Annotated in this window: 107 protein-coding genes, 1 other RNA gene and 1 pseudogene (1 of these 109 running past the window's edge); 27 read left to right on the top strand and 82 right to left on the bottom strand. The window is 34.4% G+C overall.

What is annotated here, in order from left to right; translation table 11 throughout:
• The 17 genes and pseudogenes from trpB to ACSVH9_RS12725 form a co-directional block, all read right to left on the bottom strand.
• Nucleotides 1-1,151, bottom strand: the 5' portion of a protein-coding gene (gene trpB, locus ACSVH9_RS12805; protein ID WP_438064096.1) for a tryptophan synthase subunit beta. It extends 31 nt beyond the left edge of the window; the window shows 1,151 of its 1,182 coding nt (coding positions 1-1,151); its start codon is at nt 1,149-1,151; its stop codon lies off the left edge, out of view.
• A gap of 45 nt (nt 1,152-1,196) precedes the next feature.
• Nucleotides 1,197-1,766, bottom strand: a pseudogene (locus tag ACSVH9_RS12800) (phosphoribosylanthranilate isomerase); the annotation flags it as partial.
• Between the two features lie 113 nt (nt 1,767-1,879).
• Nucleotides 1,880-2,683, bottom strand: coding sequence for an indole-3-glycerol phosphate synthase TrpC (gene trpC / locus ACSVH9_RS12795; protein WP_438064054.1), 804 nt, complete (start codon nt 2,681-2,683; stop codon nt 1,880-1,882).
• 87 nt (nt 2,684-2,770) lie between these two features.
• Nucleotides 2,771-3,763, bottom strand: coding sequence for an anthranilate phosphoribosyltransferase (gene trpD, locus ACSVH9_RS12790; protein WP_438064053.1), 993 nt, complete (start codon nt 3,761-3,763; stop codon nt 2,771-2,773).
• Between the two features lie 86 nt (nt 3,764-3,849).
• Complete coding sequence (locus ACSVH9_RS12785) at nt 3,850-4,416, bottom strand: anthranilate synthase component II (RefSeq protein ID WP_438064052.1); 567 nt, start codon at nt 4,414-4,416, stop codon at nt 3,850-3,852.
• A 9-nt stretch (nt 4,417-4,425) separates the two neighbouring features.
• On the bottom strand, nt 4,426-4,884 hold the full coding sequence (locus ACSVH9_RS12780; RefSeq protein ID WP_438064051.1) for a hypothetical protein: 459 nt from the start codon (nt 4,882-4,884) through the stop codon (nt 4,426-4,428).
• A gap of 19 nt (nt 4,885-4,903) precedes the next feature.
• Nucleotides 4,904-6,304 carry an anthranilate synthase component I family protein gene (locus ACSVH9_RS12775; protein WP_438064050.1) on the bottom strand — a complete coding sequence of 467 codons (1,401 nt, stop codon included), beginning with the start codon at nt 6,302-6,304 and terminating at the stop codon, nt 4,904-4,906.
• Nucleotides 6,305-6,598: 294 nt separating this feature from the next.
• Nucleotides 6,599-7,891 (bottom strand): hypothetical protein, encoded by a 1,293-nt coding sequence (locus tag ACSVH9_RS12770; RefSeq protein WP_438064049.1) that lies wholly within the window; start codon nt 7,889-7,891, stop codon nt 6,599-6,601.
• Nucleotides 7,892-8,147: 256 nt separating this feature from the next.
• Nucleotides 8,148-9,428 carry a hypothetical protein gene (locus tag ACSVH9_RS12765; protein WP_438064048.1) on the bottom strand — a complete coding sequence of 427 codons (1,281 nt, stop codon included), beginning with the start codon at nt 9,426-9,428 and terminating at the stop codon, nt 8,148-8,150.
• A 230-nt stretch (nt 9,429-9,658) separates the two neighbouring features.
• Complete coding sequence (locus tag ACSVH9_RS12760) at nt 9,659-10,222, bottom strand: YceI family protein (RefSeq protein WP_438064047.1); 564 nt, start codon at nt 10,220-10,222, stop codon at nt 9,659-9,661.
• A 39-nt stretch (nt 10,223-10,261) separates the two neighbouring features.
• Nucleotides 10,262-10,894 (bottom strand): NAD(P)H-dependent oxidoreductase, encoded by a 633-nt coding sequence (locus tag ACSVH9_RS12755; protein WP_438064046.1) that lies wholly within the window; start codon nt 10,892-10,894, stop codon nt 10,262-10,264.
• A 13-nt stretch (nt 10,895-10,907) separates the two neighbouring features.
• Complete coding sequence (locus tag ACSVH9_RS12750; RefSeq protein WP_438064045.1) at nt 10,908-11,363, bottom strand: MarR family winged helix-turn-helix transcriptional regulator; 456 nt, start codon at nt 11,361-11,363, stop codon at nt 10,908-10,910.
• Nucleotides 11,364-11,537: 174 nt separating this feature from the next.
• Nucleotides 11,538-11,723: a YgaP family membrane protein gene (locus ACSVH9_RS12745; RefSeq protein ID WP_438064044.1), complete on the bottom strand. Its 186-nt coding sequence runs from the start codon at nt 11,721-11,723 to the stop codon at nt 11,538-11,540.
• A gap of 16 nt (nt 11,724-11,739) precedes the next feature.
• On the bottom strand, nt 11,740-12,045 hold the full coding sequence (locus ACSVH9_RS12740; protein WP_315142342.1) for a hypothetical protein: 306 nt from the start codon (nt 12,043-12,045) through the stop codon (nt 11,740-11,742).
• A 69-nt stretch (nt 12,046-12,114) separates the two neighbouring features.
• Nucleotides 12,115-15,348 carry an efflux RND transporter permease subunit gene (locus ACSVH9_RS12735; protein ID WP_438064043.1) on the bottom strand — a complete coding sequence of 1,078 codons (3,234 nt, stop codon included), beginning with the start codon at nt 15,346-15,348 and terminating at the stop codon, nt 12,115-12,117.
• A gap of 232 nt (nt 15,349-15,580) precedes the next feature.
• Nucleotides 15,581-16,669 (bottom strand): efflux RND transporter periplasmic adaptor subunit, encoded by a 1,089-nt coding sequence (locus tag ACSVH9_RS12730; RefSeq protein ID WP_438064042.1) that lies wholly within the window; start codon nt 16,667-16,669, stop codon nt 15,581-15,583.
• Nucleotides 16,670-16,734: 65 nt separating this feature from the next.
• Nucleotides 16,735-18,048: a TolC family protein gene (locus tag ACSVH9_RS12725; RefSeq protein WP_438064041.1), complete on the bottom strand. Its 1,314-nt coding sequence runs from the start codon at nt 18,046-18,048 to the stop codon at nt 16,735-16,737.
• A 311-nt stretch (nt 18,049-18,359) separates the two neighbouring features.
• Between ACSVH9_RS12725 and ACSVH9_RS12720 the strand changes: the two genes are divergently transcribed.
• Nucleotides 18,360-21,485 carry a PAS domain S-box protein gene (locus ACSVH9_RS12720; RefSeq protein WP_438064040.1) on the top strand — a complete coding sequence of 1,042 codons (3,126 nt, stop codon included), beginning with the start codon at nt 18,360-18,362 and terminating at the stop codon, nt 21,483-21,485.
• A 3-nt stretch (nt 21,486-21,488) separates the two neighbouring features.
• Here ACSVH9_RS12720 and cydB read toward each other — a convergent pair whose 3' ends face one another.
• The 10 genes from cydB to ACSVH9_RS12670 all read right to left on the bottom strand — a co-directional run bounded on the left by cydB (nt 21,489) and on the right by ACSVH9_RS12670 (nt 29,445).
• Nucleotides 21,489-22,526 (bottom strand): cytochrome d ubiquinol oxidase subunit II, encoded by a 1,038-nt coding sequence (gene cydB / locus ACSVH9_RS12715; protein ID WP_315158378.1) that lies wholly within the window; start codon nt 22,524-22,526, stop codon nt 21,489-21,491.
• A gap of 25 nt (nt 22,527-22,551) precedes the next feature.
• The gene (locus tag ACSVH9_RS12710; RefSeq protein ID WP_438064039.1) at nt 22,552-23,892 is read right to left on the bottom strand and encodes a cytochrome ubiquinol oxidase subunit I; all 1,341 of its coding nucleotides are present in this window, start codon (nt 23,890-23,892) and stop codon (nt 22,552-22,554) included.
• A gap of 107 nt (nt 23,893-23,999) precedes the next feature.
• Nucleotides 24,000-24,194 carry a DUF6132 family protein gene (locus ACSVH9_RS12705; protein ID WP_438064038.1) on the bottom strand — a complete coding sequence of 65 codons (195 nt, stop codon included), beginning with the start codon at nt 24,192-24,194 and terminating at the stop codon, nt 24,000-24,002.
• On the bottom strand, nt 24,191-24,493 hold the full coding sequence (gene trxA, locus ACSVH9_RS12700; RefSeq protein WP_438064037.1) for a thioredoxin: 303 nt from the start codon (nt 24,491-24,493) through the stop codon (nt 24,191-24,193). The genes ACSVH9_RS12705 and trxA overlap by 4 nt, the downstream gene beginning before the upstream one ends.
• Before the next feature lie 7 nt (nt 24,494-24,500).
• Nucleotides 24,501-24,689, bottom strand: coding sequence for a hypothetical protein (locus ACSVH9_RS12695; protein WP_438064036.1), 189 nt, complete (start codon nt 24,687-24,689; stop codon nt 24,501-24,503).
• Nucleotides 24,690-25,223: 534 nt separating this feature from the next.
• Nucleotides 25,224-26,057: a methyltransferase domain-containing protein gene (locus tag ACSVH9_RS12690; protein ID WP_438064035.1), complete on the bottom strand. Its 834-nt coding sequence runs from the start codon at nt 26,055-26,057 to the stop codon at nt 25,224-25,226.
• 2 nt (nt 26,058-26,059) lie between these two features.
• Nucleotides 26,060-26,263, bottom strand: a complete 204-nt coding sequence (locus tag ACSVH9_RS12685) for a YgaP family membrane protein (protein ID WP_298295599.1) — start codon at nt 26,261-26,263, stop codon at nt 26,060-26,062.
• 152 nt (nt 26,264-26,415) lie between these two features.
• Nucleotides 26,416-27,831, bottom strand: a complete 1,416-nt coding sequence (locus tag ACSVH9_RS12680) for an MBL fold metallo-hydrolase (protein WP_438064034.1) — start codon at nt 27,829-27,831, stop codon at nt 26,416-26,418.
• A gap of 78 nt (nt 27,832-27,909) precedes the next feature.
• Complete coding sequence (locus ACSVH9_RS12675; RefSeq protein ID WP_438064033.1) at nt 27,910-28,695, bottom strand: sulfite exporter TauE/SafE family protein; 786 nt, start codon at nt 28,693-28,695, stop codon at nt 27,910-27,912.
• Between the two features lie 120 nt (nt 28,696-28,815).
• A complete protein-coding gene (locus ACSVH9_RS12670) occupies nt 28,816-29,445 on the bottom strand; it encodes a Crp/Fnr family transcriptional regulator (RefSeq protein WP_438064032.1) in 630 nt (209 codons plus the stop codon).
• Between the two features lie 283 nt (nt 29,446-29,728).
• On the opposite strand from ACSVH9_RS12670, the gene ACSVH9_RS12665 reads away from it, so the two are divergent.
• The 4 genes from ACSVH9_RS12665 (at nt 29,729) to ACSVH9_RS12650 (ending at nt 33,211) form a co-directional block, all read left to right on the top strand.
• Entirely contained in the window at nt 29,729-30,043 is a 315-nt protein-coding gene (locus ACSVH9_RS12665) for a rhodanese-like domain-containing protein (RefSeq protein WP_159684192.1), read from the top strand.
• A 40-nt stretch (nt 30,044-30,083) separates the two neighbouring features.
• Nucleotides 30,084-31,664: an NADP-dependent glyceraldehyde-3-phosphate dehydrogenase gene (locus ACSVH9_RS12660; protein ID WP_438064031.1), complete on the top strand. Its 1,581-nt coding sequence runs from the start codon at nt 30,084-30,086 to the stop codon at nt 31,662-31,664.
• A gap of 353 nt (nt 31,665-32,017) precedes the next feature.
• Nucleotides 32,018-32,416, top strand: coding sequence for a c-type cytochrome (locus ACSVH9_RS12655; RefSeq protein WP_438064030.1), 399 nt, complete (start codon nt 32,018-32,020; stop codon nt 32,414-32,416).
• A gap of 378 nt (nt 32,417-32,794) precedes the next feature.
• Nucleotides 32,795-33,211 carry an RrF2 family transcriptional regulator gene (locus ACSVH9_RS12650; RefSeq protein ID WP_159684201.1) on the top strand — a complete coding sequence of 139 codons (417 nt, stop codon included), beginning with the start codon at nt 32,795-32,797 and terminating at the stop codon, nt 33,209-33,211.
• Nucleotides 33,212-33,428: 217 nt separating this feature from the next.
• Here ACSVH9_RS12650 and ACSVH9_RS12645 read toward each other — a convergent pair whose 3' ends face one another.
• On the bottom strand, nt 33,429-33,944 hold the full coding sequence (locus ACSVH9_RS12645; protein ID WP_438064029.1) for a hypothetical protein: 516 nt from the start codon (nt 33,942-33,944) through the stop codon (nt 33,429-33,431).
• A 415-nt stretch (nt 33,945-34,359) separates the two neighbouring features.
• On the opposite strand from ACSVH9_RS12645, the gene ACSVH9_RS12640 reads away from it, so the two are divergent.
• The 8 genes from ACSVH9_RS12640 to ACSVH9_RS12605 all read left to right on the top strand — a co-directional run bounded on the left by ACSVH9_RS12640 (nt 34,360) and on the right by ACSVH9_RS12605 (nt 45,094).
• Nucleotides 34,360-36,222, top strand: coding sequence for a peptidase M61 (locus ACSVH9_RS12640; protein WP_438064028.1), 1,863 nt, complete (start codon nt 34,360-34,362; stop codon nt 36,220-36,222).
• Between the two features lie 62 nt (nt 36,223-36,284).
• The gene (locus ACSVH9_RS12635; protein ID WP_438064027.1) at nt 36,285-36,977 is read left to right on the top strand and encodes a TapB family protein; all 693 of its coding nucleotides are present in this window, start codon (nt 36,285-36,287) and stop codon (nt 36,975-36,977) included.
• Between the two features lie 38 nt (nt 36,978-37,015).
• A complete protein-coding gene (locus tag ACSVH9_RS12630; RefSeq protein ID WP_438064026.1) occupies nt 37,016-37,804 on the top strand; it encodes a CPBP family intramembrane glutamic endopeptidase in 789 nt (262 codons plus the stop codon).
• Between the two features lie 65 nt (nt 37,805-37,869).
• Nucleotides 37,870-39,720: a peptidase M61 gene (locus tag ACSVH9_RS12625; RefSeq protein WP_438064025.1), complete on the top strand. Its 1,851-nt coding sequence runs from the start codon at nt 37,870-37,872 to the stop codon at nt 39,718-39,720.
• 276 nt (nt 39,721-39,996) lie between these two features.
• Nucleotides 39,997-41,094 (top strand): glycosyltransferase family 4 protein, encoded by a 1,098-nt coding sequence (locus ACSVH9_RS12620; protein ID WP_438064024.1) that lies wholly within the window; start codon nt 39,997-39,999, stop codon nt 41,092-41,094.
• A gap of 29 nt (nt 41,095-41,123) precedes the next feature.
• Nucleotides 41,124-42,959: an ABC transporter ATP-binding protein gene (locus tag ACSVH9_RS12615; protein WP_438064023.1), complete on the top strand. Its 1,836-nt coding sequence runs from the start codon at nt 41,124-41,126 to the stop codon at nt 42,957-42,959.
• 12 nt (nt 42,960-42,971) lie between these two features.
• A complete protein-coding gene (locus ACSVH9_RS12610; RefSeq protein ID WP_438064022.1) occupies nt 42,972-44,249 on the top strand; it encodes a glycosyltransferase family 4 protein in 1,278 nt (425 codons plus the stop codon).
• 146 nt (nt 44,250-44,395) lie between these two features.
• The gene (locus ACSVH9_RS12605) at nt 44,396-45,094 is read left to right on the top strand and encodes a DUF1826 domain-containing protein (RefSeq protein WP_438064021.1); all 699 of its coding nucleotides are present in this window, start codon (nt 44,396-44,398) and stop codon (nt 45,092-45,094) included.
• Between the two features lie 308 nt (nt 45,095-45,402).
• Here the strand turns inward: ACSVH9_RS12605 and ACSVH9_RS12600 are convergent, their stop codons facing one another.
• Nucleotides 45,403-46,308: a DUF5655 domain-containing protein gene (locus ACSVH9_RS12600; RefSeq protein WP_438064020.1), complete on the bottom strand. Its 906-nt coding sequence runs from the start codon at nt 46,306-46,308 to the stop codon at nt 45,403-45,405.
• A 38-nt stretch (nt 46,309-46,346) separates the two neighbouring features.
• On the bottom strand, nt 46,347-47,081 hold the full coding sequence (locus ACSVH9_RS12595; RefSeq protein ID WP_438064019.1) for a DNA-methyltransferase: 735 nt from the start codon (nt 47,079-47,081) through the stop codon (nt 46,347-46,349).
• 63 nt (nt 47,082-47,144) lie between these two features.
• On the opposite strand from ACSVH9_RS12595, the gene ACSVH9_RS12590 reads away from it, so the two are divergent.
• On the top strand, nt 47,145-47,687 hold the full coding sequence (locus tag ACSVH9_RS12590) for a DNA N-6-adenine-methyltransferase (RefSeq protein WP_298295766.1): 543 nt from the start codon (nt 47,145-47,147) through the stop codon (nt 47,685-47,687).
• 16 nt (nt 47,688-47,703) lie between these two features.
• Here ACSVH9_RS12590 and ACSVH9_RS12585 read toward each other — a convergent pair whose 3' ends face one another.
• From ACSVH9_RS12585 to ssrA, 4 genes are all read right to left on the bottom strand, one after another.
• A complete protein-coding gene (locus ACSVH9_RS12585; RefSeq protein ID WP_298295768.1) occupies nt 47,704-47,904 on the bottom strand; it encodes a hypothetical protein in 201 nt (66 codons plus the stop codon).
• A 2-nt stretch (nt 47,905-47,906) separates the two neighbouring features.
• Nucleotides 47,907-48,677, bottom strand: coding sequence for a DpnI domain-containing protein (locus tag ACSVH9_RS12580; RefSeq protein ID WP_298295770.1), 771 nt, complete (start codon nt 48,675-48,677; stop codon nt 47,907-47,909).
• Nucleotides 48,678-48,679: 2 nt separating this feature from the next.
• Nucleotides 48,680-49,639: a DNA adenine methylase gene (locus tag ACSVH9_RS12575; protein WP_438064018.1), complete on the bottom strand. Its 960-nt coding sequence runs from the start codon at nt 49,637-49,639 to the stop codon at nt 48,680-48,682.
• 834 nt (nt 49,640-50,473) lie between these two features.
• Nucleotides 50,474-50,870: a transfer-messenger RNA gene (gene ssrA / locus ACSVH9_RS12570) on the bottom strand.
• 396 nt (nt 50,871-51,266) lie between these two features.
• On the opposite strand from ssrA, the gene ACSVH9_RS12565 reads away from it, so the two are divergent.
• Complete coding sequence (locus ACSVH9_RS12565; protein ID WP_438064017.1) at nt 51,267-53,357, top strand: GEVED domain-containing protein; 2,091 nt, start codon at nt 51,267-51,269, stop codon at nt 53,355-53,357.
• Nucleotides 53,358-53,436: 79 nt separating this feature from the next.
• Here the strand turns inward: ACSVH9_RS12565 and ACSVH9_RS12560 are convergent, their stop codons facing one another.
• Nucleotides 53,437-54,639: a serine hydrolase domain-containing protein gene (locus ACSVH9_RS12560; protein WP_438064016.1), complete on the bottom strand. Its 1,203-nt coding sequence runs from the start codon at nt 54,637-54,639 to the stop codon at nt 53,437-53,439.
• Nucleotides 54,640-54,887: 248 nt separating this feature from the next.
• Here ACSVH9_RS12560 and ACSVH9_RS12555 point away from each other — a divergent pair, with 248 nt between their 5' ends.
• Nucleotides 54,888-56,090: an NAD(P)-dependent oxidoreductase gene (locus ACSVH9_RS12555; protein WP_438064015.1), complete on the top strand. Its 1,203-nt coding sequence runs from the start codon at nt 54,888-54,890 to the stop codon at nt 56,088-56,090.
• A 146-nt stretch (nt 56,091-56,236) separates the two neighbouring features.
• Complete coding sequence (locus tag ACSVH9_RS12550; RefSeq protein WP_024981741.1) at nt 56,237-56,410, top strand: hypothetical protein; 174 nt, start codon at nt 56,237-56,239, stop codon at nt 56,408-56,410.
• Between the two features lie 121 nt (nt 56,411-56,531).
• Here ACSVH9_RS12550 and ACSVH9_RS12545 read toward each other — a convergent pair whose 3' ends face one another.
• Both ACSVH9_RS12545 and arsC read right to left on the bottom strand, forming a co-directional pair.
• A complete protein-coding gene (locus tag ACSVH9_RS12545; protein WP_438064014.1) occupies nt 56,532-58,976 on the bottom strand; it encodes a TonB-dependent receptor domain-containing protein in 2,445 nt (814 codons plus the stop codon).
• A gap of 84 nt (nt 58,977-59,060) precedes the next feature.
• Nucleotides 59,061-59,408 carry an arsenate reductase (glutaredoxin) gene (gene arsC, locus ACSVH9_RS12540; RefSeq protein ID WP_438064013.1) on the bottom strand — a complete coding sequence of 116 codons (348 nt, stop codon included), beginning with the start codon at nt 59,406-59,408 and terminating at the stop codon, nt 59,061-59,063.
• Between the two features lie 105 nt (nt 59,409-59,513).
• On the opposite strand from arsC, the gene ACSVH9_RS12535 reads away from it, so the two are divergent.
• A complete protein-coding gene (locus tag ACSVH9_RS12535; protein WP_438064012.1) occupies nt 59,514-60,431 on the top strand; it encodes a CPBP family intramembrane glutamic endopeptidase in 918 nt (305 codons plus the stop codon).
• 27 nt (nt 60,432-60,458) lie between these two features.
• Nucleotides 60,459-61,505 (top strand): AMP-binding protein, encoded by a 1,047-nt coding sequence (locus ACSVH9_RS12530; protein ID WP_438064011.1) that lies wholly within the window; start codon nt 60,459-60,461, stop codon nt 61,503-61,505.
• A 51-nt stretch (nt 61,506-61,556) separates the two neighbouring features.
• Here ACSVH9_RS12530 and ACSVH9_RS12525 read toward each other — a convergent pair whose 3' ends face one another.
• The 3 genes from ACSVH9_RS12525 to prfB all read right to left on the bottom strand — a co-directional run bounded on the left by ACSVH9_RS12525 (nt 61,557) and on the right by prfB (nt 65,622).
• On the bottom strand, nt 61,557-63,185 hold the full coding sequence (locus tag ACSVH9_RS12525) for an acyl-CoA carboxylase subunit beta (protein ID WP_438064010.1): 1,629 nt from the start codon (nt 63,183-63,185) through the stop codon (nt 61,557-61,559).
• 163 nt (nt 63,186-63,348) lie between these two features.
• Nucleotides 63,349-64,347: a UDP-3-O-(3-hydroxymyristoyl)glucosamine N-acyltransferase gene (lpxD, locus tag ACSVH9_RS12520; protein ID WP_438064009.1), complete on the bottom strand. Its 999-nt coding sequence runs from the start codon at nt 64,345-64,347 to the stop codon at nt 63,349-63,351.
• Between the two features lie 176 nt (nt 64,348-64,523).
• A protein-coding gene (prfB, locus tag ACSVH9_RS12515; RefSeq protein ID WP_298297384.1) for a peptide chain release factor 2 occupies nt 64,524-65,622 on the bottom strand; the annotation gives its coding sequence in 2 pieces (ribosomal slippage) (nt 64,524-65,558 and nt 65,560-65,622; 1,098 coding nt in all).
• An 89-nt stretch (nt 65,623-65,711) separates the two neighbouring features.
• Here prfB and ACSVH9_RS12510 point away from each other — a divergent pair.
• Nucleotides 65,712-66,740 (top strand): threonine aldolase family protein, encoded by a 1,029-nt coding sequence (locus tag ACSVH9_RS12510; protein ID WP_159684243.1) that lies wholly within the window; start codon nt 65,712-65,714, stop codon nt 66,738-66,740.
• A 41-nt stretch (nt 66,741-66,781) separates the two neighbouring features.
• Here ACSVH9_RS12510 and ACSVH9_RS12505 read toward each other — a convergent pair whose 3' ends face one another.
• Entirely contained in the window at nt 66,782-67,102 is a 321-nt protein-coding gene (locus tag ACSVH9_RS12505; protein WP_438064008.1) for a YbaB/EbfC family nucleoid-associated protein, read from the bottom strand.
• A 143-nt stretch (nt 67,103-67,245) separates the two neighbouring features.
• Between ACSVH9_RS12505 and ACSVH9_RS12500 the strand changes: the two genes are divergently transcribed.
• Both ACSVH9_RS12500 and ACSVH9_RS12495 read left to right on the top strand, forming a co-directional pair.
• The gene (locus ACSVH9_RS12500) at nt 67,246-69,306 is read left to right on the top strand and encodes a S9 family peptidase (RefSeq protein WP_438064007.1); all 2,061 of its coding nucleotides are present in this window, start codon (nt 67,246-67,248) and stop codon (nt 69,304-69,306) included.
• Nucleotides 69,307-69,375: 69 nt separating this feature from the next.
• On the top strand, nt 69,376-70,416 hold the full coding sequence (locus ACSVH9_RS12495) for a PLP-dependent cysteine synthase family protein (protein WP_438064006.1): 1,041 nt from the start codon (nt 69,376-69,378) through the stop codon (nt 70,414-70,416).
• Between the two features lie 80 nt (nt 70,417-70,496).
• Here the strand turns inward: ACSVH9_RS12495 and ACSVH9_RS12490 are convergent, their stop codons facing one another.
• From ACSVH9_RS12490 to ACSVH9_RS12455, 8 genes are all read right to left on the bottom strand, one after another.
• The gene (locus ACSVH9_RS12490) at nt 70,497-71,207 is read right to left on the bottom strand and encodes a YebC/PmpR family DNA-binding transcriptional regulator (protein ID WP_159684256.1); all 711 of its coding nucleotides are present in this window, start codon (nt 71,205-71,207) and stop codon (nt 70,497-70,499) included.
• A 93-nt stretch (nt 71,208-71,300) separates the two neighbouring features.
• Nucleotides 71,301-73,328 carry a S41 family peptidase gene (locus ACSVH9_RS12485; protein WP_438064005.1) on the bottom strand — a complete coding sequence of 676 codons (2,028 nt, stop codon included), beginning with the start codon at nt 73,326-73,328 and terminating at the stop codon, nt 71,301-71,303.
• A gap of 6 nt (nt 73,329-73,334) precedes the next feature.
• Nucleotides 73,335-74,417, bottom strand: a complete 1,083-nt coding sequence (gene gcvT / locus ACSVH9_RS12480) for a glycine cleavage system aminomethyltransferase GcvT (protein ID WP_438064004.1) — start codon at nt 74,415-74,417, stop codon at nt 73,335-73,337.
• A 120-nt stretch (nt 74,418-74,537) separates the two neighbouring features.
• Nucleotides 74,538-75,977: a M20/M25/M40 family metallo-hydrolase gene (locus tag ACSVH9_RS12475; RefSeq protein ID WP_438064003.1), complete on the bottom strand. Its 1,440-nt coding sequence runs from the start codon at nt 75,975-75,977 to the stop codon at nt 74,538-74,540.
• A gap of 92 nt (nt 75,978-76,069) precedes the next feature.
• Entirely contained in the window at nt 76,070-77,671 is a 1,602-nt protein-coding gene (locus ACSVH9_RS12470) for a GMC oxidoreductase (RefSeq protein ID WP_438064002.1), read from the bottom strand.
• A 2-nt stretch (nt 77,672-77,673) separates the two neighbouring features.
• On the bottom strand, nt 77,674-78,726 hold the full coding sequence (locus ACSVH9_RS12465; protein WP_438064001.1) for an alkane 1-monooxygenase: 1,053 nt from the start codon (nt 78,724-78,726) through the stop codon (nt 77,674-77,676).
• A gap of 77 nt (nt 78,727-78,803) precedes the next feature.
• The gene (locus ACSVH9_RS12460; protein ID WP_438064000.1) at nt 78,804-79,349 is read right to left on the bottom strand and encodes a hypothetical protein; all 546 of its coding nucleotides are present in this window, start codon (nt 79,347-79,349) and stop codon (nt 78,804-78,806) included.
• 122 nt (nt 79,350-79,471) lie between these two features.
• Nucleotides 79,472-80,359 carry a YitT family protein gene (locus ACSVH9_RS12455; RefSeq protein ID WP_438063999.1) on the bottom strand — a complete coding sequence of 296 codons (888 nt, stop codon included), beginning with the start codon at nt 80,357-80,359 and terminating at the stop codon, nt 79,472-79,474.
• Nucleotides 80,360-80,599: 240 nt separating this feature from the next.
• Here ACSVH9_RS12455 and ACSVH9_RS12450 point away from each other — a divergent pair, with 240 nt between their 5' ends.
• Together ACSVH9_RS12450 and ACSVH9_RS12445 are read left to right on the top strand one after the other, a co-directional pair.
• On the top strand, nt 80,600-81,112 hold the full coding sequence (locus tag ACSVH9_RS12450; protein WP_438063998.1) for a hypothetical protein: 513 nt from the start codon (nt 80,600-80,602) through the stop codon (nt 81,110-81,112).
• A 12-nt stretch (nt 81,113-81,124) separates the two neighbouring features.
• Nucleotides 81,125-82,960: an adenylate/guanylate cyclase domain-containing protein gene (locus ACSVH9_RS12445; protein WP_438063997.1), complete on the top strand. Its 1,836-nt coding sequence runs from the start codon at nt 81,125-81,127 to the stop codon at nt 82,958-82,960.
• 39 nt (nt 82,961-82,999) lie between these two features.
• On the opposite strand, the gene ACSVH9_RS12440 is transcribed toward ACSVH9_RS12445, so the two are convergent.
• Nucleotides 83,000-83,512, bottom strand: a complete 513-nt coding sequence (locus ACSVH9_RS12440; RefSeq protein WP_438063996.1) for a GNAT family N-acetyltransferase — start codon at nt 83,510-83,512, stop codon at nt 83,000-83,002.
• A 24-nt stretch (nt 83,513-83,536) separates the two neighbouring features.
• On the bottom strand, nt 83,537-84,076 hold the full coding sequence (locus ACSVH9_RS12435) for a hypothetical protein (protein ID WP_438063995.1): 540 nt from the start codon (nt 84,074-84,076) through the stop codon (nt 83,537-83,539).
• 156 nt (nt 84,077-84,232) lie between these two features.
• On the opposite strand from ACSVH9_RS12435, the gene ACSVH9_RS12430 reads away from it, so the two are divergent.
• Complete coding sequence (locus ACSVH9_RS12430) at nt 84,233-87,418, top strand: VPS10 domain-containing protein (protein WP_438063994.1); 3,186 nt, start codon at nt 84,233-84,235, stop codon at nt 87,416-87,418.
• Between the two features lie 53 nt (nt 87,419-87,471).
• On the opposite strand, the gene ACSVH9_RS12425 is transcribed toward ACSVH9_RS12430, so the two are convergent.
• A complete protein-coding gene (locus ACSVH9_RS12425; protein ID WP_438063993.1) occupies nt 87,472-87,942 on the bottom strand; it encodes a DUF1572 domain-containing protein in 471 nt (156 codons plus the stop codon).
• 406 nt (nt 87,943-88,348) lie between these two features.
• Between ACSVH9_RS12425 and ACSVH9_RS12420 the strand changes: the two genes are divergently transcribed.
• Nucleotides 88,349-89,974: a hypothetical protein gene (locus tag ACSVH9_RS12420; RefSeq protein WP_438063992.1), complete on the top strand. Its 1,626-nt coding sequence runs from the start codon at nt 88,349-88,351 to the stop codon at nt 89,972-89,974.
• A 257-nt stretch (nt 89,975-90,231) separates the two neighbouring features.
• Nucleotides 90,232-91,086 (top strand): NAD(P)H-hydrate dehydratase, encoded by an 855-nt coding sequence (locus tag ACSVH9_RS12415; RefSeq protein WP_438063991.1) that lies wholly within the window; start codon nt 90,232-90,234, stop codon nt 91,084-91,086.
• Between the two features lie 118 nt (nt 91,087-91,204).
• Here ACSVH9_RS12415 and ACSVH9_RS12410 read toward each other — a convergent pair whose 3' ends face one another.
• The 30 genes from ACSVH9_RS12410 to ACSVH9_RS12265 all read right to left on the bottom strand — a co-directional run bounded on the left by ACSVH9_RS12410 (nt 91,205) and on the right by ACSVH9_RS12265 (nt 115,035).
• Entirely contained in the window at nt 91,205-91,762 is a 558-nt protein-coding gene (locus ACSVH9_RS12410; RefSeq protein WP_438063990.1) for an N-acetyltransferase family protein, read from the bottom strand.
• Between the two features lie 74 nt (nt 91,763-91,836).
• Complete coding sequence (locus tag ACSVH9_RS12405) at nt 91,837-92,415, bottom strand: RDD family protein (RefSeq protein ID WP_438063989.1); 579 nt, start codon at nt 92,413-92,415, stop codon at nt 91,837-91,839.
• Nucleotides 92,416-92,607: 192 nt separating this feature from the next.
• Entirely contained in the window at nt 92,608-93,156 is a 549-nt protein-coding gene (locus tag ACSVH9_RS12400; RefSeq protein ID WP_438063988.1) for a hypothetical protein, read from the bottom strand.
• Between the two features lie 170 nt (nt 93,157-93,326).
• On the bottom strand, nt 93,327-93,587 hold the full coding sequence (locus ACSVH9_RS12395) for a hypothetical protein (RefSeq protein ID WP_438063987.1): 261 nt from the start codon (nt 93,585-93,587) through the stop codon (nt 93,327-93,329).
• 455 nt (nt 93,588-94,042) lie between these two features.
• Entirely contained in the window at nt 94,043-94,330 is a 288-nt protein-coding gene (locus ACSVH9_RS12390; RefSeq protein WP_438063986.1) for a hypothetical protein, read from the bottom strand.
• 5 nt (nt 94,331-94,335) lie between these two features.
• Nucleotides 94,336-94,590, bottom strand: a complete 255-nt coding sequence (locus ACSVH9_RS12385; protein WP_438063985.1) for a hypothetical protein — start codon at nt 94,588-94,590, stop codon at nt 94,336-94,338.
• A gap of 172 nt (nt 94,591-94,762) precedes the next feature.
• Entirely contained in the window at nt 94,763-95,311 is a 549-nt protein-coding gene (locus ACSVH9_RS12380) for a hypothetical protein (RefSeq protein ID WP_438063984.1), read from the bottom strand.
• Between the two features lie 198 nt (nt 95,312-95,509).
• Nucleotides 95,510-96,058, bottom strand: a complete 549-nt coding sequence (locus ACSVH9_RS12375) for a hypothetical protein (RefSeq protein ID WP_438063983.1) — start codon at nt 96,056-96,058, stop codon at nt 95,510-95,512.
• 185 nt (nt 96,059-96,243) lie between these two features.
• Nucleotides 96,244-96,825 carry a hypothetical protein gene (locus tag ACSVH9_RS12370; RefSeq protein WP_438063982.1) on the bottom strand — a complete coding sequence of 194 codons (582 nt, stop codon included), beginning with the start codon at nt 96,823-96,825 and terminating at the stop codon, nt 96,244-96,246.
• A 179-nt stretch (nt 96,826-97,004) separates the two neighbouring features.
• Complete coding sequence (locus tag ACSVH9_RS12365; RefSeq protein WP_438063981.1) at nt 97,005-97,550, bottom strand: hypothetical protein; 546 nt, start codon at nt 97,548-97,550, stop codon at nt 97,005-97,007.
• A 198-nt stretch (nt 97,551-97,748) separates the two neighbouring features.
• The gene (locus ACSVH9_RS12360) at nt 97,749-98,312 is read right to left on the bottom strand and encodes a hypothetical protein (protein ID WP_438063980.1); all 564 of its coding nucleotides are present in this window, start codon (nt 98,310-98,312) and stop codon (nt 97,749-97,751) included.
• A gap of 183 nt (nt 98,313-98,495) precedes the next feature.
• Nucleotides 98,496-99,053, bottom strand: coding sequence for a hypothetical protein (locus ACSVH9_RS12355; RefSeq protein WP_438063979.1), 558 nt, complete (start codon nt 99,051-99,053; stop codon nt 98,496-98,498).
• A 158-nt stretch (nt 99,054-99,211) separates the two neighbouring features.
• Nucleotides 99,212-100,768 carry a rhomboid family intramembrane serine protease gene (locus tag ACSVH9_RS12350; protein ID WP_438063978.1) on the bottom strand — a complete coding sequence of 519 codons (1,557 nt, stop codon included), beginning with the start codon at nt 100,766-100,768 and terminating at the stop codon, nt 99,212-99,214.
• 219 nt (nt 100,769-100,987) lie between these two features.
• Nucleotides 100,988-101,320 (bottom strand): hypothetical protein, encoded by a 333-nt coding sequence (locus tag ACSVH9_RS12345; protein ID WP_438063977.1) that lies wholly within the window; start codon nt 101,318-101,320, stop codon nt 100,988-100,990.
• A 368-nt stretch (nt 101,321-101,688) separates the two neighbouring features.
• Entirely contained in the window at nt 101,689-102,183 is a 495-nt protein-coding gene (locus ACSVH9_RS12340) for a hypothetical protein (protein ID WP_438063976.1), read from the bottom strand.
• A gap of 211 nt (nt 102,184-102,394) precedes the next feature.
• Nucleotides 102,395-103,036: a DUF6000 family protein gene (locus ACSVH9_RS12335; protein WP_438063975.1), complete on the bottom strand. Its 642-nt coding sequence runs from the start codon at nt 103,034-103,036 to the stop codon at nt 102,395-102,397.
• Between the two features lie 195 nt (nt 103,037-103,231).
• Nucleotides 103,232-103,495 carry a hypothetical protein gene (locus ACSVH9_RS12330; RefSeq protein WP_438063974.1) on the bottom strand — a complete coding sequence of 88 codons (264 nt, stop codon included), beginning with the start codon at nt 103,493-103,495 and terminating at the stop codon, nt 103,232-103,234.
• A 318-nt stretch (nt 103,496-103,813) separates the two neighbouring features.
• Complete coding sequence (locus ACSVH9_RS12325; RefSeq protein ID WP_438063973.1) at nt 103,814-104,986, bottom strand: hypothetical protein; 1,173 nt, start codon at nt 104,984-104,986, stop codon at nt 103,814-103,816.
• Nucleotides 104,987-105,137: 151 nt separating this feature from the next.
• Nucleotides 105,138-105,653: a hypothetical protein gene (locus ACSVH9_RS12320; RefSeq protein ID WP_126739971.1), complete on the bottom strand. Its 516-nt coding sequence runs from the start codon at nt 105,651-105,653 to the stop codon at nt 105,138-105,140.
• Nucleotides 105,654-105,850: 197 nt separating this feature from the next.
• The gene (locus ACSVH9_RS12315) at nt 105,851-106,519 is read right to left on the bottom strand and encodes a hypothetical protein (RefSeq protein ID WP_438063972.1); all 669 of its coding nucleotides are present in this window, start codon (nt 106,517-106,519) and stop codon (nt 105,851-105,853) included.
• 167 nt (nt 106,520-106,686) lie between these two features.
• Nucleotides 106,687-107,238, bottom strand: coding sequence for a transglycosylase domain-containing protein (locus tag ACSVH9_RS12310; RefSeq protein WP_438063971.1), 552 nt, complete (start codon nt 107,236-107,238; stop codon nt 106,687-106,689).
• Between the two features lie 201 nt (nt 107,239-107,439).
• Nucleotides 107,440-108,021, bottom strand: coding sequence for a hypothetical protein (locus tag ACSVH9_RS12305; RefSeq protein ID WP_438063970.1), 582 nt, complete (start codon nt 108,019-108,021; stop codon nt 107,440-107,442).
• A 50-nt stretch (nt 108,022-108,071) separates the two neighbouring features.
• Nucleotides 108,072-108,617 carry a hypothetical protein gene (locus ACSVH9_RS12300; protein ID WP_438063969.1) on the bottom strand — a complete coding sequence of 182 codons (546 nt, stop codon included), beginning with the start codon at nt 108,615-108,617 and terminating at the stop codon, nt 108,072-108,074.
• A 73-nt stretch (nt 108,618-108,690) separates the two neighbouring features.
• Nucleotides 108,691-109,830 (bottom strand): tetratricopeptide repeat protein, encoded by a 1,140-nt coding sequence (locus tag ACSVH9_RS12295; RefSeq protein WP_438063968.1) that lies wholly within the window; start codon nt 109,828-109,830, stop codon nt 108,691-108,693.
• Between the two features lie 164 nt (nt 109,831-109,994).
• Complete coding sequence (locus ACSVH9_RS12290) at nt 109,995-110,678, bottom strand: hypothetical protein (protein WP_438063967.1); 684 nt, start codon at nt 110,676-110,678, stop codon at nt 109,995-109,997.
• A gap of 62 nt (nt 110,679-110,740) precedes the next feature.
• The gene (locus tag ACSVH9_RS12285; protein WP_438063966.1) at nt 110,741-111,289 is read right to left on the bottom strand and encodes a hypothetical protein; all 549 of its coding nucleotides are present in this window, start codon (nt 111,287-111,289) and stop codon (nt 110,741-110,743) included.
• A gap of 41 nt (nt 111,290-111,330) precedes the next feature.
• A complete protein-coding gene (locus ACSVH9_RS12280; protein ID WP_438063965.1) occupies nt 111,331-111,504 on the bottom strand; it encodes a hypothetical protein in 174 nt (57 codons plus the stop codon).
• Between the two features lie 431 nt (nt 111,505-111,935).
• The gene (locus tag ACSVH9_RS12275; protein WP_438063964.1) at nt 111,936-112,493 is read right to left on the bottom strand and encodes a hypothetical protein; all 558 of its coding nucleotides are present in this window, start codon (nt 112,491-112,493) and stop codon (nt 111,936-111,938) included.
• Between the two features lie 765 nt (nt 112,494-113,258).
• Complete coding sequence (locus ACSVH9_RS12270; protein ID WP_438063963.1) at nt 113,259-113,912, bottom strand: hypothetical protein; 654 nt, start codon at nt 113,910-113,912, stop codon at nt 113,259-113,261.
• Nucleotides 113,913-114,552: 640 nt separating this feature from the next.
• Complete coding sequence (locus ACSVH9_RS12265) at nt 114,553-115,035, bottom strand: tetratricopeptide repeat protein (protein ID WP_438063962.1); 483 nt, start codon at nt 115,033-115,035, stop codon at nt 114,553-114,555.
• Nucleotides 115,036-115,343: the final 308 nt, after the last annotated feature.

Genomic DNA, 115,343 nt, shown 5'->3' with positions numbered 1-115,343 from the left:
AAATCTTTATCTCCTCGTCCTGAAAGGCTAATCACGACAATATCTGAGGGTTTGAACTGTTTTTGTTTAAAAATTGCCAAGGCGTGCGAGGTTTCGATGGCGGGAATGATGCCTTCTAATTTGCACAATTCGAGTCCAAATTCCATAGCATCATCATCGGTTACAGAATAGAATTCGGCACGACCGGATTCGGCCAAATGCGCGTGCATAGGTCCTACACCGGGATAGTCCAGACCAGCCGAGATAGAGTAGGGTTCCGTAATTTGTCCATCTGGGGTTTGCATCAACAGGGTTTTGCAACCGTGAATAATCCCCATTTTTCCTAGTTTGCTCGTAGCGGCACTATGCCCTGAATCGACTCCTTTTCCAGCTGCTTCTACGGCAATAATACCCACTTCTTCTTGGTCTAAGAAATGGTAAAATGTCCCAGCAGCATTACTTCCGCCACCAATACAAGCTACGACATAGTCTGGATTTTCGCGACCTTCTTTTTCGTTTAATTGCCATTTGATTTCTTCGGAAATGACACTCTGAAAACGGGTTACCATATCAGGATAAGGGTGTGGTCCAATGGCGGAACCAATGATGTAATGCGTGTCTACGGGATTGTTAATCCAATCACGGATGGCTTCGTTAGTGGCGTCTTTTAGGGTGCGAGAGCCCGATAAGGCTGGACGTACGGTAGCGCCCAACATTTTCATTCGAGCCACGTTTGGCGCTTGACGAGCAATGTCGATTTCGCCCATATACACAATGCATTCTAATCCCATTAAGGCGCAAACGGTAGCGGTGGCCACGCCATGCTGACCCGCACCTGTTTCGGCGATGATGCGTTTTTTGCCTAACTTTTTGGCGACTAAAATTTGGCCAATTGTGTTGTTGATTTTGTGTGCGCCCGTATGGTTGAGGTCTTCTCTTTTTAAGTAGATTTTGGTATTGTATTTTTCAGACAATCGCTTCGCAAAATACAATGGACTTGGACGCCCCACATAATCTTTTAATAGTTGGTTGAATTCTTCTTTAAAATCGGGTGTAGCGGTAATGTCCAGATAGTGTTGGCGCAACTCTTCTACATTAGGATATAACATTTCTGGAATGTAGGCTCCTCCAAACTGACCATAATAGCCTTTTTCGTTTACGTTGTATGACATTTTTTTATTTTTTTTGTGTAGGGACAATTCGCGAATTGTCCTTACAAGATTGATGTTTTTTAATCCAGGTTCTATTTCAAATTTACTATTTACGTCTATGGCGTAAAGAGGTAAATGGGTGTTCAAGATTTCGTTTACTGCTGCTATTTCGTCAATTCCGATGCCCCCACTAAGGAAAAATGGTTTTGAGGAAGGATAGTTTTGTAAAATTCTCCAGTCAAAAGTGGTTCCGTTGCCTCCGGGTAATTTGCCTTTGGTGTCAAAAAGAAAGAAATCACAAACAGGCTCGTAGGGTTTTAATAGACTAAAATCAAAGGTTTCATCTGCTGAGAATACTTTGATGATTTCGACACTAGTCCCTAATTTATTTTTTAATTCCAAACAAAAAGCTACCGATTCTTGTCCGTGCAACTGTAAGGCTTGTAAATCGTATTGGGCTACTTTGTCTAGGATGGTATCACTTTTTTCGTTGACAAAAACTCCCACTTTTTTGATAGATTTGGGTAAGTCAGGCATAGGTCCCTCAAAATACCGTGCTGACTTTTCCCAAAATATAAATCCCATATAATCGGGTAGCAGCGATGCTACTTCGAGTATATTGTCAGGGTATTTCATACCGCAGATTTTAAGGCCACAGCCCCCCAACCCCCGAAGGGGGAGTTCTTGTGCGGATGTTGAATGCTGATTTGTTTTTGGTTTCATAACAATAGTGGTTAGTTGCTAGTAACTTATTGGTTTGCTCCCCCTTTGGGGGTTAGGTGGGCTATAAATTCTGTGGCAGCTTTGCCTGCATTATCTGTTTTCATAAAGTTTTCTCCAATCAAAAAGCCTTGGTATCCGTAAGGTTTTAATTCTTGAATCGCTTCAATAGTCGAAATGCCACTTTCAGATACTTTGACAAAATCACTTGGAATCTTAGCCGCTAACTCTTTGCTAAAATCCAAACTCACTTCAAAGGTTTTGAGGTTGCGGTTGTTCACTCCAATCATATCCAGAGTGGGCAAAATCGATTTTTCTAATTCTTCCAAATTATGCACTTCAAGCAAAACTTCTAGTCCTAAACTTTTAGCAAATTCAGATAAAGATTGGATTTCTTCACGCGTTAAAACCGCGGCGATGAGTAGGATTAAATCGGCTCCGTGGGCTTTGGCTTCTAGGATTTGGTATTCGTCTACAATGAATTCTTTTCGTAATAAAGGAATATTTACAGAGGCTCTAGCCAAGAGCAAGTCATCTAGCGAACCCCCAAAATATTTACCGTCCGTAAGTACCGAAATTCCGCAAGCACCAGCATTTTCATAGCCTTTTACGACTTCTTCAACCGTGAAATTGTTGTTGATAATGGATTTAGAAGGGGAACGGCGTTTGTGTTCGGCAATAATACCAGAAGGACTTTCTTTTAATTTTTGGCTAAGAGAAATGGTTTGTTTTTCAAAAAACACAGAAGCTTCTAATTGCGAAACTGGAATAATGGATTTCTTGAGAAGGACTTCTCTTTTTTTATCGATGATGATTTTATCTAGGATGTTCATTAATTTTTTGTTTAAAGTTTTCTTTGTTTAAGGTTTAAAAGTGTGGACTATTTCAACCACTTTAAACCTTAAACTTTTAAACTATTTTTAGTTACTTAACTCTTTTAGTTTGTTCAAAGCTACCAAGCCTTTGCCAGATAGCAAACTTTCTTTCGCTATTTGAAATCCTTCTAAAGGAGAGCAATGGGTAACGGTTGCAATGGCCATAGCAGCATTGGCACAAACCACATTGTTTTGGGCTTCCGTTCCTTTTCCTGAAAGAATAGAGAGAAACATAGCCGCTGATTCTTCAATGGTTTTTCCGCCTTCGATTTCGTTTTGAGATAAAAGAGACACACCAAAATCAGTCGGATGCAACATGCCTTCCATTGTTTTGGTAATTGTTTTGGTTGGACACGTCAATGAAATCTCATCGTAGCCATCTAGTGCGTGGAGGATAGTAAAATTCACCTCGGTGTTTTGATACAAATAGCCATACATTCTTGCCAATTCCAAATTGAAAACCCCTACCAATTGATTTTTTGGAAAGGAAGGATTGACCATCGGCCCCAACATATTGAAAAAGGTTTTGACTGCCAATTCTTTTCTTATAGGGCCTACATTTTTCATCGCTGGGTGAAAAAGCGGTGCGTGCAAGACACAGATACCTGCTTGGTCAATACATTTTTCTAAAAAAGAGGCGTCGTTACTAAATTGTACTCCCATTTTTTCGAGTACATTACTGGAACCAGAAATAGAAGACACTCCGTAATTTCCGTGTTTGGCTACTTTTATTCCTGCTCCTGCTGCAACAAAGGAAGCCAAAGTGGAGATGTTAAACGTGTCTTTTCCATCGCCACCCGTACCACATAAATCAATGGCATTGTAGGCAGATAAATCTACTTTGATACACAAATCCAATAATGCTTCTCTGAAACCAGCTAACTCGTCTATGCTAATGCTACGCATCATATAAACAGTCAAAAAAGAGGCAATTTGGCTAGGGTTATAACTTCCGTTGGATATGTTTATCAATACATTTTTTGCTTCTTCTTTGGAAAGCATTTCGTGATTGATGAGTCTGTTTAATATGTTTTTCATTTTTATGAAATACTAAGTTTGTAAATAACTAAGATTCTTAGTTTTGTTTTCAAAAGGACTGTTTACTTAATACTGAAAACTGAGCACTAATTTTTCACCCAATTCTCTAACATTTTTTTTCCGTCAGGAGTCAATACACTTTCAGGATGAAATTGTACGCCGCGAACATCGTAGCTTTTATGGCGCAAAGACATCACTTGTCCGTTTTCGTCTATGGATGTGATTTCTAAAACATCCGGGACATTCGCATCGACCACCCAAGAATGGTAGCGCCCCACTTCGAATGTCGGTTCTAATCCGTCAAAAAGGAGTTCGTCATTTACAATCGTTTTTACCGTTGTAGCTACCCCGTGATAAACTTTGTCTAAATTGGATAAAGTACCGCCGTAGACTTCTCCAATGGCTTGTTGACCAAGGCATACCCCAAAAATGCTTTTGGTGGGGCCGTATTTTTGAATCACTGCTTTGAGTAAGCCTGCTTCGTCAGGAATACCAGGTCCTGGCGATAATAAAATTTTGTCGAAATGAGCGATTTCATCCAAATCAAATTCATCATTTCGGTACACCGTTACTTCACAATCTAAATCTTCTAAATAGTGCACTAAGTTGTAAGTGAAGCTATCGTAATTGTCTATGACTAGTATTTTTTTCATATTGTTTGATTATTTTTCTCGAACGTATTTTTCGATTATGATTTGGTCTACACCAAGTTTTTCAATTTTTTCGATTCCTTTTTGTGTTAAAGTGTCATTTTGAATTTTTACTACAAAATCAAATTTGTTGTTTTCCCATTCTCTAAGTGAAAAGTATTCTAGATTTTCAGTGTAAAGGCTATCTTTTAAAGTATACTTTCCTCCTCCAGCAAAATAAACGGCTGCACTGTCTTTTCCATTATTCAAATCATGGTTGAAGAAAGAAAAATGAGTGCCATTAATTATTTTTATCATCTTCGTTTTTGGATTGAAGGTTGAAAAAGTACTGTCTTTTATAATTTTAACTGCTGATATGAGTCGCCAAGTGCCTTCAATGCTATTGTTTTTCTTTGCCTTCTCTTGTTTTTCAGCAAGATTACAGGCTGTAAAAAGGACAATCATTAGTAAGCAACTGATTGTTGTTTTCATATTTTTAATTTTATCGTGTTTAAATCGTCTCTGCCAAATCCAATGCCGTATTTAAGGCTCTTAGTTTATTATAAACTTCTTGCATTTCGCTTTCTTCATCAGAGCTTGCTACGATTCCAGCACCTGCTTGTGAATGCAATTGATGGTTTTTGCTCAAGAACGTTCGAATCATAATGGCATGATTAAAATTGCCTTCAAAATCCATAAAACCTATGGCACCTCCATAAAAAGCACGATTGGTTTTTTCATACTCTTCAATCAATTGCATCGCTCTATGTTTTGGAGCGCCACTCAACGTTCCTGCAGGGAAGGTGTCAGCGACCACTTGTAAGGTTAAGGCTTTTTCGTGTAAATACCCCGTAACTTTGGAAACTAAATGGATAACATGGGAGAAAAATTGCACCTCACGGTATTTCTCTACTTGTACGTCATGTCCGTTGCGACTTAAATCATTTCTGGCTAAATCTACAAGCATCACATGTTCACTATTCTCTTTTTTATCTTCAGAAAGGGCTTTGGCCAAAACAGCATCTTTTTCATCATCACCTGTTCGTTTGAAAGTTCCAGCGATGGGATGAATTTCGGCTTTTCTGTTTTTTACAATAATTTGAGCTTCGGGAGAAGAACCAAATAATTTGAAATCACCATAGTCAAAAAAGAATAAATAGGGGGAAGGGTTAATGCTTCGCAAAGCACGATACACATTAAATTCATCGCCTTTGAAACCTTGTGTAAAACGTCGTGATAAAACCAATTGAAAAACATCGCCACGGAAACAATGTTTTTTGGCTAATGCCACATTGTGCTTAAATTCTTCATCTGTAAGGTTCGAAAAACCCTCGCCTTCTTTTGAGAATTTATAAGAAGCGATATTTCGGGATTGCAAGAGTTGCTCGATTTCGGAGATGTTATTTTTTTCATCCAAACTATGGCAAAAAATATAGGCCTCATTCTTGAAATGATTGATGGCAATGATATTTTGGTATACCGCATAATACACATCTGGAATGGCATTACTGTTTTCTTTTTTTGCAATACTTACTTTTTCGAAATAACGAACAGCATCATAAGCAATGTAACCAAATAGCCCATTGTTTATGAATTTGAAATCATTTTTCTTGGATTGAAATTGACTTGAAAAGTTCTGAATAATCTCAGGAATTTTGGTGGTAGCATCTATGTTAATAGTTTCTGAAGTTCCATCTGGATAATTCTTAGAGATGATTTCGTTTTCAATTTTAAAAGAAGCAATAGGATTGCAGCAAATGTAGGAGAAACTGTTGTCGTTTCCATGATAATCACTACTTTCTAATAATAAACTGTTAGGGAATTTATCTCTAATTTTTAAATAAACACTAACGGGTGTAATGGTGTCGGCAAGGATTTGCTTGTAATGGGTATTTAATAAATAGGCTTTCATATCTTTTTAATTAAGACTTTTAGTTGTTGGTTTTTTACAGAAAACAAGGCAATAAAAAAAGGCTTGTCGTGATGACAAGCCTTTTTATTTATAATAGTTCAACTAATACTATAGGAGCTTTGTTCACGACGTTTGACGTAAAGTATTCCACCACCAAGTATTGTTTGTTATTGTTCTCATGTTTTTTTTCGTTGAGCAAATATATAAATGAAATTGAACTAAACAAAAGTAAAAGAATAAAAATAAAAAAAGTATTTATTGTTTTTTGTTAGATTTCAAACACTTGCTACTTTTTTATTTATTGATTACTACCGTTGCGCTTTGTTTTTTTCTGAAATCTGGGTTGTTTTTCAAATCTATTGAAGTAAACAAGTCAATAATTGGAGTTGTTGCAATTTCAAATTCCATTGAAGCTGGGTCTGGCCAGTATTTTAGTTTTCCATTATAGCTTTGTTCTTCGCTCACTAAATTTTCTTTACAACGGTTTACAATGATGTTCTTTAAATTGATTTTAGCGAAATTTTCTGGAGATAAAGTTATTTTTTCACCTAATAACACAAAAGGTGCAAATCCAGAAACAATACTATTTGTAAAAGTCAAGTTACAATTTTCTTTAAGGTAGATAGCTTCACGAACCAATCCTTGATTATTTTCTTCAATATTTACAAATGTAATGTTGTTGGCTTTTACATTCGTAAGCTTTTTAGTCATATCGGCATTTTCTTGTTTGTCATACGAATCAATTTCAAAACATCTTGAATTTCCTGAACCAGAAGAAAAAGGGTGACGAATTGCAATACTGTTATTTAGTGTTGCTTGAGTTCCTTCTGAGAAATCAAAATCATCGTCATCATTTCTAAAAGAAATTACGTTATTCATTGCTACTTCTCCGCCAGTTACTTGATAAGCATCTCCATTTGAGTAACTAACTTGAATATGGCTCAAGGCTGTTTTTTTTCCAACCCCAGCTAAGATAAGGGCATTGATTTCTTTTGAACCGTTTATCTTTTTTCCACCAAATTCAATGCGAACATACTTTAAGCTTCCAGAATTATCTTCTGGTTTATCGCCGCCATAGGTAGCTTTTGTAGTATCAAGATTGAAATCTGTTAAAACATGCTTGTTGTCTTTGTCAATTTTGTTCACAGGCGCATTACCTAGGATGATGATACCACCCCAGTTACCTGGTTTTCTTACTGTAGCTGCTTTTTCAGAAGTAAAAACAATTGGTGCTTTTTCTGTCCCTTCAGCAATAAGTTTGGACCCTTGTGTAATGATTAAGGTTCCGCAATAGTCGATATCGCCGATACCTCCTCTGATTACAGTACCTGGTTCAATTGTAAGTGTAGCATTATTGGTCACATACACTCTGTTGTTTAGAAGGTAGGTTTTGGTACTTACTAGTTTGGTGTCTTTGTTGATAATGTCTGGCAATACCTCATTGGTTTCTGGGTATTCTGCTGTTGCAGGTTTAAAATTGGTCCAATTGTTCATCCAATTAGTGTCTCCATAAATACCATTACTTTTTTGCGCAAATAAAGATAAACTGAACGCGATGCAAATAATTACTAAAGATTTTTGTTTCATTTTTATTGTTTTAAAGTGGGGCTTTACTTTCTTTTTGGTTAACTTAAAAACTAAAGTAATAAAATAAAATTATAATAATGAAAACTTAACACTTTAAAATGAATAAATGTTGATTTTGGAATAATTATCCTCTTTTTTATTAAAGAAAATAATTAATATGCGTTAAAAATAAAAAAAATCCAATTGCGAAAGCAGTTGGATTTTTTAAACTATTGTATGATATAGTTGGTTTTTCTTGTGAATTTTTCGTAAAAAATTAGTTAGTACTAACTAGAACGGCACTCTCTTTTTTTCTAAAATCTGGGCTAAATTTTATTTGAGATGATTTGAACAAATCGTTAATTGCAATAGATGAAAATTCGATTCCCATTGACGACGGATCTGGCCAATATTTTAGTTTGTCATTATGACTGGTTTCTTCACTAACTATTGATCCTTTGCAGTTGTTTACGATAATATCCTTTAGCGATATTTTGGCTAAGTTATCTGGGTTTAACCCAATTTTGCCTTCCATCAATAAAAATGGAGCAAAACCAGAGACAATACTATTTTTTAAGGAGAAGTAGCATTTCTCTTTTATATAAATGGATTCTTTTATCAATCCTTGATTGTTTTCTTCTAAATTTACTAAAGTGATGTTATTGGCTTGTATGTTGCTAAGTTTTTTGGTTGGATCGTAGTTCTCAAATTTGTCATATGAATCCAATTCAAAACATCTGGAACCTGCGGCATCCGACGAAAATGGATGACGAATCGCTATGCTATTAGTTATAGTAGCTTGTACGCCTTGGGTAAAATCAAAATCATCATCTGTAGTTCTGTATGAAATTAAGCGGTCTAATTTTACATCACCACCATAGCATTCGAAAGAATCGTCGTTTGAGTAACTAATTTGAATGTGACTAAGGGTTGTTTTGTTTCCAACACCTGCAAGTGACAAACCATTTAATTCCTTTAAGGCATTTAGTTTTCTTCCAGCATATTCAATTCGAACATATTTTAGTGCACCTGAATTACTTTCTGGATTTAGTCCACCATAAGAACATTTGGAGGTGTCTAAATTAAAATCCAATAAGGCTTGACCATTGATTCCTATTTTATTGATTGGCGCATCTCCAAGTACTAAGATGCCGCCCCAGTCTCCTGGTTTTCTGACGGTAGTCACTTTATTTGAAGTAAATACAATAGGATTTTTCTCGGTTCCTTCAGCCATAATTTTGGCTCCTTTGGTAATTACAAGCGTACCGCAGGTCATTTCGTCTCCTCTAATTACTGTTCCAGCTTCTATAGTTAAGGTTGCGTTATTGGTAACATATACAGTTCCTTCCAGTCGGTAGGTGTTGTCGCTACTAAGTTTGGTGTCTTTGTCGATTACTCCAGATAAAATAGCATTGGGTTCTTTGTATTCTGTTGTAGCGGGTTTGAAATTGGTCCAATTTAGCATCCAATTAGTGTCGCCATAAATTCCTTTTACTTGTTGAGCTGATGAAGATAAAAAGCTCAAGACAAAAATGATAAGTACTACTTTTTGTTTCATTTTTACTTTTGTTTAAACTACGTCTATTATTGTTTTGTTGTTTTGACTAATCAAAAGTAGTAGCGGTCTTTAAAGGTAATTGTGAATTTATGTTAAGATTTTATTACTAAAAATGATTGATTTGGGACTTATTTTACAGTTTAGTAATCATTTGGTAATTGGGAATTGCTTATTTTTTTACAAAAAAAAGCCCCAACTAAGTTGAGGCTTTGTCAAAGTGGTATTTGATATTAGAATTTCAAAGTAACTTTCAATTCAAATTCGTCGTTGATGGCTTTGTCACCAATAGCTGAAAAGATTGATTTTGAGTTGTATTCGATTCCGTATTTAGTTCTATCTACGTTGAAAGTTGTAGTAGCTGTATTTCCGTTTACAGTAATGTCAAAAGTAACTGGTTTAGTGATTCCTTTGATAGTTAAGTCAGCAGTTACTGCATAAACATCTTTAGCTTTTGAACCAATTTTTTTGAATACTAAAGTAGCAGTTGGGAATTTTGCTGTTCCAAAAAAGTCATCCGCTTTTAAGTGACCATTCAATTTTCCTTGGTATTCACCTTGTAAGTCAGTTGCTGTTAATGAGTTCATATCAACAGTGAAAGAACCTCCTTTTAATGCTTTTCCTTTGAATACTAAAGCTCCTTCTTTAAAGTTTACAGTACCATTGTGTTGTCCTGTTACTTTTTTTCCTAACCATTCGATAGTACTTCCTGCAGTATCAATTTTTTTGGTTTGAGCTGTCATTGAAATTGTAGCGAATGCCACTAATGCTAATGCAATTGATTTTAAATTTTTCATGTTTAAATTGGTTTTTAGATTAATATTTGAGTTGTAAAATTATAAAGTAATAAATAAATCTTCGTTTGATTTTCTAACTTTTTTGTAATGTTGGGTATCATCCTCTTCGTGACGGTATCCAACTGCGGCTACTACAGCAGCATTTAAGTTTAATTTGTCTAAGCCTAAAATAGCATTAAACTGAGCAGGGTCAAACCCTTCCATAGGAGTAGCATCAATTTTTAATTCAGCAGCAGCATTCAACAAATTGGCTAAAGCTAAATAGGTTTGTTTTGCAGTCCAAACTTTTTTTGCATCTTCAGGTAGATTAAGAAGGCTTCCTTTCATAAAATCCCCATAACCATTCAAAGCTCCTTCTGGTAAACTTCTGGTTTGTTCAGCATTTTTTAAGTACCCCTCGATATCTTCGTTACCAACAGTTGTTTGATTGGCAAAAACAAATAGGTGAGAAGCTTCAGTAATTTGAGTTTGCCCCCAAGCTGCAGGTTGTAATTGTGCTCTTAATTCAGGATTATCTACAATAAAAACCTTGTACAATTGCAATCCATAAGAAGAAGAACTCAATCGGATGGCTTCTTTTAATGTATTTAAATCCTTGGTTGTTATTTTTTTGCTAGCATCGTATTTTTTGGTAGCATATCTCCAATTTTGATGGTCTAAAAATGTACTCATAATGTATATATATTTATTTAGTTCTATATTTTTCTAATAAGAAATTCAATTGTTGCAATTCTTCAGGATTTAAGTTGTTGGCAAAAGATTCTTCGTGCTCTTTCAACTGTGGCTCTAATTCTTTTAATAAGGACAAGCCTTTTTCAGTAATAAGCACTTCGATTTTTCTTCGGTTGTCAGGGCAAACATTTCTTGTTACTAATTCCTTTAATAACAACTTGTCAACTAATCGTGTAGTATTACTTGTTTTGGCCAACATGCGTTCTTGAATTACACACATATTAGCAGGTGTTCCTTTTTGGCCTCTTAAAATTCTAAGAACATTATATTGTTCTCCAGATATATCATATGGTTTAAGAATTTCATTGAAACTTTCAGAAACAACAATTTGGGTATACATGATATTTAAGATAGCTCTTGTCGATTCATTATAATCGATGGTGCTTTTTAAAACTTCTTCTATTTTCATGTTTGTAATTACTTTATTTGTTGATACAAATGTAACACTTTTTTTATATGTATATACAAATGTTTTAAATTTAACAGTTATTTCACATCTTAATGGATTAAATAAGGGCATAAAAAAGCCGTGAAGTACTAATTCACGGCTTGTAATGTGTTGAAATGTATTCTTTTAAATCATTTAGTCTTTTACTCCCAATTTGGTTAATATGTCTTCCATCAAACACCATTTGGTAATAGCCGATTGCAATAGATTAGCGCCCACAAAGGCGGTAAACCACAACCAATTTTGATTGACATAGATAGATAATACGATACTTAGTAGCACAAAAGTTCCTGCTATGGCTCTTATAATTCTGTTTTTCATTGCTTGTTTTTTGAGGTTAATTGGATTTTTCTATACATAAAACCGCCAAATGAATTTGTGATAGCGTTTCTTGCTTCGCATTGAAATCTGCAACCCATTCAAATAATGGGTCTACTTTTTTTTCATGCGCAAAGACATAAAACAATACCGATTCATTTTCGATACTATTGGTGGCGAACCAGTTTTCTTCTATCAATTCTTCTGAACTGTTTTGGTAGCCCGTTACTTCTTTATAGGAGTACGAACTAATATTAGCCTTCTTAAGTAGCTGTTGGATTTCTTTTTGGAAAGCTTTGACGGCAACGATTAGTAGTAATTTCATTTTTTTAGGTTTAAAGGTTTAAAAGTTTAAGGTTTCTAAAATTGGAAACCTTAAACTTGAAACTAATTTTTATTGATTAGCAGCTCCTGATTCCTCTTTTTCGGAGAGATTATTTGTTTCCCATTTTTTTCTCTCAGTAATATAATAAATCAGCGGCACGACAATTAGTGTTAAAACCGTTGAAACAATAGCACCAGCTACAAGTGAAATGGCTAATCCTTGAAAAATGGGGTCAAATAAAATAATCGACGCTCCAATCACCACTGCACCGGTGGTTAATAGAATAGGAGTGGTGCGGACAGCTCCAGCTTCTATTATGGCTTGTTTTAAAGGTACACCGTCATTCAATCGGATTTCGATGAAGTCGATAAGTAAAACCGAATTTCGAACCATAACCCCTGCCAAAGCAATCATTCCAATAAAAGAAGTGGCGGTGAAATATGCATTTAGCATCCAATGCCCTAAAACGATTCCTATCAACGAAAGTGGAATTGCCAACATCATAACGATTGGTGTTTTGAAGTTTTGAAACCATCCTACAATCAACATATAGATTATCACAATCACCACCATAAAGGCCACGCCCAAATCACGAAACACCTCTAAGGTTATTTGCCATTCACCATCCCATTTTACTGTAAAATCACTTTCATCTGTAGGTTGCTCCATGTACAATTCATTTATCTTGTAGCCTTTTGGAATTTTCATTTTAGACAGTTTTTCATTCATTCCCAAAATAGCATAGACTGGGCTTTCTAATGTACCTGCCATATCGGCCGTAACATACACCACACGTTTTTGGTCTTTTCGGTAAATGGTTTTTTGTAGTGTGTCCTTTCTAACTTTTACCAAATCGCTGATCGGAATCATATTCCCTTGACTCCCTTTTATTTTCAAGTTTTGGATATCTTGCAAACTGGTTTTGTCTTTGTCATCTAATGAAAGAACGATACTAACATTGTCATTTGAGTTTTCGTCGTATAAATTAGAAACAGGATATTCTTTTAATAAATACGTAAGATTCCCTACTACTTGTTGAGGAGCAATACCATTGAGCATGGCTTTTTCTTTATCAACTTCAAGGCGGAACTCCGTCTGATGGTCTTCTACCATCCAATCGATATCTACAATATCAGTCGTGTTTTGCAGAATGGTTTGTACTTGTTGGGCTACCTTAATTTGTTCTTCATAATCAGGACCATAAATTTCGGCAACCAAAGTTGACAGTACTGGAGGTCCCGGAGGTACTTCAATCAGTTTTACATTGGCACCATATTTTTTGGCAATCTTTTGAATCTCAGGACGCATGGCTTTAGCAATGTCATGACTTTGTAAATCACGGTCTTCTTTATGTAATAAATTCACCTGAATGTCGGCCATATTACTACCACCGCGCATATCGTAATGACGTACCAAACCATTGAAAGTAATAGGAGCAGAAGTGCCCACATAGTTTTGATAATTGACTACTTCGGGTTGAGTCGATACGTATTGAGCAATTTCTCTGGTTACTGCCGAGGTTCTTTCCAAAGTACTTCCTTCAGGCATGTCAATAACTACTTGAAATTCATTTTTGTTATCAAAAGGGAGCATTTTTACGACCACCGATTTGGTAAAGAACATCAAAATCGAACCCATCAATAAGACCACAGTTCCAGCCAATAAAAGTCTTCTCTTGAAACTATTGTCTAGAAACGGACGCTCTATTTTGCTATATATTTTATAAATCAAATTCGTTTCTAATCCTTCGGCATGCTTGTGTGCTTGTTCTTCTTTTTCTTGTAACAAATGATATCCCAAATATGGCGTTACCGTCAAAGCAACAAATAAAGACAATAACATCGCAATAGAGGCTCCAATAGGCATTGGACTCATATAAGGTCCCATCATTCCAGATACAAAAGCCATAGGAAGAATAGCGGCAATTACTGTAAACGTGGCCAAAATTGTTGGGTTCCCAACTTCATTAATCGCATAAATTGCAGCTTGTTTAAAGGGAAGTCGCTTCATTTTGAAATGCCTATGCATGTTTTCGGCAATGATAATACTATCGTCAACCACAATTCCAACTACAAATACAAGGGCAAAAAGTGTGATTCTATTGAGTGTGTAACCCAACAAATAATAAGCAAATAGCGTTAATGCAAAAGTGAGCGGCACAGAGAAAAACACGACCAATCCACCACGCCATCCCATAGCTAGAATTACCAAAACAGTAACCGCAATAATGGCAATTCCCAAATGAAGCAATAATTCACCCACTTTGTGCGATGCTGTTTCCCCATAGTTACGAGTCACTTCAACGTGTACATCATCTGGAATGATGGTTTTTTTAAGTTGCTCTACTTTGGTCAAAATCTTATCCGATATTTTCATAGCATCGGCACCTTTTACTTTTCCAACAGAAATGGTTACAGCAGGATATTCTGATTTTGCCGTTTTGAATTGTTCATTGGCTTTGCCATAACCAAAAGAAACATAGCTTCTAGGTGTAGAAGGCCCATCTGTAATGGTAGCTACTTGTTTTAAGTATACCGGCATATTTTTGTTGACACCTACCACTAAGTTTTCTACATCTTCGGCATTCGATAAAAATTGTCCTGTAGTAACCAAAAATTCTTCATCGTTCTCAACAAAACTCCCCGATTGCGAACTGCCGTTATTGGCCTGAATCATTTGCATGATTCCTAAAGCATCCACACCATTTTCGGACATTCTATCTTTGTCGAGAATAACTTTAAGTTCTCGATTATTGCCGCCAATTTCTTTGGTAATGGCTACATCTTTTACTTTTTCAATTTCAGAAGTTACTTCTTCTGCAATCTGGCGCAGTTGGTAATCATCTTGTTTCTCGCTCCAAAGGGTTATTCCAAGCATCGGAACATCATCTATAGAACGGGTTTTAACCATAGGTTTGTAGACCCCTTGCGGAAACATGTTTTCGTGTTTGGCCAATTCGTCGTAGAGTTTTACATAAGAGCGTTCTACATCTTGCCCTACATAAAATTGTACAATCAGCATCGCCTGACCATTCATAGCCATTGTATGTACGTGTTCTACACCCTTAATATTAGAGATAATTTTCTCTAGTGGTTTCGCGACACGGCTTTCCACTTCTTTTGGACTCGCTCCGGGATAGCCAACCATAATATCAGCCATCGGAACATTGATTTGCGGTTCTTCTTCCCTTGGAATTAGAAACGAACTGTATACCCCAATAATCATCAACCCAATCATTAACAAAATCGTTAATTTGGAGTTCATAAATGCTTGGGCAATTTTGCCTGAAATACCTTCTTGCATAATTTCTTTTATTTATTTGGGCGTGACCCTCCCGAAAAGGTCGGGTCGGGCTATCCGTTGCAATCTTTTTATTCTAAACCCTATCGGGATTTAGAACAAAAAGGATTTCCACTACTATCCCTCACGCATGATTAATGATGTTTTCTATATTTATTGAAACAACTTGAATTCAATACTAATTGTCAGCATACAGCAACTGAATACTACGAAGCTGAACCACTGACCACTTTTTTTATTGTACTGTAACCAAAGCTCCGTTGTACAATTTTCCTTCTGCCGAAACGATATAGTGTTCTTTGGTCGAAAGTCCAGATAAAACTTCTACTTGACTGCCTAATTTTTTACCAACGCGCAACCATCTCAAAATCGCAACATTTCCATTGCCTACAGTGTAAATTCCAGTTAGTTGACCTTGATGCACCAAAGCACTTTCTGGTACAAGCATTCGTTCATTTTTTGCTGAAGGTGTTTTACTTTCAGTAGGAAACTGAACATTTACAAACATTCCAGATAACACTTTCGCTTTCGTTGGTTCTAAATTGATTTTTACCAAATACTGTCCTCCTGTGTTTTTGGCTGAGGCGCTTACTTCTGTCACTTTTCCTTTAAGTGCAGTTGCATTCGATTTTACTAAAATGTCAACCAGCATTCCGTTGCGTATTGCGGTAATATCATTTTCGCTAACCATAGCCGTTACTTGTAGCTTAGAAGCTCCTTCTATGCTAACCAATGGCATTCCAGGATTCGCCATATCGCCTTCTTTTACAAAGGTGTTGGTGACTACTCCACTAAAAGGAGCAGTTATGTTAGTGTAGGAGAATTGGGCTACTACTTCGTTGCGCATTTGTTTGGCGCCTTGCAAGCTAGCTTTTGCCATTTCGTAACGAGCAGTCATGTCATCCAATTCTTTTTGGGAAGCACTTTGTTGTTTGAACAAATTAGTAAAACGGTCGTAATCTTTTTTAGCATTGTTGTAAGCTGCAGTAGCTTGTAGAATACTAGCGTCTACTTGCGCTTTTTTAGCTTGTAAGTCGGTATTATTAATACTAACGATTAATTGTCCTGTAGTTACTTTTTGTCCCACTTGTACGTGCAGTTTGGTGACAAAGCCCATCATTCGGGTACTTAAATTGGCCGAATTTTCAGCTTCGATTTTACCACTCGCCGTAACGAATCCACTAGTACTGTTTTCTGCAATACCACTTACTTTTACTGCAATTGGTGTTTCTTTGTTCAAAGATTCTTTTTTGTCGTCTCCACAAGAAGTCAATACAACTGCGGAAAGGGAAAGTAGGGCTATTATTTTATTACTTATTTTCATATTTTTTATATTGATGTTTTTTAATTCTAAAATCTTGATACGTATTACTCCAGTCTTATTGCTTTTTATTTAGTTAAAAACTGTAAATATTCTTTAGTGATATTGTATTCAAAAACGGCTTGCAGAAGTTCTAATTCTTTTTGGGACATTTGGGTTGCTGCTTGCAATAAATCAGAGGTTTTTTCCAGTCCTTGTTGGAAGCGATTGTTTCGAATACGATAAGCTTCCTCAGATTGTTGAAGGGCTAGTTGCGTCAAGTTTACTTTGTTTTCGGCGTCTTTTAGCTGTCTATTGGTTTTGTTCAATTCTATTTGACTTTGTGCTTTGTACTGTTGGTTTTCAATGCTTGATTTTTGATGCTCTGCTTTGGCTTTTTCCATTTTTCCAATTGATTTGTAACCATCAAACACATTCCAAGATAATTGCGCTCCAACCAAATAACCGCTTGCGCCCATACCTAGTATGTTCTTATCATACAATTCATAACTCCCAAAAGCGTTCAAGCGTGGTAAGAAATTCATTTGACTAGATTGTGCCATTTTTTCATACGCTTTAACCGACTGGTCCATAGCTAAAAGGTCTTTTCTTTCTCCCGATAATAATGGATTGGTTGCGATAGTGTTTATGCTGTTTTCAAGCGTTTCGATGGGCTTAAAAACCGAATTATTTAGGTCTTCATTTATCAGAAAAGCCAGATAGTCAGAGGCGTTTTGAACGTTACTTTTGGCATATTGCAATTGGTTTTTAATTTCATTTACTCTAACTTCAACAGTCAAAACATCTGTTTTTTGTAGCATACTTTGTTTGAAATAATTATTTACGACTTGCAAATTGGAAAGAGCCGTGGTGTTGGCTTTGTTCAAAACACTAACCGCTTTATAGGCGAGTTGCAACTGCATATAAGCTTTATTGATTTCTAATTCAAGGTATTCTTTTGTTCGCTCAGTTTGCAATTGAAAGGCTTCCATTTTGGCCTTAGCGGCTTGTCTACCATAATAGCCGTCTACATTGATAAGAGGTTGCAGGATTTCTATTTTGGTAGCAAAATTTTGAGTTCTTGCTGGATTGTTGAGTAGTGCTGGATTAAAATCGGCTTGTGTTAGAATTTCTTGATTGAGTTTGGAACCAAAAGCCATCAAAGGATTAGTTGTCGATATTCCAGTATGTGAAGCAGTGATACTTGGTAAGAATAATGCATTCGACTGTCTATAGTCAGCTTGTGCCGCTTTGAATGATTGGTCGGCTATTTTGATTTGAAGATTTTTATCAGCGGCTTTATTGATGATTTCTTTTTTTGAAATCACAATTGTATCCTGAGCCCAACTTATAGTTTGGGTGAGTACTAGGGCAATAGCTGCATATAACTTTGTTTTTTTCATTTTTTTACAGTTTGATGAAGCAAAAGTAAGTTCAGAAAAAGGCAAAGTCTGTAACTATTATCACACAGTCTTATTTTATGAATTATAATTAGCGGCAAGTATAATTTATTTGTGAATTTGATATTTTGGCTAATTGATAATCTTTTTTTGAAATAGTGAAAAAGTTGTAATTTTTTTTAAAATCCGATTAATTGTTGTTTTTTTGTGAATACTAATGTTTTAGTTGTTATTTTTTATGAAAAAATTAGCGTACTTTTAATTTTGATAAACAAGATAATGAATATCAAAGGTTGCTATCTAAACGTAAGAGTATGGGGTTCGATTCATCAAATCAACGAGGAGAAATAGAGCAATTAAAAAAAGAGCTTCTTTTTTACCGCTCTTATGATTCTTTTATCAAACAAAACAGTGATTTATTCTGTACGTTTAATCCTGACGGGGAAATTATTTCATTCAGCCCCAATTTTTCACATTTAGGCTACAATAACAATCAATTAGAAGGTGTGCCTTTTCTTCAATTAATTGCTACAGCAGATGTTGAGGCTACAAAAAGTTGTATTCATTCGTCAAAAAAATCGGGTAGTACTGCAACAATTATAAGTAAAGTTTTAGATAGTTCTGCAAATGCCATTTATTATCAATGGCGCTTTTGGTTTGATGTGCCTTCCAATTCCTTTCATGCTTATGCCTTTGATGTAAATGAATTTCAAATTAGTAGACAGGAATTTTTAGCTACTAAGTTGTTTTTTAATGATACTCAAAAGTTGGCCAAAACAGGGAGTTGGATTTTTTATTTTGAAACCGAAGAGTTAATATGGTCCGACGAATTGTATGCTATTTTTGAAATTGACAAGACCACAAATGACCTATATGCAGATTATTTATCTCATTTATCGTTACAAGATTTAGAGTTGTTGAATCGAAAATTGGATGGCATAGTAAAAACCCAAATACCTTATGAAATTGAACATCAAATTCATTTTTCAGATAAGCGCATTAAATGGCTTTTTGCAACAGCAACCCCAATTTTGGATGAGAATAATAAGGTAGTTGGACTAAAAGGAATAGCGCAAGACGTTACCAAAAAGAAAGAATTAGAATTGTTTCTTAAAGCGCAAGAAGAAGTTGATAAGGAAATACAAATCAAAGCATTAGAAGAAAAAAGCAATAACAAGTTTAGAAGTTATATAGAAAATGCGCCCGATGGTATTTTTGTAACAGATGAAAATGGGCGTTTTTTAGAAGTAAATCCAGCAGCAAGTAATATAACTGGGTATTCAAAAGAAGAATTACTCGAAATGTCTACTTTGGATTTTATAGACCCGGAATCACCAGAATTGTGTTATCAATCACTGTATCAAGTAAAGAACTTTGGTACTTGCAAAATCGATTTACAGTTTGCGAATAAAGAAGGCAGTATCCGCTGGTGGTCATTAGATGCGGTTAAACTCTCTGAGATTACTTATTTGGGTTTTGTAAAAGACATTACTGAAAGAAAAAAAATAGAGAAAGAAGTACAAGAAAGTGAAGAGCGTTACAGAGTTTTAGTCCAACAAATGCTGGATGCTATTGTTATTTCAACTATTGATGGACAAATCTTGAGTGTTAACGAAAATGCCTGTACAATTACTGGCTATTCCGAAAAAGAGTTACTTACGAAATCCATTTATGATTTTGTAGCCAATGATGAGGTTTTGATAAAACCGCTACAGTTTGAAAAATTACACTTAGGATTGTCTGTCCAATCTGAGCGAAAGATTGTGCTGAATGAAAACAAAGTACTCTACGCAGAACTTAATTCTAAGTTGTTACATGATGGTACTGTATTGACAATTGTACGAGATATTACAGAACGAAAAACAGCGGAGAATCTATTGATTGAAAACGAGCAATTTTTACTAGAAACACAACGCATTGCAAGTATAGGCACTTTTAGTATCGATTTGACGACTAATGTATGGACACGTTCTAAGCTTTTGGATGTAATTTTTGGTATAGAATCCACTAATAATTTTAATTCTTATGATTGGCTTTCACTAGTGCATCCTGACCATAAAGAGATAATGGTAGAGTATACTACCAATAAAGTGCTTGGTGAGAAACAGCCCTTTAATAAAGAGTATAAAATCATAAGAGCCAATGATGGTGAGGAACGATGGTTGCACGGTAATGGTTCTTTAAAACTTGATAATGAAGGAAAGCCATCTGTTTTGGTAGGAACAATTCGGGATGTGACGGAAAGAAAGCTACTTGAAATAGAATTGATAAAAGCCAAAGAAAAAGCAGAAGAAGCAAATAAAGCAAAAACAGAATTCTTGGCCAATATGAGTCATGAAATAAGAACACCTTTAAACGGAATTATTGGTTTTTCAGATTTATTGTCCGCAACAAATCTTGACAAGAATCAAATGGAGTACATGGATACAATTCATCAATCTGCCATCACTTTGTTGGGAATCATTAATAATATTCTGGATTTTTCTAAAATAGAATCAGGCAAATTAGAGTTAAGTATTGAAGAAACAGATTTGTATGATTTGGTACATCAAACCATTAATTTGTTTAAATTCCAGGCGCAGCAAAAACAAATAGACCTGTCTTTATCAATACATGACGAGGTTCCCAGATATGTTTGGGCTGATTCCTTAAGACTCAAGCAAGTATTAGTAAATTTGATAAATAATGCTATTAAGTTTACTTCCTTTGGTCAAATTCATCTGGATTTGAAAGTGATTAAAATTCAAGAAAAGCTATATTCAATATTATTTTCAGTAAAAGATACAGGAATTGGAATCAAATTAAAAAATCAAAAAAAGATTTTTCAATCTTTTGTGCAAGAAGATGCAACTACTTCAAGACAGTTTGGAGGCTCAGGTTTGGGGTTAACAATTTCTAATCAATTATTAGGGTTAATGAAAAGTGAACTGCAATTAAAAAGCCATCAAGGAGAAGGAAGTGATTTCTATTTTTCAATAGATTTCGAGCAAGCAAACGAACCAAAAACAAAATTAATAAAAACGCCACCAATAGTAGAAATGCAAACTGAAGTAAATTATGCCAATTTGAACGTAATGATAGTTGAGGATAATGCAGTAAATAGATTCCTTGCCTTAACCCTCATAAAACGAATTATTCCTAATGCAACAATTGTTGAAGCTCAAAATGGAGAAGAGGCGGTAGCGATTACAAAAAATAAGTCTTTCGAATTGATACTTATGGACATACAAATGCCTATTATGAATGGTTATGAAGCTGCTGTCGAAATTAGAAAAAATCCAAAATTCAATTCTGTGCCAATCATTGCTCTTACCGCAGGAATTCTAAATGGCGAAAGAGAAAAATGTTTAGAGTATGGAATGAACGATTATCTTTCTAAACCTATTCTTGCTAAAGATTTACAGCAAATGATTCAAAAATGGGTACTTATTAAGGACTAATTTTTAATAGCTAGTATCGTCTAATTTTACTTTTCCATTGAAGGTTTTGTACAAAAAGAAAAAGTAAGCCCCCAATAATGGCGCACCAATTGCCACAATAGTTAGCATGATTCCCAACGATTTTTGCGAAGAAGCAGCGTTGTAAATCGTAACACTGTACTCAGGGTTTATGGTAGAAATTAAAAGAGTTGGGTACAAATGAAGAGCTACCAATATCAATAAAAGCGACATCGTTAACGAAGAGAAAATCAAAGCGCGCATGTATTGTTTTTTGGACACCAGCCTTGGTACATTGGCTACTGCCAAAAAAGAAATCACTGGAACCGCAAAATAAATAGGATTGCTTCTAAAATTCTCAGTCACTCCGGGAATGAATATTAGTGTGTATAGCGAAGTGATTCCAAAACTAACAATGAAAAAAATCATTCCTCTTCTCAGCAAGAACGTCAAACGCTGGTGTAAGGTTCCTTCGGTTTTTAATAATAAGTATATTGCACCTTGGGTCATAAAAAGCGATAGGGTAGTAAATCCAACCATAATCGCATAAGGATTAAGAAAGGAAAAAAAGATGCCGCCTTTGTAGCTAAAATTAGGTCCCAAAGCAAAGCCTTGCAGAATATTACCCAATACAACGCCCAACAAAAAAGCAATCATTATACTCGAAGTGCTATAAACTACATCCCAAGTTTTGCGCCACCATACCATTTCCTCTGCACTTCTGAATTTAATTGCAGCCGCACGAAGCACATTAAAAAACAAGAATATCATAAAAGGCACATACATGGCAGAAAGCATGGTCGCATACATCACAGGGAAGCCTGCAAATAATGCTCCGCCACCAATAACCAACCAAACCTGATTGGCATCCCAAACCGGACCAATGGCATTGATGGCGATTCGACGACTCAAATCTTTTCTAAAAAACAAATGCCATGCGCCAGCACCAAAATCAAATCCTTCTAAAATCGCATAACCTGAGAACAAGAGTCCAATGACTAAATACCAAAGCGTGGGATAATCTATGCCTAAAAAATACTCCATAAGTGTAAAGTTGTGGGTAAGTAAATCAGTTTAAAACAGCGTCGGACGCATCATAGGGACCATGTTTTACTTTTTTATTGACAGAATAAAGGAATAAAACCAAAAGTAAAGAATAGACTAGCGTAAAAAGCACCAATGAAAATACAATTTGATTAGCCGAAACTTCTTGAGAGAAAGCTTGACTCGTTCTTAATTGACCATATACCACCCAAGGTTGTCTGCCCATTTCGGCTGTAAACCATCCTACCTGATTGGCTATTTGAGGAAGTAGAACAGAGTAGGAGAAAATAGTCAATAGCCATTTGGTCTCGAACAATCTTCCTTTGAACCACAAGAAGCTGGCATAGAAAGTAAGCGCAATCAAAAACAAACCAATAGCCACCATAATATGGTAAAATTGAAACACTGCATTGATTTGGCTAGGTCGGTCTTGTTCCGGAAAGTCATTCAAACCTTTGATAGGCGCTTTAAAATCCTGATGAACCAAGAACGATAACCCACCCGGAATACCAATGCCTGTTACGGTTTGGTCTTTTTTATTTACCCAACCCATAAGATATAAATCGGCGGGAGCATTTTTTTTAAAATGACCTTCCATAGCAGCTAATTTTGCTGGCTGATTCACCGCCACTCCATCAGCAGAGCTGTGTCCAGAAAGTAATTGTGTAAAAGAAAAGAAAGTAGCCACTCCCAACGCAATCGGAAAAGCTTTTTTAGAAATGGCAATAAAACGTCCTTTTTTTAAGTAGTAGGCATGAACACTTAATACTAAAAACGCTCCTGCCAAAAAAGAACCTTGCCAAGTATGTATCAATCGGTCTACACTTGAAGGATTAAAAACCATCGCCCAAAAATCGGTTACTTCAGCGCGAGCGTGCAAGCCTTCGCCTACGATATGATAGCCTGCTGGGGTTTGTTGCCAAGAATTAGCCACCACAATCCAAACCGCCGAAAACATAGAACCTAAAAATACACCAATGGTAGACACCAAATGCACCCATGGTTTTACTCGATTCCAACCAAAGAGCAATACACCCAAAAAGGTACTTTCTAATCCAAAAGCAAAAAGACCTTCAGCGGCAAGTGCACTTCCAAAAATATCACCCACATAACGTGAATATACCGCCCAGTTGGTTCCAAATTCAAATTCCATAATGATGCCTGTGGCAACACCAATTCCGAAAGTTAAAGCGAAAATTTTAATCCAAAAACGAGTAAGAGTTTCGTATTCTTTATTGCCAGTTTTGATATAAATACTTTCAAAAAGTACGATAAGCAATCCAATGCCTATGCTCAAAGGCGGATAGATATAATGAAAGGCAACGGTAAAAGCAAACTGGATTCGAGCTAATATTTCAACATCCATGATAGTGGGTTTAGTAGTCCTACAAATTTAGTTGACTTCAACCAAATATTGCCGCTTTTTTTAGCCATTTATCAAAAAAGTAACTTTTGTTGAAGATAAAATTGGAGCTATTTTTTGGACTTCTTCTCAAACAAATTGCCAATTAATCCTCCTAATAATCCACCGTATAAAGTGCTATTGATTGGTTTTGAGGTAATAGCGCAGCTTCCAGAAGAACAACCAATGGCTGCATAATACCAATATCCTGCAATCAATCCAATAGCGATTCCAACCGAGGTAACTATAATGCCTTGTTTACTCATGGGTTGCTTTTTTCTACGATAATTTTGACCAATTCATCTTTGCTCACCACCCCAGATTGTCTCCACAATTGTTTCCCGTTTTGAAACAAAAGCATAGTGGGTACGCCGCGAACTTGGTACTGAGCCGCAATCGCTTGATTTTTGTCCACATCAATTTTGATAATTGTGATACGTTCACCAAGGCTTTCCTTTACTTGTTTCAGAATAGGAGCGAGCATTTGGCAAGGACCACACCAAGTCGCGAAAAAGTCAACCAAAACAGGTTGGTCTTTCTGTATCAACTGTTGAAAAGCGTTCATAGTCTATTTATTTTTTAGGAATAGCGCAACCATCTGCCCCGCAACCCCAGTTAAACAAAGCTTGTAGCAAGAAAAACAAACCAAAAACAATAAAAAACCATTCTCGAGTAGCATAAGCCTCTCCAAATAAGAAAAGTGCAAAAACCAATCGAACCCAGCGCATCAAATGCCAATTGGTAAATAAAAGTGTTTTCATTTTCGTGTTTATAATTTTGATTTATTATTTTTTTTAGGAACAGCAACAAATGGGCATTTCAGGAATCACCGTCCCGCTATCCGCTATATCTTTGCTTTTTTAAAGGAAAAAAGCAAAGGATGCCGCTACTATCGGGGTTAAAGAGCAGCAATTTGCATCTTAGTATTCATTGTTGCCATTCTTTATTTTGCAAAACTGAGTTCAATTTCCTGCAAGGTTTTCGAAAAATTTTAAGCCTTTTTTAAACTCCATTTCCTGCAAGGTTTTCAAAGCCTTGTAGGTATATTTTAAGTTCAATTTCCTGCAAGATTTTCGAAATCCTATAGGTGTTTTTGAATTTCATTTCCTGCAAGATTTTCGAAATCCTATAGGTGTTTTTTGAGTTCAATTTCCTGCAAGGTTTTCAAAACCTTGTAGGTATATTTTGAGTTCAATTTCCTTTAAGGTTTTCAAAACCTTGTAGGTATATTTTAAATACTTTAGCCTTTAACTTGAAAAAATCATCATCTCAAAAGCAAACAATAATACGAAAGTTTAATCAACAAGCGCAATGCTGTACTCTGGTTCATAAACAAGTAGCTCTTTCAATTGTTCCAGAGAAATTTCGTTGGTACTCATAACAATCAAATCAGTAAAGGTGCTGTTGATTTGTGCATTAATTACTTCTGGAATTGCACCTATTTTCTGAAGTACCGTTTTCGTGCAATTCGAACAAGTGATGCCACTCAAAGTGAAACATTGCACAATCACTTCAGATTTTTTCTCAAAAACAAAAAACAATTCCGATTGCGCTCTTGGCGTAACCGAGTTATAAGATGTTTCTAGAATTTTAAATTGAAAAGCTTCTGAAAATAACTGTTCGTATTCGGTTTTATTGCCGCCAAAAGGCGGACTTACCTCAAAACTGCGATTAAAAAGTAACCCTGTTATTTTTCCGCTTTTGGACAACAATTGATGCATTTTCCAAACATATTTTTGACGCATTTGCGGAGGCAAAGCACAAAAGAAAGTTTGTTCCAAAATCAAATCATAGCTACCCTTATGTTCAAAAAAATCCCCCTGAATAACACGAATAGCAGTTGTATTTTTGAATTTATCTTTTAATTTTTCAACGAGCGTAGGAGCAATATCAATAACAGTAATATTGGTAAACCCTTTTTCTAAGAGATATTCCGCCTCATAAGTATTTCCACAACCCGGAATCAACACCGAAATTGTAGTATCTTTCAATTGGTCAACATACGCTTTGATTGGTGGAGAAATCGTTCCCAAATCCCAACCCGTAGTTTCAGATTGGTATTGTAAATCCCAATACGATTCATCTAATGGTTTCTCACAACTCTTTACGCAACAATTCAAATCCTCCATACTTATTTTTTCTTAATCGTTGAAATTCCAAACGGCAAATACAACGGACAAAAACTAATAAAACTCGTTAACACAAATACTAGCGCTAACCCTAATCCAATCATTCCCAAAGTTCCCTCAATTACTTTGAAATAGTATAGCCCAAAAAGCAAGACTGCTATAAAAACTCGAATTCTTTTGTCGGTAACACCCATGTTTTTTTTCATGATGATTAATTTTAGTTGTTAATGTACTATTTGTTCAAGTATTGTCTTTTTCAAGTAGTATTTTACTTCTTGTATTTCTAACCTCTAACCTCTAACCTCTAACCTCTAACTTCTAACTTCTAACTTCTAACTTCTAACTTCTAACCTCTACCTTATTTCAACACTTTGCTTTGGCAAACAAAATCGGTTTTAGGAACGGTTGTTTTTGCTATAGCGCCAAAACCGCCTTCAATTTCAGTGAAATTTCTAAATCCTCTTGCTTGCAAAATAGAAGCCGCAATCATACTGCGATATCCACCTGCACAATGCATAAAGAAATGTTGTTTCGGGTCGATAGTGGTTATCCAGTCATTAATGGCGGATAAGGGTTTATTATATGCTTCAGCTACGTGTTCTGCGCTGTATTCACTTTCTTTTCTGATATCAATAACAACGTCTTTTGTAATATCTACCTTTTGCTCAAATTCAGCTGATGAAATTCGATGAATGGTGTCAATTTCTTTTTGGGCTGCTGTCCAGCTCTCAAAACCTCCCTCTAGGTGCCCTAAAATATGGTCAAAACCAACACGACTCAATCGGGTTACGGTCTCTTCTTCACGTCCTTTTTCGGTAACCAAAAGAAGCGGTTGTTGTACATCGGCAATCATAGCGCCTACCCATGGGGCAAAATCACCATTGATTCCAATATTGATAGATTGTGGTATAAAGGCTTTGTAAAAATCGCCACTATTGCGAGTATCTAAAACTAATGCGCCTGTTTCATCAGCAATTCTTTCAAAATCGGTTGCTGAAAGTGCTTGCATACCGTTATGTAAAACTTTGTCAAAACTTTCGTAACCTTTTTTATTCATGGCTACATTCATTCCAAAATAGGCTGGAGGAGGCAGTAAACCATCGGTTACTTCTTTTATGAATTCGGCTTCAGTCATGTTGGCTCTTAAAGCATAATTGGTAGCTTTTTGTTGTCCAATCGTAGAAACCGTTTCTTTGCTCATGTTTTTACCACAAGCACTTCCAGCTCCGTGTGCGGGATACACAATCACTTCATCAGCTAGAGTCATAATTTTATCTCTTAACGAATGAAATAAGATGCCTGCCAATTGCTCCTGTGTCATTCCAGCCGCTTTTTGTGCCAAGTCAGGACGTCCTACATCTCCAATGAATAGAGTGTCTCCAGAGAATATGGCATGTTCTTTACCCGTTTCGTCAATCAACAAATAGGTAGTACTTTCCATGGTGTGTCCTGGAGTGTGCAATACTTTTATTTTGATGTTTCCAATTTCAAAAGTCTGATTATCTGTAGCCACAATAGCTTCAAATTCTGGTTTTGCAGTTGGACCATATACAATGGGAGCATTAGTAGCTTTACTCAAATCCAAGTGACCCGAAACGAAATCGGCATGGAAATGCGTTTCAAAAATATATTTTAAACGAACATTATCTCGTTCCAAACGGGCTAAATACGGCTGTACTTCTCTCAAAGGGTCAATAATAGCCGCTTCGCCATTTGAAGTGATATAGTAGGCACCTTGAGCCAAACAACCTGTATATATTTGTTCTATTTGCATGGTATTTTGTTTTATTGAGTACACAAAGGTACTATTGATTTTTTATAGAAAAAGTGATAAATGTTACATATTTATGGGCTAAAAAAAGACTTCTTTGGTTATGATATAAATGCCCATCACCAAAATAAACCAACCAAAAAGCGGTTTGAGTTTGGCGCCATCATTTTTTTTAGAAAGCTGAATGCCAATTAGAATTCCGATAAAAGCCATAGCGGCAATAGTCAGTAAAAAAGTATAATCTATTGGGGTTCCGATGTATAAATCACCTCCAAAGCCAATAGCCGAATTGATAAAAATGATTAAAAGTGAAGTGCCAACGGCTTGTTTCATTGGTAAATTGGCAAAAAAGAGCAGAGCTGGAATTATTAAAAAACCACCACCAGCACCCAAGAAACCAGTTATAATTCCAACGATAAATCCAATAACCCCCAATTGAACATAATTGGTAGAAGTGGATACAATTTCAGGTAATTTTCTTCTTATCATTGAGACAGCTGCCAAAATCATCAAAACGGAAAAGACAATCATGATTAAAAAGTCTTTCGATACTTGAAAACTAGCAATAGAAAATAGGGTAGAAGCAATCTGAGGAAAAATAACTTCTCTAATAATCAGGATTGAAAACACAGAAGGGATTGCGAAATACAAAGCGGCTTTTATTTTTAGATTTCCCATTTTGTAATGGCTATAACAACCAAATAGAGCCGATAATCCAACGATAAATAAGGAATAGCTAGTTGCCAATTCTGGGTCGATTTTGAATAAATAAACCAAAATTGGAATCGTCAAAATAGACCCCCCACCACCAATGAGTCCCAATGATAGACCAATAATTATTGAAGCAAAATAACCAATATATTCCATGTTTCTTTTTTTTGTGATGCAAAGATGTGACTTTACTTTTTAGTCTTTGGTAATTTTAGTCACATTCGCATTTTAAGTCACAATGTTTATAATGTAGAGAAGGTTGAGGTAACTGTGGAATTATTTAATCAAAACTTCGATATGGTTGCGGTGCAATTTTACCAAACCTCTTTGCTCCATTTTTTTTAAGAGTCTCGAAATCACTTCTCGAGAAGTATTTAAATCCATCCCAATTTCTTGATGCGATAACTTTAAATCTTTGCAACCACATGATGCTACTTGACGTTTTAAATAAAATTCTAAGCGTTCGTCCATGGCTCTAAATGCCACACTATCTAATACTTCTAGGACTTCTTCAAAACGATTGCGGTACGTAGCAACGACAAATTCATACCATGAACGGTGCTCCATCATCCATTTGTCCATCAATGATAGTGGAACCGAAATGAGTTCGGCATCTTCAACCACCTTGGCCATGATTTGGCTTTTTTCACTTCTAGTAGCACATACCATAGAGAGTGCGCAAGCTTGACCTGGTTGTAAATAATACATGAAAAATTCTCCTCCATCTTCGTCTTCACGATAAATCTTAATCTTCCCGCTAATTACCAGCATCGTATTTTTGATGTACTGTCCGGTGCGCATAATTACTGTGCCAGCTGGAATAAATTGTTCATTCGCATTTTGGTCAATAGCATCGATTAGTGTATTCGAAAAAGAGGGGAAAGATTGTTTTATGGATGGGTTCATTTCTGATGAAATTTAGTAGTTGTTGACTACTACAAATATAGCACAAAATCGATAGGATGAGGTGTATTCTATTTGTTGATTAATTGTTGTTTTTTATGTTATTATTTAAAATACTATTTAATTAATTATGAAATATGATGCTTTATTAGTGATTATTTTGTAAAAATGCAATTTTGTTGTTTTTTGTAATTTACGATATCGTTTTCTACGAAATATTATCCATTTAACATTTTTACGCCTTTTTGTTTCTGTAAAACATCGTAATTTTACAAAAAAAGAAGCTATGAATTTAACACAAGAAGATTGGATTGAGCAATTAGAAGCCGATTCAAATGCAGTTATACTTGATGTAAGAACTGAAGACGAATACAATGATGGAATTATCGCATCTGCCTTAAATATTGATATTCACCAAGGTCCAGCGTTTATCTCAGCTATAGAAGCGTTGGATAAGTCTAAAAATTATTATGTGTACTGTCGTTCTGGTGCAAGAAGTGCAAAAGCTTGTGAAATCATGAATGAATTGGGTTTTGAAAATGCCTATAACTTATTAGGAGGTATTTTGGCCTGGAACGGTGAAATTGTAGCGCCAGACTAATGCTACAATAAGACTATTATTAATTTTTAAATTGTTATCAATGGAAGTAATACCGCAAGAATATCAAATACATACACTTGTCAATCAAGATACTTATCTCGTAAATGGTGAGTTAAAAAAATGGACAGGAAAAACAACTCCCGTATATTCAACTATTTCCTCCACTGCAGACTACGCTCCAACTTTATTAGGCTCTATTCCATTTATGGGTGAAGCCGAAGCTTTAGAAGCGGTAGAAGCGGCTCACAATGCTTACAATAATGGCCAAGGTTTATGGCCTACTATGAAAGTAGCGGACCGCATTAAATGCATGGAAAACTTCGTTTCTCAAATGAAATCAACAAGAGAAGAAGTGGTAAAATTGTTGATGTGGGAAATAGGAAAGTCCTTGGGAGATTCCGAAAAAGAATTTGACAGAACGGTTGAGTACATTTATGACACTATCGAAAGTTTGAAAGAATTAAACAGTCGTAGTGCTCATTTTTCAAAAGTACAAGGAATTCATGCCATGGTGCGTCGTGGACCATTAGGCGTTGTACTTTGTTTAGGACCTTATAATTACCCTTTGAATGAAACTTTTTCATTACTGATTCCCGCTTTGATTATGGGAAATCCAGTAATTTTTAAACCTGCAAAACACGGTGTTTTATTGATTTCTCCTTTATTAGAAGCCTTCAGAAGTAGTTTTCCAAAAGGAGCCATCAACATTTTATATGGACGTGGAAGAGAGGTAGCGACTCCAGTAATGCAATCGGGAAAAGTAGATTTGTTAGCCTTGATTGGTAACAGTAAATCAGCTATTGCTTTGCAAGACCAGCACCCAAATAAAAACCGTTTGCGTTTGATTTTAGGTTTAGAAGCCAAAAACCCAGCAATTATATTACCTGATGCCGATTTGGATTTAGCAATTCAAGAATGTATAACTGGTGCGCTTTCGTTCAATGGACAACGTTGTACTGCTTTGAAAGTATTGTATGTTCACGAATCGATTGCAAGTGAATTTAATACGCGTTTTGCAGCAAAAGTAGATGAATTGAAATTCGGAAATCCGTGGGAAAAAGGCGTGATGCTTACCCCTCTTCCAGAAGTTGAAAAACCCAATTATATTCAGGAATTAATTGATGACGCCATCGCCAAAGGAGCAAAAGTTATCAATGCCAAAGGGGGACAAAAAACCGAAAATTCAATTTTTCCAGCGGTTGTTTTTCCAGTAAATAAAGACATGCGAGTGTACCATGAAGAGCAATTTGGACCAATCGTTCCTATTTTGACTTTCAAAGACATTCAAGAACCATTGAACGATATGGCAGAGTCCAACTATGGACAGCAAGTGAGTTTGTTTGGAAAAGACATCAAAACCATTGCGCCACTAATTGATACTTTGGTAAACTTAGTTTGTAGAGTAAACTTGAACAGTTCTTGTCAAAGAGGACCAGACGTTTTCCCGTTTACAGGTCGAAAAGATTCTGCTGTTGCTACATTGAGTATTCATGATGCGTTGCGTTCATTCTCCATCAGAACTTTTGTAGCGTCAAAAGACAATGCTTACAATAATGCGATTCTGCAAGATTTATTAAATAGCAAAGAATCCAATTTTATCAATACAGATTACATATTGTAAAAATCAATTTTCTACTTACCTAAACGCCTCATTCTTATGTTTGAGGCGTTTTTTTTATGCGTTTTAACCCAGAATCCGCATTAGACTTTGTAGCGAAACTAAATTATTCAATAAAAGCAAGAGCTCACGGACTATTTTTGAAGAAGGAATACTTTCGTATTTTGAATTTAAAAATGGGAGTAAGTTCTTGGTTTTGAAGAAGAATTTAGTTGTAGTAAATTTCTAATGCGGAATCTGGGTTTAATAGTCAAAATGTTATAATTTTTTGTGAAATTGGGGATAAATGATATTTATCAGTTTTTTCAACGAGCAATTGTTATAAATTTGAGTAACAATACTAAATCGATTTCGCCATGAAAACCAATTTTTCTTATTTATTAGTTATGGTTTTATTCATCATCGGAGGACAACTTGTTTCTGCTCAAGATTCAGATTGGAAAGCCCCAAAAACTGCCGATGCACTCAAAAATCCTTTCAAAGGCAATACTAAGGCTACCGCTGAAGGAAAACGTATTTACGAACAAATGTGTGTACTGTGTCACGGAATAAAAGGAAAAGGAAATGGAGAAGCTGGACTTACTTTAGACAAAAAACCAGCCAACTTCTTAGCCTTCAAAGTTAAAAAAGAATCCGATGGCGTAATTTTTTGGAAAATAACTAATGGGAAAGCTCCAATGGCTGCCTATGAAGAGTTATTAACCGAAGACCAACGCTGGCAATTGGTCAATTACATCCGAGAACTTGAAAAATAATATAAGCACTATTTTATCAAAAAGAAACTAAAAATAGCGACCACTAAGGTTAAGCAACAATTGCATCGTGAACCTAAATATTTGCCGCTTCGATGGCGAGTACTTCCCAATGCAATAATCAATCTTTTAGCATTTTTAATTTCTGGATTTGTTATAGGTGTACTAGTGTATTGGTTGGTGAACTTTATGCTCAAATTGTTTTACCATTTAAAGTAATTCTAGTATCCAAACATGGGTTTGTTTTAAAGGGCCGCTTTAGGAATACTAAAGTGGTCCTTTTTTTTTAAATTCTTTAACGATTAACTTCCTATAATCTGGCGCAATTTATTTCTCTTTGCTCTAGTTGTTTTTTTTGTATTTTAGCAAAAAATAATCAAAATGCTATCACAAAAAACCAAATATGCCTTAAAGGCACTGCTTTATTTGGCACAACAAAAAGAAGGTGAAATAGCCAAAACGATAGCTATTTCTGAAGGAGCTAACATACCCAAAAAATTCTTAGAGCAAATTTTATTAGACTTAAAACGCGCTCATTTTGTTGGTAGTAAACAAGGAAAATTAGGAGGGTATTACCTTTTGAAATCCAAAGATGCAATTACATTGGCCGACATACATCGTTTATTCGATGGAGCCATCGCGTTATTGCCATGTGCTTCGCTCAATTTCTACGAGCGTTGTTCGGATTGCGCAGACGAAGCCACTTGCCACTTGCGCCACGGCCTAATCTCAGTTCGTGAAGAAACGCTTAAATCCATGCAACAAATTACGATTGCCTCATTGGTAACACAACAATAAAAAATAGAAAACCGCTTTTTCAGAGTAGGTAGACAATGCAAATTAGGCTGTCCGGGCAGGCTATCCACTACAAGTCCGCAGGAACCCGTTCATAAAACATAACCCCAAAAGGAGCTTCCGCTGGTCGCTCTTTTGGGGTTTGTTTTATAAAAAGAACGGCTTCCTTTACGGGCTTTCCGTTACTATCCTTAACAGAATTAGAGAATCAACACCATTTTCATTCCTCATCATCGTCTTCACCATCTCCCATATTCTCAAAAAAAGCATCAGGGTCAAACGGAATATCTTCATCAGGGTCTTTGTCGTGTGCGCTTACTCCAGGCGGATTGAATAATCCCCAATCGTCCTTGATGTAATTCCATTGGTCAAAGTTTTCAACCCAGTCCACAAATAAAAGCCGGAACTCTTCGATTTCACTTCTCAATAACCGAATATAATCTTGGTCGGGTATATTTTCTTCATAGCGCAAACTTCCTGCTTGTACATACAAATCTCTAGCCGCCTTCCGAACAAGAGTAGCATTTTCCATCTTTAAATCGTACAAATCAATAGCGCTAGCTCCCGCTATTTTTGGCGCTAGCAACATCGCGTTTTCCATCATAAAACGCACGGTGGTTTCTTGAAGGTATTCATTGTCTTTTGGAACAATTTCTACTAAACCCATCGTGATTTTTAAAATTTGAAGGGCTTTTTGGTACAATGGCATTTGCTCTAATCGGTCTCGTCTTGACATAGTGATTGGGTAGAATTAACTTGTTGTAAGTTATAAAAAACTACATAAATATAAGTTGTAGCACTTAAAAATAAAATCAAGAAGCTTTAATAGGATGCACAACTTTATTCAGATTAAAATTAAAACTGTTTTAAGGTTAAGTTGTTGTTAGTCAGATGCACAGCCTGTTTTTGAAAAAAGGTAAATACAGTACTGTTTATTTTCTGGATAGAAATTGCAAAAAAACCAAGATTTATGAGGTTTTATAAGATGGATATAGTTTAAAAAACTATCATTGGATTATTTTTTTTTATCTAATTTGTTAATATTGAGAATAATATGTTAAATTTACTACTATTGAAAATAGAAATTTACTTCCTAGTTTCATTTATTTTAACAATACAGTCGACTTAATTTATCTCTAAAATTTTTTATTATGAAAAAACATTTAATACTGCTACTCTTTTTACAATTAGTAATATGGAGTTGTTCAACTACTAAGGATACAGTTCGTTCTTCTAAAAACGAAGTAAAAGCTACATTAGATTTAGTGAATGTGTCTAATGATAAAGTAAAAGTGACGGTAAAGCCAGCACAAATTACGGCAACAACAATTTCGTATCAATTAGCCAAGATTATTCCCGGTACGTATGCAATTGCTGATTATGGGCGTTATGTTGATGATTTCAAGGCCTATGATGCATCAGGAAAAGAACTTACTGTGACTAAAAAAGATGTCAATACTTGGACAATCTCCAATGCCAATCAATTGGACCGTGTAGAATACCTAGTCAACGACACCTATGATTCTGAAGAAGGGCAAGCATTTGCCGAAAATTCTACGACCATTTTCTCTCCAGCGGGAACTAATATTTTACAAGGTGAAAATTTTATGCTGAACCTTTGTGGATTTGTGGGGTATTTTGATAACCAAAAAGACTTTACTTATAAACTAACAGTAAATCACCCAAAAGATTTAGTGGGAACTACTGCATTAATCGATACGGATAAAAGTGATACAAATGACATTTTTCAATTGTCGCGCTACGCCGAAGTAGTAGACAGCCCAATTATGTATGCCAAACCAGATGTGTCTTCATTTTCTGTAGACGGAATGGATGTGTATTTGCACGTATACTCTCCACGCAATAAAAGCATTAATTCACAAGCGCTGCTACCCGATATAAAGAAAATGATAACCGCACAGAAAAAATTCTTGGGCAAGATTAATACTACTAAAAAGTATGCAATCCTTGTATATATCACCTCAATGAACAACGATGATGCTAAAGGTTTGGGGGCTTTAGAACATAATACTTCAACTACGGCAACTTTTAAGGATGATATGAAAATAACGGAATTGATTCACGTTATTTCTCATGAGTTTTTCCATACACTAACACCGCTTAAAGTACATTCGAAAGAAATACACGATTTTGATTTTAATCAACCGCAGATGTCACAACATTTGTGGATGTATGAAGGTTTTACAGAATACTTCGCCAATCTATTCCAAGTAAAAGAAGGTTTGATTGATGCCGCTGTTTTTTATAATACGATGAGCGAAAAGTTATTGAATTCAAGAACCTACTTCAAAGACGATTTGTCGTTTACTGAAATGAGTAAAAACGTTTTAGTTCCTGCAATGAAAAAACAATATCCCAACGTTTACGAAAAAGGAGCGTTGATGGCCATGTGCTTGGATGTAATTATTAGAGATAAAAGTAACGGTAAACGCGGAATCCTAAGCGTTATGGGTGAATTATCACAAATATACGGACCAACAAGACCCTTCGACGACAATGCCTTTATAGCAGAGTTCACAAAAATTACCTATCCAGAAGTAGGGGAGTTTTTGCAAACGCACATTGTAAAAGGAGTGCCTATCAATTATAACGAATACTTGTCAAAAGTTGGGGTATCTACCACTAAAGTCCAAATACCAGTTAAAATCGCATTCTATTTTGATAATAAGATGTTCTTAAAAATGGATGAAAAGAAAAATGTCTATATAGATGCCAAAGACGGCTCAAATGAGTTTATCAAAGCAATTGGTTTTGAAAATAATGACCAAGTAATGGAATTAAATGGAATCCCAGTAAACGGAGAAGACATCAATAAATTACTGATGCCTGTTTATGGGTTAGAAGTAGGAGCACCATTTAAGGCGAAAATTATTCGAAATGGTAGCGAAAAACAATTGAGTGGGTCAGTAAAATTAAATACATCTGAAGGCGATGGATTCCGCTATACAGATACGTCCAAACAAGCTTTAAACCAATTGTGGTTAAAAGGATAATCGTTTACGATAACAAAATCTAAAGATTGCCGATTAAACGTGAAATAGGTAAAAAATAAAAGATGAAAGCAACTGTCAAAAACACTTGCATTCTTTTCCTCTGTGTATTGCTTAGTTTTTCCTTTTATTCGTTGAACTGCGAAGGATATTATGCTACCAAAAAAGGAACTGTAATGGAGATGAAAGTTTTGGATAACAAAAACAATGTAACAGGTAAGTCCCTACTCGAAGTTATTGAAAACAGACATGAAGGAGGAAAAAGTATAGCAGTTGTTAAAACGCAAGTTACAGATTTGAAAAAAAACAAAACAACCGAATCTTCTTATGAACTAGTATGTGATGGAGCAGAGACTGCGATAAACATGCTCAAATCTGTCGAAGCGAGTTTAAAAAAGAGTACACAATTCAGTCAATCAAGTGTTTCGGGTAATAATCCTGTTTTTCCTAATACGATGAAAGTTGGGCAAACTTTGCCAGAAGCAACAATTAGCATCAGCGTGAAAGGAGAAATTAGTTTGGATAGTGGCGTCAAAATTTATGACCGAAAGGTTGTAGCGGAAGAAAAGATTACCCTGGAAGCGGGAACTTTTGACTGTATTGTTATCACTTACACAGAGGATACATCCATTTTGTTCAATAAAACAAAAAAATATAAAGTGTGGATGGCTAGAGGAGTTGGAATTGTTAAATCTGAGGAGTATGATAAAAAAGAGCGACTTGAAAAAGTAGTGGAACTTACTAAGTTTTCAAAATAATCATAAATCAGTATAACCTAATTTTTAAAGTTGGATAAATGAAATATTTCAATGCCTACAGCGCTATTATAATCTTACTACTATGGACAGCCATCACCTTAGGTCCTAATGTTTATGCTTTGAATGGTAAAACAAAAGAGCTAGGAGAAGGCCTCGGTAATGGACTTTCTTATTCTATTGCAGGAGCGGCTTTGTTTATACTTTTAGTCACCATCCTATCTGGTAACCTAAAAATTACTGGGCTGGTTTTAAAAAACAGTCAAAATCTTCAAATTTTATATTTTCAGATTGTTATAATTCTAATAGTGATTGCTTTTTTAGGCTATCATTTTGATGTAATAAAAGGCAACGGCATAGCGTGGACTTTTGGAAATTGTCTGCTTGTGGGAATATCCGAAGAGATGATGTTTCGAGGGATACTCTTAAGTGCGTTTACTAAATCTTGGGGTTTCCGAAAAGCGGCTTTCGCGGTTGTTGTTATTTTTGGTTCAATTCATATTTTAAATGCATTGACAACAGGCAAATTAGGAGAAGGGTTTTTGCAGGCTTTTATGGCAATGTGTTCAGGCTTATTGTTCCTTGCCTATAGAGTAAAAAATCTAACCATTTTTTTTGCTATCCTATTGCATGCTATTTGGGATTTTGTTGTTTTTCTTTTATCCGATACGTTAAAGTTGATTAAAGTGGAGGAAAATATCATTCTCAATTTATGTCTTGAATTAATTCTAATTGCTTCTCCTATAGCGTTTGGAATGTATGGATTGTATCTACTAACCAGAAAAAAAGCATCTGAAGACTATTTGGTCTCTCAAAAATTGAATTATTAAATAAGAAGTGCAGCTTTCACCTATTTTGATACTTCTTATTTTTTTAAACTTTAAATCAAGAAACTATGAAAAAACTAGTAATACTGCTTTTCCTTTCTCAAGTAATGCTCTGGAGTTGCTCCACATCGACACCAACGAATGAAGTGAGTGCTACTTTGGATTTAGTGAATGTTTCAAATGACAAAGTAAAAGTCGTGGTTAAGCCTGCTGCTTTTGATGCTTCAACGATTACTTTTCAGGTGCCAAAAATTATTCCAGGCACTTATGCTTTGCAAGATTATGGAAGGTATATTGAAGATTTCAAAGCTCTTGACAAAGACGGAAAGACGCTTCCCGTAACTAAAAAAGATGTCAATACGTGGGTGATTTCCGATGCTAAAAAATTAGACCACGTTGAATATTTAGTAAATGACACTTTTGACCAAGAAGTAGTTCAAATGAGTAAAAATGAAACCGTAGCCTTTTCGCCAGCAGGAACCAATATTCTAAAAGGTCAAAATTTCTATTTGAATCTAGGTGGTTTTGTAGGCTATTTTGAAAATCAACAAGAGAAACCTTTTGTGTTGACTATTGAACATCCCAAAGAATTAACTGGAACAACTGCTATGGTAGATGAGGATACGAGTGACACCAAAGATGTTTTTAAAACGACTCGGTACGCAACATTAATCGATAGCCCCATTATGTATGCCAAACCTGATATTTCAACCTTTACAATTGATGATATGGAGGTCGTGCTGCATGTGTATTCACCCAGAAATACAAAGGTGACTTCAAAATTCCTAATGCCAGCTTTGCAAAAAACAATGATAGCTCAAAAGGAATTTTTAGGAGCGATTAATACCACCAAAAGATATGCGGTCTTGGTGTATCTCACTGCAAGAACAGAAGATGATGCTCAAGGTACAGGTGCCCTAGAACACAACAGTTCCACCACTGGCACATTTGAAGACGACATGCAAGCCACAGGATTGGAGCATACCATTTCGCATGAGTTCTTTCATACGCTTACCCCTTTAAACGTGCATTCGAAAGAGATTCAGTTTTTCGATTTCAATACCCCAAAAATGTCGGAACATTTGTGGATGTATGAAGGTTTTACGGAATATTTTTCGGTGTTATTCAAAACCAATAAACGTATGGCAAACGAACAAGCGCTCTACGATGTAATAGCAGATAAGATAAATTTTGCTTCTACTTTGTATAGTGATACCATGTCATTAACTGAAGTAAGCAAGAATGTAGTTGACCCTGTAGTCAACAAACAGTTTGGAAATTTCTATAACAAAGGCACACTGGCTGCGATGTGTTTGGATATTATCATCAGAGAAAAAAGCAATGGGCAAAGAGGTATTTTGAGTGTAATGGGAGAGTTGTCAAAACTATACGGAGCAGAAAAAGCGTTTAAGGACGAGGAATTGATTCCGATTTTTACAAAATTAACCTATCCAGAAGTGGGAGTATTTCTTCAAAATCATGTAGTTCAAAATAAACCCATAGATTATGGTTCTTATTTAGCAAAGGTGGGCGTTTCTTTGAAAAAAGTGAAGGTGCCAGTTCAAATGGCTTTTTCATTGGGAACCACTACTTATTTTAAAGTGGACCCCAAAACAAACAAAGTGTTTATAACTACTTTAGATGGTAAAAATGAATTTTTAAAAGCCGTAGGATTTCAAGATAATGATGAAATTGTTGATTTACGAGGCATAAAACCTGAAGGTCCTGATAGTGGTAAATTAGCTTCTATTTTAGCTTTTAATCTAAAAGATGGAGCCGACTACACAGCCAAAGTCATTCGAAATGGAAAAACAATTGACTTGAAAGGAAAAGTAAAACTGAATCAAGTAGATGGGAATAAAATTGAATTTACTGATGCTTCAAAAGCCAAATTAAAAGACCAATGGTTGTATAATTAAATGAAAACTAATAAAAGTATTGTATTGACTCCGTAAGATATTCGTTTTACGGAGTTTTTTTATTGTGACATTAGGCCGTAAATCTCTGTTTTGATTTTGAATTAATGCGTTAATTTTTGCTGTTTTATTTTTTTTAATCCAATAATCCTTTCTTTTGACGCAACCAATTTGCATTCCTTTCCTCTTAATAGCATATCAAAACATTTAGATACCCTAAAGCAATGGTCTTTATGTGCGTTTGAATGCTATTTGATAGGCTAACCAAAAAGAGAGAGTATGAAAGCAACTAACGGAACCAAAAAGATTTTCCTCGAAACCCACAATATCAGAAAACTGCACACGGGTTTTGGTCAATTCAACTTTAATTTAGCCAAAGCGCTAAGCCATGAAACCGAATTTCTAAACGAGCATGAGGTAATATTAAATTGCAATAACGACATCGTAAAGAAAGCATTGGGAACAAGCGTTTCTTACAACAAATATTTACCCATAACCCGATATCCTTTTTTCAGAATAAAAAAGAACTTCAACCTCTGGCATTCTGTGAATCAGAATACTAAAATAGAACCCGCATCGAATGCAATTCCCTATTTGCTAACGATTCATGACACTAACTTTTTGGATGAAGAAAAAGGCGCAAGTTTTGATTTCAGAATGAAGCAATTAAAAGAGAAAATATATCGAAGTGATGCAATTGTTTATGTTTCTGAATTTGCCAAAACGAGTACGCACGCTCATTTTGATATTCCAAACATCCCAGAATATGTTATCTATAACGGAAACAACTTAAACAATAGTGTTAAACATACGGATGCTTATTGCACGAATTTTGTTCCCAGTGCTCCTTTTATTTTTTCTATTGGTCAAGTGGTAGAAAAAAAGAATTTTCACACGCTCATCGACATGTTGCGCTTTACAACAGATATTCATTTGGTTATTGCAGGTGAAATGAAATCAGAGTATGTTGAGGTGTTGCAGCAAAAAATTCGCCTCCACAAATTAGAAAAAAGGGTTTCTTTACTTGGCACTATTTCGGAATCAGACAAAATTTTTTATTATAAAAATTGTCTTGCTTTTGCGTTTCCATCGCTACGAGAAGGTTTTGGTTTTCCTGTTTTAGAGGCCATGACTTTTGGTAAACCTGTATTTTTATCCAACAAAACGTCTTTGCCAGAAATAGGAGGGAACCATGCTTTTTATTGGGATAATTTTGACCCTGAGTACATGGCTAATGTTTTTATGAATGGTATGAATCAGTTTCATCAAAACAAAGACATCCTTTCCTCAATGTATAAAAATCGGGCCCAAAAATTCACTTGGGAAAATGCCGCCAAAGAATACATGAATGTCTACAAAAGTATTTTAAATCAATAATCCCTTTATTTCCAAACCACCATTACTAAATGAAGAATTTCAAGCGTTTTCTTAAATACCTAATTCCTTATAAAAAATACCAATTTTTAAGTATTCTTTTCAATGTACTCTATGCCCTTTTTTCTTCCTTATCAATGCTTTCCTTGCTCCCTATGATGAAAGTGCTTTTTGAGGAAGGCGAAAAAATAAGGGTGCAACCCACCTTCAATGGCATACAAGATTTTGACATTCATTACATAGAAAATTATCTAAATTATTACATCACTACCCTCAACGAAACCAAGGGAGCCCTGATTACTTTAATCACTATTGTTGGATTTGTACTGAGTACATTTTTGCTTAAAAACTTGTTCAGTTACCTCTCCATTGTTTACATGACGTATTTGAATAACGGTATTCTAAAAGATGTACGTCAAGATGTGTATCAAAAAGTAATTTCATTGAACGTAGGTTTTTTTTCTAATGAACGAAAAGGGGACTTAATTGCAAGAATGACGTCGGATATCAATACGATTAAAGTGTCCTTCATGAACGTTTTGATGATGATTAGAGAACCATTGACGATTGTTTTTACGCTTGCAGGCATGATTGCAATCAGTTGGAAACTTACCATTTTCGTCTTCTTTTTCATTCCAATTTCTGGCTTTTTGATATCGAAATTAGGTAAAGGAATCAAAAGTAAATCAGGAAATATTTTTGAATTAGAAGGGCATTTGATTTCTAATATCGAGGAAACCTTAGGAGGGATAAAAATCATCAAAAACTTTACTTCGGAACAGTTTTTTACTAAAAAATTCAACGCTTTTACAAATGATATCAATGAATTGAACAATTCGGTTGGCAAAATAATGAGTTTGTCATCGCCTATGAGTGAGTTCTTGGGGATTTTTGTGATTTCTATTTTGTTAGTATACGGCGGGTCTTTGGTTCTTGTTGACAAATCGCTGAGCGGTGGCGCATTTTTGGCCTATATGGGCTTGGCCTATCAAATTTTGACTCCTGCCAAAGCTATTACTAGGGCGCTTCATGATTTTCAAGGAGGAAGTGCAGCTTATGAAAGAGTCGCATTTATACTTGACGCAGAGAATCCTTTGAAAGACAAACCCGACGCCAAGGTAATTACAGAATTCAAACATGAAATTAAGTTTACCAATGTAAGCTTTAAATACAATGAGGATTATGTGTTAAGGGATTTTAGTTTAACGATTCCGAAAGGAAAAGTAGTTGCACTCGTAGGACAATCCGGGAGTGGTAAATCTACTATAGCCAATTTAATCACCCGCTTTTATGATGTAACAGAAGGCAGTATCACTTTTGACGGGATTGATATTCGAGATGTTGCGACAAAATCCTTACGCGAACAAATGGGGATTGTAGCACAAGATTCTATTTTGTTTAATGACACCATTGCTAATAATATTTCTTTAGGAATTGAAGACAGCAGTGAAGAAAAAATTATTGAAGCGGCCAAAATTGCCAATGCACACGACTTTATTTCTGATTTCCCGAATCAGTACCAAAATAATGTTGGCGACGGAGGTTCATTGCTCTCAGGAGGCCAACGCCAGCGAATTGCAATTGGAAGGGCAGTGATGAAAAACCCACCCATTATGATTCTTGACGAAGCCACTTCTGCTCTTGATACCGAATCTGAAAAATTAGTGCAAAATGCCCTAGAAAACATGATGGAGCACCGAACGTCAATTGTTATTGCTCACAGACTTTCGACGATTCAAAATGCGGACCTTATTGTTGTAATGAATAAGGGAAGAATCGTTGAACAAGGCAACCACGAAGAGTTATTAAAAAGGAACGGAGCCTATAAACATTTGGTTTCTCTGCAATCATTAGAAGTAAGTAATTAAATATAAAAAAACATGCAAATCAATCAGCTTGGAATGAACATTGTCGGATACACAGAAGGCATGTTTGGTTTAGGAGAGGCCGTACGATTAAATATAAAAGCTGCCCAAAAAGCAGGCATACCGCTCCATTTAATTAATTATGAAAAAGTCAAAAAGGGGGATTATCAATACGCATTCCCTTATTCAGTGAATTTAGTTCAAATCTCATTGAATGATCTTGATTCCTTCTTTGGCAATATTGATTCTAATTTTTTTAAAGGCAGATACACCATACTTTTTTTAGTTTGGGAGTCAGAATATATTGCACCAGAATTGGCTGAGAATTTGAATCTTTTTAATGAAATCTGGACGACATCAGCCTATTGTAAATCCATATTTGAGAAAAACTATAACAATCCCATAATTATTGTTCCTCATCCGGTTGAGGTAGCGCTTAGCCCAATCGAGCCGCAAAATAAAATGGAATTCTTTGATAAAAAGAAGTTTAGTTTTCTATTTCTATTCAGCTATCACAGTTCAGTAGAAAGGAAGAATCCGTTTTTTTTGCTAAATGCTTTTACAACCGCTTTTGCCAACAAAGATGATGTTGAATTGGTTATAAAAACAGTGGGTGCCTCCGATTATAGAAAGGTAAAAAAGCGGTTGCTGCATCGCTTACCCAACAACATAAAAATTCAAGATACAGTACTCGATAAAAACAATGTCAATCATTTAATAAATGAATGTGATGCCTATGTTTCGTTGCATCATGCTGAGGGTTTTGGTTTAACGCTAGCCGAGGCCATGTATTTGGGCAAACCAGTCATTGCAACGAATTATTCAGGGAATACCGAATTCATGAATGAAGACAATAGTTTTTTGGTAAAGTACAAGCTTGCGACCATTGAAAAGCCAGATAGAACCTTTTGTGCTAATACACTTTGGGCAGATCCATTGCTTGAAGATGCCGTGGAAAAACTACAATTAGTTTACAATAATTCTGTGTTGAGACAAGAGAAAGCTGCTGCTGCAAGTCAGTCCGTAAAAGCTCAATTGTCTTTTGCTGCAATTGGTTCAATCATGAAAGATAGAGTAGTGTACCTGTATGCAAATTTTGATGATTTGCTAATAAATCATCAGCAACAAGCTTATTTTATGTATAAACTCCAGTCCATAAAAGCAGAAAATCAAAACCTAAAAAGAGAAATCCGAAGAATGGAAAAAAACAAGATTATCGTTTGTGTGTTGTTTCTCAAAAATATGGTTAGAAAGTTGAAAAAAAGAAAGGTAATGATGAGTAGTGAAAGCTAAAAAGAGAAAGTTTTTTCAAGGAGAATATAAATGGATAGAGGCTTCTATGAATACCCTTGTTCCATTTCAAGATTTTGGAAGACATGTCCCTTCAATTGTATAATTTTGTAGTGCGAAGCTTTCACTCGCTTTTTAAAAATACTTCTATGAGTACTACATTTTTGGATAACGATCAAATTGGAACAGTGGCTACTTTTTCTGAACTTGTACAAACGGAATTTAAAGGAGAACAAAATGCCTTATGCTGGTACAGAAATTTAGAAGGAGATTTTAAAGAAATCGTGAACCAATTGCAATTAAAAGAAGACATTACAGAAGTGACTCCAGAGGATTTATTGGCCTTGCAACTGTCTGAAAAGGGGAATAAAGCAAGAGCTATTATTCTAGAAGATTTACGCGTATTGACCGATTTTGGAGCTTCACCTTCTCTTAATTTATTGAAATGCTACGAACGTGATGATGCATTCGATTTCATCGCTACTGATGTCTATTCGTATCACGTAGATCGTTCTCCCATTGCAACGGATACTTTTTTATGTACGTATCACGGAGCGGCTAGTGACATTATCGCTAACGATCAAGCGGAACAAAAAATTCTAATTCCTGAAATTAGAAACAAGCTAAAAGCATTGCATCAAGGTCCAGAAGAGGAATTTGAATCCTTTTTGAAGGAGTATTTTTTTGATTTGCATTATCAAGCCAAACCTTTTGCCCAAGCTGTAAATCTAGGAGTGGGACATCTTTGGCGATTGGCTGTAGATCACCCCAAACAACAAGTGCTTCCTTGTATTCACAGAGCGCCAATCGAAAATGATGGAGAATACCGATTGTTGTTGATTTGCTAATGCGTATTAGTAGAGTAGGAGAGTCAAACTTTACGATAGCCAAAATTTGAGTAGTAACTAAAATAATAAAGCCTGTATGTCCTTCGATTTACAGGCTTTTGCTCTGATTTGAGAGAGTTAAAGAAGAGATAACGTGACCTGTCGGTACAGGGAGTAGCTACTCGATTTTGTTTTTCTAATTTGAATGGAATAAAGTTTTTTTCTACATATTGGGCAACGAATTGTAAATTCGTGCTAGTGGGGTTTAATAGTGAACGCAGAAGGATTCGAACCTTCGACCGCCTGCTTAGAAGGCAGATGGTCAATATTTATAGGATGGCTTGTTTAATCAAGCTCATAATATATTCCAGATTTGTAGTGTTATTAACTACTAGTTCATAATCACCATTACCCCAATGACCCGTTTCAGAAACATCTTTCATCAAACCTTTAGAGTCGTCTAGGGTACCTTTTTTGAGGTTGATAAAGATTTTAAGGCCTTTTTTCAATATGACAACATCTGCAATATTTTTATTCTTTTTGAAAGCAATGTATAATTTTTTAGGAACAATCTCAATATCATCCGTTAGGTTTAAAATGGCATTTTTGAAGCTTTCATATAATTCAATTATATCTTCTGTAGAACCGTTCAGATGGTCTTCTTCTGTGTAGACTTTAATTTCATCAGTAACTGATTTTATTAAGCCATTTTGCTTGGTTAATGGTTTAATACTTTCAGCTGATTTGGTCTTTTTGATAGGATTAATGCTGATTAAATCATTATCGTATCGTTTAATTTCCCAAAGTTCAATTGCTATGTCTTTAAAATTAGTAGCTAGGCGTTGATTTTCAGTAAAACTTGGTGATACAAATATCACTCTAGTTTGTGACCAATCTACTTTACTACTGTGCAAGTTTTTATTCAAAGTTTCATTATAGGATAAAACAAAATCCGCTTTGTTCTCCAACATTAAACTCAAATAAGTAAATCCTTGGTCTACCACACTTACATTTTTATCTCTCTTGTATTCAATAATAACAAATGCGTTAGATTGTGTATCAAAACCTAATGTATCAATGCGTTTGCCTTTTATGACAAATTCGGAATTGACCATTTCTAAACCCATAATTTCGAAAAGATTTTTTTCAAACAAAGCTTGAATTTCGCGTTCTAGTTTAAAAGGCTTTTCTTTTAGTAAAAAAAGGGCAGAAGTTTTGGATTGATATAAGTTCATAAGTAAGTTTTTATAGGAAAAATATAAAGTAAAACAAGCTATAAAATCAACTCGCTGCCATATTCTTCAGTTGGTTCTTTAGCAAGAAATAACTCTAGTTCTTTTTTGGTGGTAAAACCTTGTATTTTATGCCTGTATAATTCAGCTGTTTTTGGATTTTCGATTTCAAGTTTTCTATTTTTGCTAATTTCTAAAAATTCTTCTTCTTGATCCATTCCTAAATATCTTCTGTTCAAAAGATTTGCTGCAATTCCAGTTGTTGAGCTTCCTGCAAACGGATCTAATATCCAAGCATTTGGTTTTGTTGATGCCAGAATTAATCTTGTGAGCACTGCTAATGGTTTTTGAGTTGGATGTTTACCACATGATTTTTCCCATTTAGCAATAGCAGGTAACTTCCAAACATCCTTCATTTGCTTGTTACCGTTTAGTTGTTTCATTAACTCGTAATTGTAATAATGTGGTACCTTTTCCTTTTTACGTGCCCAAATAATTAGTTCGGTTGAATGTGTAAAAAAGCGACATGAAAAATTAGGTGGAGGATTGTTCTTTTCCCAAGTGATAACATTTAAGATTTTAAAATCTAACTCTTGTAATAATTGCCCGATGGAAAAAATGTTGTGATAGGTTCCACTTATCCAGATAGTTCCATTATCTTTTAGTTTTTCTCTTACCAATTTTAACCATGTACGATTAAAATCATTGATAAAATCAAACCCTTCCGATTTGTCCCAAGCTCCTTTGTTTAAGGAGATAATTTTGTAGTTTTTCAAAAGAGATTAAGTTATATTTCTGTATATCAATTACTTCTATTTTTATTTCATAATATATTGAAAATGATCATATTACATTTGTTTAATCAAAAAAATGATCTAATATTTGCAATCAAATTTAAGCAAATGAATACATCTTTTGAGCGTTGTGAAAACACTAAAGTTGAATGGTTAACTCCTCCAGAACTTGTTAAGAAACTTGGAGAATTTGATTTAGACCCATGTAGTCCAGTAGGAGCACCTTTTTTACACGCACAACATAATTTCACAATTTTAGATGACGGTTTAAATAGAGACTGGTTTGGTAGAGTCTATCTTAATCCACCATATGGTCGTGGAATGGAATTATGGCTTGAAAAATTAAAGACTCATGGAAATGGAATTGCTCTAATTTTTGCAAGAACAGAAACTAGACTATTTTTTCAACATATTTGGAATGATGCAGACGCAGTTTTATTTGTTAAAGGAAGAATAAGATTTTATCATGTCAGTGGTATACAGGGAGGCACTCCTGGGGCACCAAGTGTATTCATAGCTTATGGTAAAGAAAATGCGATGTCATTAAAAAACTCAGGAATTGAAGGGAAATATTTAAATTTAAAATAATATTTCTAAAGAAAATTTAAGAAATTTCATAGCATATAAATTCAGCAACATTAAATTCAGCATCAATTATCCATTCATTTTCAATCAATAATTTTTTTAAAGCTTCATTTTCATTTTCTACATTCTCAACTGTACCAATAACTTGCATGTTCTCAACTTCATCACCATTTGGTGAAAATGTTGTTCCTTCTGGTGTAATAAATATGTATTGTTTCATAATCATAATTTATTATAACTTCCTCTTCCATTAAACTCGATTATTCCTTTATCTCTTAAAATCTGTAATTGCTGTCTAATTTTATCTTTGATATGATTATTGTTTGGATATTTTGTTTTTAGATAAGTTTCAAAAATATAAATTTCTTTTAATGAAAATGTATCATTATTTATTTTATCGATACAACTCATAATATCTAAAATCCAACCTCTACTTTCTATACTTTTAGATTTTAAAAAATCTGTGCTAGACCATTTTTCTTGTACCTTTTCTTGTGAAATTATTTCTGAATTTTTAATCAAAAAAATTCTGCCACTTTCAGGAACTTTTGAAATATCAATATTACAGCCTACCCAACCTGCTCGTTTTGCAGTTACACTTAATGGTTTTCTTTTTTCTATAATTTCTGGAACAAAAAAGTGCTTTGGAATTATTAGAAAATTATTTACCCTAAGATTAGTTTTGCTGTAATTTAAAAAGAAAAAGTTTGGATTGTTTTCAGAATTAATTCTTTCTATCATTGTTGAATAAGCACCATCTACAATTTTATCTCCAACTTTATTACCATCTTTGCTTTTTAATTCAAACTCTTCTAAACATTTATTACAAAAAAAATCGGCTACAGGTTTGTTATTTTCAAATTCTGATAACTTAGAGTTTCCACAACTTGGACAGTAACTATTGTGTTTGACCCAATTTTCAGTTAATACTCTAGCAATTTGAGAATTATTCGTATAATTATTTGCAAGATTAATATCAAATTGAAGATTCATTTTTAAGCAGATAGTTTTGCGTTAAGTATTGTAGAGGAAATCCTTTTGCTTTTTTCTTTAAAAAGCAAAAGATTGGAACGGAAAGCCTGGCCCTTTTGGGAAACGCCCATATTAAATTTATCAGCATTAGCATTGATACTTCTTCTTGCAAAAACTCTATTAATATTAAAATCTTCATAGATATCATCAAAGAAATTATCTTCTAAGTCTTTGCCTTTCACATCGGAATTACTTAAAATCCAATTGTGTCCTAAGTTATTTAAGGTTTTGCAAAAATCTCTCAAACGAATTTGTTCGTTATCATCAAATTCATCCTTAGAATACGAATTAAAACTTGAAGTTTTGTTTAAAGGTTTGTATGGTGGATCAAAATAAAATAACGCTGGTTTTTCAGCATGAGAAAGCGTTTGTTGATAATCACCTGTCAATATCTCTACTTTTTGAAGTCCTTCACTAACTGCTAATAAATTATCAGCATCGCAAATCATTGGCTTTTTATAACTTCCAATTGGAACATTAAACGCATTGCTTTTGTTTACACGGAACAAACCATTGAAACAGGTTCTGTTTAAGAAGATGAATAATGCAGCTTGTGTTTCTTTATCAGTTGAACGTGTATTGAATAATGTTCTTTTAGCTGTATAGTATTCTCTTTTGAGTACAGTATCAGTATCTATGTTATGATATTCTGATTGGAATTCTTTTAATAAAGAAATTAGTTCATTTGGTTTTGATGCTATTACTTTATAAGTATTTGTTAAATCTGAATTAATATCATTTATAACTGCTTTTTCGATTTTTGGAAAGTTATTTAACATCCAAAATAAAATGGCACCACTGCCAACAAACGGTTCAATATATGTGAATTTATTAGCAATAAATTTCTTCGGCAATACATTTTCTATATCTCCTATCAATTGTGTTTTACCACCAGCCCACTTTAAAAAAGGTTTTGCATTCATTTCTTTACTTTAATTATTGACAAACATACTAAAAAGCAAACGAAAGAAAAATGAGGAAAACCTTAAACCAACTGTTTGTTATCAACAAATGCAATAAAATAGCATAAAATTTATCAAAATAGAGACATAGCGCAATGGTCAGTTTTCATAGTAGTTATTTGATGATTACGTCTTTTATGTATTCACAGTTTGAAATTGTATGAATCTGTCTAGATTGAGCAAAATGCAAAAAGGATCGATCACGACCTGTCCGTACGTGGGGAATGTGAGGGCTTGTGTGCTAGTGCATCGGGGAGTATCTTTTATCTCTTGCATTTGGTTTGAAGAGGATAGGTGTAATGGATTAATTGGCTGCAAAATGTTCCTAGCGTGCTAGTAGGATTTCGGTCACCACGTTGCAGTGATTGCCGAAGGGGTTGATTGGTACTGTTTTGGCTGTTTTTAGTTGGCTTTGGATTGATGTATTGTTGTGATTGGTTGGAGTATCTCGCAAAATCTTCTTGTCCTTACTTCCTTTTTAGCTAAGACTACACTTTAGTGTTGGGCGGTTCGCAATTTTTTATGGACAAGTTTTTGCTTACGGATTCGATTGGAGTGGCATTGATTGGGCAAAAATATGTCAAGCAAGTTGAAGAGCTAGTTCTTTGTTGATGCTAAACATTGCTCTAAATTCTTTAAGGTATATTTTGGGTTAGATAGGGTAGAAGTAGTTGGTTTCGTTTATGGCTTACGGATGATTTTTGTATTTATCAATAATTATTTGAGTTGTAGCCAAAACAAAAAAGCCTGTAAATCCTACGATTTACAGGCTTTTGCTCTGATTTGAAATTGTAAAAGTGGAGTCGCCGAGAATCGAACTCGGGTCCAAACAAGCAACTAAAAGGCTTTCTACACGCTTATTTCCTGATTGGGTTTTCGATGTTGAGCTAGGTCAGAAACAACCACTCAACACTTATCTTCTTAGTTTCGAAATCCACCCGAAGCTTATGGAAATCTAGGTTTATTTTTACGGTTCCCCTGTACTGACCGCCACAAACCAAGGCTTTCAAGGAGAATCCAGCTTTCCTACCTTGTAGGAACGTGGCGCAATCGTACTATAATTCGGATTATGCAGCTAAAGCGTAGTTATTTTCGCCGTGTAAAAGTGTGAGATCTTATATTTACGAGCAAGGTCTCAATGCTCGACGTGCTTACTTTTCAATTCGACTTGCTGTCAAAACCAGTCGACCCCATTTATTGGACTGCAAATATAAACTAATATAGCCAAATAAAAATTTTTTGTTGCTATTAAAATCGACGCTACAAAGGACTTCTATGGTATAAGAAGTGTGTATTTATTCAAGAAGTGGTTTTTAGATGTTTGACTTTTAAATGGTTGTATGTAGTAATAAATAGTTTTATTTTATTCTTTTTTGTTTAAAATTATTCTTATTGAGGCATTATATAGAAAATTTAGTTTTAAATAGCTATTGTTTTTAAGAATTACTCAAATGAATAGGGTGTTAAATAGCTTTTTTTGTTAATCTGGTAAAAATAATAAATTTGACTTTAATTTTAAGATAAAAAAATGAATTTTGTTTTTTAATTGTTATTTTTATAAAAATTAATTAACCAAAAACCATTTATTATGAGAAAAAATTATTTTGCTTTAAAAAGCCTTCGGCATTTAGGTTTTGCTTTGTTTTTTGGACTTACAGTTCAAGCACAAACCTACACAAGTTGGAAAGTAGGGAGTACTACAGATGTAACCACAACTACCACTGGGGGAATTTGTTTAATGGGAGGTGGAACAGATAACGATGATGCCATCAAATGGATGTTTCAAAAAGCAGGAGGAGGAGATGTGGTTGTTTTGCGTTCCGCGGGAACTGATGGTTATAATACTTATATGTATTCTGAATTGGGTGTGCCAGTAAATTCAGTAGAGACGATAATTATAGATACTAGAGCAAAAGCAAGTATTGCAGCGATAGCGACCAAAATCAGAAATGCAGAAGCGCTATTTATTGCTGGTGGCGATCAAGCGACTTATGTTTCCTACTGGAAAGATACCCCAGTAGAAGACGCAATCAATTATTTAATCAATACCAAAAAAGTACCAGTTGGTGGAACTAGTGCGGGCTGTGCTATTTTGGGACAATACTATTATAGTGCAGCAAATTCTAGTGTTACTTCTGCACAAGCATTAGCAAATCCTTACGCTAGCGGAGTTACAATAGGTGTAAATGATTTTTTGTCCAGTCCATACTTGGCCAATGTAATTACAGATACACATTATGATAATCCTGACCGAAGAGGAAGACAAACGACTTTTTTAGCTAGAATGTGGAAAGATTTAGGCGCTGGATTGAATGCAAAAGGAATTGGCGTATTTGAAAAAACAGCAGTATGTATCGACCAAAACGGATTGGCGCGCGTTTTTGCTCCAACTACAGCTAGTTTTGCTTATTTCTACCAAATCGAATCGAATTCAACTCCAGAAACGGTTGTTTCCGGAACGCCTTTAACTTGGAATAATGCCGGAAAAGGGGTTAAGATTGTTAAGATTCCAGGTAATACCGCTGGTTCCAATACTTTTGATTTAAACAATTGGGTTACGACTTCGGGAACTGGAATCTCTTGGGGTAATATCAAAGTAATTAGCGGTACTTTGACAGAAACACTTGGCGGTACACCTCCAGGAGGAACAACTTCTTGTGCAACTCCTACAGGAGTAGCGGCAAGTGCAATTACTAATACTAGTGCAACCATCTCTTGGTCATCAACTGCGGCAACAAGCTACACGGTTCGTTACAAAACAACAGCTGCCACTACTTGGACCACTTTGTCAAATACGACTGCTACATCAGTAACATTATCGGGACTTAGTTTAGGAACAGCGTATAATGTGGAGGTAATTGGAAATTGTACATCGGGAGCTTCTTCGGCTGGAACAACTTCATTTACAACTACAGGAGGAACACCAACAGTTACTTATTGTGCCTCTAAAGGAAATAGTGCTACTAGTGAATGGATTGATAAAGTAGCTATCGGAACGATAAACAATGCTTCTGGAATCAACGGAGGTTATGCTGATTTCTCCGCGCAATCGGCTACAATAACTAAAGGAACTGCAGCTACATTAACATTGACCCCAGGTTATAGTGCTAGAAGAAGTTTGTACTGGAAAGTTTATATAGATTATAACAACAACGGTTTATTTACTGATGCTGGTGAGGAAGTATACAGTATTTTTAGTAGAAATATTTTAACACCTTCAATCACAGCTCCTGCTTCTGCGGTTACAGGTGCAGTAAGAATGCGTGTTATTGTTAGTTACAATTCGATTACTTCTCCTTGTGGGACATACAACTATGGTGAGACAGAAGATTACACCTTAAACATTACAACTTCTGCAGCCAAAGCTATAGCCTTGAAAGAGGCAATCAATGAAGATACTGTTGTGGTTGAGAATGATACAACTTCCAAAAAAATAGCTGTGTATCCTAACCCTGCAAGAGAAGATTTTAATATTGAGTTTGATAGTGAAAAAGAGGACAAGGTATCGATTCGTATTTTTTCTTTAAGTGGCAATGAAGAGAAAAATATAGAAGTGAAATCTGAAAAAGGGGCGAATAGAATTAGAACAACAACCAATGGTTTGGTTCCTGGCCATTATATCGTGAAAGTGATTAGATCTGGTGAAGTGCTTACTTCAAAAATGATCATTTCGAATTAGTAATTGAATTAGTTTTTTGCAAAAGAACCCCCTTCATTTGATCTCTGAAGGGGGTTCACTTTTTTTAAAAGAGGCTTTTTTACTCTATGTCGTCTAACTTGAAAGGATAATCGCCAAACAAAGTTGCTAATTTTCTAACCGCATAGGTGTTTTTAGTCATTTTATTGGATAAAGCAATAATGGTAACTTTTTCTTTTGGCAAAGTTATGTAGGAAGAGGTGTTGCCGTGCCACCAACCATTGTGAAAATAAAAATTCTGACCGGTTTCCCAATTGATCATTCTAATTCCAAGCCCATAGTTTTTGGTTCCTTTTCGCTCATTGCTATACGGTTTAAAAACTTGTTCCCATAATCCTGGCTCCAAGAAGTTTTTAGCATTTCTTGCCAAATCAAATTTGAGCAAATCTCTAGGAGTGGAATAAATGTTTTTATCTCCATAAACGCCATCCAAATAATCGATACCGATTTCTACTTTATTCGCTTTGTAAGAAGGTACAATTCTTTTCTTATCTTTTTTGATGTCACAAACAAAGGAATGTGTCATGCCCAAAGGTTGAAACAGCATTTTGTTCATGGCTTCTATATAAGAAAGTTGGGTAACTTTTTCTATAATTAAAGCAAGCATCGCATAATTAGTGTTGCAATACGCAAAACGACTGTCTGTTCTAAATTCTAAACCTATGTTTTTGGTTGCCATCAAATCTAATAAATCCTGATTGGTCAACGTTTTGTGTCGGTCCCAAATATTGGCCTTTCTGTCTGTAAAATACGAATAATTGCGTATCCCACTTCTGTGATTTAATAAGGTTCTCACGGTAACATCAGGATAAGGGAATCGATCTAGCAAAGTGGTTACTTTTTGGTCTAAATCCAATCGTTTTGCATTCACCAATTTCAAAATAACTGTCGCAGTCAAAACTTTACTTACTGAAGCTATGTGCAATGGGGTTTCGCTTGTAATAGTATCTTTATCCCTAAGGTTCGCTAAGCCATTGTATTTTTCATAAATAATTTGGCCATTTTGAGCCACTAAAAAACTTCCATTCATAGTGTTATTGGGCCAGTTTTTTTTGTAAAAAGCGTCAATTTTTGCTCTTTTTTCTTGAATATAAGTGGCTGTTAATTCAGTACTATCTTTTGCAGCTGGTTTGAGTATCGGAAGTACGTTTTTAGGGAGCTGTGCATCGGTTAATTCTACTTTTTTTATTTCTTTTGCACAGGAGGTAATTGCCAAAGAAAGGACAAGTAATTGTGCTATATTTGCTTTTTTAATAAGAGTCATTTGTTGGAAAATTGAAAAAAACAAATATATAGAATCAATTGCTTTTTAATTCTAGTTTTTTTCAAAATATCTCACTTTTCATCCTCATAAAAATAAGGCTTCAGTTTAGAGTATTGGAGTTCAATAATTAATGTAAATGCATTTTGACAATAATAGATGGGAAATGCTTATTTTTCGATTATATTGTTATATTTGTAACAAATAAATTCAATAAAGTTAAATAATAACGTAATTTAAATACTATAAAAATGAAGTTTGGAATTATCAAAGAAAGAAAAAACCCACCAGATAGAAGAGTTGTTTTTTCTCCCAATGAAATCAAAACCATTCAAGAACAATTTCCTGTAGTATCTTTTAAAGTAGAGCCTTCTGATATTCGTATTTTTTCGGATGCAGAATACCAAAACTTAGGAATCGAAGTTACTGATGATTTGTCCGACTGCGAAGTCTTATTTGGTGTAAAAGAAGTTCCTGTAGAAGCTTTAATTCCTAATAAAAAATACTTCTTTTTTTCGCATACCATCAAAAAACAACCTTACAATCAAAAGTTATTGCAAGCCGTTTTAGAGAAAAACATAGAATTATACGATCATGAAACCATCGTTGATGCTGCGAATAAAAGACTAATTGGTTTTGGTCGTTATGCAGGTATCGTAGGAGCGTATAATGCCATTCGTGCTTTTGGAATTAAATTTGAATTGTTTAAAATGCCTAAAGCATCGGCTTTGAAAGGTAGAGAGGCTTTGGTACAGCAAGTAAAAAGACAAATCATTCCTCCTATAAAAATTGTAGTTACGGGTACAGGAAAAGTAGGCAGTGGAGTGAAGGAGATGCTATTAGCAATGAAAATCAAAGAGGTTTCTGTTGAAAATTTTTTAACCAAAAAATTTACGCAACCCGTATTTACTCAAATTGATGTTTTAGAGTACAATAAACGAATGGATGGTCAAAAATTAGATACTAAAGATTTTAATAAAAACCCTTCAGAGTATGAGTCCGATTTTGAGCGTTTTACGAAAGTAGCAGATATTTATATTTCGGGGCATTTTCACGCCAATGCTGCGCCTCAAATTTTATCTCAGAAAATGTTACAAGCCAATGATTGTGCGATCAAAATAGTAGCCGATGTTTCTTGTGATGTCAATGGTCCTATTGCTTGTACTTTGAGAGCTTCAACTATAGAAGACCCCTTGTATGGTTATTTGCCAAGCGAAAACAAAGAGGTTGATGTTTTTCATCCAGCCGCAATTGTCGTGATGGCTGTAGATAATTTACCTTGTGAATTACCCAAAGATGCGAGTGAAGGTTTTGGCGAAATGTTTACGCAACACGTGATTCCAGCATTTTTTAATAATGATGCTGATGGAATTTTGGCAAGGGCAAAAATGACTGAAAACGGTGTGTTAACAGAACGTTTTAGCTATTTGCAAGATTTTGTTGCAAAAAAGTAGTCGGTTTTTATTGAGTAGCAATAGTATAGCGCAGTCTTGAGCCAAGGCAAAATAGATTTAAAAATATAGTGGAGTTTTTAAGGATTTTATTGGTTTAAAAAAATATTCCCACTATATTTGTCGCAACATTCAAAATTCCGGAAAACATGTTTGAATTTTCACAGTACTTAGGCTTCTTACTTTTCTTAACCATCCTAACAATGGGATTTTGGTTAATGTTTTTCTTAGTTGGTTTCATTTCCTATTGGGTAGGTGGAGCATCTTGGGAAGCATACAAAGAGAAAAAAGCAAAACAGAAGCAAGAAGAAGAATTAGTATAATCTAATTATCTCTATAAAAAAAGGACTCCGCAACGAGTCCTTTTTTTTATGCATACGATTGATGGATAAACAAAAAAAAGACTCGTTTTCACGAGTCTCTCTTTTAATCCAGTATCTAGGTTTAACCTTGGAATTCCATTTCACCTTCGTTCATATTTTTCTTAGGCTTTTCTCTTTCGTTTTTAGCTTTGTTGAAACGATAAGTAAAAGAAAGCGTAAACTGTCTTTCTCTAAATTGCATTTCTGAATAGGATTCAACTCTTTGAATTAGAACTTCAGACATCATTTTTCTACTATTGAAAACATCATTTACGTTAAAGGCAACGGTAGCTTTGTCTTTTAAAATATCTTTACTGAAGCCTAAATTCATAGCCAAAATCCCCAATCTTTTTCCTTGTGCGTTATCTTGTGGTCCGTTGTACGTTAAGTTGGTTTGCCAATCTATTTTGGCTGGTAAAGTAATTTTAGAAGTCAATCGGGTAGACCAAGAAGTGGCATCAAAATCAAAATTTTGAACAATAATCTCTCCTTTTGAAGTTGTGTATTCGTAATCGCCACGAGTTTGCACGGCAAAGAAGTTAAAATTACTATTCAACTTCCACCATTTGTAAGGAGAATAATTTAAGTTAACTTCAAAACCAGTTCGCATTTCTGTACCAAGATTAATTGGTGATGATTCAATTACAGTAATACCATTAACAGTTTCCCCTGAGTCGCGTCTAACAAATTGGAAGGCATCTTTAGTAGTGTTATAATACAATGATGTGCTTAAAGTTAACTTTTCCCATCTTTTAATGTAACCAAAATCAATTGCATCGGTAAGCGCAGGATCTAAATCAGGATTTCCAACAAAAATATTAATGTTACTCGAGAAGTTGTTAAAAGGGTTTAAGAAACGACCTCTTGGTCTTTGAATTCGTTTACTGTAGCTAATAGAAGCACTACTTTTATCGGACAATTCATAAGTAAAAAACGCACTTGGGAAGAGGTTGCCGTATTTTTTTGTAGTGAAATCATTTGTTTTAAGGAAATTGATGTCAATATTTGAATCTTCATATCGCAAACCAAAAAGCATTGAGAGTTTGTTTACTTTTACACCATATTGCGTATAGAAAGCGTTTATTCTTTCTTTGTACTCTAAAAAATTGGTAAAAATATCAACAGGAACGCCATTGCTAGTTACGGCATAATCGGTGTTTAAATTTGTAAAGTCACCTCGGTAACCCGCTTCAAATTGTTGTCCTTTTCCTAACGGTAAAACATAGTCAACCACAAATAAGTTTCTTTTCTGATCTTGATTGTTTCGGGAATCATCCAATTTAGCCACTGGGTCAATTGTTGTTTTATCACTAATTAAAGCCGAATTCAAATCTTTATTGCTAGAAATAGAGATGTCAACACTCAACTTATGTCCTTCTTTTTTGAAGTTTTTAATAAAATTAGAAGCGAATTCGAAATTCTCGCTATCGCTATCTTCTTTGTTTAAACGGTTACGAGTAAATTCATATACAAAATCTTTGTCATAATTGTCTTGGAATACATTATCTTCATTATTACCATTACTTTTTCGGTAATTGATGCTGTTGGTCCAAGAAGTTGATTTGTCAATGTACCATTCTATACCGGCAGTACCGTTGTAGGCATTATTAAAACGGTCATTGCTTCTGTCTTCATAAACGTAGTTTTTTACACTACCATCTGTATTGAAGTATTTTGAATTGGTTAATCCATTACCAGGATTGTTTCTGTAATTGTAACCTTGAGTAGTAAACAAGTTAAATTTTTCTGTTTTGTAATTCAAAGTTCCGCTTATACCATGGTTATCTGGGTAACCAGTATTGGCTATAAAAGTTCCGTTAAAACCTTGGTTTTTTCCTTTCTTTAAAATGATGTTCAATAAACCACCACCACCTTCAGCATCGTATCTAGCAGAAGGATTGGTTACAACTTCTACTTTTTCGATAGCATCAGCAGGAATTAATCGTAATGCTTCTGTAATATTAATAGCATTGGAAGGTCTACCATCAATAAGGATTCTTACGTTTTCATTTCCTCTCAAACTTACGTTTCCTTCAGCATCTACTGCTACAGAAGGTATATTGTCCAACACATCGCTTACTGTTCCTCCTTTTACCATTAAATCAGAACCTACGTTGTATACTTTTTTGTCTAATTTAATTTCAACCGTTGTTTTTTCTGCACGAACTACTACCTCGTTCAATTGTGCGGCATCTTCTGCTAAACCAATTGTGCCTAATGAAAGGTTCTCTGTTATGTTCTTTTCTTTAATGGTAGTTGATTTGAAAGAGATGAATTCAACAATGATATCGTATGTTCCTGAGCTTACATCTATGGTAAATTCACCTTTGTTATTGGTTACTCCACCTGCAATCATTTTTGGATTGGCGGTATTTTTCAGCGTAATTGTTGCGTACTCAAGAGGTTGCTTAGAATTTTTCTCGATTACTTTTCCTGTAACTTTTAGTTTGGCTTTGCCTGGTTGTGCGTAGCCTAATAAGCTAAAACAGAATAATAATAGGGTAATGGTACTGGTAAGTTTTTTCATTTTTTATTTTTATTTACACCTTTAGACTAGTAAAAGGGTAATAGGTTTCATTGACAAATGGTAAAAATTTGTTAAAAAAAGAGATTATTTTTTAAGAAAGTTGATGATTTTCTCTTCATCTCGGGCAATTATTGCTTTTTCTTCAGAAATTAAGAGTGGTCTTTCAATTAGTATTGGGTTGGTAATCATTATTTTAATGAGCTCTTCGTCTGTAAAGTCTTTTTCTTTGAAATTGTCAATCCAAGTTTTTTCTTTTTGTCGAACCAAATCGATTGGACTTATGCCTAGCTTTTCTAATATCCCTTTTAATTCTGCTGCTGTTGGAGGTGTTGTTAAATACGAGATGATTTCGAATTCTTTTCCAGAAGATTCAAGCATTGATAGGCAATTTCTAGATTTGCCACAGCGATTGTTATGAAAAATTTGTAACATTTTTTTGATTTTTTTGTATAGTTAATGCAAAATAAATAGGTACTTTTAGGGAGTGCAAATGTATGCTAACTATATTGTAAATCTATTTAACAAACTGTTAATACTATGTTTTTAGAACAAGGAGTTACTCCCCAAAATCATTTCTATAAGTACTTACTTGGGTCACTTGCTGTGATTATAGCATCATCTGTTGGTCAATTACCCATGTTAATTGCAATCTATTTTAAAGCCATTAATAAAGAGGTCGCTTTTCCTTCTACAAATGAAGAGGTCATGCATTTCTTTGATTCCAATACAACTTTATTTTTAATGTTGATTTCTTTTGTTTTTGCATTAGGTGCTATGTTTTTGGTAATTCGATTGTTTCATAATCAAACCATACTATCTGTAACTACTGCAAGACCAAAAATAGATTGGAAACGTATCTTTTTTTCTTTTGGATTATGGGCCGTAATAGGAGTAATGACTACTGTAATTGAATGGTATTTGAATCCTAGCTTTTTTAAAGTAAATTTCAATTTCGACTCGTTCATTGTACTATTTCTAATTGGTATAGTATTGATTCCAATTCAAACTTCAACAGAAGAGTATATCTTTAGAGGATACTTAATGCAAGGTTTCGCTAATCTGTTCCGGAACAAATGGGCACCTTTGCTAATGACTTCTCTTATTTTTGGCTTACTGCATTGGTTTAATCCCGAAGTTGGGAAAATAGGAAACTCCATTATGATTTTTTACATAGGCACAGGTCTGTTTCTCGGTATTATCACCTTAATGGATGAGGGAATGGAATTAGCGCTTGGATTTCATGCAGCAAATAACTTAATAGGCGCTTTGTTGGTTACTTCTGATTGGACTGCTTTTCAAACGAATTCGATATTGAAAGATGTTTCAGAACCTACCTTAGGATTTGATGTTATCTTGCCAGTAGTGCTAATATACCCGATACTTTTGCTTATCTTTGGGAGGAAATACAAATGGAATAATTGGAAAGAAAAACTTACAGGAAATATAAAAATTTAATATATACTAGAATAAATTACTACTACTATGAAAACAGTAACATATAAGAATGTACATAATCATTTTAAATTTAATGGCGTTCACTTAGACCGTGAACAGCTATGTATGGTTGCCTATTCTTTTATTAAAGAAGGAGCCGATTTTCAAAAAGCACTTGGAGATTTTTTGATTGATTGGTTCGATGATAAAACCTATATCGAAATGAATACTTCAGGAACTACTGGAGCGCCAAAATTGATTCGAGTTGAAAAAGAAGCAATGGTAAGCTCAGCTTTGTCAACTGGAGATTTTTTTGATTTGAATCCAGGAAATAAAGTTTTGCATTGTTTGCCTGTTGATTATGTGGCAGGAAAAATGATGTTTGTACGCTCGTTTATTTTGGGATTAGATATGGATTTTGTTGAGCCTAATTCTCATCCATTAGAATATAATGATGTTAAATATGATTTTGCCGCAATGGTTCCTCTACAAGCCAAAAATTCATTAGCAAAACTAACTAACATCAAAAAAATCATAATTGGTGGTGTAAAAATTCATAAGTCATTAGAACAAGAATTGGTAAAATTGCCTAATGAAATTTATGAAACCTACGGAATGACTGAGACCATAACGCATATTGCTGCTAAAAGAGTAGGGGAAAGAGCGTTTACGGTATTGCCAAATGTTACCGTTTCTGGCAATGAAAACAATTGTTTGGTGGTGCATGCTAAAAAGATAAACCCTGAACCTATTGTTACCAATGATATTGTTGAAATTGTATCGGACACACAATTTGTTTGGTTAGGTCGCTTTGATAACGTGATTAACAGTGGAGGAATTAAACTGATTCCAGAAAAAATCGAAGAGAAGTTGTCAACACATATTCCAAGACGTTACTTTGTTTACGGACAAGCTGATGATGTGTTGGGTGAAAAAGTGGTTCTTTACGTTGAAGGAGAGCCAATTGCAATTGATGAAGAAGTTTTTAGCGTTTTGGATAAATATGAAAAACCTAAAAATATCGTTTTTATTCCTAAGTTTACAGTGACCGCAACGGGTAAAATAGTGCGTAAAGAAAGTATTGATTCATTGTAAATGAATTGATTATTATAAATAAAAAAAGAGCTGAAAATCAGCTCTTTTTTTTTATGTTTGAATGACTCCTAAATTGAATTTTTTCTCAATTGGGGAATGATTAGCAGCCTCAATTCCCATTGAAATCCAAGTTCGGGTATCTAAAGGGTCAATGATAGCATCCGTCCATAATCGTGAAGCAGCATAATAAGGAGAAACTTGTTCGTCATATTTGGCTTTAATCTTTTCAAATAATTCTGCTTCTTTTTCAGTATCTACGACTTCTCCTTTTGCTTTCAAGGAAGAGGCTTCAATTTGAGCCAATACTTTTGCAGCTTGCGTTCCACCCATAACAGCTAATTCGGCACTTGGCCAAGCAAAAATAAGTCTTGGGTCATAGGCTTTTCCACACATCGCATAGTTTCCTGCGCCATAAGAATTACCAACAATCACTGTGAATTTTGGCACAACAGAATTGGATACTGCGTTAACCATTTTAGCGCCATCTTTTATGATTCCGCCATGTTCAGATTTTGAGCCAACCATAAATCCTGTAACGTCTTGAATGAAAACCAATGGGATTTTCTTTTGGTTGCAATTAGCAATGAATCGCGTTGCTTTGTCTGCTGAGTCCGAATAAATAACGCCGCCAAATTGCATTTCTCCCTTTTTACTTTTGACAACTTTGCGTTGATTGGCTACAATTCCTACTGCCCAGCCATCAATTCTGGCATATCCAGTAAGGATGGTTTGCCCGTAACCTTCTTTGTAAGCTTCAAATTCAGAATTATCTACAAGACGTTTGATGATTTCTAACATATCATATTGTTCGTTACGAGCTTTTGGTAAAATTCCATAAATCTCTTTTTCGTCCAATGCAGGGCGCTCAGCTTTAATACGGTTGAATCCTGCTTTTTCGTAATCACCAATTTTACCAACTATATTTTTGATTTTATCCAAAGCATCTTTGTCATCTTTGGCTTTATAATCGGTAACTCCAGAAATTTCACAATGTGTTGTAGCTCCACCCAATGTTTCATTGTCTATATTTTCACCAATGGCAGCTTTGACCAAATAACTACCTGCAAGAAAGATACTGCCGGTTTTGTCAACAATCAATGCTTCGTCGCTCATTATGGGTAAATAAGCACCTCCTGCAACACAACTTCCCATTACTGCAGCAATTTGGGTGATGCCCATACTGCTCATTTGCGCATTGTTTCTAAAAATACGACCAAAATGCTCTTTGTCTGGGAAAATTTCATCTTGAAGGGGTAAATAAACACCGGCGCTATCCACTAAATAAATAATAGGAAGTCGGTTCTCCATCGCGATTTCTTGTGCTCTTAGGTTTTTTTTACCAGTTATCGGAAACCAAGCACCAGCTTTAACAGTAGCATCGTTGGCAACAACTATACATTGCTTGCCTTGTATGTATCCAATTTTGATAACTACTCCTCCTGAAGGACAACCTCCGTGTTCTGCGTACATTCCTTCTCCAACAAATGCGCCTATTTCGATGCTTTGTTTTGAGGAATCAAATAAATAATCAATTCGTTCTCTGGCTGTCATTTTGCCTTCGGAGTGGAGTTTTTCAATTCTTTTTTCACCTCCTCCTAATTTGATTTTGGCAAATTTATGCTTCAATTGCGACAACAGTAACTTATTGTGGTCTTCGTTTTGGTTAAAGGTTAAATCCATAATGGTAGTGGCTGGTTTTTTTTAAGAAAGCTAATTTACGAAAAGGATTGAAATATAGTATAGGATACAGATGATTTGGTTAGAAAATAATTGCTTTTTTTGTGTATAACGCAAAAAATCAGAAAATTAAATCTGCTTTTTTATGAATTACTCAAAATGGTGTCTATTTTCTAGTGTCGTTGACTAATCGTTTTAATAAAGCCCATTGTCTTAGAGCGTCTTTTGCAGCAATTGCTGGATAGCCTAATACCACTTTGCCTGCGGGTACATCGCAAGTTACTCCAGAGCCAGCGCCAACAGTCGCGCCAGCACCAATTGTAGTGTGGTCCTTGATAGAGGCGCTTCCGCCAATGACAACTCCGTCTTCTAAAGTTACAGAGCCAGCAAGACCACTATGACCTGCCATTATGCAAAAACGTCCCAATTTACTGTTATGACCAATTTGAACTAAATTGTCTATTTTACAGCCGTCACCAATAATTGTGGAACTGAATTTTCCTCTGTCGATACATGAATTGGCTCCAATTTCTACATTATTGCCAATTACAACATTTCCTATTTGTGGAATCTTTACTAGTCCTTTTTCATTGCAAAAGCTAAAACCAAATCCATCAGCACCAATAGTAGCATTTGGATGAAGTATGCAATTGGTACCAATATGACAACGTTCTCTTATTACAACTCCTGACCAAATGGTAGTTCCACTGCCGATAGTTGAAAAATCTAAAAGTGTTGCATTGGGATAAATCGTGACATTATCGCCAATAATTACATTGGGACCAAGATAGCAGCCTGCACCAATTTTGACACCTTTACCTAAAATTACGCTATCATCTATAGTGGCTGTTGGGTGTACATCAAAATCAAATTGCGGAGGAGGTGGAGCAAAAAGAGCCAACAATTGAGACATGGCCAATTCGGCATTTTTTACTTTTATAAAGGCCTTGTTTGTGCCGGGTTCAATGCTGATATCTTCATTTACAATAGCGGCACTTGCTTTTGAAGTACTCCAATACTTTTCGTATTTTTTATTACCTATAAAAGAAATTTGATTTTCTGAGGCTAGGTCTAATTGTTCTGGCGAAGTAATGTTTTGGGATAATGTGCCAATTAGAGAGCCTTTTAGAACATTATTAATTTCTTGAATGGAATAGGTTTTCATTAAATGAGATGTGAATTTTATGATATTATTTTCCAAATAAAGTAAATTACAATCTCGATACCTAATTTTTTAACGTATTAGAAAGGGATGTTGTGAAAAAATACGCGATTGTATGAAAAAGGCATAAAAAAAACGACTACCTCTAAAAGTAGTCGTTCTATTAGTGTAACGAAGAATTATTCTTCTTCTTTTTGTCCCATCATCATTAAAAAAGCTTTTAAAAATGGGTCGATATTACCATTCATAACACTGTCAACATCGCTTGTTTCGTGGCCAGTACGAACATCTTTAACCAATTTATAGGGATGCATCACATAGTTTCTGATTTGTGAGCCCCATTCAATTTTCATTTTTTTAGCTTCGATTTCATCTCTAAGCGCTTGCTTCTTTTTTAATTCAATTTCATACAATTGAGATTTCAACAACTGCATGGCTTTGGTTTTATTATCTAATTGGGAACGTGTTTCTGAATTCTCGATAATAATTCCAGTAGGGTGGTGACGCAGACGTACTGCGGTCTCTACTTTGTTTACATTTTGTCCTCCAGCTCCACTTGAACGCATGGTTTCCCATGAAATATCGGCGGGATTAATCTCAATTTGAATGGTGTCATCTGCAAGAGGATACACATATACCGAAGCAAAAGAAGTATGTCTTTTGGCATTGCTATCAAAAGGGGAGATGCGAACCAAACGATGTACGCCATTTTCTCCTTTCAAATAACCAAATGAATAATCGCCTTCGAATTCTAAAGTAACGGTTTTAATTCCAGCGGATTCGCCCTTTTGGAAATTCAGTTCTTTAATTTTGTAACCGTATTTCTCGCCCCACATGATGTACATGCGCATCAACATTTCGGCCCAATCACAACTTTCGGTTCCACCAGCTCCAGCAGTAATTTGCAATACAGCACTTAGAGTATCTCCTTCATCCGAAAGCATGTTTTTGAACTCAATAGCTTCGATATGATTTTCAGCTAAAGTGTATTGTTCATCCAGTTCTTCAATACTAAGTTCACCTTCTTTATAAAAATCATAAGCAAGCTGTAATTCCTCGGTAAGCGAAGCAGCTTTGTCATAATCTTCAATCCACTTCTTTTTATTACGTAAGTTTTTTACAATGATTTCGGCTTCTTTTGCGTTATTCCAAAAGTCAGGAGCAAAAGTTTTTTCTTCTTCGTTGGTGATTTCAATGAGTTTAGCATCAACGTCAAAGATACCTCCTCAACGCACCAAGGCGCTCCACAATACCTTTAATTTGTTCGGTAGTTGTCATAAATTATTATTAATTTTGTTTTGCAAAAATATAAAAAAAATACCACAGCACAAGCTAAGGGCTTGCTGTGGCTGATATAAATACTACTTATGGAAATTAATTTAGTGAGTGATACTGTGACCAAACCTTCTCCAGAAATGTTGCAATATATGTTTAGAGCAGTTGTTGGTGACGATGTTTACAAACAAGATCCTACAGTAATTGAATTAGAAGCACGTGTAGCCGCAATGTTTGGAATGGAGGCTGGTTTGTTTTTTCCTTCAGGTACTATGGCGAATCAAACGGCTATAAAATTACACACCCAACCTGGTGAGCAGTTAATCGCTGATAAATATGCCCATGTTTACAATTATGAAGGTGGTGGAGTTTCGTTTAATAGCGGCGTTTCTTGCTGTTTATTGGATGGAAATAGAGGAATGATTACTGCAAATCAAGTCGCTGAAGCTATCAATGACCCCGAATTTTATCACAGTCCCAAAACAAGTTTGGTGTGTGTAGAAAACACAACAAATAAAGGTGGCGGAGCCTGCTACGATCTCGAAACCTTACAGCAAATCAAGCAAGTTTGCGATAGCAATAATTTAAAGTTTCATATGGATGGCGCCAGAATTTGGAATGCTTTGGTAGCCAAAAGACAAAATCCTAAGGAATACGGAAAGTTGTTTGACACTATTTCAGTTTGTTTGTCCAAAGGATTGGGAGCGCCAATTGGTTCAGTTTTGTTGGCTGATAAAGAAACCATTCATAGAGCCTTAAGAGTTCGTAAAATTTTAGGAGGCGGAATGCGTCAAGTAGGATATTTAGCGGCAGCAGGCATCTATGCTTTAGAAAATAACATCATGCGATTGACAGAAGACCATCGCAGAGCTAAAGAATTAGGACTGCTATTAAGTCGATTGCCTTGGGTGGAATCAGTAGAGCCTGTTGAGACGAATATTTTGATTTTTAAAGTGATTCCAAGTTTAAGTGATGCGCTTTTAATCGAAAAATTGCGTCAAAAGAACATCGCAATTAGTTCACTCGGAAAAGGAAAACTAAGAATTGTGACGCATTTGGATTACCGAGAAGTAATGCATTCTTATGTAATAGAAACCTTGCAACGTTTGTTTGTAGCATAAAAAAAAGGATTTAGAGTTGTACTTTAAATCCTTTTTTTTGATTATTTAAACAAGTTGTCCATTCCCGGAATCATCGGCATATCCATTTTTGCAACTGCATCTAACTCTGTTTGATTTACTTGATTGGCTCTTGCAATAGCTTTATTGAGTACCAAAATCAAATAGTCTTCGAGTTGTTCTTTGTCTTCTAGTAACGCATCAGCTATTGTGATTGATTTTACAGCGGTATTCGCTGTAACCGTAATTTTCAATAAACCATCTGAGCTCTGTTCATCAATCAAAACGGTGTCCAATCTTTTTTTTGTGTCCTCTATTTTTTGTTGGGTTTCTTTTAATTTACCCATCATTCCCATTAAATCCATTTTTGATTTTTTTTAAATTGTTGAGGCAAATTTACTATATTGCTGACTGATAATCAATAAAAAAAATAATGAAAAAATCGATACGATTGGGTTTGCTTTGTGTTATTTTTGCATTAACAATTTCAATGGCAAACGCACAAAAAATGGCTGAAAATATACAAGTACCTATAGCTAAAATTATTCCTAAAACGTTAGTAAAACATAATCATACTCGTATTGATAATTATTATTGGTTAAACGAAAGAGAGAATCCTGAAGTAATAGCTTATTTGAATCAAGAGAATGAGTATTACAATGCTAAAACGGCAGATACTAAGGAATTTCAAAAAGAGCTTTTTGAAGAAATGAAAGCTCGAATCAAAGAAGATGACCAGTCGGTTCCCTATTTTTACAACGGATATTTTTATATAACACGTTACGAAAAAGGGCAAGACTATCCTATTTATTCTAGAAAAAAGGGAAGTTTAACTGCTGCTGAAGAAATTCTTTTTAATTGTAATGAATTAGCCAAAGGACAATCTTATTTTCAGTTAGGAGGACTTAGTATTAGTCCTGATAATAAATACGCTTCTTTTGGAGTAGATACTAAAGGAAGAAGAATTTATACTATTCAAGTTAAGAATTTAGAAACAGGTGAAATTCTTTCAGATAAAATAGAAAATGTAACTGGAGGGTCGGTTTGGGCGAATGATAATGCGACTATTTTTTATACCCAACAAGACAAAGTTACCTTAAGAGCTGATAAAGTATATCGACACAAATTAGGGACTGATGCTAAAAATGATGTCTTGATTTTTGATGAAAAAGACGATACTTTCAATGTTTATGTAAGCAAAGAAAAATCAAGAAAGTATATTGTAATTGGCTCGGGAAGTACCTTAACTAGTGAGTATAGGATTTTGAATGCAGACCAACCTGAGGGTGAATTCAAAGTATTCCAACCAAGAGTTCGTGGTTTAGAGTATAGCATTTCTCATTATGGAGACTCTTTCTACGTGTTAACCAATAAAGACAAGGCGACTAATTTTAAATTAATGAAAACGCCTGAAAATGCTACTTCAAAAGAAAATTGGAAAGACTTAATTCCACATAGAAAAGATGTTCTATTGGAAGGCATCGAAATATTTAAAAACTATTTAGTAGTCGAGGAACGTTCGAATGGACTGAATCACATCAGAATCATGCCTTGGAGCGGAAAAGGAGATTATTATTTGCCTTTTGATAACGAAACCTACAGTGCTTATACTACCACAAATGTTGATTTTGATACGGACATTCTTAGATATGGTTACCAATCAATGGCAACGCCTTCTTCGGTTATCGATTTTAATATGGCAACCAAAACCAAAGAAGTGTTGAAAGAACAACAGGTATTGGGTGGAAAGTTTGATAAAAGCAACTACATAGAAGAACGTGTTTGGGCAACGGCTGCAGATGGTACTAAAGTGCCAATTTCGATGGTATATCATAAGTCTGTTAAGAAAGATGGGAAAAACCCATTGTTACTGTATGCGTACGGTTCGTATGGAAATACGATGGAACCTTATTTTTCTTCGACAAGATTAACATTGTTAGATAGAGGATTTGTATATGCTATAGCTCATATACGTGGAGGTGAAGATTTAGGAAGAAAATGGTATGAAGACGGGAAACTACTAAAAAAGAAAAACACTTTTACTGATTTTGTTGATTGTTCAAAATTTGTTATCCAACAAAAATATACTTCTGCAGAGCATTTATATGCTGAAGGCGGTTCAGCAGGTGGTTTGCTTATGGGAGCAGTAGTAAATATGGCTCCAGAATTGTATAATGGAGTAATCGCTCAAGTTCCTTTTGTTGATGTTGTAACAACTATGTTAGACGATAGTATTCCGCTTACAACGGGAGAGTACGACGAATGGGGGAATCCAAATGATAAAAAGTATTACGATTATATGTTGTCTTATTCTCCTTATGATAATGTGACAAAGCAAAAGTATCCTAATATGTTTGTTTCAACAGGTTTGCATGATTCGCAAGTACAATACTGGGAACCAGCAAAATGGGTGGCCAAATTAAGAACAATGAAAAATGATGATACAGTTTTGTACTTAGTGACTAATATGGATGCTGGTCATGGAGGAGCTTCAGGCCGATTTGAATCTTTAAAAGAATTAGCCAGAGAGTTTAGTTTTTTGTTAGATTTGGAGAAAATTAAAAAGTAATTGGATTTTTTTTGTTAGTTTTGCAACATATCTAAGGGGTTGCTAACAGCTTAGATTAACTATTTTTTTATGAAAGAAGAAATAAATGCTTACAATAATGTTTTAGAGTTAATAGGTAATACTCCACTTATTAAGCTAAATACAGTTACTCAGGAATTAGAAGGTAATTTCTATGCAAAAGTAGAAGCTTTTAATCCAGGACACTCATCAAAAGACAGAATTGCATTATACATAATCGAAGAAGCTGAACGAAAGGGCATACTATCACCAGGCGATACAATTATTGAAACTACTTCAGGAAATACAGGATTTAGTTTAGCAATGGTTAGTATTATTAAAGGCTACAATTGTATTCTTGCTGTGAGCTCCAAATCGTCAAAAGATAAAATTGATATGCTGAGAAGTTTAGGCGCAAAGGTATATGTTTGCCCAGCACACGTTTCAGCAGACGATGAACGTTCTTATTATAATGTTGCTAAAAGGCTACACGAAGAAACAAAAGGCTCGGTTTATATTAATCAATATTTCAATCAATTAAATATAGACGCACATTATTTGTCTACTGGTCCAGAAATTTGGAAACAAACCAATGGTAAAATCACTCATTTAGTTGCGTGTAGTGGAACAGGAGGGACGATTTCTGGAACGGCAAAATATTTAAAAGAACAAAATCCTGCAATTAAGATTTTAGGGGTAGATGCTTTTGGTTCTGTACTAAAGAAATACCACGAAACTAAAGAATTTGATAGCAGTGAGATTTATCCCTACCGTATTGAAGGATTGGGTAAAAATCTAATCCCAACCGCTACAGATTTTGATGTTATTGATAAATTCATGAAAGTAACAGATGAGGAAAGTGCTCATTCAACTAGAGAATTGGCTAGAAAAGAAGGCCTTTTTGTAGGGTATACTTCTGGTGCGGTTATGCAAGCTATAAAGCAATATGCAGAAGAAGGGGAATTTGATAAAGATAGTAATGTTATTGCTATTTTTCCAGACCACGGTTCTCGTTATATGAGCAAAGTATTTAGTGATGATTGGATGAACGATCAAGGCTTTTTTGATAGTGTCAACGAAGAAGAAGAGCAAAAAATAGAGTTTGTTAAATAATTTTAATAATCTTACCGCAAAAAAAAACTCCATTTATTAAAATGGAGTTTTTTTTTTTTTTTTTTGAATCTATAGGAAAGTTATTCTTCCATAGTATGGTAAACGTTCATCACGTCATCATCTTCTTCTAGCTTTTCAATCAATTTTTCAACATCAGCCATTTCAGCCTCTGTAAGTTTTTTAGTGATTTGTGGAATTCTCTCAAAACCAGAAGATAAAATGTCTAAATTTCTATTCTCTAGTTCTTTTTGAATGGTTCCAAAGCTACCAAAAGGAGCGTAAATCAATATTCCGTCTTCGTCTTCAAAAACTTCTTCAGCACCAAAATCGATTAATTCTAATTCTAATTCTTCGGCATCAATTCCTTCTTTTGGAATTCTAAAGTTACAAGTGTGGTCAAACATGAATTCAACCGAACCTTGTGTACCTAGCGCACCGTTACATTTGTTGAAGTAGCTTCTAACGTTAGCAACAGTTCTGTTATTATTGTCAGTAGCCGTTTCTATTAAAAGCGCAATACCATGTGGTGCATAGCCTTCAAAAAGCACTTCTTTATAGTTAGCAGTATCTTTATCAGTTGCTTTTTTTATCGCACGTTCTACGTTATCTTTAGGCATGTTCGCTGCCTTAGCATTTTGTATTACGGCTCTTAATCTCGAATTGGCATCTGGGTTTGGACCTCCCTCTTTTACTGCCATTACGATATCTTTACCAATTCTAGTAAAGGCTTTGGCCATTGCAGACCAACGTTTCATTTTTCTACCTTTTCGGAATTCAAAAGCTCTTCCCATTTCTATAAATATTTTGAACTGCAAAAATACAGTTATTCCTTATTTTACCAAATTCATTTCAATTCTTTTGTTGTAATTTTAGTAGGCACCAGATTATTTTAGCACAAAATAATCATTGATGATTTGTATGGCTTCGTTTAAGTAGTGATTGTTTTTCAAGGCCAAAATTTGTGTCTCTTTTAACGCTCTTTCAGAAGGGTATACTTTTAATAGCGATTCGTTAAACGAACAGTTTTTTACATTCAAACTAATACTTTCATCTTTGAAAGAATTGAGGCTTTCCCATAATGTAGTGACCAATTTTTGTTCCTCAAAAACAGTTTCAATTTGCATTGGAATTATGGTTTTCGGATTTTTAATCAATTCATCGATTCTTTTATTCATACTAACGACATTGTTAAAATAGGAACTTGCCGTTACTCGTTTTTCACTGTTTTTTGCCAAATGATGAATCAATTTATTCTTTACATAAGGAGTAAAAGGAATGGAGGTTGGTAAAACATCATTTTTAAATGCAGTAGGGTAATCCTTTTCTTTTTGAATAATGGATTCATAGAGTATTGGCACTTGCACATCTGGTAGGACGCCAATACTTTGATGACTTTTGCCTGTAATGCGGTAAAATTTGTTAATCGTTACTTTGACAAAGTTCTCTTCATTATTATCAATTGGAAGTATGGTTTGCATTGTTGCTTTTCCTAAGGTACTACTTCCAATAACCATAGCTCTGTTGTAATCTTGCAGTATAGTGGCAAAAAACTCACTAGCTGATGCCGTATTTCCATTGACTAAAATAATCACAGGCCCCTTGTATAAGTAGCCTCGATAAGGGTCTTGAATGATTTGTTGTTTTTGACTTTTGTCCACTACTATAGAAATAGGACCGTGGTGAACAAATAAACCAGCTAATTTAATGGCTTCTTCCATAGAACCACCACCGTTATCCATCAGGTCAATGACCAATCCATCTATATCATCGTTTTGTAATTTTACGATTTCGGTACCTACGTCTTCAGCACAACCAGTTTTATCATTACTTTCAAAATTGGAGTAGAAACTAGGGATTTTGATGTAGCCAATTTTATTTTTCTCTTCAACGATATAACTAAAAACGGTATTTTGTTCGTCTTTTAAAACTTCTTTTTCAAGGGTGACGCTAAAGTTTTTTTCACCCTTTCTTTTGATGGTGAGCGTGATGATTTTGTTAGCATCCGACACAATTAAATCTCCTATTTCTTCTAAAGAGGAACAAGTGACTTTTAGCGTTTCTTGTTCATTGGCAATGGAAATGATTTGGTCACCTTTTTTTAGTTTTCCATTTTTAAAAGCGGGGCCATTGGGGTCTATATCTTCAATGATGATTTGATTTTTTTCATTCAAAGACACTAAAAAACCCAAAGAAAGCTTTTCTTTTGATAAAGAAGAAACGAAATTCGATTTGCTATTGACACTAAAATAATTGGTATGCGGGTCAAAATAGGTGCAAAAGAAACCAAAGACTTTTTCAGAAATACTGCTTGTTTTCTTTAGTTGCGCACTAATTTTACATAGCTCATTTTGAATAACAATTTCTTTGTAATAATTGGTCAGTGATTTGAAATTGGATTGAATTGAATCAAGATTTTTACTGCTTGCAGCAATTTCATTTAGGACATCAAAGCGAATTTTTTTTCTCCAAATTTTTTCAAACTCCTTTTCAGTCATATAAACAGGAAAGGCTTTTTTGTACATTCTGATGGTGTCAGGAGTATTGAAATTTAAAGAATCTTTATTGAGTTTTTCTAATACCGATTTGTTGCGAAGAAGTGCTTTTTGGTAAATGTCTTCAAAGGTTGTAATGAATTGGCAATCGTCTTTTTGTACTAAATCGTCAATTTGTAAACGGTAATTTTTTGATAAAGTATCGTACTCCGACTTATAAAATAGATTTCTTCCTGCATCCAAATCGTTGATTAGATTATCAAAAATAAAAACCGATAGACTATCGTCTACCGGTTTTGGTTGTACATGCTCTTGTTGAAGTAACGCATTTATTTTGGAAAGAATTTTACATGGTGAGGCGTTATTTTGAGCCATTAAGTGACCACCAACAAGTAAGGCTACCAGTAAAATTTTTTTCATGATACATTATTTTTTGTAGAAAGGAAGTTTTACCACTTTGGCTGGTACATCGTTCTTTCTAATTCTTATAAAGATATCGCTATCTATAGCACTATTGGCAGTAGTTACATAGCCTAAACCAATACCTTTGTTCATAGAAGGCGACATCGTTCCAGAAGTTACAATTCCGATTACAGCTCCAGAAGCATCTACGATTTCGTAATCATGTCTTGGAACGGCGCGTTCTTGCATTTCAAAAGCTACTAGTTTTTTGGTCACTCCAGCTTCTTTTTGCTTTTTTAAGTTTTCTGAATTCGTAAATTCTTTTGTGAATTTGGTAATCCATCCTAAACCAGCTTCAAGAGGTGAAGTAGTGTCGTTGATGTCATTTCCGTACAAACAGAATCCCATTTCTAAACGTAAAGTATCTCTCGCCGCTAAACCGATTGGTTTGATATCAAAAGTTGCACCAGCTTCGAATACTTTGTTCCAAATAGTTTCAACTTGGTCATTCTTGCAATAGATTTCAAATCCTCCTGAACCAGTATAGCCTGTTGCAGAGATGATTATATCATTAAAACCAGCGAATTCCGCTACTTCAAAATGATAGTAAGCAATCGCAGACAAATCAATTGTAGCCAATGATTGCATAGCTTCAACGGCTTTTGGTCCTTGTATAGCTAATAACGAATAATCATCAGAAAGATTTTCCATTACTACTCCTAAATCATTATGAGATGAAATCCAATTCCAATCTTTTTCAATGTTTGAAGCATTAACCACCAAAAGGTATTTTTCCTCTTCCATTTTGTAAATGATTAAATCATCTACGATTCCACCTTCATTATTAGGCAAACAAGAATATTGAGCTCTACCTATGGTTAAGGTAGCGGCATCATTTGAAGTTACTTTTTGAATCAAAGCCAAAGCATTAGGTCCTGAAAGAAAAAATTCACCCATATGCGAAACATCAAATACACCCACCCCGTTACGAACGGTTTCGTGTTCTACATTTACTCCTTCATAAAGAATTGGCATATTATACCCTGCAAAAGGTAACATTTTTGCTCCTAAACCTTCGTGTATGTGCGTAAGCGCGGTATTTTTCATTGTGTTTTTTATATAAAATTTAGTGGGGCTAATTTATTGATTTTATTTCTCGTGGCAAAGAATTGCTAAGGATATTCAATCAACGAATTTGGTCTAAGTTTTAAATTATTAGCAATAAAATTAAAAATCATTAAGATTTTGAAATAATCGTATGTAAAATCGAATCATATTGTGGTAATTTTTTATTTCAACATGTTCGTCAAATCCGTGAATATGTTCTAAGTCGGCATTGCTAAAGTGCATAGGGATAAACCGAAGAATATTGTTGCAAGTAAGGTTGAAATGACGAGAGTCAGTGGAACCAATAACCAAAACGGGGGCAACTAGGGTTTTTGGAAAAATTTCGTTACAACTTTTCTCCAAGGCACGGTAACCCACAGATTTTTTTTTGGCAATAGGTGAGGCGTTAACGGCTTCTCCTTTAAAGCTTACTTTTACCTTTGGATTATCAATTACTTTTTTTAGATAAGGCATGATATCTTTGATAGAATCACCTGGAATCAATCTGAAGTTTATCGTTGCAGAAGCCTTGTGCGGAAGGACATTTTCGGACTCACCAGATGAAAACATAGTAGTTGCTGCTGTAGTCCTAATCAAAGCATTGGTCGAATATTTTTTTGACAGTTCTTTTTTAATCATGCCACTAAAAAGCCAACTATTTTTAAAAATCACTTTTTTTGAAAAATCCATTTCAGGGGCAATTTCATCAAACATTTTCTTTGCCAATCCATGATAATGCGCCCGAAAAGGTTTGTTCTCTATATTGGCTATTGCTTGGCTTAATATGCCTATAGCGGTATGTTTTGAAGGCATAGAGGAATGACCACTTTCTTGGTTCACGGTTAGTTCTACGGTGGCATATCCTTTTTCGGCAATACCAATAAAGGCAATGGGTTTGGCTACTTCTGGAATAATGTCCAGTCCAACGCCTGGGCCTTCGTCGAGTATGAATTCAAATTCGATTTTATTTTTTATGAACCAATCGGCAATTTCTTTAGCACCATTGCCATAGGTTTCTTCATCATCTCCAAAAACAAAATAAGTAGTTCTTAGGGGTTCAAAATTGTTTTTGAGGGCATATTCTGCGGCTTCCAGTAAACCTATAAGTGAAGACTTGTCATCGAGCGTACCGCGTCCGTAAATGTGTCCGTCTTTGATTACTCCACCAAATGGGGGGAATTGCCACTTGTTTTGTTGGTGTTTTGCAGGCACAACATCTTGGTGCGCCATAAATAAATTTGGTTTTAAAGAGGGATTAGTACCTTCCCATTTTAATAGAATGGAGCGGGAGTTGAAGGGAATTTCTGTGCATGTTTCAAAAACCAAGGGATAGGTTGCCTTAAGGAAATCCTTAAATTTTTTGAACTCTCCGTTGTAAAAGGTCAAGGAATCTCTTTTGGAAACGGTTTCAAATTGAATGGCATTAACTAAGTGTTGTGTAGCAGAATCACTAATGATGATGTTTTCGTATTGTATGGTCTTTTTTTTCTTTTTTCGAAAAAATTGTGCTTGGGTATTTATGGCGAAAAGTAAAAAAAAGATATAGCAATAAAATTTCATCTTTTGTGAATTTTTAACATCAAATAGGGGGAACTTCTATTGCTAAAATAGGCAAAAAATGTTAATTTTTTTCAATATGTTAATGATTTAACTTAAATGTTCTGATTTGTTTGCTTTGGAGGGATTATACTCATGGCTCTTTCTGTAATAGCTGTAATCGTCAAACTTGGATTGACACCAATATTAGCAGAAATCATACTACCATCACAAATGAGCATGTTTTTGTAATTGTAAACCTCATTGTTTTGATTGATTACACCTTCATTAGCATCTTTGCCCATACAAGCGCCTCCTAATATATGTGCCGTGGTCGGAATTCCGAACAAGGCTTCGGTACTTATTACCATTGCTTTGCCGTTGATAATACCTTCTACTTTTTTTGCTAAAGTTTGAGCGACTGGATTAAATGCAGTGGGTGGTTTGCCTTCGTCTATATTTGTTTTTAGTAGCCCGAATTGAGACAACTGCATTTTTAAGGTTGAATCAATGCTTTCCATATAAAGCAATATTTGTGTTCGTTTGCTCCAATCGGATACAAAAAACGTCTTTAGATAGGCTAGTGGCTCAAGACAAATTGCTTTAATCATTTTAAAAATTCGACTAAGCAAAGTAGAGCCTTGAATCATTGGAGCCATTAGTAATCGCCAAAATCCTGAGCCTTCAGAATATTTTACAGGTTCTATATGTCGGTTTTCATCAAGGTGTACGATAGAACCAATTGCAATTCCTTTAGAGAAATTTGTTGTTTTGTCAAAAGTTGTGACTCCAATTAAGCTCTCCGAATTGGTACGAACGCCTTTGCCTACTGTTGTTGATAAGTTGGGGAGCGAGGTCGATTGTAGTCGGAGCAATAACCCTAAAGTACCCAACACTCCTCCAGCAAAAACAACGCCCTTTGTTCTGATTTTTTTCTTTTTCGGAAATAGGGAAAGTGAATCTTTACAGAGCACTTCATATCCATCACTACCGTCGTGATTTAAAGGGATGACATCATAGACTAATGTTTTGGCTACTATTTTGCAATCATAGCGTTGCGCTAGATGCAAATAGTTCTTATCTAAAGTATTCTTGGCATTGTGTCTACAACCCAACATACACCCTCCGCATTGAATGCAACCCGTTCTATCAGGACCTTTTCCTTCAAAATAGGGGGCCGGTTGTGTAACATTAGGTTGACCAAAGTATACCGCAACATCTGTTTTTTCAAAAGCGGAAGGCTGGTTCAGTACGTTAGCCAATTCTTGCATGACAACTTCGCTTTTGCTGGTATAAGGATGTTTTTCGGCACCTAGCATTTTTTTGGCTAAAGTGTAAAAAGGAGCCAATTCTTCTTCCCAATCGCATAAAGTTTTCCAAGAACCTGACTTAAAAAAGGGGCTTTTGGGTACAGGAAGTGTGTTTGCATAAACCAAAGAACCGCCACCAACTCCAACGCCACTCAGAACAGCAACGTGTCTAAAAAAGGTTAATTTCAGTAATCCCGACCAACTTAGTTGAGGCAGCCAAAGCCACTTTCTGAGATTCCAATTGGTTTTAGGGAAATCTTCGGGCTTGTTGAACCATTTTCCTTTTTCTATGACAACTACTTTGTACCCTTTTTCAGCCAAGCGTAATGCTGAAACAGAACCTCCAAAACCACTGCCAATAACTACATAATCACAATCTAATTTTTGTGACAGCGCTTGCTCTTTCATAATTACTTTATTTGTTGATTAGTATAGTGTTGCAGTTGCTTGTGCATGACTAAAAACCATAGGGGTGGAATGAAGGAAAGTAACATCATTCCGGGATAACCCGTTGGCATCTGCGGACTTTGTTCGTGATGGCGCAAAAGCGGATATTTTCGGCTTGCAATATAATGATGGTCGGAATGTCTGGATAATTCCAATAATAAAATCCTGCCCAACGGATGATTAGAATTCCAGGAATGTACCGGAAGTGTTCTTTCATAGCGTTCTCCTTTTCGTGAACGTCTAAGACCATAGTGCTCGATATAATTTACGGTTTCTAAAAGCAATATGCCAATAAAAGCACCTATTGTAAAAAACACAGCAGTCTGAATTCCATAAATGAAAATAATTGAAAGGATAAAAGTGAGTTGTATCAATTGAAATTGGAGCATTTCATTATGGATACTCCAAAACGATTGTTGCTTGAGCTGCAATCGTTTCTTTTCTAAATCCCAAGCAGATAGCCAACCTTTGTAAATGGACCTTAGGTAAAAAGCATAAACTGTTTCCCCATATCTACTAGAAGCAGGGTCCTCGTTTGTTGCTACGTTCTTGTGATGCCCTCGATTATGTTCAATAAAGAAGTGCATGTAGAGCGTGGTCGCCAATAATAATTTACTCAATGTTTGTACTGTTTTAGAACTTCGGTGTCCAAGTTCATGAGCGGCATTGATACCAAGAACACCACAAGAAATACCAAAAGCAGAAGTCAGACCAAATTGAGTAAGTAAAGTGAGATTGGGAGTACTTACTTTTTCTAAGAAGTACATTAAAATGAAGTATTGTAAGGGAACCAAACCCAAGAGAATCCAGTCATAGAATTTGTTTTTAGCAGCAATGATTTCTTGTTCTTCGTTGAGATTTTGGTTACTGGCTTTGGTAAATAATTCAAGAAAAGGAACAAGAACAAATACAAAAAACACCGCAAAAAATGACCAATACGTTGTTGACGATAACGAAAGGAGTACTACAATAGGGGTAATGTATACAAATAAATAGGTCCAGTTGGTATTTTTCATAGTTCACAGGAAAGGAATGAATAGTATACAAACTTGGTGTAATTTTTAATGGTTTTTTAGACGTTACCGTTTAAAAGTTATGATTTTGGGTCCAATGCAAGCACCATCGCTCTAATTTCGTTGAGATAATTAATAAGCCAAGTTGCATTTAAATTCTTTTCGGTAATCTGAAGGTAAAAATTCTCTATGGTCAAATTCAGTATCATCTTGGCGAGTGCTGGATTGGTTTTTAGTCCAAGTGCTTCAGCCCAAATGTCTAAAAAAGCAGCTTCGACTGGACGATTCGCTTCAATAAAACAGTTTTGAAAACTAGGGATATCCCTATGAATTCGCAATTGACGATTGAATAAAATATCGGTTTTTACTTCGAGCAATACTTCTATTAAATCAGGATTGATGCTTTTGCATTGGGCTATTTTTTGGGCAATAATTTTGGATTGGACCAAATGATACTGCAATAGTTCTTCTGTAAAAATGGTGACATCGGCAAAATGATGGTAAAAGGAAGATTTATTTTTGGCAACCACTCTCGCTAAGACTTCTATTTTTAGTCCTTTTGGACCTTCATTGGCAAAAATGGTATAGCCCGAAGTAATCCAAGGTTGTTTGATTTCTAGTTTCATTTAGACGAATTTATTTCAAACAATAGTAGTGATAAAAGACTGAATTTTCAATGCTGTACACTAAAATAATGCAACTGAAAAGTAGAGAAGTAATTGTTGTTTTTCAATTTAGGAATCCGTAGTTAATGCTTGTGTTTGAGTCTCAAAATGCCTCCACTTGCCTCTTTTATGAATTGTATATAGGTAAAGGCTTGTGGGTCAATTAGTTTTATTTCGTCTTTGATTCTGAGTAATTCCAAACGCGTTACAATGGTTACTATTATATCACAAGAGGACTTTACGTCAAAACTCTCTGGTAGATAGCCTCTTTCGCCTTTAATTACTGTGATGCCTTTGCCAAGTTTTTGAACGACCAATTCTTTCATTTCTTCACTTTTAGCAGAAATAATATGCAAGGCGGTGTACTGTTCAACCCCGTGCGAAATATAATCTAAAGCTTTGACCGCAGAAAAATAAGTAACAATAGAATACAAGGCAGTTGCAATTCCAAATGTCCAAGCTGCCGCTAAAAAAAGCAAGCTATTCATAGCAAAAATAACTTCAGAAACGTTAAGCCCAATTTTTCTTGTGGTTAATAACGCTACTATCTCCATACCATCTGCTACTGAACCACTCCTGATACACAATCCCATTCCAACACCAATCAAACAACCTCCAAATAAGGCAATCAAAAGGCGGTCAGAGGTTACAGCATCAAATTCGATTATTGTCATACCTACAGCGATAAGAACAAATGTAATAAGGCTTTGAATGGCAAACGTTAACCCCAATAATCGTTGTCCTAAAAACAAAAAGGGAATATTCAATAGAAGTACTAAAATACCAAAAGGCCAATGTGTGATTTCGTGAATTAAAATAGAAACGCCAATTACTCCACCATCCAAAAATTTATTAGGAATCATAAACCCCTTTAACGCAACTACTATAAATGCAACACCTATTAAATTGAGTAAAATGTTTTTTGGATGAAGAATTTCTTTCCAATCAATTAGGACTGAGTTTGACATCATGTTTTGACTATTTTATGATATAAATGTACTTATTTATTTTGTAATGTACTTGTAAACAATGAATTAATTGTTTTTTTATGGTGTGTTCCTTTAAAAAGTTTGGTTTTAAAAGCAGAATTGAAAAGGACTAACTAAAAAAGTGTATCTTTGATTGAAATAGTTTTATCTATCTAAAAATCAGTTTCTTAACCTACTTACTATCTTGGCTTTGACTAGTGTTTAATTAAAAATAGTATCAAAATGGGTAAAAGAGTAAAAATTCAGTTGAATGTAGAAGCAAGCCGATTGTTTCAAATGTCGAATCCTACACAGCAGGACATACACGAACGTTGTTATTTGTCAGACGATAACGGTGGTTTTTCAGAGAGTGGAAACATACAAGATTTTTTGTCAAATGTGTATCTTACCCAAGAAGTAGAATGGGAAGGGGTAACCGATGATGCTTGGTATTCTATTGCCATTGACAAAGTTGTTTATGATTTAGATGCCAGCAACGATGATTTTGAAATGTGTTTTGGAAATGACGAATCCGATGATTTGACCATTATTGGTAAAGGAGGGGTTTCAGGTAATGTAGTTGCCACGGTTAAAGACAGAGAAAGTTTAATTGGAAAACAAAACGTATATAAAATCCATTTTTCAGTGCATTACAAAGAGGAATCAAAATCCTATTTAATTGACCCTAAAGTTGAAATTAATCCGAACAATCCGGGGGTTACTCCTAAACTGGAAATCAATCCTGATACAATCTAAACGCTTATTTTATTGACTACTCTTTCCAAAATTTCAGGTAAAGCGAGAGTTGCGCTATTTTTTATACTATTGGTTCTGGGTATGCCTTTGTACGCTCAAAATCAAAAAGTAGCCGACAGTTTGGCTATTATTTATAAAAAAGGAGGTAATGCTACGGCTACACAGCTAGAATTACTTCGCAATTTAGCATTCAACGAGCTCAATGATTTATCATTGGCAATTAAATATAGTAATGAGTTAATTGCATTGTCCAAAAAGGAAAAGAATAACTTGTATCTCTTTAGAGGGTACTACCTAAGAGGAAGCAAACTCAAACTAAAAGGAAACCTTCACGAGGCCTTAAGCGATTTTATGTTGGCAATAAAAATTGCTCAAAACTCCGCAAACGTAGTGGGAGAAGGAGTGAGTTATATGGCTATGGCTAATGTTTTTTCAGTAATGAAAGAGACAAAAAAAGCATACGCCTATTATGAAAAAGCGATTGTAATTTTGCGAAAATCTAATGAACCTTTAAAATTAGCTTCTGCCTTATCCAATCTAGGCGATGAGTATTTAAAAAATAACCAATTAGAGCAAGCTTTAGTATATTTTTCTGAATCAGGTAAGTATTTCAAAAAAGCAGACTACACCAGCGGAATTGCTTATACACTTGGAAATATGGGGGTGATTTATTTTAAACAAGGCAACAACAAAGAGGCCGAAAACAATTTAACCCACGCCATTCAATCCCTAGAAACTATTGAAGATTTTTATGGTATTTCGGAATATTTGATTCACTTATCCGACATCTATACCAAAGAGCAAAAATTAGAGAAGGCAATTAAGGCAGCCAATCGAAGTTATCAATTAGCCACAAAAAACGGTTATAAAGATCAAATCAGCAGTGCAAGTTTGCAGCTTTCCAAATTGTACGAAATGACCAAAAAAAGTAGCTTGTCATTATCGTACTTCAAAAATTATGTTGCTTATAAAGACAGTGTAAGCAACATTAAGACCGTTCAAGAATTGGCCGATTTAAGAACCAATTTTGAAGTGTCTAAAAAGCAAGCTCAAGTGAACCTGCTAGAGAAAGAAACCGAAATTCAGCAACTTAAAGCCAAAAAGCAACAGAATATTATCTATGCTACTGTTGTTGCAATTGTTTTGATAATTGTGCTGGTAATTGGTCTTTTTAGAAGATACCAATTCATTAAAAAAACAAAAGCAATCATTGAAAATGAAAAAAATCGATCCAATGCCTTGTTGTTAAATATTTTACCCGAGGAAACCGCGAGCGAATTAATGGCATCGGGTAAAGTATTGGCGAAAAAGTTTGAATCGGTTACGGTTTTATTCACAGATTTTGTTGGATTTACTGCTTATGCAGAAAAATTACCTCCTGAAAAATTAGTGGAGCGGGTTGATTTTTATTTTTCAAAATTCGACGAAATAATAGAAAAATATGATTTAGAAAAAATAAAAACCGTTGGAGATGCCTACATGTGTGCTGGCGGTTTGCCATTTGAAACACAGGATCATGCTTACAAAATGATTCTTGCTGCACAAGAGATTATCAAATTTGTTACCGAAAGTGCTAAAGAAACACAAGCTCAAAATCATTTTCAAATCAGAATTGGCATCAACACGGGACCTGTTGTCGCTGGGGTAGTAGGAACCAAAAAATTTGCCTATGATATTTGGGGCGATACGGTAAATACAGCGTCACGGATGGAATCCAATTCTGAACCTGGAAAAATCAATATATCTCAAAATACTTTTGACTTAGTAAAAGAACAATTTCAGTTTGAATACAGAGGAGCAATTGAGGTTAAAAATCGAGGAAAAATGAACATGTATTTTGTACAGTAAATCCTTTTAAAAGGAATTAGGAGCGCCAATAAAATCGTTCTAAAAAGTTAGTTTTTTTTCCAAAACTATAAAATCAAGCGGTGCAGTAGTAAGGGCTTTATCTCCTTCACCAAAAGGAAAAGGTTCTCGCAACCCTGTATCTTCATAACCGTTTCGAATATACCAAGCCAGCAATTCTTTTCGGATGCCAATTACGGTCATTTGAATTTTTGAAAGTTCAAGTTGCTGTGCGAGTTGTTCAGCTGCTTGTAGCAATTGCTTGCCAATCCCACTATTTTGCAATTCTGGTGAAACGGTTAGCATTCCCAAATACAACACTTCTTTTTTTGCAATTAGTAAGACGCTTCCAATGATTTTTTCATCACGGGTAAATTTCAATAAATAATGATTGGAAGAAGCAATAATGCTAATTAATTCTTCTTCTGATGTACGCGTTCCTTCAAGTAAATCCGCTTCGGTCGTCCATCCTTTTTTGGAACTTTCGCCACGATAGGCCGAGTTTATTAGTGCCGATAATTCAGCAGTATCTGCTATAGTAGCTTGAGTAATCATGAGTTGTAATTAATATTTGAATTATTATTCTTTGGGTAAAGGAGCGCCAACAGCAATATCGCAGCGGTGTTTTGGTTGACCATGAGGTGGATTCATACCTTCTGGAGTTGGAGCAGCCTCTGGTGTAGTTGCTAAAAGCGGGGGTACATTGTTTCCATTGGCTACAGCAGGAGTGGTAACAACTGTGGTTTTGGGAGCGGCAGCAGTTTTGGCTACTGGAGAGTTCAATGGCGCACCTACTGGAATATCACATCTATGTTTAGGTTGTCCGTGAGGCGGATTCATACCAGGGGGAGTAACTATTTTGGTCGTTGTAGCAACCGCATTTGGATTCTTCACCATAGTGTACTTGTACTGATACATGACACTTTCCTTTTTTTCTTCTTTTCCTACATAGGCAGAATTATTTGAGGTAGTCGGTGGAGTAGCAGTCGCAGGAGCGGCAGCCATTTGTGTAAAAGGAACTACATTGGTTCTTTCGTTGCTTGAGGCAGTTTCTTCTTCTTTTTTACATGAAAAAAGAACCAAAGAAGACAACAGTAATAGAGAAAAAGACGCTTTCATTATAGTATCGATTTAGAAAGTTCAAATATAGGTTTTTTAGGAATTCACTGTTACCTCAAGTTTAAATTTAAAAGATAGCAAAAAATGATTTTTAGTAAGAATGCAATTGTTAGCCAAACAATGTCTATTTTTGAAACAACACAATATAGTACTCGTATGAATAAACAACTTCTTTTAGGAATTCTTTTCCTAGTTTTAAGCACGGCTGTATCGGCGCAAAAAGGCAAAACTGCAGTTGCAACCGATTTAAACGCTCATTTTAAAGCAGCCAAATGGCGTTCTATTGGTCCCTTTCGAGGTGGACGATCCGTTACAGCTACTGGAGTTACATCAGATCCATCGACCTATTATATGGGGACTACAGGAGGTGGTTTATGGAAAACACAAGACATGGGAGTAAGTTGGTTTCCTATTTCGGATGTTTTTTTTAAAACGACTTCGGTGGGCGCTATTAGTGTAGCCGAAAGTGATCCTAATGTGATTTATGTGGGAATGGGCGAACACGCTGTAAGAGGCGTAATGACCCATCATGGTGATGGAATGTACAAGAGTACTGATGCTGGGAAAACATGGAAAAAGATAGGACTAGAGGCTACACAGCATATTTCTCGCATATGTATTGATCCTAAAAATCCAGATATTGTTTATGTAGCGGCTCAAGGGGCACTTTACGGTAAATCTTCTGAGAGAGGAGTTTATAAAACAACAGATGGCGGAAATACTTGGCAAAAAGTATTGTTTAAAAACGATCAAACGGGTGCTGTTGAACTTTCTATGGATGCCACTAATTCAAGAATTTTATATGCTGCCCTTTGGGAACACGGAAGAAAGCCTTGGCAAGTGATAAGTGGGGGAGCAGGAAGTGGTCTCTATAAATCAGTTGATAGTGGACTTACTTGGACTCCTTTAAAAGAAGGGCTTCCTGCGGCAATGGGAAAAATGGCAATAGCAGTAGCTCCTTCCAATCCCGAAAAAGTATACGCGCTAATTGAAAGCGATTGGGAAAAAGAAGCTGGTGGATTGTACGTCTCGAATGATGCTGGGAAATCTTGGTCTCAGGTGACTACAGATCATCGATTAATCCAACGAGCTTGGTATTATATCGAGTTGTTTATCGATCCGAATAACGAAAATACAATCTACGTAATGAGTGCTCCAGCGATGCGCTCCACTGATGGTGGAAAAACTTGGGAAGACATTTCCAAAACCCATGGCGACTATCACAATTTATGGATCAATCCTAAAAACTCCAATAATATGATTATTGCTGATGATGGAGGAGCTGCGATTAGTTTCAACAAAGGCAAGTCATGGAGTAGTCAAAACATCTATGCCACAGGTCAGTTTTACCGAATAGCGGTAGATAACCAATTTCCATACAATATTTATGGAGGACAACAAGATAATACCTCGGTTAAAATCGCCAGCAGAAACCTAAATGGCTATGGCATATCCGAAAAAGAATGGACTGCTTCGGCTGGAGGCGAAAGTGCGTTCTTAGCTTTTGACCCCGCCAATCCTAGGTTTGTTTTGGGTGGAAGTTATCAAGGAACCATCGAAGTATTGGATACGCAAACCAAAACCAGTACCAACGTTATGGCAGCGCCAATTTTGTATTTAGGACGCGATGCCAAAGACATGAAATACCGTTTCAACTGGAATGCGCCTATTATTAGAAGTAGGCATGAACCCAATACTTTTTATCACGGCTCTCAATTGCTTTTAAAAACAGAAAATTTAGGTCAAAGTTGGACAGAAGCTTCTCCTGATTTGACCCGAAACGAGAAAAGCAAACAAGGAAAACCAGGAGTCCCTTTTACTAATGAAGCCGTTGGAGCTGAAAACTACGGAACCCTAAGTTATATTCAAGAATCCCCTCTAGAAAAAGGAGTAATATATACCGGTAGTGATGATGGTTTGGTACATGTAACTAGAGATGGAGGTAAAACTTGGCAAAATGTAACTCCAGCTAATTTGGCAGAATGCCTAATCAACGCCATTGAAGTGTCTCCTTTTGATAAGGCGACTGCTTATGTGGCAACGACACGATACAAGTTCAATGACCACGCACCAGGATTGTACAAAACCACAGACTATGGTAAAACGTGGAAAAAAATTAACGAAGGAATTCCAGCGAACGCTTTTACCCGCGTTGTTCGCGAAGATGACACCGTAAAAGACCTATTGTATGCCGGAACCGAATTAGGGGTATTTGTTTCTTTTGATGACGGACTGCATTGGCAATCTTTTCAAGGGAATTTACCGCTAACACCTATCACTGATTTGAAAGTACATCAAAACAATTTGATTGCGTCAACTTCTGGAAGAGGGTTTTGGATTTTAGACGATTTAAATCTCATCCGTGAATTTGCGAAAGATAGTAAATCAGGGAATACCCAAAATGACACTTTCAAAATTTTCAATCCTAATCCAACCTATTTAACCAATAGCGGAAGCGAATTGGATCAAACCGATGCCGAGTTTACAGGTATGGGAACTACACGAGGTGTAAATCCAGCTTCTGGAGTGGTACTGTATTATCAATTACCTGAATTGAAAGAAACGGATGAAGTCAAAATTCTAATCAAGGATAAAGCTGGAAATACGATTCGAACTTTCAGTTCAAAAGCGGATCCTGAATTCAAATCCTATGATGGTGGTCCAAAAGCGGATGCTGTACTGTCTAAAAATAAAGGCCTTAACCGATTCGTTTGGGACTTGCGATATGCGGCATTACTTGGGAATCCAAATGTATATATCGAAGGAAGTTATGAAGGACATAAAGTTGGTCCTGGTGAGTATACGATTGTAATCCAAACACCAACGCAAGAATTGACTTCTCAAGCTAAAGTGTTAGCCAATCCTTTGTTTGAAGCCACAGACCAAGCCTATCAAGAATACCACGCGATTAAATTCGACATGGAACAAGCGTTCAATGAAATGCAAACGTTAATCAATACGTTGTATGCGAAACAACAGCAATTAGCCACATTAACAACACAATTGGCCACGCATCCCGAACAAGCTGCAACACTAGCAGAGGGGAAAAAATTGCTTCAGAAAATGAAAACTTGGGATGAATTGATGGTGCAAAGAAAATCAAAGGCTTATGATGATGTAGAAAACTTTCCCAATAAGTTCAATGCCGATTTCTTATACCTAATCAATCAATCCGAAAGCGTTGTCCCTAAAGTGACACAACCCGTAAAGGACTTGTGGAAAGAATACCAAACCAAATGGCAACAATTAAAAACCGAAGGAAATCAAATCCTCAATCAAGAATTGCCTGCTTTCAACAAAAAATTATGGGAAGCTGGCGTAGGAGGAATTTGGACCAAATAAGGTAAATGACTTTGAGCTTAAGGCAGTGAATGGATTCGGTTCACTGCCTTTTTTTATGATTTTACTTCCTTTTTTAGCAATGCAATTTGCCCTAAATGATAATGACAATGCTCAATTAGACCAATTAAATTTCTATAGTAGTTTCCATATTTTGCTTCTACAAAATCCTCTAAAAGACAACTATCCGGCAATTGTTCAATCAATGCCGTAAAAAGTTGTACTTCTTCCCACGATTTATTTTTCAATTGTTCCCAATCTGCTTCGCAAGTAATTTTAGGGCTGTCAAAGCTAAATTTGTCTTTAATATCAAGACTTCCACCTTGCAAAACCGGAATCAATCCAGCAATATAATAATTGCAATGAAACAGTAAGGTGGCAATGTTATTCCCTTCTTTCAAAGCAAAATTCGCTTCTTGCCAACTCACGTCAGCCAATTGGTCTTTAAAATTTGAGGTGGCCCAATTCCCACCAAAATACACTTGCTGCAAATGTAAGGCGATTTGTGTGGTAATGCTTTTACTCATTTCTTTTGATAAGGTTAAATTGCAGTTAGTTTCTTTAATGCATAAAATTAACATTTATTCTTTTTTGTAGGAGCAGACAATCACGTTATTATTCACGTTTTGTCCTGCTCTCCATTATATCTCTTGTAGCTTAAAGAAACGCTACAAGAGGATGCCATTGCGATCAGGGCTAAACTACACGTCATTATTTTCAGATTACATTTTGTTAATGGAGTAAAAAATATTTTGATTTATTTAAGAAAATTGCTTTAAAAAACATAGCATTTAGTTAATAATGTTAAATCAAAAGCATGTTATATATATGTTTTGTAAATTTGCAAACAATTTAAAATCAGCTTATTGTGTTTTTTGACCTACAAAACTGAAGAACAAAATAGAACCTACCACTATTTAAATTTTAAAAATTATGAAATCAAGACTATCCATTTTAGCAATAGTAGCCGTCCTTTTTTTTGCATCATGTTCCTCCAGTGATGATCAAAATTCGAATGGTTCTTCCAATTCCATAATCAATATTAATAACAGTACTTCCGAGTTGAGTAAAAGAATAAGTCTCGAAAACTCAGGTGTTGTTAGTATAAATAAAGCGACAGCTGTTGGTAAAACACTAAGTGAGAGTAATGATTTTCCTTTGGTACAAATTGCTGAGGTTAATGCGCCAAAAGACGAATCAGGTAGACAATTACAAGCCAATCACGTAGCTGTAAATGATAAATTTGCTTATGTAGCTTATACTTTTCAAGGAGAAATCTATTCAGGAGCGGTAGACGTAATAGATGTTTCTGATCCTTATAAACCTAAAATTATTACTTCAGCTTTAATCAAAAATACCGATATCACTTCGCTTACTTATGCCAACGGGAAATTGTATTTAGCTGGAGCCACAGATATTGATAAAGACCCTACGCTTACTAGTCCAGCAATTGTTATTGTAATGCAGCTAAACAATGGATTGCTTACAGAAAATTATACTATAGTACCTCTTGAAGGACAAGTAACAACAGATATAGTGGCAAATAGTAACGCGTTTTTCTCTGTTACTGGCGATAACGGTAAAGTTTTTAAAAATGCGATTGGATCCAATCTACTACAAGCCAGCGTTGCGCAATCAGATTTGCGTTCAGCATTGCTAGACCAAAATGAGTTGTTTGTTTTAAGCGGTACCAAAGGAGTAAGTGTTTACAAAGAATCCGATGCGAGTTTGCTGCGCTCTTTTACCACCACAGTAGATGTTCCAGAAGCTAAGCGTACTATGGATATATACGAACAAAAATTAATTGTAGCCGAGGGATTTAGTGGGGTTGGAGTGTACAACAAAACTACTGGTCAAAAGTTGCAAACGCTTCCAATTGTAGCGGGTATTGGAGGGGTGTTCGACCCAAATGATGTGGTAACCAATGCCGTTTCTGTTAATGATGAAAAAACGTTTGTGGCCAATGGTGCAGCTGGAATTTCTGTTTACAAAATAGATGATAAATTGGATTGGTTAGGTAAAATGGATATTGTTGGTTCGTCCAATTATGTAAAAACAAAAGGAGACTATATTTATGTTGCTAGCGGAAAAGGAGGATTGAAAATCATAAAAATGGAAGGGAAATCCAAGCCAATTGCTTGCGCCGGTTATCCAACGTACACTGGAAATTCCAATTTGATATTGAATTCTAATCAAAATGCTTCTTATTCAGGAAGTACTGCTTTAGCATCAATCATTGTCAATTCTAAAGCAACTTTGATTCATTGTGGTGCTCTTTCAGTTCAAAATGATTTAACCCTCAATAGCAACGGTACTTTCGAAATGAGTGGGACATTAAGTCAAGGGCGTTATGGACAAAACACCCGATTGACAATTAATAGCAATGCCGAAATGAAAGTATCGGGAGCTGTAGTGATTTATGGTGATTTGGTTTTAAACAGTAATTCCAATTTGACTTTCGTTGGTTCAGGCTCTTCCATTACCATTTATGGAAAAGTGACCAAAGGAAGTAATGTGAAAATCACAGGTAACTTCACCGACACTGAAAATAAATTATAAAATTAGTTGTTAGTGCGAAGCGCTCAGTCTTGTTGAAAAAGGAGACTGAGCGTTTTTTTTATTTGGCAACACAAATTTGTTTATGTTGACTCATTTCCTTCGTGACTATTGGTGCAATTCGTGTTTTTCTATTTCATTTTGGCAACACAAATCTGTGCAATCTGAGTAATCTGTGTTGATTCATTTTTTTATAGGTGTTCCTATTCATAACAATTAATTCTTTTGGCTTTCGTATCTTTAGTACAAATCCAAGCCCAATGAAAACTCCTCTTTACATTGACCTTTCCGAAGCTCGAAAACGATACAAGGCCATTCCGTTCGATACCCACAAAGGCATTCAAGGACACGCGTTACTTATTGGTGGCAGTTATGGCAAAATTGGTGCAATTACCTTAGCTTCTCGTGCGGCTTTACAATCCGGTTGTGGTTTAGTGACTGCTTTGGTTCCAAAATGTGGCTATGAAATACTCCAAATAGCCAATCCCGAGGTGATGGTGCTTACAGATACAAACGAAAAGTACCTTTCAGAAATAGCATTCAGTTTAGTTCCTAACGCTGTCGGAATTGGTCCGGGTTTAGGGCAAGAAGTGGCGACTCAAAACGCATTGCATAAGTTTCTTTCCACTACTACAAAACCACTAGTTGTCGATGCCGATGCACTCAATATTTTGGCACAAAATCCAACTTGGTTACCGCTTCTTCCACCCGAATCGATATTAACACCTCATCCCAAAGAACTTGAACGCTTGATAGGGAAGTGGCAGAGTCATGAGGAGAAACTAACCAAAACTATGGCTTTTGCAAAGCAGTATCAAATAATTGTGGTGCTAAAAGGCGCACCCACCCAAATTGTATTTGGAAACGACTTTTACGAAAACACCACTGGTAACCCAGCTTTGGCCACAGCAGGAAGTGGCGATGTTCTAACTGGAATAATCACGAGTTTATTGGCACAATCCTATACTCCAATTGATTCGGCAATCTTAGGTGTTTATTTGCACGGCTTAACAGCCGATATCGCTTTACCCAAAACAGGCTATCAATCGTTTATCGCTTCGACCATTATCAAATATCTTGGAAAAGCTTTTTTATTTTTGGAGAAAGGGGAGTAGGGACCTAAAATAGCAAATACGATATTCGTTGAGTTGAGGTTGAATTGTAGCTGAAAAGTTTTTCATTTAAAACGCTTCTTAAGTTACACTAAAATTATCCCATAACCTCTATGATGGCTCAATTGGTATGTCGAGTTAGTTGTTCCTTTTTTAAATTTACCAGTTGTAACTTCATCATTATATCCGTCTGTTCATCGTCTCCCAGTTTGAAGATGTGCTTGTCAAATGCAACAAAACCATTTTTCTCATAGAAACGTATCGCTCTTGGATTTTCTTCCCAAACTCCTAACCAAACATATTCCGAACCTTTCTCTTTCGCAATTTCGATTGCTTTATCGTAAAGTAGTTGCCCAACGTTTTTGCCATGAAACGCTTTTGAAACATATATTCGTTCAATTTCAAGCGCTTTATTGTCTTTCAATTCGGTCTGCGATGCTCCAAAATTTACCTTTAAGTAACCAATAACTTCCTCATTCAATAGTGCAAAATAAAATTCAGAATCGGCGTTGTTCAGTTCTGCTGTTAGTTTTTCTTTCGAGAAACCTTCTTCTAGATAGCTTTTCATATTCTCTTCAGAATTCGATTCTGAAAAGGTTTCTTCAAAAGTTGCTCGCCCAATCTTTTGCAACTTTTCCAAGTCGTCTAAAGATGTTCTTCTAGTGATTACATTTTTCATCTTATATTTTTGAAAAAAGAATTGCTCAAATTCGTTATTTTTGCAGTTATTGGCTGTTTTTTTTTAGGTATTAATTAATTTACATCTTTGATTATTGTTGTATCTGAAAGTCTATCGTGAAAACCTGTTGCCGTAAACAAAAATGAAATTCTGTCAAATGGAATTAGTCTGCAAAATGTTCTTCTTAAAACATCTCCAACTTTTGGTTTAGTTCCATTTTTATTCACAACTTTTGTTTTGGTTATAAACTTTCCAATTGTCTTTTGATATTTTGTTTCCATAAACACATAATACCCAATATAACAAGCAAAAAATAGAAAATATCCGAATAACATTTGAATGGGACTTTTTGTGTTTATTGGATTAGTCAAAATTGCTACAATTATAAACCATACAATTGTGTCTATTATGAAATTTATAAATCTTGTTGAAGAACTTACTTTAGTAGCTTCAAATTCTTCTTGCTCTGTTATCTTGGTTGTTAAGTCAACTTTAACTTGCTCAATTTTTGTTGTATCTATGTTACGTTTCTTAATTTCTTCTTCTGCAGCTTCAATAGCTAAAGGTTGGTATTTATTCTTGTCTATAGTTACAATTTGGATAAGTTCATCGTCAGTTCGTTTTGACATTACGTCTTTAAAATCGGTAATCATATTTTATTTTGGTTGGTTAATTTTTTCGTTTTGGTCGGCTACCATAGCCCATAACATTCGTTCTGGTACTACAGCGGGTTTGGGACTAAATTAAGATTTATTTTTCGGTTATCACCAAACTGCCAAATACAAAACCATTTTCCCATTAAGCCTATTGCCCAAATCCGTTGTAGTAGCTGTTATGGGCTGTATTTATTCTTCCCAAAATGTTGTCTTTAGTGTTTTTATTTCTCCATTTAAATCAACTTTTGCTAAGATTAAAAAACCTTTTCCATATTCAGGTATGTATTTTATTTTAGATATTTCTGCGGTGAGTAGCCCATATTCAGGATAATAATAATATCGGATATTAACTTTCGGGTTATTTATATTTAGTTTTTTTAAACAACCTGAATTTAGTTTCATGTTTGGTTTTGCTAAAAACTTTATTTCAAGTCTTTTGCTAGCTTGACCTAACGAGATTTTTTCCTCATTTTTTATGAAGTTTGCAACTTCTGACTGTAAGAATGAAAAAGAAACTCCTTCAGTTACTAAAGTGTCAACTTCGTATTTTAATTCTGTTACGTCAGTATTGTCTTCGGAAAAATATATTTTCACTTCATTTGAGTTTTCAATATACTTTGTCATATTTTTAATTCCGTTGCACAATTTTTCGGAATTATAATCAACAACAATTGATTTCTTCGCTGAACAAGAAATTAATAATAATGTAATTAATACGTTGACAAAAGGTCTTTTCAAATTTAATTTTTTCGGTTTTTCAGATATATAGCCCATAACGTTCCCGCGCTAGAAGCAGTTTGGGACTAAATTAAGTCCATTATTCGGATTAGCCAAATCTTCCAAATACAAAACCAATTTTTTAATTACCAAATGCCCAAATTGCTTGTAGCGTGTGTTAGCAGTAGTACTTAATTAACCCACTGAAAAAAACTAGAATAATATTTCCACTCACCATTTATTTTTATGTATGTAACTAGACTTCCAAATTCATTACCCTCGTAATAAAATATGCATATTGTATTATTCCTAAAAAAAACTGGTTTTGAAAAGCAATAAATCCCATAATATTTTTCAGCGTTTTCACTAGCAATAAATTCTGAGTTTTCTAGTTTCCCCTTTGCCCAACCTTTTATGTTGTTCTCTTCAATCTCTTTATATACATAATCCATTTCTTTATTTGTGAATAGTATACTGATAGGTATTTCATCAATTAATTTTGGAAATCTTGTATCCCAAATTTGAAGCGTAGTTTCTTTTAAAGCTTTTTCTATTGTTTGTAAATAGGAAGGCCATATTTTTTCGGTGTAGTAAACTTTTTTCTATTTTTTTGCTCTTAAAAAAGTCATTAACAAAATTTTCAGCTTCTGACTTTTTCTGTGCTTGCATAATAAAGCAAATTAGTAGAGAAGAAACCGTAATCTTTATTTTATCCATTTCTGCTGTTGTATTACTGCTAACGTTCTGGTACTACAGCGGGTTTGGGTTATAAATTAAGATTTATTTTTCGGTTATCACTAAACTGCCAAATACAAAACCATTTTCCCATTAAGCCAATTGCCCACCCGAGGCTACAAGCCGAACAGACGAAGTAAATCCGTTGTAGTAGCTGTTATCACTCGTTTTTTTATTCGGTTAGTATTTTGTTTAAAATTAGACTAATATTTTTTCTTCCCTTTTTGCTTAACCCTCCATATTTCATATTCGGCGAAAAAGGTATTGATTTTGTCATTCCACAACCTTCCAAACACAACCAAATTTTACCGATTTCCTTATCTTCCTTATTATAAAATCTCAAAATATATTCTGATTCAGCAACTCCCCAAGTTGTTTCACCCCAATCGAAATTAACAGGATTATTAAAAAAAGTAATTACTTCTGATTTACTTGATTTCGATAACGTTTTTGAAGTCAAACGACTTAACAAAAATCTGTTTCTAAATAGTTTGACTTCTGCAACTTCTTCTCTTGGGAAACTATATTTTGATTCCCAAAGTTCTTTTCAAAGGCTTTTTCTTGCTCTTCAGTTGTTTTGTACATATAAAATTCAATCATTTCTTCTTTCGGTACGATAGTCGAATAATATTGTCCTCTATCGAAAATATCAGTAACAATGACAAGTCCAATAATTATGAAAATAAAAATGACAAGTAATATTTTCCAAATATTTTTCAAATAGCAGTTGGTTTAAAATGAGTGATAACGTTCCCGCGCTACACGCAGGCTGGGATTAAAGATGCGTAATCTTTCGGTTAAAAACAAATGTATCAAATACAAACTATTTTCAAATTAAACCAATTGCCCAGCTTGCTTGTAGCGTGTGTTAGTGGTAGTGCTTATTTCACATTTACTTCTTTAGTTTTACTTCTTTTATAATCTGAAATCCCCAAAAACCGTTTTTCATTTTAATTTCTACATTATTAAAGTTTTGTAATTCTTCAAAGTTATAGTCGTGAATATTAATTTCTCTTTCCACTCCTTTAATTTGCGTAATTATATAATTCGGGGAATTTCTATATGCTTTATGTTTTTCAAATATGAATGAATTTATGATATATTCTTTATCATTAGAGAAATAATCGTTTGTCAAAAAGAATATCGCACAAAATATTGAACCATAAGTTAAAGTTTTTAGAGCGAAAAAATTATAAAGACTCAAATGCTTTTCAGCTTTAGTTGTTCTAAAAATATAAAATATACTAGAGATTAAGATACCTGATAAAAAAAATATAATAATTAATAATTTAAAGCTAATAATTGTAAAATTATTGAATTCTCTAAGTGAATAAAAAAATGAAAAAAATGCGATAGCACCAATAAATAATTTTAGAATCATTATTTTTGATTCATCCCTTTTTCTGCTTTTTAGTGGAGTTTTTTTATTTCTTCTACTCATTTTTAGTTTTCAACGGTTGCATTACCACTAACGTTCTGGTACTACAGCGGGTTTGGGAACTAAATTAAGATTTATTTTTCGGTTATCACTAAACATCCAAGTACAAAACCATTTTCCCATTAAACCAAATGCCCACCCGAGGCTGCAAGCCGAACAGACGAAGTAAATCCGTTGTAGTAGCTGTTATAGGGCGTTTTTTTATTTTATTTCATTTCTTTTAATGTCAAAGTATCTTGCGAAGTCTGTAATTGGTTTGCCATTTTTGTCAAAACGGATTATTATTTTGTCTCTAATAATTGACACTGTATCAGGAATAAAATTGTTGTCGTCTCGCTTGTCCTTGAATATTATTTTGTTATCAATAAGTTGATAGTTTCCTTTATATATTTTCTCACTAAACAAATTTGAGGATTCCATTTCAAATTTCTTGTCAGCTCGAAGAGTCAAACGCATTGCACTTTGGTCATCAATTAGAGTTGCTTCTAATATTTTTCCGCTCTTGAAAATTTCTGAATTTACTAATTCAGAACTCAAAAAGATTCCAAGAATTACAACTCCAATGATTATTCCTGTTCTGTTTTTCTTTAAGATTGCCATCACGAAAAAACCTAGAAAAGAAAAACCAAAGAATAGGGGAGGTATCAAGTAAAATATCCATAAATTCTCCCAAAGGAAGTCACTTAAACAATAAGACACTAAAAAAAGAGTACCAGCTAGTAAAGTAAACAAGTGAATCTTAAGTTTCATAATTGTTGTGTTTTTTTCTAAAATGCCCTATAACGTTCTGGTACTACAGCGGGTTTGGGAACTAAATTAAGATTTATTTTTCGGTTATCACTAAACTACCAAATACAAAACCATTTTCCCATTAAGCCAATTGCCCACCCGAGGCTGCAAGCCGAACAGACGAAGTAAATCCGTTGTAGTAGCTGTTAGTGGCAGTACTTCTTCAGTTTGATTGTTTTTATTGTATTTAAAAATTCTTTTTCTGTTTTCTCTTGAAGGTTTTCTCCATAAAAGGAAAATTTAGTTTTATTTGAATTTTGTCCACCGCCTTTTAGACTGTCAATATAAATTCCAGTTGTTCCATATCCTTTGTTTCTTGTTGTAATTATTTTTGCTTTGAAACAATCAATTTCTACAATTTCAAATTTTTGTGTTAGATAATTTTTAAAATCTATTTTTCCTGATATTGTGTCTACAATTAAATGTTTAGTGTTTTTTAAAAGCTTCTTTTGCTTTTCAGTTAGTTCCGCATAACTTTTTTTGTCGAAAACTAAAGGTAAATCATTTTTTGAAACGTCTGATGAATATGCTCCAATATCAAAAATTAATGTATCTTTTTCAGACGTTACAATTCCTCCAACATAACTATCAGTTCCATTAAGTTCAATTTCTGACCAATTTTGAGGAACAGTTATTTCAAAACTTTCGAAATCTATTTTTTTAAATTCAGATTTAGGTTTGCAAGAAAAACAAGTAATTGAAATGCATATTAAAATAAAAATTTTCATAGTATGTCTTGTTTTTCGGTTTCTGCGGTCGTATTGCCACTAACGTTCCCGCGCTACACACAGGCTGGGATTAAAGATGCACATTATTTCAGTTAAAAACAAATGTATCAAACACAAACTATTTTCAAATTAAGCCAATTGCCCAGCTTGCTTGTAGCGTGTGTTAGCGGATGTTTTTATCATTGTCTTGTAAATATTTCAGCTCCACCTGAACCAAATATTCCAAAATGTTTTTCGTTCGGTGAAAAACCAAATTTCAGTGTAGTGTATTCTAGTCTAGTTAATGATATTAGTTCGAACTCTTTCCAATATTCACTCTGATGTTGTCTTGTCCTCATGTTTTGTATTCCAACTATTTGCTCTCCAAGTGATGGAGTAAAAGAGTCCAAATTCCAAAAGTCTGTTGTGCAATGATTTCCATCCCCACCTCGAAGTCCAAATATTTTTATTGTTTGTCCAATTTCATCAACAGTAAATTCTAAATTGTCTTTAGAAAATTTTGACATAGCGGAATTGTCCTCATCATAGTTTCTTATTTGTCTTTGACCTGTTATTGGGTCTGATACTGAATAGCCGTCTACCGAAAATAAAAACACTTTATTGTCAAATGTCCAACCACTTGCAATAATTCCAGCAGCAGAAATAACAACCCTGTTTGCCCACGGTAGTGAAGGCTCTCTTACAAAGTCAATTAAGTTTGTTGTACCTTTTTTAAAGAAGTCCATTTCTAAAATTTAATTGCATTATTGTCATTCATGGTATTTCGTTTTAAAATATCCGCTAACGTTCCCGCGCTACACGCAGGCTGGGATTAAAGATGCGTATTCTTTCGGTTAAAAACAAATGCATCAAATACAAACTATTTTCAAATTAAGCCAATTGCCCAGCTTGCTTGTAGCGTGTGTTGGCAGTAGTTTTTTTATTTACTCTTCTATTGGCAAAAATTCTAATTCCTTTCTTTTTCCTGTTTCGCAATTATTCTTTATAATTCTGAAACTTTTAAAGTTTTCTTTTGGTGTCATTAACCATTTAATACCGTTAAATTCCCATAAAACAATTCCGTTTTTGTAATCTACAATTCTTGCTTTTATTTCAAAACCTATTTTATTTTCAATATCATAAGCATCCGCTCTGAATGCTTTATTTTCGGTTAATCTTGTGAATTTTTCAAGCTCAAATTTTTGTGGTTCTTCTATTCTCCAATTTATTGTAAGACGATCATCAAGTTTTACTGTTTCTGTTTTTCCATCACAAGGTTGATATATTAAATAACCGTCTTTATCCTTTTCGACTTTAATCCAATCTTTCTGAATTGCATCAAGACTTTTCCAAGTTTGAGGAATTTCACGATGGTTTATTTTCGGATAAGTTATCTTTAAATCTAGTTCAGTATTTCGCTTTTCAATGTTTTTTTTATCTCCAGTTTTAGATTGTCCATTACACGGTATTAAAATAAATGAAAAGAAGATATAAAGTAGAATTTTCATATTTCTTGATTTTTCGGTTTTCTTCGGTAAAATTACCGCCAACGTTCCCGCGCTACACGCAGGCTGGGATTAAAGATGCGTAATCTTTCAGTTAAAAACAAATGCACCAAACACAAACTATTTTCAAATTAAATCCATTGCCAAGCTTGCTTGTAGCGTGTGTTGGCGGTAGTGCACTTACTTTTAACGTATAATTTTTTTCAATTTATTCAACTCACTATATAATCCAAAACCATCAGTATTTACTTTGCTTCCTCTAAATATGGAAACTCCGCAACCAAAACAAACTTTAGCTATTCCAACAATTGAATCTTTCTTTTTAAAAATGAATATGTCGCGATAATATGGTAAACAGGATGAGAATTCTGTTTGTACAGAATCTTTTTCACTAAATATATTTTCTACTTCCGTCTTCTTTATTTTGTTCAGTTCAGTCTTTATAAATTTATATTTAAGTAAGTTAGCTTCAAAATTCGGTTCTGAAATAGAATCAGGGTAATGACTAACTAATAAACCAATTAAGTTATTTTGGTCTTTATTTCTATTCTTAATCTCTGCAAGTTTCATTACTTTTTCTTCCGAGATATCTAGATAGTAATGGTCAATTTTGTCACAATCATAAAATTTTTTTAATTCCCTTTTTGCAGTAGAATTTTCTTTTATAACTGCTAAGTTTTCTTTTTTCGGATTTGTTTTATTACAGCTTGCAATTATTAAAAATAAGAATAAATACTTCTTCATATATTTCGTTTTACGATTTCTTCTGACATTACCGCCAACGTTCCCGCGCTACACGCAGGCTGGGATTAAAGAGGCGTAATCTTTCGGTTAAAAACAAATGCATCAAATGCAAACTATTTTCAAATTAAACCAATTGCCCAGCTTGCTTGTAGCGTGTGTTATATGCCGTTTTTGTGTCCACTGTCAGTTTTGTATAATGTTATTCCAATTAATGCTCCGCTTAAAAGTCCGCCAATATGAGCTGCGTTGTCAATGCCACCTGTTAAGCCCCAAAGTAAATTTATGCCAACATAAATTCCAATCATCATTAGTATTCCTTTTTTACCACCTTCTGGAAATGCGTTTGTTAAAAGCAGTCCAAGTATTGCACCATAAAGTCCAAATATTGCACCTGATGCACCAACACTAATTGTGTTTGGATACCACCAAATACTTGCAAGACTACCGCAAAGTCCAGATAAAATATACAAGATGAAATACTTTTTTCGACCGAGTAATGGTTCTACAAAAATGGCTGCAATTACAAGTCCTGAAATGTTTAAAATCAAGTGCATAATACCACCGTGTAAAAACATACTTGATAATAGTCTCCACCATTCTCCACCAGTTGTTTCAAGTCGTCTGTTTGCACCCCATTGCAGAAGCTCCATTCCATTTGGAGAAATTATGTTAAGACCAGAGAAAATCATAAATAAAAAGACTAGAATATTTAGGTCTAAAATTATTGAAGTTGCAAAATGGTCGCCTTTTGGCACAAGGTAGTTTAACATATCAACTAAATCGTCTTGTTTTGGTTTTTTACCGGTTAAAAATCTTTTCTTTTCTGTTTCGCTGTAACCTGGCCATATTAAAAAAAATAAAAGAACACCAAGTCCAATACCAAATGAACCAAAAATCCAAGCAAACTTATTCCCATTTCTATCTTCAAATCTTTCTTTTATTGGCTCTAAAACAATGAAATTCTCATCCGTTGCTTGTTTTGTTCTAGCTTCAATTGCTTTCAAAAAGTTTTGTCTATCGTCAGAAGTTGGTTTTCGTTCAAAGTGGTCTAAAGAGTAAAAGTCATATTTGTTCATCTTTTCAATACATTGATTATAAAATGCCTCATACTTTCTTTCTTTTTCTTTTGGGCTGATTTTATTGCTGATTTGCTCTTTAAATTTTACACCATACCAATATTTAGGGATGTACCTAATCGTTTCAGATTTGTCTTTGAGAATTGGTAAAACAAAATAAACATCGAAGTTTAAGTGTTGATTGTATTTGCCACTTGTCCGAAAATCTGTGAAGGAACCAGCATAATTTGGAGCAACTGAAAAATTTGTCAGCTTGTAATAACGAGCCTTCTCTGTTTTATTAATGTCGCTAATAGTTGATAGTTCTATTAGTTTTCCTGATGCAGTAGTTAAATAATTTTGTGAAACTAAAAGACAAGCTATAATTGTCGCTGCAGATAAAAATTGGAAGAAAAAACGTCCATTGTCATTGTCTTTTTTGAAAGTAAGAATTCTAAATCTTGGTCTTAACCATATTAAGATAGGTATCCAAGGTAGTCCCATAGGTAACCAAAAGCACCAAACTTCTTCTTTAATGTCGATTATATCAAATTGAATTGCAAAGAGCCAACGAAAAATTGAAAGTCCGATAATTGTCGAGAAAGCAATAATGAAAAAAGTCGGAAGAATGTGTTTAAGTTTTGTAATGTATGTTTCCAATGTCTTGTCGTTGTATTTTGTTGGTTGTTGTCTTGTCTAAAATGGCATATAACGTTCTGGTACTACAGCGGGTTTGGGACTAAAGTAAGATTTATTTTTCGGTTATCGCTAAACTACCAAATACAAAACAGTTTTCCCATTAAGCCTAATGCCCACCCGAGGCTACAAGCCGAACAGACGAAGTAAATCCGTTGTAGTAGCTGTTAGTAGCCGTTTTTTTTAGTATAATCTTCGGTTAACTTTGTCTGCAATATCTTTAATTTTCCAATCCTGAATTCGCCAAGTCTTTCCATTGTCTGAAGAAATCAAAGTCAACATTGTTTTTATTTTTTCTGATTTGTTTATTAGAGTTTCTGAATATTCAAAAAAAACATATCCGATAACTTTGTCATTTACATCTTCTATTTGAGTGTCAAATATTTTATCGACTTTAAACTTATTCAGTTTATTAAAATACTTTTCTACATCAGTTTTTATTATTTCAGTTAAAGTGACATCCGAAAAATTGCCTTGACCGCTTTTAATGTAATAGTTTTGCATTTCAACTAGCATTCCATTATCCCAAATTTTAGAGGCTGAATCATACTTTTTGTAATATACATTTCGCTTAAATATTCTTCAGATATTTTTTCTAAAGAACTTTTGATTTCTTGCTCATTTTGGCAGAAACAAAAGTTAAAAATTAATATAGTAAAAAACGTAATTGTCTTTTTCATTCGTTTGTTGTAAAATGGCTACTAACGTTCCGGTACTACAGCGGGTTTGGGACTAAATTAAGATTTATTTTTCGGTTGTCACAAAACTGCCAAATACAAAACCATTTTCCCATTAAGCCAAATGCCCACCCGAGGCTGCAAGCCGAACAGACGAAGTAAATCCGTTGTAGTAGCTGTTTGCGGTAGTGTTTTTCGTTTCACTGGTTAGTTATTGTTAATTGATTGCGTTTTTTGGGCTTTCAATTTTTCTTTTAAGTTAAATACGATATTGATTAAAATCAGAGCAACTAAATTAATACTAATTTCAATTATTCCGTTTTCGGAATTTAGCTTAAAATTCCAAGTTGTAAGTCCAAAGTTATAGGTTAAAATTGCATCTGTTGTTAAATTCAAACCTAAGCTAAGAAATAGACCTGAGTAAAATTTAAAAGTAAAACCCAAAATTGAAAAACTTAAAACTTGAATTAGTTGGTTTACAATTAAATAGTTTAATCCTTTTTCAAATTGCTTTTTTAATAGTAAATAACCACAAAATACTGAAAAGGAATACAATGATAAAAACAGGAGAAACATTTTAAATGTCGTTCCATTTGTGAACCCAAATTTAACCAATAACGGTATTGTAGCAATTAATCCAATTAAACCTCCAATGATTTGATATATTCCAATAATTTTAATTCTACTTTCCGTTTTCTGCATTTTTAATTATTTTTCCAAAAATTATTTCTTTAATGTGGTTTATTTCTTGTCTTTCGGTGCAACATTACCGCCAACGTTCTGGTACTACAGCGGGTTTGGGACTAAATTAAGCCCATTCTTCGGATTTGCCAAATCATCCCAAATACAAAACCAACTCTCCATTAAGCCTATTACCCAAATCCGTTGTAGTAGCTGTTGGCGGTAGTATTTTCTATTTATGGTCTTTAACTTTGTTTATAAACTCGATATAGTTTTCCAAATATTCGGTGTTAATTTCTGCGTTCCAATTTGGTTTGTCATGAATAAACTTCAGCCAATTTGTTTTGTGCTTGTCAATTAAGTTGCTGTTATTTATTTTGTCAATGTAAGCTAAAGCTTCCATAGCTTCACTTTGGTCAAACCAAAGTTCGCTTTTGGATAAATAATAATCTAAATAGTCTTCTAAATATTCTATTGATTTTTTGTTGTTTAAGCAAGCAAACATATATGCGTAAATTCGTCCAGCGTAACAAACTTCGCTTTTTAGGAAATGTACACCAATAATGTCTATTAAATCTGAATAGTCGTTAATTATTGCGAAGAATGCACCAGTTTGTCTAGTTCTCCAGTTAAAATCTCCAAGCAGTTTTATAACATCTTCTTTAGTTATTTTCTTTTTTGCCTCTAATAATAGCTCAAACCATTCTAGATTAGTTTGTTCTAGATTCATATAAAAAGGAACAGCCCAAGTTTTAATAAATTCGGGAGTTAATTCTTTTTCGTTTTTGAAAGAAATTAGATTTTCAAAAGTAGATTTATGCCTTACAGTTGCACCAAGTGAATGAAGTCGGATTTGTTCGTTTAGATTTTCCATTGATTAGTTCAATTCTGTTGGATTTTTACTTTGATATTTTTGGCTAATATTACCGCCAACGTTCTGGTACTACAGTGGGTTTGGGTTCTAAATTAAGATTTATTTTTCGGTTGTCACTAAACTGCCAAATACAAAACCATTTTTCCATTAAGTCTATTGCCCAAATCCGTTGTAGTAGCTGTTGGTGGCTGGTTTTTATTTCGCACGAATAAAATAACCTACATCAATTGAGGTGTCTAAATAGTTAACATTTAAACTTCTTTTGTCGTGAACTGAAAATTCAATTGTGTCATTTTTAATTTCGGATGTTTTAAAGTCTATAATTGTATTTACATCAATATTTAAACTAGTTAGTGTGCGATAATAATTTATTTTGCCAGTACTTTTTATTCCGTTTGAAAAAGTCAAAACAAATACGCTGTCTTTAAACTGAATTTTAGCGTCATAGTATCGGCTCATTTTACCGACTTCAAATTTATAATTACCTCGGACTTTTTCGTTCTGAATATTAACAAGCGAAAAAAAGTCAAGATAATTATCGTATAAAATATTTTCATTCTTTCTTTTGTAAATTTTCAATACTTATCGCTTTTAGAATCTTTCTTTTAAGAACTGATTTTCTTCAAACTTGCCACCAACGTTCCGCCGCTTCTCGTCAGTTGCGAACTTCGGAACGAATTATTTTCTGTTAAAGATAAAAATTCTTGCGAAACGTGAACGTGAACTTACCACAAAATTCGCAATTGCGAGAAACGGCTGTTGTGTGCAGTACTTTCTTTATTCATAGTAATATCTTATCAATTCAGTCCGTTTTCCATTTTGATATTCAGATTCTTCGGTTAATAGATTTCTATTATTGTATTCGAATTTCTGCTTGATAATTTCTCCGTTTGATTTTGTTACTGTTTTCTCGATTAATTTTCCGTTTTTCCATTCGTATGAGTAATCGGAACATTCTTTTTGGTCATTTGCTAATTTACATTCCCTTATCACATTTTTATCAGTATCTAAAACTGTGATTTCTTGCTTGTAATATGCACCAAACCTTGACTCGGTATTGTTGTTTATGGTTTCTGTTGTTTTATCTAAACCATATTCATAAGTTTTCGTTGATTCCCAAATTGGTTTATTGTAAACATACCAACCTGTTGAGTCAATCTGTTTTTTTAATCGATTTTGATTGTCGTAATAGTAATATCTTTTGGTATGTAATTTATTTTCTCTTGTGTAAGAAATCCATTCAATAAGTTTTTTTGTTTCGTCGTATTTCCACTCAATATTCAAGTATTTTGAGTGACAATATGAACAAATAACAGCGTCTGTTTTGTTTTTGGGATTATAACTTTTTGTTTTTAAATATCTTGTACTATCGACTGTATTATATTGTTTGATTTCTTGATTATCTGAATTAAATACATATTCGTAAATCTGTGGTCTATAAATTGATTTTAAATGAAGCGTAGTATCTTTTGATGATTTGTAGATAGAGTAGTGATTATTTATAGTTCGATATTCTTTTCGTTTAAGGTTTTCGTTGATGTCATATTCATAAATCGTTTCACCTACACTTTCATCATACTCTATAAAACCAAATTTCTTTGTTTTCTCGATTTCTAAAGGTGAACTGGTCGTTTTTAGAATTAAACCATTCTCTGTGTAATAATCTTTAAATTTATTCCAAGTTAAATGAGTGCCAACGTGAGTAACAACGACTAAACTACTTTCAATTCCAAAAACTGTTTTGTTCTTTAAATCAATCTGTTTGTTAAATAGTAGTGTGCTATCTCTTTTTTTGACTTTACCATTTTTTCTCAATGGTATTGAATATTTAGAAACCTTGTTTACATCATTTTTTATGAAGTCAATATAATTCCAATTCAATTCAGTAGGTTTTTGAGCAAAAACCAAAGTCGTAAAAAATGTAAATATGTAAAATATAAAGTTCTTCATTCGTATTGCACACAACGTTCTCGCGCTACAAGCAGTTTGGGACTAAATTAAGCCCATTATTCGGATTTGCCAAATCTTCCAAATACAAAACCAATTTCAAATTAAGCCTAATACCCAAATTGCTTGTAACGTGTTTTGGCGGTTCGGTTTTTTATACGTCTTTTTTCGGTTTATCAATAAATTTGGCTATTCTACTGCTATTTGTCATCAATAAATATCCAATAATAACTTTACAGAAGTCAAATATAATCCATCCTGTTTTTGGATAATCTTTGAATAAACTTTCTTGCTGAAAAAAAATAAAAATTTCTCTTAGTAATAGAGGAATATTTTCCACGAACATTAAACCACCAATTACAATTGTTGCAATTGAAATAATTGTAAAGCTTTTGGAATTTAACTCGATGTTTTGAGTTTCAAAATCTCTGTCGAGTTTTAGTTTTTCTATTATCCAAGAGGTTTTAAAAACACAAAGTTTAAAGACAAAATAATAAACAATTAATATTGCTAAAAAAATTAAAGTTACAATAGTTAAGCTTTCAAAATCTCCAGTTTGATAAGCAGAATAGATAGACGTTAGCCATTGAGGTATTACAGTTAGTGCACCTAAAATTAAAAGTAAACCTAAAATTTTTATTGAGATTATCCAGAAAGTTTTAATGGTCATTTTGTTTATTTTAAATTTATATGAGGTTTTTTTAGTTTTCGTTCGGCTAAACTGACCGCCAACGTTCCCGCGCTACACGCAGGCTGGGATTAAAGATGCGTAATCTTTCGGTTAAAAACAAATGTATCAAATACAAACTATTTTCAAATTAAACCAATTGCCCAGCTTGCTTGTAGCGTGTGTTAGCAAACGTTTATTTATCTTAATTCAGTTCGTTTTGGTAATCCGTTTCTAATTTCAGAATGATAATAATCTGTGACTATTAACAGTTCCAATTGTCTCAACTTTAATATTGGTTTAATATCAAGATTAGTTTTTATATCTAATGCAAGTTCCCTTAAATTTTTTAATTCGGACAAAGGCTCGATTGATTTTATATTTAACTTTTTACCGTCTATTCCAGCAAATAAATGAAGTTTTTCCAAAGTCTTTAAATCAGATAATTCGTTTAGATTTTCTAGTCCAAAAAATTTATTCAAAACGCAGTATTTTAAATTAGTTAGATTTTGGATTCCATTCAGATTTGTTATTGATAAACTACCGCCAAAATTTAGTTGCTCGAGATTTTTTAAATTACCAATTTGACTAAAATCTTTAATTTGACTAGTTTTAATCCAAAGTCCTTTCAAGTTTGGAATTTTACAAATAGCCTCAAAATATTCTTGACTAACTTGATGTCCAATGTATAAATATTTAAGTTTTTCCAGTTTAGGTAAAACCTTAAGCCATTCGGTTCTTAATTTCTTTAAATTTGAATATGATAATTCTTTTTCTTGTAAATAGTCGGGTGATAAAATTTCGGCATCATAGATTCCCAAATCTTCAATTCTAAACCTCTCAATATTTTTATAATTCCAAAATTCCATTTAAATGTTTGCTAACGTTCTGGTACTACAGCGGGTTTGGGAACTAAATTAAGATTTATTTTTCGGTTATCACTAAACTGCCAAATACAAAACCATTTTCCCATTTAGCCTATTGCCCACCCGAGGCTACAAGCCGAACAGACGAAGTAAATCCGTTGTAGTAGCTGTTACCTGCTGGTTTTTTTTCGCAATATTCTTTGATAAATCCTTACTTTATTCATTATTCCTTTTTTGTTTCTCACGGGATTATATAAGCTTGAATTTTCAAGCATAATTACAATAGTAATTTTTTCTTCTTCATTTAGTTGCTCAACAGTTTTGTCAAAGTAAAATTTCGATGCATTTTTTACTCCAATATTTCCATTTCCAAAATCATAATGTATTAATTGAAATTTCAAACATTCGTTATTAGAAAATTTCTTTTCAACTTTTAATAAATATAATTTTTTTGTCAAAGAAAACCCGTGTCTGTATGGGCCAATAAATGTAGATGCAGTTTCACAACTGCATCTCTTTTCTTTTACCGTTTTATGTATTTCATTGTAAATTTCTACAATTGATTTAAAATTCTCTTTTCGAGTTTCTTTTAACGAATTTGTCAGATAAACAAATTCTTTACTTTTAAATATTGGGTTGAAATCGCTTAACAAAAAACTATAGATTGCGAAAAGCATAATAATAATTGATATAATGATTTTCGGTTTTTTCTTCAATTTCATTAATTTAAGTTGTTGTTTTTAGCGGTCTTTTTTGGTAAACTAGCAGGTAACGTTCTGGCACTACAGCTGGTTTGGGACTAAATTAAGCTCTATTTTCGGATTTGCCAAATCATCCCAAATACAAGACCATTTTTCCATTAACCCAAATGCCCACCCGAGGCTGCAAGCCGAACAGACGAAGTAAATCCGTTGTAGTGGCTGTTACCTGCTGTATCTTTTCAACGGAATGTTAATTACAGAATCTTTAGCATAGTAATTTTCAGTTTCTGCGTTGTATTCTTTCAGTAACATTTTTATTGTTAGTTTTTTGTCTGTATAGTTTATTTTGCTCTTTTCAAATTGTAGGTTTTCTTCAAATTTAAATTCTCCAATTTTTTTCTCAAAAAGCAAGAATTCATTTTGAGTAATTTCATATTGACAACAACTTGCTAGCAATCCACTATGAACTTTATAAATTTTAATATTTTCATCTTGAAATCTAACGTCAGGCGGGGAGATGAAAAACACAAAAAAGGAAATCAAAATTCCGCAAAAAATTCCATCAATTAGTATTGAAAGGAAAAGTAAAAGGGGAGAAATTAGATAAAATAAAAAATAAAGTGCAATCTTCTTAAATGGTTTAAGATTAAGGAAAAACAAAACTATTCCGAATAAATAAAACAATATTTTGACAAGTAATGCTATTCTATAATTTAAGCTTATGTCAAAAGTAATTCCACATAAAAAATTTACAATTAATAACGAAACTGAAATTATATGAAATTTTAGAAGTGTTTTTCTCATTTTGGTTATGTAATATAGCAGGTAACGTTGTAGTAGCTGTTACCAGCAGTTTATTTTTCTTCCCTCGAAATAAACAATAAAATGACAGCGATGATTTGCAATGCCGATTGAGTAATATATATAATCCCAGCAATCAAATTTGAATTGATTATTTGAATAATAGTACTAGGTAAGGAAAACAATCCTAAAACAACTAATGTAGCTATAACATATTTAATCCATTGTATTCCATTTCTAATTCCTATGCCAATTGCAATAATTATTCCTATTGTAATTATTCCAGTTAATATTGTTGAAAAGGAAATAAAAACTTTTGGCGATACAAACATATACAGAAACCCAAATCCAGCAGATATTAATATTAAATTCGATGATTTTATTTCATTTGGATGAAGAGTTATAGCGTCACGTTCACTAGTATGATTAATTTGAGAATTTATTATTTCAATTTCTTCTTCTGAAAATTTTTTCCCTCTAGCTTGTAAAATTTTGAATGCATAATTGATTGCTTGTGGAGTAAATCTGCTTTCTGATTGTATGTATTCTTCAAGCTCACGATTTGATTTCTGCTCTAATACACTTTTTTTTACGTTCATTTTAATTCTATTAATTTTTTATCGACTATTCGACTAAATTGCTTGTAGCGTGTGTTATGCCCAGTTATTCTTGTTATTTAGTTGGTCTTGAAGTCGCTGACGGTTTAACTTTTTCTTCAAGAATATCAATTACGCTTTTCTTCAAGTCATCATATTTGAAGTTGTCGTCAAAACCAATGTTGTATGTCGAATGCGTATCTCCTTTTGTACGGCAGAGTAGATATTTTGCCCCAACTTGCTCTACTGAAATTGGAGAATATTCTGTTTGAATTCTATATTCAATTTTGTCGTCTTGATTTACAACATAGAACAAGTGTTTGTTGTAAATATCTTTTGAACTTTCTTCGTATCTTTCGTAAGCTTGAATTAATTTGTTATCCCATTTGAATTTGTCATAGCAGAACATATCTTTTAAATTATCTTTTAACAACCCATTTTTGTGAGCATCGTACAATTTGTCTTTGTATGGTTTGGCTTTATCATATTCCTTTTTGTGATAGTATATTTGAATAAGCTTTGCATATGAATGATAATCTGTAGGGTCTAATTGTAATAGTTCAACAAATGCTGGTTCAGCTTTTTCATAATTACCTTTTAATGATTCGAGTAGTCCAATATTAAATAATGTATTTATGTATGAATTAGATTTTTTGTCAATTTTTGATTTTGCTATATAAAATGCTTCTAAAGCTTTATCATTATTTTTCTGGTCAGAGTAAATTTGAGCCAAAAATGAGTAAGGCCTATCAGGACAATCCTTTTGTTCGGTTGCTTTTTTGTATGCTTCAAGTGCTAAATCTAATTTTTCTAAATTATAGTAGGAATCGCCAAGTCCACTATAAAATTCTGCATCATCCGATTTTAAATTAATTGCTGATTGAAAATTTTTTATAGCGTCATCATATTTCTGCATATAATTTAAAGTAGATGCTTTAATGTAAAATGATGCAGGGTCTTTCGGGTCTTTGTTTATGGATAAATTCATAAACTTGATGCAATTATTATCGTCTTCTTTAATATAATAAGCTAACCCAATATAATACAACGATTTTGCGGAATAGTCGTTAAAATTAGAAGTGTATTGTTCGATAATTTTATCGAATTGTTTATTGTCCGATAAAGTTTTTAGCTCTGTAGTTACTTTGTCTTGAGCAAAAATTGTCAAGCTAGATGTTGTCAGAATAAATGTTGCTAAAATGTTCTTAATTGTCATTATGTTGTCGTTTATATAATTGGGCATAACGTTCCCGCGCTACACGCAGGATGGGATTAAAGATGCGTAATCTTTCGGTTAAAAACAAATGCATCAAATACAAACTATTTTCAAATTAAGCCAATTACCCAGCTTACTTGTAGCGTGTGTTACCAGCAGTTTTTTTAGCGCATCCAGCCTTCTACAACATAATTTTTTTCTGTGATTTTGTATTCTTTTTCATTTTTTGGTTTGAACCAAAGTTCAATTCTTGCGCCAAATTTATCACCCCAAGAGCCTTCATAAATTGTAAATTCACCAGAATATAGCTTTTCGGTTTGATTTTCAATTAAAATTTTTGACCGCTCAGTTATTCTGTCCTCTGATAATCTATCATTTGAGGTGATTTCGTATGCTTTGATATATAATATTCCATTTACTTTAGGTTGATAATTAGTGTAAAAATTATAAATTCCAGGTTGCGAAATAGAAGCTAACTTAAAATCGTTTGCGGCTAAATCACTTTCATTAATTTCTCTTTCTATTGGACTTTCAATTTTTTCATTCTTTGGAATTGTTTTGTTTGCTCCATAATAATCAGGAGGAGAAAATGTGAAAAATATTGAAATATAATAAAATAAGAATCCTGAAATTAAAATTTGAGGAACTAAGAAATACCATTTCTTTATCGCAATTTGAACAATTGAAGAAATAAAATTGGCTAATATGTTTATGAAAAACACAATTAAAGCGAAGTCAATAACATCATCGTTTTTTAAAATAGCTCCTAACGTATAAATTAAAAAAGGAAGTAGATATCCAATTATTGGTATCCACCAAATTATAAAATATTTTTTTATTGCATTCATTTAACGAAATGTTGATGTAAAATTGCTTGTAGCGTGTGTTAGTGGTAGTGCTTATTTCACATTTACTTCTTTAGTTTTACTTTTTTTATAATCTGAAGTCCCCAAAAACCGTTTTTCATTTTAATTTCTACATTATTAAAGTTTTGTAATTCTTCAAAGTTATAGTCGTGAATATTAATTTCTCTTTCCACTCCTTTAATTTGCGTAATTATATAATTCGGGGAATTTCTATATGCTTTATGTTTTTCAAATATGAATGAATTTATAATATATTCTTTATCATTAGAGAAATAATCGTTTGTCAAAAAGAATATCGCACAAAATATTGAACCATAAGTTAAAGTTTTTAGAGCGAAAAAATTATAAAGACTCAAATGCTTTTCAGCTTTAGTTGTTCTAAAAATATAAAATATACTAGAGATTAAGATACCTGATAAAAAAAATATAATAATTAATAATTTAAAGCTAATAATTGTAAAATTATTGAATTCTCTAAGTGAATAAAAAAATGAAAAAAATGCGATAGCACCAATAAATAATTTTAGAATCATTATTTTTGATTCATTCCTTTTTCTGCTTTTTAGTGGAATTTTTTTATTTCTTCTACTCATTTTTAGTTTTCAACGGTTGCATTACCACTAACGTTCCCGCGCTACACGCGGTTTGGTACTAAATTAGCGTTATTTTTCTGATTAGCCAAAACTTCCAAATACAAACCAATTTTCCCATTAAACCAAGTACCCAAATCGCTTGTAGCGTGTGTTAGGGTGTATAGCGACACGTTTGAAAAGCACCAAAGTTCATCCGTTCCAATTTTCCAGTCCAATGTCGGTAACTTTTCCACGTTCCAATTTCGGTAGCTTTTCTGTTCTGTGTTTGTCGTCGGAATTATGTTTTTCTATTAAAACTCAAAAAAAAAAATTGAAAAATTTTTCCGCTTTCTGTTTTCCGAAAAGTGATTCAAATTTGCTTTTCTTTCGCATTTCGATGTCAGATTCTGAGCTTGATTTGCGTCGGCACGCTAGCTAGTTCATTATTATTTTTTCAGTTGCAAAACGTCTGGTTGATGTCGGTCGTGTCTTTTCAACGGAGCAATACGGCATAACGTTCTGGTACTACAGCGGGTTTGGGTTCTAAATTAAGATTTATTTTTCGGTTGTCACTAAAAATCCAAATACAAAACCATTTTCCCATCAAACCAAATGCCCACCCGAGGCTGCAAGCCGAACAGACGAAGTAAATCCGTTGTAGTAGCTGTTATAGGGCGTTTTTTATTTTATTTCTTTTAATGTCAAAGTATCTTGCGAAGTCTGTAATTGGTTTGCCATTTTTGTCAAAACGGATTATTATTTTGTCTCCAATAATTGACACTGTATCAGGAATAAAATTGTTGTCGTCTCGCTTGTCCTTGAATATTATTTTGTTATCAATAAGTTGATAGTTTCCTTTATATATTTTCTCACTAAACAAATTTGAGGATTCCATTTCAAATTTCTTGTCAGCTCGAAGAGTCAAACGCATTGCACTTTGGTCATCAATTAGAGTTGCTTCTAATATTTTTCCGCTCTTGAAAATTTCGGAATTTACTAATTCAGAACTCAAAAAGATTCCAAGAATTAAAACTCCAATGATGATTCCTGTTCTGTTTTTCTTTAAGATTGCCATCACGAAAAAACCTAGAAAAGAAAAACCAAAGAATAGGGGAGGTATCAAGTAAAATATCCATAAATTCTCCCAAAGGAAGTCACTTAAAAAATAAGACACTAAAAAAAGAGTACCAGCTAGTAAAGTAAACAAGTGAATCTTAAGTTTCATAATTGTTGTGTTTTTTTCTAAAATGCCCTATAACGTTCCCGCGCTACACGCAGGCTGGGATTAAAGATGCGTAATCTTTCGGTTAAAAACAAATATATCAAACACAAACTATTTTCAAATTAAGCCAATTGCCCAGCTTGCTTGTAGCGTGTGTTATAGGGCGGTTGTTTAGTCGAAATTACAATTAAACCGCAAATTTTTCACGCTTCTGTTGGCCAATTCCAGCTTTCACACTTTTTCATTTTTTACGTTAGAGTAGGTGAGTCCCAATTTTAGATTTGCTTCGCCTGTTCACTTTCGTTAGAGTCTGCTTTTCAAGTTTTGCTTGGTAAGTTTCGTTTTTCACACTTCAGCTTTTCACGCTTCTGTTGGCAAAGTGCAATTTTCACACTTCCGTTTTCACACTTCCGTTTTTCGTCTGCTTGTCGTTAGAATCCTATTTTCAAGGTTTGCTGGCGCTTCCAATTTTCACGTTTCAAATTTTCACGTTTCAAATTTTCACACTTCAGCTTTGTAAACGTGCGGCGGAAACAACTATTTATTTTCAAATTGGATTTGCCTGCGTAATTTCGGCTCAACTGCCCTATAACGTTCTGGTACTACAGCGGGTTTGGGAACTAAATTAAGATTTATTTTTCGGTTGTCACTATACTGCCAAATACAAAACCATTTTCCCATTAAGCCAATTGCCCACCCGAGGCTGCAAGCCGAACAGACGAAGTAAATCCGTTGTAGTAGCTGTTAGCGGTTCGGGCTTTTTTTTGTTTATGGATATTCGAAGCCAAATTCAATACTTTCAAGTTTGTCATTTGTCAGTTTATATGAAGCATAATAAATTGGCAGATTGTTGGTTTTTAAAATTTTGGTTTTACTATCATTAGGAAGTTCAAGCCTATAATTTAATTCAATACTATTTTTTGAACTATCTTTTACTATATAACAATTACCAAGTTTTTCAATGATTTGTCTTTTGCTTATTCCTAGTTTAATTCCTTTTTCGGTTTCAAATTCTTTTGATTTTATTTGTCTTAATTTTAGATTCGATTTATATGTATATGATATATTAAAAATACTCACTTGATTATAAGATTCTCCAGGATGTATTGTTAGTTCAAGTTTTTGTTTTTTATCATTTGAATAGAGAATATATGTTGAATCACCCTCTAATTTTGTTTTTTCGCCTAAAATATTTAATATGCTTTCGGCATTTCTAATCTTAATTCCAACAACAGAAGTATCTGGCTCAGAAAATGTGCAAGACAATTGTTTTTCTTTCTGTTTTTCGTTTTCTTCTCTTATTTCTTTGTCGCTTTCTGGAACTAATTCTAAGCGGTCAGAATTGTCGACAGGTTTGTTATTCGAATTATTACAGTTAGTCAAAATTGTAATTGTCAAAATTGCTATAAATATTCTTTTCATTTTTCAGTTGATTCGTGTCGTTTTTTTAGCCTGACCGCTAACGTTCCCGCGCTACACGCAGGCTGGGATTAAAGATGCGTAATCTTTCGGTTAAAAACAAATGTATCAAATACAAACTATTTTCAAATTAAGCCAATTGCCCAGCTTGCTTGTAACGTGTGTTAGGGTGTGTAGCGATACGTTTGAAAAGCACGAAAGTTCATCCGTTCCAATTTTTCAGTCCATTGTCGGCAACTTTTTCACGTTTCAATTTCGGTAGCTTTTCAGTTTTCTGTTTGTCTTCGGAATTATGTTTCTCCATTAAAACTCAAAAAAAAGCACGAAAAATTTTTCCGCTTTCTATTTTCCGCAAAGTGATTCACATTTGCTTTTCTTTGGAATTTCACTGTCAGATTCTGAGCTTGATTTGCGTCGGCACGCTTGCTAGTTCATTACTATTTCTCAGTTGCAAAACGTCTGGTTGATGTCGGCTATGTCTTTTCAACGGAGCTATACACGCTAACGTTCTGGTACTACAGCGGGTTTGGGTTCTAAATTAAGATTTATTTTTCGGTTATCACTAAACTACCAAATACAAAACCATTTTCCCATTAAGCCCAATGCCCAAATCCGTTGTAGTAGCTGTTAGGTGTTCGCTTTTTTATTTATTCTCAATTGAAGTTAACATTTTTAACCCCGTTAGTGCTAGTCCATTTTCGGGAAATTCTTCTAACGTTTTTTTATAATACTCAATTGATTTTTCACCATTTCCAATTTGACTATAACAAAATGCAATGTTACACAGCGCCATTTCTCTGTAATTCATTTTTGAAGAACTCAAAAGTGTAATAAATCGATATTTGTCAATCCAGTTATTTTGAGTAAAGAATTTATAACTGTTTTCAAATTTCGGAATTGCATTTTCAAATTTATGTTCTTTAGTAAGTTTCAATCCTTCACGGTGGTTTTTCGGCACAAAGTATCTCAAAGACATAGAGATTGTTAGGTATGTAATTGCGCCATATAATGCAGGGTCTTCAAAATTCATTTTATGATAAATGAAAATTAAAATTAGCATAAATGAAATTTGTGGAATAACTGAAATCCAAGATGTTTGTCTAACTGTCGGAACGTTTGATGCCATTTAGTTTTATAAATTTATTATTTTTCGGCAACAAATTCACAGTTTTGTTTGTTTCCATTTGTTCCGATATTTATTGTTTCCATTTCATAAAGATAATCGACAATTTTGTTTTTGTCCGCACCTTGTATTTTTAAACTAAAAACTTGTGGGATGTAACCATAATATTCATTCCTAATATTTTCTTCGTCATTTATTCCAATTGGGTCTCAATCTTGCCAAAGAATTTCATCAATTTGTTTGTAAAGTTCTTTATGTTCACTTTTCATTTTTAGTTTTTTTTGGTTTTCAGTCGCTCGAAAGTGACGCCT

Source organism: Flavobacterium sp. RSSB_23, from assembly GCF_051547145.1.
Classification (GTDB): domain Bacteria; phylum Bacteroidota; class Bacteroidia; order Flavobacteriales; family Flavobacteriaceae; genus Flavobacterium.
Note: the sequence above shows the minus strand (reverse complement) of the source record. Positions and strands in the feature narration are given on the sequence as shown.

Bases quoted from the DNA above. Each gene is read 5' to 3' on its own strand.
- trpC (WP_438064054.1), bottom strand. From the start codon at position 2,683: ATGAACATCCTAGATAAAATCATCATCGATAAAAAAAGAGAAGTCCTT.
- trpD (WP_438064053.1), bottom strand. From the start codon at position 3,763: ATGAAAAACATATTAAACAGACTCATCAATCACGAAATGCTTTCCAAA.
- ACSVH9_RS12785 (WP_438064052.1), bottom strand. From the start codon at position 4,416: ATGAAAAAAATACTAGTCATAGACAATTACGATAGCTTCACTTACAAC.
- ACSVH9_RS12780 (WP_438064051.1), bottom strand. From the start codon at position 4,884: ATGAAAACAACAATCAGTTGCTTACTAATGATTGTCCTTTTTACAGCC.
- ACSVH9_RS12775 (WP_438064050.1), bottom strand. From the start codon at position 6,304: ATGAAAGCCTATTTATTAAATACCCATTACAAGCAAATCCTTGCCGAC.
- ACSVH9_RS12770 (WP_438064049.1), bottom strand. From the start codon at position 7,891: ATGAAACAAAAATCTTTAGTAATTATTTGCATCGCGTTCAGTTTATCT.
- ACSVH9_RS12765 (WP_438064048.1), bottom strand. From the start codon at position 9,428: ATGAAACAAAAAGTAGTACTTATCATTTTTGTCTTGAGCTTTTTATCT.
- ACSVH9_RS12760 (WP_438064047.1), bottom strand. From the start codon at position 10,222: ATGAAAAATTTAAAATCAATTGCATTAGCATTAGTGGCATTCGCTACA.
- ACSVH9_RS12755 (WP_438064046.1), bottom strand. From the start codon at position 10,894: ATGAGTACATTTTTAGACCATCAAAATTGGAGATATGCTACCAAAAAA.
- ACSVH9_RS12750 (WP_438064045.1), bottom strand. From the start codon at position 11,363: ATGAAAATAGAAGAAGTTTTAAAAAGCACCATCGATTATAATGAATCG.
- ACSVH9_RS12745 (WP_438064044.1), bottom strand. From the start codon at position 11,723: ATGAAAAACAGAATTATAAGAGCCATAGCAGGAACTTTTGTGCTACTA.
- ACSVH9_RS12740 (WP_315142342.1), bottom strand. From the start codon at position 12,045: ATGAAATTACTACTAATCGTTGCCGTCAAAGCTTTCCAAAAAGAAATC.
- ACSVH9_RS12735 (WP_438064043.1), bottom strand. From the start codon at position 15,348: ATGCAAGAAGGTATTTCAGGCAAAATTGCCCAAGCATTTATGAACTCC.
- ACSVH9_RS12730 (WP_438064042.1), bottom strand. From the start codon at position 16,669: ATGAAAATAAGTAATAAAATAATAGCCCTACTTTCCCTTTCCGCAGTT.
- ACSVH9_RS12725 (WP_438064041.1), bottom strand. From the start codon at position 18,048: ATGAAAAAAACAAAGTTATATGCAGCTATTGCCCTAGTACTCACCCAA.
- ACSVH9_RS12720 (WP_438064040.1), top strand. From the start codon at position 18,360: ATGGGGTTCGATTCATCAAATCAACGAGGAGAAATAGAGCAATTAAAA.
- cydB (WP_315158378.1), bottom strand. From the start codon at position 22,526: ATGGAGTATTTTTTAGGCATAGATTATCCCACGCTTTGGTATTTAGTC.
- ACSVH9_RS12710 (WP_438064039.1), bottom strand. From the start codon at position 23,892: ATGGATGTTGAAATATTAGCTCGAATCCAGTTTGCTTTTACCGTTGCC.
- ACSVH9_RS12705 (WP_438064038.1), bottom strand. From the start codon at position 24,194: ATGAGTAAACAAGGCATTATAGTTACCTCGGTTGGAATCGCTATTGGA.
- trxA (WP_438064037.1), bottom strand. From the start codon at position 24,493: ATGAACGCTTTTCAACAGTTGATACAGAAAGACCAACCTGTTTTGGTT.
- ACSVH9_RS12695 (WP_438064036.1), bottom strand. From the start codon at position 24,689: ATGAAAACACTTTTATTTACCAATTGGCATTTGATGCGCTGGGTTCGA.
- ACSVH9_RS12690 (WP_438064035.1), bottom strand. From the start codon at position 26,057: ATGGAGGATTTGAATTGTTGCGTAAAGAGTTGTGAGAAACCATTAGAT.
- ACSVH9_RS12685 (WP_298295599.1), bottom strand. From the start codon at position 26,263: ATGAAAAAAAACATGGGTGTTACCGACAAAAGAATTCGAGTTTTTATA.
- ACSVH9_RS12680 (WP_438064034.1), bottom strand. From the start codon at position 27,831: ATGCAAATAGAACAAATATATACAGGTTGTTTGGCTCAAGGTGCCTAC.
- ACSVH9_RS12675 (WP_438064033.1), bottom strand. From the start codon at position 28,695: ATGGAATATATTGGTTATTTTGCTTCAATAATTATTGGTCTATCATTG.
- ACSVH9_RS12670 (WP_438064032.1), bottom strand. From the start codon at position 29,445: ATGAACCCATCCATAAAACAATCTTTCCCCTCTTTTTCGAATACACTA.
- ACSVH9_RS12665 (WP_159684192.1), top strand. From the start codon at position 29,729: ATGAATTTAACACAAGAAGATTGGATTGAGCAATTAGAAGCCGATTCA.
- ACSVH9_RS12660 (WP_438064031.1), top strand. From the start codon at position 30,084: ATGGAAGTAATACCGCAAGAATATCAAATACATACACTTGTCAATCAA.
- ACSVH9_RS12655 (WP_438064030.1), top strand. From the start codon at position 32,018: ATGAAAACCAATTTTTCTTATTTATTAGTTATGGTTTTATTCATCATC.
- ACSVH9_RS12650 (WP_159684201.1), top strand. From the start codon at position 32,795: ATGCTATCACAAAAAACCAAATATGCCTTAAAGGCACTGCTTTATTTG.
- ACSVH9_RS12645 (WP_438064029.1), bottom strand. From the start codon at position 33,944: ATGTCAAGACGAGACCGATTAGAGCAAATGCCATTGTACCAAAAAGCC.
- ACSVH9_RS12640 (WP_438064028.1), top strand. From the start codon at position 34,360: ATGAAAAAACATTTAATACTGCTACTCTTTTTACAATTAGTAATATGG.
- ACSVH9_RS12635 (WP_438064027.1), top strand. From the start codon at position 36,285: ATGAAAGCAACTGTCAAAAACACTTGCATTCTTTTCCTCTGTGTATTG.
- ACSVH9_RS12630 (WP_438064026.1), top strand. From the start codon at position 37,016: ATGAAATATTTCAATGCCTACAGCGCTATTATAATCTTACTACTATGG.
- ACSVH9_RS12625 (WP_438064025.1), top strand. From the start codon at position 37,870: ATGAAAAAACTAGTAATACTGCTTTTCCTTTCTCAAGTAATGCTCTGG.
- ACSVH9_RS12620 (WP_438064024.1), top strand. From the start codon at position 39,997: ATGAAAGCAACTAACGGAACCAAAAAGATTTTCCTCGAAACCCACAAT.
- ACSVH9_RS12615 (WP_438064023.1), top strand. From the start codon at position 41,124: ATGAAGAATTTCAAGCGTTTTCTTAAATACCTAATTCCTTATAAAAAA.
- ACSVH9_RS12610 (WP_438064022.1), top strand. From the start codon at position 42,972: ATGCAAATCAATCAGCTTGGAATGAACATTGTCGGATACACAGAAGGC.
- ACSVH9_RS12605 (WP_438064021.1), top strand. From the start codon at position 44,396: ATGAGTACTACATTTTTGGATAACGATCAAATTGGAACAGTGGCTACT.
- ACSVH9_RS12600 (WP_438064020.1), bottom strand. From the start codon at position 46,308: ATGAACTTATATCAATCCAAAACTTCTGCCCTTTTTTTACTAAAAGAA.
- ACSVH9_RS12590 (WP_298295766.1), top strand. From the start codon at position 47,145: ATGATCATATTACATTTGTTTAATCAAAAAAATGATCTAATATTTGCA.
- ACSVH9_RS12585 (WP_298295768.1), bottom strand. From the start codon at position 47,904: ATGAAACAATACATATTTATTACACCAGAAGGAACAACATTTTCACCA.
- ACSVH9_RS12580 (WP_298295770.1), bottom strand. From the start codon at position 48,677: ATGAATCTTCAATTTGATATTAATCTTGCAAATAATTATACGAATAAT.
- ACSVH9_RS12575 (WP_438064018.1), bottom strand. From the start codon at position 49,639: ATGAATGCAAAACCTTTTTTAAAGTGGGCTGGTGGTAAAACACAATTG.
- ACSVH9_RS12565 (WP_438064017.1), top strand. From the start codon at position 51,267: ATGAGAAAAAATTATTTTGCTTTAAAAAGCCTTCGGCATTTAGGTTTT.
- ACSVH9_RS12560 (WP_438064016.1), bottom strand. From the start codon at position 54,639: ATGACTCTTATTAAAAAAGCAAATATAGCACAATTACTTGTCCTTTCT.
- ACSVH9_RS12555 (WP_438064015.1), top strand. From the start codon at position 54,888: ATGAAGTTTGGAATTATCAAAGAAAGAAAAAACCCACCAGATAGAAGA.
- ACSVH9_RS12550 (WP_024981741.1), top strand. From the start codon at position 56,237: ATGTTTGAATTTTCACAGTACTTAGGCTTCTTACTTTTCTTAACCATC.
- ACSVH9_RS12545 (WP_438064014.1), bottom strand. From the start codon at position 58,976: ATGAAAAAACTTACCAGTACCATTACCCTATTATTATTCTGTTTTAGC.
- arsC (WP_438064013.1), bottom strand. From the start codon at position 59,408: ATGTTACAAATTTTTCATAACAATCGCTGTGGCAAATCTAGAAATTGC.
- ACSVH9_RS12535 (WP_438064012.1), top strand. From the start codon at position 59,514: ATGTTTTTAGAACAAGGAGTTACTCCCCAAAATCATTTCTATAAGTAC.
- ACSVH9_RS12530 (WP_438064011.1), top strand. From the start codon at position 60,459: ATGAAAACAGTAACATATAAGAATGTACATAATCATTTTAAATTTAAT.
- ACSVH9_RS12525 (WP_438064010.1), bottom strand. From the start codon at position 63,185: ATGGATTTAACCTTTAACCAAAACGAAGACCACAATAAGTTACTGTTG.
- lpxD (WP_438064009.1), bottom strand. From the start codon at position 64,347: ATGAAAACCTATTCCATTCAAGAAATTAATAATGTTCTAAAAGGCTCT.
- ACSVH9_RS12510 (WP_159684243.1), top strand. From the start codon at position 65,712: ATGGAAATTAATTTAGTGAGTGATACTGTGACCAAACCTTCTCCAGAA.
- ACSVH9_RS12505 (WP_438064008.1), bottom strand. From the start codon at position 67,102: ATGGATTTAATGGGAATGATGGGTAAATTAAAAGAAACCCAACAAAAA.
- ACSVH9_RS12500 (WP_438064007.1), top strand. From the start codon at position 67,246: ATGGCTGAAAATATACAAGTACCTATAGCTAAAATTATTCCTAAAACG.
- ACSVH9_RS12495 (WP_438064006.1), top strand. From the start codon at position 69,376: ATGAAAGAAGAAATAAATGCTTACAATAATGTTTTAGAGTTAATAGGT.
- ACSVH9_RS12490 (WP_159684256.1), bottom strand. From the start codon at position 71,207: ATGGGAAGAGCTTTTGAATTCCGAAAAGGTAGAAAAATGAAACGTTGG.
- ACSVH9_RS12485 (WP_438064005.1), bottom strand. From the start codon at position 73,328: ATGAAAAAAATTTTACTGGTAGCCTTACTTGTTGGTGGTCACTTAATG.
- gcvT (WP_438064004.1), bottom strand. From the start codon at position 74,417: ATGAAAAATACCGCGCTTACGCACATACACGAAGGTTTAGGAGCAAAA.
- ACSVH9_RS12475 (WP_438064003.1), bottom strand. From the start codon at position 75,977: ATGAAATTTTATTGCTATATCTTTTTTTTACTTTTCGCCATAAATACC.
- ACSVH9_RS12470 (WP_438064002.1), bottom strand. From the start codon at position 77,671: ATGAAAGAGCAAGCGCTGTCACAAAAATTAGATTGTGATTATGTAGTT.
- ACSVH9_RS12465 (WP_438064001.1), bottom strand. From the start codon at position 78,726: ATGAAAAATACCAACTGGACCTATTTATTTGTATACATTACCCCTATT.
- ACSVH9_RS12460 (WP_438064000.1), bottom strand. From the start codon at position 79,349: ATGAAACTAGAAATCAAACAACCTTGGATTACTTCGGGCTATACCATT.
- ACSVH9_RS12455 (WP_438063999.1), bottom strand. From the start codon at position 80,359: ATGATGTCAAACTCAGTCCTAATTGATTGGAAAGAAATTCTTCATCCA.
- ACSVH9_RS12450 (WP_438063998.1), top strand. From the start codon at position 80,600: ATGGGTAAAAGAGTAAAAATTCAGTTGAATGTAGAAGCAAGCCGATTG.
- ACSVH9_RS12440 (WP_438063996.1), bottom strand. From the start codon at position 83,512: ATGATTACTCAAGCTACTATAGCAGATACTGCTGAATTATCGGCACTA.
- ACSVH9_RS12435 (WP_438063995.1), bottom strand. From the start codon at position 84,076: ATGAAAGCGTCTTTTTCTCTATTACTGTTGTCTTCTTTGGTTCTTTTT.
- ACSVH9_RS12430 (WP_438063994.1), top strand. From the start codon at position 84,233: ATGAATAAACAACTTCTTTTAGGAATTCTTTTCCTAGTTTTAAGCACG.
- ACSVH9_RS12425 (WP_438063993.1), bottom strand. From the start codon at position 87,942: ATGAGTAAAAGCATTACCACACAAATCGCCTTACATTTGCAGCAAGTG.
- ACSVH9_RS12420 (WP_438063992.1), top strand. From the start codon at position 88,349: ATGAAATCAAGACTATCCATTTTAGCAATAGTAGCCGTCCTTTTTTTT.
- ACSVH9_RS12415 (WP_438063991.1), top strand. From the start codon at position 90,232: ATGAAAACTCCTCTTTACATTGACCTTTCCGAAGCTCGAAAACGATAC.
- ACSVH9_RS12410 (WP_438063990.1), bottom strand. From the start codon at position 91,762: ATGAAAAATGTAATCACTAGAAGAACATCTTTAGACGACTTGGAAAAG.
- ACSVH9_RS12405 (WP_438063989.1), bottom strand. From the start codon at position 92,415: ATGATTACCGATTTTAAAGACGTAATGTCAAAACGAACTGACGATGAA.
- ACSVH9_RS12395 (WP_438063987.1), bottom strand. From the start codon at position 93,587: ATGGATTATGTATATAAAGAGATTGAAGAGAACAACATAAAAGGTTGG.
- ACSVH9_RS12380 (WP_438063984.1), bottom strand. From the start codon at position 95,311: ATGAGTAGAAGAAATAAAAAAACTCCACTAAAAAGCAGAAAAAGGGAT.
- ACSVH9_RS12375 (WP_438063983.1), bottom strand. From the start codon at position 96,058: ATGAAACTTAAGATTCACTTGTTTACTTTACTAGCTGGTACTCTTTTT.
- ACSVH9_RS12370 (WP_438063982.1), bottom strand. From the start codon at position 96,825: ATGAAAATTTTTATTTTAATATGCATTTCAATTACTTGTTTTTCTTGC.
- ACSVH9_RS12365 (WP_438063981.1), bottom strand. From the start codon at position 97,550: ATGGACTTCTTTAAAAAAGGTACAACAAACTTAATTGACTTTGTAAGA.
- ACSVH9_RS12360 (WP_438063980.1), bottom strand. From the start codon at position 98,312: ATGAAAATTCTACTTTATATCTTCTTTTCATTTATTTTAATACCGTGT.
- ACSVH9_RS12355 (WP_438063979.1), bottom strand. From the start codon at position 99,053: ATGAAGAAGTATTTATTCTTATTTTTAATAATTGCAAGCTGTAATAAA.
- ACSVH9_RS12345 (WP_438063977.1), bottom strand. From the start codon at position 101,320: ATGCTAGTTGAAATGCAAAACTATTACATTAAAAGCGGTCAAGGCAAT.
- ACSVH9_RS12340 (WP_438063976.1), bottom strand. From the start codon at position 102,183: ATGCAGAAAACGGAAAGTAGAATTAAAATTATTGGAATATATCAAATC.
- ACSVH9_RS12335 (WP_438063975.1), bottom strand. From the start codon at position 103,036: ATGGAAAATCTAAACGAACAAATCCGACTTCATTCACTTGGTGCAACT.
- ACSVH9_RS12330 (WP_438063974.1), bottom strand. From the start codon at position 103,495: ATGAGCCGATACTATGACGCTAAAATTCAGTTTAAAGACAGCGTATTT.
- ACSVH9_RS12325 (WP_438063973.1), bottom strand. From the start codon at position 104,986: ATGAAGAACTTTATATTTTACATATTTACATTTTTTACGACTTTGGTT.
- ACSVH9_RS12320 (WP_126739971.1), bottom strand. From the start codon at position 105,653: ATGACCATTAAAACTTTCTGGATAATCTCAATAAAAATTTTAGGTTTA.
- ACSVH9_RS12315 (WP_438063972.1), bottom strand. From the start codon at position 106,519: ATGGAATTTTGGAATTATAAAAATATTGAGAGGTTTAGAATTGAAGAT.
- ACSVH9_RS12310 (WP_438063971.1), bottom strand. From the start codon at position 107,238: ATGAAATTGAAGAAAAAACCGAAAATCATTATATCAATTATTATTATG.
- ACSVH9_RS12305 (WP_438063970.1), bottom strand. From the start codon at position 108,021: ATGAGAAAAACACTTCTAAAATTTCATATAATTTCAGTTTCGTTATTA.
- ACSVH9_RS12300 (WP_438063969.1), bottom strand. From the start codon at position 108,617: ATGAACGTAAAAAAAAGTGTATTAGAGCAGAAATCAAATCGTGAGCTT.
- ACSVH9_RS12295 (WP_438063968.1), bottom strand. From the start codon at position 109,830: ATGACAATTAAGAACATTTTAGCAACATTTATTCTGACAACATCTAGC.
- ACSVH9_RS12290 (WP_438063967.1), bottom strand. From the start codon at position 110,678: ATGAATGCAATAAAAAAATATTTTATAATTTGGTGGATACCAATAATT.
- ACSVH9_RS12285 (WP_438063966.1), bottom strand. From the start codon at position 111,289: ATGAGTAGAAGAAATAAAAAAATTCCACTAAAAAGCAGAAAAAGGAAT.
- ACSVH9_RS12275 (WP_438063964.1), bottom strand. From the start codon at position 112,493: ATGAAACTTAAGATTCACTTGTTTACTTTACTAGCTGGTACTCTTTTT.
- ACSVH9_RS12270 (WP_438063963.1), bottom strand. From the start codon at position 113,912: ATGAAAAGAATATTTATAGCAATTTTGACAATTACAATTTTGACTAAC.
- ACSVH9_RS12265 (WP_438063962.1), bottom strand. From the start codon at position 115,035: ATGGCATCAAACGTTCCGACAGTTAGACAAACATCTTGGATTTCAGTT.